The sequence below is a fragment of the Pseudaquabacterium pictum genome (genome assembly GCF_005403045.1).
Classification (GTDB): Bacteria; Pseudomonadota; Gammaproteobacteria; order Burkholderiales; family Burkholderiaceae_C; genus Pseudaquabacterium; species Pseudaquabacterium pictum.
In genome coordinates this window covers 56244-168037 of record NZ_BJCL01000010.1, presented here as the reverse complement: position 1 = coordinate 168037, position 111794 = coordinate 56244, and the positions used below count along the sequence as shown (strand labels likewise).

At 71.4% G+C, this 111794-nt stretch carries 105 protein-coding genes, 1 tRNA gene and 1 pseudogene (2 of these 107 cut by a window edge); 57 read left to right on the top strand and 50 right to left on the bottom strand.

Features of this window, described 5'->3' with window-relative positions; translation table 11 throughout:
• A protein-coding gene (locus FFT10_RS18805; RefSeq protein ID WP_137734395.1) for an anti-sigma factor family protein crosses the window boundary here: on the bottom strand, positions 1-227 show its 5' end (the start). Its footprint begins 673 nt before the window's first position; only the first 227 of its 900 coding nucleotides appear in the window; it begins with the start codon at positions 225-227; its stop codon lies off the left edge, out of view.
• Positions 228-229: 2 nt separating this feature from the next.
• A complete protein-coding gene (locus FFT10_RS18800; RefSeq protein WP_228027180.1) occupies positions 230-763 on the bottom strand; it encodes a sigma-70 family RNA polymerase sigma factor in 534 nt (177 codons plus the stop codon).
• Between the two features lie 151 nt (positions 764-914).
• Between FFT10_RS18800 and FFT10_RS18795 the strand changes: the two genes are divergently transcribed.
• The 10 genes from FFT10_RS18795 (at position 915) to FFT10_RS18750 (ending at position 11466) form a co-directional block, all read left to right on the top strand.
• Positions 915-1850: a LysR family transcriptional regulator gene (locus FFT10_RS18795; RefSeq protein WP_137734394.1), complete on the top strand. Its 936-nt coding sequence runs from the start codon at positions 915-917 to the stop codon at positions 1848-1850.
• A gap of 139 nt (positions 1851-1989) precedes the next feature.
• On the top strand, positions 1990-3162 hold the full coding sequence (locus FFT10_RS18790; RefSeq protein ID WP_137734393.1) for an ABC transporter substrate-binding protein: 1173 nt from the start codon (positions 1990-1992) through the stop codon (positions 3160-3162).
• 13 nt (positions 3163-3175) lie between these two features.
• Entirely contained in the window at positions 3176-4195 is a 1020-nt protein-coding gene (locus FFT10_RS18785) for an ABC transporter ATP-binding protein (protein WP_137734392.1), read from the top strand.
• On the top strand, positions 4192-5142 hold the full coding sequence (locus FFT10_RS18780) for an ABC transporter permease (RefSeq protein ID WP_137734391.1): 951 nt from the start codon (positions 4192-4194) through the stop codon (positions 5140-5142). The genes FFT10_RS18785 and FFT10_RS18780 overlap by 4 nt, the downstream gene beginning before the upstream one ends.
• A gap of 110 nt (positions 5143-5252) precedes the next feature.
• On the top strand, positions 5253-6053 hold the full coding sequence (locus FFT10_RS18775; protein ID WP_137734390.1) for an ABC transporter permease: 801 nt from the start codon (positions 5253-5255) through the stop codon (positions 6051-6053).
• Positions 6054-6099: 46 nt separating this feature from the next.
• The gene (locus tag FFT10_RS18770; protein ID WP_228027183.1) at positions 6100-7512 is read left to right on the top strand and encodes a gamma-aminobutyraldehyde dehydrogenase; all 1413 of its coding nucleotides are present in this window, start codon (positions 6100-6102) and stop codon (positions 7510-7512) included.
• A 160-nt stretch (positions 7513-7672) separates the two neighbouring features.
• Positions 7673-8215: a CBS domain-containing protein gene (locus tag FFT10_RS18765; protein ID WP_162520841.1), complete on the top strand. Its 543-nt coding sequence runs from the start codon at positions 7673-7675 to the stop codon at positions 8213-8215.
• Between the two features lie 64 nt (positions 8216-8279).
• The gene (locus FFT10_RS18760) at positions 8280-9599 is read left to right on the top strand and encodes a class II fumarate hydratase (RefSeq protein ID WP_306446578.1); all 1320 of its coding nucleotides are present in this window, start codon (positions 8280-8282) and stop codon (positions 9597-9599) included.
• 139 nt (positions 9600-9738) lie between these two features.
• Positions 9739-10884, top strand: a complete 1146-nt coding sequence (locus tag FFT10_RS18755; RefSeq protein ID WP_228027179.1) for an alpha/beta fold hydrolase — start codon at positions 9739-9741, stop codon at positions 10882-10884.
• Positions 10885-10902: 18 nt separating this feature from the next.
• On the top strand, positions 10903-11466 hold the full coding sequence (locus FFT10_RS18750) for a hypothetical protein (RefSeq protein WP_228027178.1): 564 nt from the start codon (positions 10903-10905) through the stop codon (positions 11464-11466).
• Here FFT10_RS18750 and FFT10_RS18745 read toward each other — a convergent pair.
• Both FFT10_RS18745 and FFT10_RS18740 read right to left on the bottom strand, forming a co-directional pair.
• Entirely contained in the window at positions 11423-12343 is a 921-nt protein-coding gene (locus tag FFT10_RS18745) for a LysR family transcriptional regulator (protein ID WP_137734387.1), read from the bottom strand. The two genes, FFT10_RS18750 and FFT10_RS18745, sit on opposite strands and share 44 nt — an antisense overlap.
• A 46-nt stretch (positions 12344-12389) precedes the next feature.
• Complete coding sequence (locus FFT10_RS18740; protein WP_137734386.1) at positions 12390-13625, bottom strand: MFS transporter; 1236 nt, start codon at positions 13623-13625, stop codon at positions 12390-12392.
• 75 nt (positions 13626-13700) lie between these two features.
• On the opposite strand from FFT10_RS18740, the gene FFT10_RS18735 reads away from it, so the two are divergent.
• Together FFT10_RS18735 and trxC are read left to right on the top strand one after the other, a co-directional pair.
• Positions 13701-14285 (top strand): PaaI family thioesterase, encoded by a 585-nt coding sequence (locus FFT10_RS18735; protein ID WP_137734385.1) that lies wholly within the window; start codon positions 13701-13703, stop codon positions 14283-14285.
• Between the two features lie 39 nt (positions 14286-14324).
• Entirely contained in the window at positions 14325-14747 is a 423-nt protein-coding gene (gene trxC, locus FFT10_RS18730) for a thioredoxin TrxC (RefSeq protein WP_137734384.1), read from the top strand.
• A gap of 27 nt (positions 14748-14774) precedes the next feature.
• Here the strand turns inward: trxC and FFT10_RS18725 are convergent, their stop codons facing one another.
• The gene (locus FFT10_RS18725) at positions 14775-15665 is read right to left on the bottom strand and encodes an MBL fold metallo-hydrolase (RefSeq protein WP_137734383.1); all 891 of its coding nucleotides are present in this window, start codon (positions 15663-15665) and stop codon (positions 14775-14777) included.
• Between the two features lie 109 nt (positions 15666-15774).
• On the opposite strand from FFT10_RS18725, the gene FFT10_RS18720 reads away from it, so the two are divergent.
• A complete protein-coding gene (locus FFT10_RS18720; RefSeq protein ID WP_137734382.1) occupies positions 15775-16686 on the top strand; it encodes a LysR family transcriptional regulator in 912 nt (303 codons plus the stop codon).
• Here the strand turns inward: FFT10_RS18720 and FFT10_RS18715 are convergent.
• Entirely contained in the window at positions 16683-17174 is a 492-nt protein-coding gene (locus FFT10_RS18715) for a MarR family winged helix-turn-helix transcriptional regulator (RefSeq protein WP_137734381.1), read from the bottom strand. The two genes, FFT10_RS18720 and FFT10_RS18715, sit on opposite strands and share 4 nt — an antisense overlap.
• A 29-nt stretch (positions 17175-17203) precedes the next feature.
• The gene (locus tag FFT10_RS18710; RefSeq protein ID WP_137734380.1) at positions 17204-18391 is read right to left on the bottom strand and encodes an Acg family FMN-binding oxidoreductase; all 1188 of its coding nucleotides are present in this window, start codon (positions 18389-18391) and stop codon (positions 17204-17206) included.
• A gap of 186 nt (positions 18392-18577) precedes the next feature.
• Here FFT10_RS18710 and FFT10_RS18705 point away from each other — a divergent pair, with 186 nt between their 5' ends.
• Together FFT10_RS18705 and FFT10_RS18700 are read left to right on the top strand one after the other, a co-directional pair.
• The gene (locus FFT10_RS18705) at positions 18578-19726 is read left to right on the top strand and encodes an FIST signal transduction protein (RefSeq protein ID WP_137734379.1); all 1149 of its coding nucleotides are present in this window, start codon (positions 18578-18580) and stop codon (positions 19724-19726) included.
• 14 nt (positions 19727-19740) lie between these two features.
• Positions 19741-21642: a putative bifunctional diguanylate cyclase/phosphodiesterase gene (locus FFT10_RS18700; RefSeq protein WP_137734378.1), complete on the top strand. Its 1902-nt coding sequence runs from the start codon at positions 19741-19743 to the stop codon at positions 21640-21642.
• Positions 21643-21727: 85 nt separating this feature from the next.
• Here FFT10_RS18700 and FFT10_RS18695 read toward each other — a convergent pair whose 3' ends face one another.
• Entirely contained in the window at positions 21728-23101 is a 1374-nt protein-coding gene (locus tag FFT10_RS18695) for a CHASE3 domain-containing protein (RefSeq protein ID WP_137734377.1), read from the bottom strand.
• A 48-nt stretch (positions 23102-23149) separates the two neighbouring features.
• Here FFT10_RS18695 and FFT10_RS18690 point away from each other — a divergent pair, with 48 nt between their 5' ends.
• Positions 23150-23782: a response regulator gene (locus FFT10_RS18690; protein ID WP_137734376.1), complete on the top strand. Its 633-nt coding sequence runs from the start codon at positions 23150-23152 to the stop codon at positions 23780-23782.
• A 19-nt stretch (positions 23783-23801) separates the two neighbouring features.
• Here the strand turns inward: FFT10_RS18690 and FFT10_RS18685 are convergent, their stop codons facing one another.
• A complete protein-coding gene (locus FFT10_RS18685; RefSeq protein ID WP_137734375.1) occupies positions 23802-24224 on the bottom strand; it encodes a response regulator in 423 nt (140 codons plus the stop codon).
• Positions 24225-24481: 257 nt separating this feature from the next.
• Between FFT10_RS18685 and FFT10_RS18680 the strand changes: the two genes are divergently transcribed.
• From FFT10_RS18680 to FFT10_RS18650, 7 genes are all read left to right on the top strand, one after another.
• Positions 24482-26323 carry a flavin-containing monooxygenase gene (locus FFT10_RS18680; protein WP_137734374.1) on the top strand — a complete coding sequence of 614 codons (1842 nt, stop codon included), beginning with the start codon at positions 24482-24484 and terminating at the stop codon, positions 26321-26323.
• Positions 26324-26329: 6 nt separating this feature from the next.
• Entirely contained in the window at positions 26330-27292 is a 963-nt protein-coding gene (locus FFT10_RS18675) for an alpha/beta fold hydrolase (RefSeq protein ID WP_137734373.1), read from the top strand.
• On the top strand, positions 27292-29130 hold the full coding sequence (locus tag FFT10_RS18670) for an AMP-binding protein (RefSeq protein ID WP_137734372.1): 1839 nt from the start codon (positions 27292-27294) through the stop codon (positions 29128-29130). Before FFT10_RS18675 ends, FFT10_RS18670 begins: the two co-directional genes overlap by 1 nt.
• 22 nt (positions 29131-29152) lie before the next feature.
• Positions 29153-29986: an enoyl-CoA hydratase gene (locus tag FFT10_RS18665; protein WP_137734371.1), complete on the top strand. Its 834-nt coding sequence runs from the start codon at positions 29153-29155 to the stop codon at positions 29984-29986.
• Positions 29986-31086, top strand: a complete 1101-nt coding sequence (locus tag FFT10_RS18660) for an acyl-CoA dehydrogenase family protein (RefSeq protein ID WP_137734370.1) — start codon at positions 29986-29988, stop codon at positions 31084-31086. Before FFT10_RS18665 ends, FFT10_RS18660 begins: the two co-directional genes overlap by 1 nt.
• An 82-nt stretch (positions 31087-31168) precedes the next feature.
• Entirely contained in the window at positions 31169-32329 is a 1161-nt protein-coding gene (locus tag FFT10_RS18655) for an acetyl-CoA C-acyltransferase (RefSeq protein WP_137734369.1), read from the top strand.
• Between the two features lie 2 nt (positions 32330-32331).
• Positions 32332-33102 (top strand): SDR family NAD(P)-dependent oxidoreductase, encoded by a 771-nt coding sequence (locus tag FFT10_RS18650; RefSeq protein WP_228027176.1) that lies wholly within the window; start codon positions 32332-32334, stop codon positions 33100-33102.
• 46 nt (positions 33103-33148) lie between these two features.
• Here FFT10_RS18650 and FFT10_RS18645 read toward each other — a convergent pair.
• A tRNA-Arg gene (locus tag FFT10_RS18645) sits at positions 33149-33223 on the bottom strand.
• Between the two features lie 165 nt (positions 33224-33388).
• On the opposite strand from FFT10_RS18645, the gene FFT10_RS18640 reads away from it, so the two are divergent.
• Positions 33389-33955, top strand: coding sequence for a c-type cytochrome (locus FFT10_RS18640; RefSeq protein ID WP_137734367.1), 567 nt, complete (start codon positions 33389-33391; stop codon positions 33953-33955).
• A 71-nt stretch (positions 33956-34026) separates the two neighbouring features.
• Here the strand turns inward: FFT10_RS18640 and FFT10_RS18635 are convergent, their stop codons facing one another.
• The 4 genes from FFT10_RS18635 to purU are packed head-to-tail and all read right to left on the bottom strand — an operon-like array spanning position 34027 to position 36922.
• Positions 34027-34563, bottom strand: coding sequence for a DUF2946 family protein (locus FFT10_RS18635; RefSeq protein ID WP_137734366.1), 537 nt, complete (start codon positions 34561-34563; stop codon positions 34027-34029).
• A gap of 17 nt (positions 34564-34580) precedes the next feature.
• Positions 34581-35558, bottom strand: a complete 978-nt coding sequence (locus tag FFT10_RS18630; RefSeq protein ID WP_137734365.1) for a YheT family hydrolase — start codon at positions 35556-35558, stop codon at positions 34581-34583.
• Between the two features lie 18 nt (positions 35559-35576).
• The gene (locus FFT10_RS18625) at positions 35577-36029 is read right to left on the bottom strand and encodes a YybH family protein (protein WP_137734364.1); all 453 of its coding nucleotides are present in this window, start codon (positions 36027-36029) and stop codon (positions 35577-35579) included.
• A gap of 8 nt (positions 36030-36037) precedes the next feature.
• Positions 36038-36922, bottom strand: coding sequence for a formyltetrahydrofolate deformylase (gene purU / locus FFT10_RS18620; protein ID WP_137734363.1), 885 nt, complete (start codon positions 36920-36922; stop codon positions 36038-36040).
• Between the two features lie 75 nt (positions 36923-36997).
• Here purU and FFT10_RS18615 point away from each other — a divergent pair, with 75 nt between their 5' ends.
• Positions 36998-37639, top strand: coding sequence for a sigma-70 family RNA polymerase sigma factor (locus tag FFT10_RS18615; RefSeq protein ID WP_137734362.1), 642 nt, complete (start codon positions 36998-37000; stop codon positions 37637-37639).
• A 1-nt stretch (position 37640) separates the two neighbouring features.
• Positions 37641-38354 (top strand): anti-sigma factor, encoded by a 714-nt coding sequence (locus FFT10_RS18610; RefSeq protein ID WP_137734361.1) that lies wholly within the window; start codon positions 37641-37643, stop codon positions 38352-38354.
• Here FFT10_RS18610 and FFT10_RS18605 read toward each other — a convergent pair.
• Genes FFT10_RS18605 through FFT10_RS18595 form a run of 3 tightly spaced genes read right to left on the bottom strand, consistent with a single transcriptional unit; the run spans position 38333 to position 41383 of the window.
• Positions 38333-40225, bottom strand: coding sequence for a sensor histidine kinase (locus FFT10_RS18605; RefSeq protein WP_137734360.1), 1893 nt, complete (start codon positions 40223-40225; stop codon positions 38333-38335). The two genes, FFT10_RS18610 and FFT10_RS18605, sit on opposite strands and share 22 nt — an antisense overlap.
• 26 nt (positions 40226-40251) lie before the next feature.
• Positions 40252-40455 carry a zinc-finger domain-containing protein gene (locus FFT10_RS18600; protein WP_137734359.1) on the bottom strand — a complete coding sequence of 68 codons (204 nt, stop codon included), beginning with the start codon at positions 40453-40455 and terminating at the stop codon, positions 40252-40254.
• 4 nt (positions 40456-40459) lie between these two features.
• Entirely contained in the window at positions 40460-41383 is a 924-nt protein-coding gene (locus FFT10_RS18595; protein ID WP_137734358.1) for a branched-chain amino acid transaminase, read from the bottom strand.
• 221 nt (positions 41384-41604) lie between these two features.
• Here FFT10_RS18595 and FFT10_RS18590 point away from each other — a divergent pair, with 221 nt between their 5' ends.
• Positions 41605-42237, top strand: coding sequence for a PEP-CTERM sorting domain-containing protein (locus tag FFT10_RS18590; protein ID WP_137734357.1), 633 nt, complete (start codon positions 41605-41607; stop codon positions 42235-42237).
• A gap of 19 nt (positions 42238-42256) precedes the next feature.
• Here FFT10_RS18590 and FFT10_RS18585 read toward each other — a convergent pair whose 3' ends face one another.
• A complete protein-coding gene (locus FFT10_RS18585) occupies positions 42257-42640 on the bottom strand; it encodes a hypothetical protein (RefSeq protein ID WP_137734356.1) in 384 nt (127 codons plus the stop codon).
• A 33-nt stretch (positions 42641-42673) separates the two neighbouring features.
• Positions 42674-44038 carry a DNA repair protein RadA gene (gene radA, locus FFT10_RS18580; RefSeq protein ID WP_137734355.1) on the bottom strand — a complete coding sequence of 455 codons (1365 nt, stop codon included), beginning with the start codon at positions 44036-44038 and terminating at the stop codon, positions 42674-42676.
• Positions 44039-44107: 69 nt separating this feature from the next.
• On the opposite strand from radA, the gene FFT10_RS18575 reads away from it, so the two are divergent.
• A complete protein-coding gene (locus FFT10_RS18575) occupies positions 44108-44764 on the top strand; it encodes a PEP-CTERM sorting domain-containing protein (protein ID WP_228027175.1) in 657 nt (218 codons plus the stop codon).
• On the opposite strand, the gene alr is transcribed toward FFT10_RS18575, so the two are convergent.
• Entirely contained in the window at positions 44765-45859 is a 1095-nt protein-coding gene (gene alr, locus FFT10_RS18570) for an alanine racemase (protein WP_137734354.1), read from the bottom strand. It abuts the gene before it with no gap.
• Between the two features lie 235 nt (positions 45860-46094).
• On the opposite strand from alr, the gene lplT reads away from it, so the two are divergent.
• On the top strand, positions 46095-47372 hold the full coding sequence (gene lplT / locus FFT10_RS18565) for a lysophospholipid transporter LplT (RefSeq protein WP_137734353.1): 1278 nt from the start codon (positions 46095-46097) through the stop codon (positions 47370-47372).
• Complete coding sequence (locus FFT10_RS18560; protein ID WP_228027174.1) at positions 47369-48277, top strand: DMT family transporter; 909 nt, start codon at positions 47369-47371, stop codon at positions 48275-48277. The genes lplT and FFT10_RS18560 overlap by 4 nt, the downstream gene beginning before the upstream one ends.
• A gap of 7 nt (positions 48278-48284) precedes the next feature.
• Here the strand turns inward: FFT10_RS18560 and FFT10_RS18555 are convergent, their stop codons facing one another.
• Positions 48285-49235, bottom strand: coding sequence for a response regulator (locus FFT10_RS18555; RefSeq protein ID WP_137734352.1), 951 nt, complete (start codon positions 49233-49235; stop codon positions 48285-48287).
• A 135-nt stretch (positions 49236-49370) separates the two neighbouring features.
• Between FFT10_RS18555 and FFT10_RS18550 the strand changes: the two genes are divergently transcribed.
• From FFT10_RS18550 to FFT10_RS18535, 4 genes are all read left to right on the top strand, one after another.
• A complete protein-coding gene (locus FFT10_RS18550) occupies positions 49371-49862 on the top strand; it encodes a glutathione peroxidase (protein WP_137734351.1) in 492 nt (163 codons plus the stop codon).
• Between the two features lie 40 nt (positions 49863-49902).
• Positions 49903-51099, top strand: a complete 1197-nt coding sequence (locus tag FFT10_RS18545; protein WP_137734350.1) for an amino acid aminotransferase — start codon at positions 49903-49905, stop codon at positions 51097-51099.
• Between the two features lie 132 nt (positions 51100-51231).
• The gene (locus tag FFT10_RS18540) at positions 51232-51642 is read left to right on the top strand and encodes a hypothetical protein (RefSeq protein ID WP_137734349.1); all 411 of its coding nucleotides are present in this window, start codon (positions 51232-51234) and stop codon (positions 51640-51642) included.
• Positions 51643-51653: 11 nt separating this feature from the next.
• Positions 51654-51917 (top strand): DUF2789 domain-containing protein, encoded by a 264-nt coding sequence (locus FFT10_RS18535; protein ID WP_137734348.1) that lies wholly within the window; start codon positions 51654-51656, stop codon positions 51915-51917.
• 24 nt (positions 51918-51941) lie between these two features.
• Here the strand turns inward: FFT10_RS18535 and FFT10_RS18530 are convergent, their stop codons facing one another.
• Positions 51942-53396, bottom strand: a complete 1455-nt coding sequence (locus FFT10_RS18530; protein ID WP_137734347.1) for an aldehyde dehydrogenase family protein — start codon at positions 53394-53396, stop codon at positions 51942-51944.
• A 64-nt stretch (positions 53397-53460) separates the two neighbouring features.
• Here FFT10_RS18530 and FFT10_RS18525 point away from each other — a divergent pair, with 64 nt between their 5' ends.
• From FFT10_RS18525 to FFT10_RS18505, 5 genes are read left to right on the top strand one after another with little or no spacing between them, the layout of a single operon-like run.
• Positions 53461-55149, top strand: coding sequence for an FAD-dependent monooxygenase (locus FFT10_RS18525; protein ID WP_137734346.1), 1689 nt, complete (start codon positions 53461-53463; stop codon positions 55147-55149).
• Between the two features lie 15 nt (positions 55150-55164).
• Entirely contained in the window at positions 55165-55359 is a 195-nt protein-coding gene (locus FFT10_RS18520) for a DUF2783 domain-containing protein (RefSeq protein ID WP_137734345.1), read from the top strand.
• The gene (locus FFT10_RS18515; RefSeq protein ID WP_137734344.1) at positions 55359-56063 is read left to right on the top strand and encodes an SDR family NAD(P)-dependent oxidoreductase; all 705 of its coding nucleotides are present in this window, start codon (positions 55359-55361) and stop codon (positions 56061-56063) included. Before FFT10_RS18520 ends, FFT10_RS18515 begins: the two co-directional genes overlap by 1 nt.
• Positions 56064-56076: 13 nt before the next feature.
• Complete coding sequence (locus tag FFT10_RS18510; RefSeq protein ID WP_137734343.1) at positions 56077-56565, top strand: 2,4'-dihydroxyacetophenone dioxygenase family protein; 489 nt, start codon at positions 56077-56079, stop codon at positions 56563-56565.
• Positions 56566-56580: 15 nt separating this feature from the next.
• Positions 56581-57036, top strand: a complete 456-nt coding sequence (locus tag FFT10_RS18505) for a GNAT family N-acetyltransferase (protein ID WP_137734342.1) — start codon at positions 56581-56583, stop codon at positions 57034-57036.
• 70 nt (positions 57037-57106) lie between these two features.
• Here FFT10_RS18505 and FFT10_RS18500 read toward each other — a convergent pair whose 3' ends face one another.
• Positions 57107-58444, bottom strand: coding sequence for a sensor histidine kinase (locus FFT10_RS18500; RefSeq protein ID WP_137734341.1), 1338 nt, complete (start codon positions 58442-58444; stop codon positions 57107-57109).
• A complete protein-coding gene (locus FFT10_RS18495) occupies positions 58441-59094 on the bottom strand; it encodes a response regulator (RefSeq protein WP_137734340.1) in 654 nt (217 codons plus the stop codon). The genes FFT10_RS18500 and FFT10_RS18495 overlap by 4 nt, the downstream gene beginning before the upstream one ends.
• Positions 59095-59314: 220 nt before the next feature.
• On the opposite strand from FFT10_RS18495, the gene FFT10_RS18490 reads away from it, so the two are divergent.
• The gene (locus tag FFT10_RS18490) at positions 59315-60976 is read left to right on the top strand and encodes a DUF5666 domain-containing protein (RefSeq protein WP_137734339.1); all 1662 of its coding nucleotides are present in this window, start codon (positions 59315-59317) and stop codon (positions 60974-60976) included.
• A 67-nt stretch (positions 60977-61043) separates the two neighbouring features.
• On the opposite strand, the gene FFT10_RS18485 is transcribed toward FFT10_RS18490, so the two are convergent.
• From FFT10_RS18485 to FFT10_RS18445, 9 genes are all read right to left on the bottom strand, one after another.
• Complete coding sequence (locus FFT10_RS18485) at positions 61044-61394, bottom strand: hypothetical protein (RefSeq protein ID WP_137734338.1); 351 nt, start codon at positions 61392-61394, stop codon at positions 61044-61046.
• A gap of 25 nt (positions 61395-61419) precedes the next feature.
• Positions 61420-62736 (bottom strand): TolC family protein, encoded by a 1317-nt coding sequence (locus tag FFT10_RS18480; RefSeq protein WP_137734337.1) that lies wholly within the window; start codon positions 62734-62736, stop codon positions 61420-61422.
• Positions 62733-63050 (bottom strand): DUF3240 family protein, encoded by a 318-nt coding sequence (locus FFT10_RS18475; protein WP_137734336.1) that lies wholly within the window; start codon positions 63048-63050, stop codon positions 62733-62735. The genes FFT10_RS18480 and FFT10_RS18475 overlap by 4 nt, the downstream gene beginning before the upstream one ends.
• Before the next feature lie 10 nt (positions 63051-63060).
• A complete protein-coding gene (locus tag FFT10_RS18470) occupies positions 63061-66117 on the bottom strand; it encodes an efflux RND transporter permease subunit (RefSeq protein ID WP_137734335.1) in 3057 nt (1018 codons plus the stop codon).
• Entirely contained in the window at positions 66117-67313 is a 1197-nt protein-coding gene (locus FFT10_RS18465; protein ID WP_137734334.1) for an efflux RND transporter periplasmic adaptor subunit, read from the bottom strand. The genes FFT10_RS18470 and FFT10_RS18465 overlap by 1 nt, the downstream gene beginning before the upstream one ends.
• Before the next feature lie 136 nt (positions 67314-67449).
• On the bottom strand, positions 67450-68394 hold the full coding sequence (locus FFT10_RS18460; protein WP_137734333.1) for an ABC transporter permease: 945 nt from the start codon (positions 68392-68394) through the stop codon (positions 67450-67452).
• On the bottom strand, positions 68387-69454 hold the full coding sequence (locus FFT10_RS18455) for an ABC transporter permease (RefSeq protein WP_137734332.1): 1068 nt from the start codon (positions 69452-69454) through the stop codon (positions 68387-68389). The genes FFT10_RS18460 and FFT10_RS18455 overlap by 8 nt, the downstream gene beginning before the upstream one ends.
• On the bottom strand, positions 69444-71033 hold the full coding sequence (locus FFT10_RS18450) for an ABC transporter ATP-binding protein (protein WP_174246131.1): 1590 nt from the start codon (positions 71031-71033) through the stop codon (positions 69444-69446). The genes FFT10_RS18455 and FFT10_RS18450 overlap by 11 nt, the downstream gene beginning before the upstream one ends.
• Positions 71033-72022 carry a BMP family protein gene (locus tag FFT10_RS18445; RefSeq protein ID WP_137734331.1) on the bottom strand — a complete coding sequence of 330 codons (990 nt, stop codon included), beginning with the start codon at positions 72020-72022 and terminating at the stop codon, positions 71033-71035. Before FFT10_RS18445 ends, FFT10_RS18450 begins: the two co-directional genes overlap by 1 nt.
• Positions 72023-72216: 194 nt before the next feature.
• Here FFT10_RS18445 and bchE point away from each other — a divergent pair, with 194 nt between their 5' ends.
• The 3 genes from bchE to purB all read left to right on the top strand — a co-directional run bounded on the left by bchE (position 72217) and on the right by purB (position 75951).
• Positions 72217-73890: a magnesium-protoporphyrin IX monomethyl ester anaerobic oxidative cyclase gene (gene bchE, locus FFT10_RS18440; protein WP_137734330.1), complete on the top strand. Its 1674-nt coding sequence runs from the start codon at positions 72217-72219 to the stop codon at positions 73888-73890.
• Positions 73887-74480, top strand: a complete 594-nt coding sequence (bchJ, locus tag FFT10_RS18435) for a bacteriochlorophyll 4-vinyl reductase (protein ID WP_137734329.1) — start codon at positions 73887-73889, stop codon at positions 74478-74480. The genes bchE and bchJ overlap by 4 nt, the downstream gene beginning before the upstream one ends.
• Before the next feature lie 97 nt (positions 74481-74577).
• Positions 74578-75951 (top strand): adenylosuccinate lyase, encoded by a 1374-nt coding sequence (gene purB / locus FFT10_RS18430; RefSeq protein ID WP_137734328.1) that lies wholly within the window; start codon positions 74578-74580, stop codon positions 75949-75951.
• A 16-nt stretch (positions 75952-75967) separates the two neighbouring features.
• Here purB and FFT10_RS18425 read toward each other — a convergent pair whose 3' ends face one another.
• From FFT10_RS18425 to FFT10_RS18415, 3 genes are read right to left on the bottom strand one after another with little or no spacing between them, the layout of a single operon-like run.
• Positions 75968-76645, bottom strand: a complete 678-nt coding sequence (locus tag FFT10_RS18425; RefSeq protein WP_228027173.1) for a PRC-barrel domain-containing protein — start codon at positions 76643-76645, stop codon at positions 75968-75970.
• A gap of 54 nt (positions 76646-76699) precedes the next feature.
• The gene (locus FFT10_RS18420) at positions 76700-77122 is read right to left on the bottom strand and encodes a hypothetical protein (protein ID WP_137734327.1); all 423 of its coding nucleotides are present in this window, start codon (positions 77120-77122) and stop codon (positions 76700-76702) included.
• Between the two features lie 3 nt (positions 77123-77125).
• Positions 77126-77686, bottom strand: coding sequence for a hypothetical protein (locus FFT10_RS18415; protein ID WP_137734326.1), 561 nt, complete (start codon positions 77684-77686; stop codon positions 77126-77128).
• 157 nt (positions 77687-77843) lie between these two features.
• On the opposite strand from FFT10_RS18415, the gene pyrF reads away from it, so the two are divergent.
• Both pyrF and FFT10_RS18405 read left to right on the top strand, forming a co-directional pair.
• Positions 77844-78698, top strand: coding sequence for an orotidine-5'-phosphate decarboxylase (gene pyrF, locus FFT10_RS18410; RefSeq protein WP_137734325.1), 855 nt, complete (start codon positions 77844-77846; stop codon positions 78696-78698).
• A 29-nt stretch (positions 78699-78727) separates the two neighbouring features.
• On the top strand, positions 78728-82009 hold the full coding sequence (locus FFT10_RS18405) for a PAS domain-containing hybrid sensor histidine kinase/response regulator (RefSeq protein ID WP_137734324.1): 3282 nt from the start codon (positions 78728-78730) through the stop codon (positions 82007-82009).
• Here the strand turns inward: FFT10_RS18405 and FFT10_RS18400 are convergent.
• The gene (locus FFT10_RS18400) at positions 81996-83690 is read right to left on the bottom strand and encodes a M14 family metallopeptidase (protein ID WP_137734323.1); all 1695 of its coding nucleotides are present in this window, start codon (positions 83688-83690) and stop codon (positions 81996-81998) included. The genes FFT10_RS18405 and FFT10_RS18400 overlap by 14 nt on opposite strands.
• 83 nt (positions 83691-83773) lie before the next feature.
• Here FFT10_RS18400 and FFT10_RS18395 point away from each other — a divergent pair, with 83 nt between their 5' ends.
• The gene (locus FFT10_RS18395) at positions 83774-85219 is read left to right on the top strand and encodes a right-handed parallel beta-helix repeat-containing protein (RefSeq protein WP_137734322.1); all 1446 of its coding nucleotides are present in this window, start codon (positions 83774-83776) and stop codon (positions 85217-85219) included.
• 22 nt (positions 85220-85241) lie between these two features.
• Here the strand turns inward: FFT10_RS18395 and FFT10_RS18390 are convergent, their stop codons facing one another.
• Both FFT10_RS18390 and FFT10_RS18385 read right to left on the bottom strand, forming a co-directional pair.
• Positions 85242-85994, bottom strand: a complete 753-nt coding sequence (locus FFT10_RS18390; protein ID WP_137734321.1) for a class II glutamine amidotransferase — start codon at positions 85992-85994, stop codon at positions 85242-85244.
• Positions 85995-86011: 17 nt separating this feature from the next.
• Entirely contained in the window at positions 86012-87259 is a 1248-nt protein-coding gene (locus FFT10_RS18385) for an NAD(P)/FAD-dependent oxidoreductase (protein ID WP_137734320.1), read from the bottom strand.
• Between the two features lie 168 nt (positions 87260-87427).
• Between FFT10_RS18385 and FFT10_RS18380 the strand changes: the two genes are divergently transcribed.
• Positions 87428-87808, top strand: a complete 381-nt coding sequence (locus FFT10_RS18380) for a hypothetical protein (RefSeq protein ID WP_137734319.1) — start codon at positions 87428-87430, stop codon at positions 87806-87808.
• Between the two features lie 30 nt (positions 87809-87838).
• On the opposite strand, the gene FFT10_RS18375 is transcribed toward FFT10_RS18380, so the two are convergent.
• From FFT10_RS18375 to FFT10_RS18360, 4 genes are all read right to left on the bottom strand, one after another.
• The gene (locus FFT10_RS18375) at positions 87839-89266 is read right to left on the bottom strand and encodes a sensor histidine kinase (protein WP_137734318.1); all 1428 of its coding nucleotides are present in this window, start codon (positions 89264-89266) and stop codon (positions 87839-87841) included.
• Complete coding sequence (locus FFT10_RS18370; protein WP_137734317.1) at positions 89259-92165, bottom strand: chemotaxis protein CheB; 2907 nt, start codon at positions 92163-92165, stop codon at positions 89259-89261. Before FFT10_RS18370 ends, FFT10_RS18375 begins: the two co-directional genes overlap by 8 nt.
• Positions 92166-92317: 152 nt before the next feature.
• Complete coding sequence (locus FFT10_RS18365) at positions 92318-94522, bottom strand: malate synthase G (protein WP_137734316.1); 2205 nt, start codon at positions 94520-94522, stop codon at positions 92318-92320.
• 20 nt (positions 94523-94542) lie between these two features.
• On the bottom strand, positions 94543-95238 hold the full coding sequence (locus FFT10_RS18360; protein WP_137734315.1) for a haloacid dehalogenase type II: 696 nt from the start codon (positions 95236-95238) through the stop codon (positions 94543-94545).
• A gap of 142 nt (positions 95239-95380) precedes the next feature.
• Between FFT10_RS18360 and FFT10_RS18355 the strand changes: the two genes are divergently transcribed.
• Positions 95381-96295 carry a LysR family transcriptional regulator gene (locus tag FFT10_RS18355; RefSeq protein WP_137734314.1) on the top strand — a complete coding sequence of 305 codons (915 nt, stop codon included), beginning with the start codon at positions 95381-95383 and terminating at the stop codon, positions 96293-96295.
• A 48-nt stretch (positions 96296-96343) separates the two neighbouring features.
• Here the strand turns inward: FFT10_RS18355 and FFT10_RS18350 are convergent, their stop codons facing one another.
• On the bottom strand, positions 96344-96724 hold the full coding sequence (locus FFT10_RS18350; protein WP_137734313.1) for a hypothetical protein: 381 nt from the start codon (positions 96722-96724) through the stop codon (positions 96344-96346).
• 119 nt (positions 96725-96843) lie between these two features.
• Positions 96844-98223: a protein kinase domain-containing protein gene (locus FFT10_RS18345; protein ID WP_137734312.1), complete on the bottom strand. Its 1380-nt coding sequence runs from the start codon at positions 98221-98223 to the stop codon at positions 96844-96846.
• A 93-nt stretch (positions 98224-98316) separates the two neighbouring features.
• On the opposite strand from FFT10_RS18345, the gene argS reads away from it, so the two are divergent.
• The 8 genes and pseudogenes from argS to FFT10_RS18305 all read left to right on the top strand — a co-directional run bounded on the left by argS (position 98317) and on the right by FFT10_RS18305 (position 106620).
• Positions 98317-100038, top strand: coding sequence for an arginine--tRNA ligase (argS, locus tag FFT10_RS18340; protein WP_137734311.1), 1722 nt, complete (start codon positions 98317-98319; stop codon positions 100036-100038).
• On the top strand, positions 100035-100751 hold the full coding sequence (locus FFT10_RS18335) for an SPOR domain-containing protein (protein ID WP_137734310.1): 717 nt from the start codon (positions 100035-100037) through the stop codon (positions 100749-100751). Before argS ends, FFT10_RS18335 begins: the two co-directional genes overlap by 4 nt.
• Positions 100752-100823: 72 nt before the next feature.
• A complete protein-coding gene (locus FFT10_RS18330) occupies positions 100824-101453 on the top strand; it encodes a thiol:disulfide interchange protein DsbA/DsbL (RefSeq protein WP_137734309.1) in 630 nt (209 codons plus the stop codon).
• Positions 101454-101544: 91 nt separating this feature from the next.
• Entirely contained in the window at positions 101545-102165 is a 621-nt protein-coding gene (gene lptA, locus FFT10_RS18325; protein WP_137734308.1) for a lipopolysaccharide transport periplasmic protein LptA, read from the top strand.
• Positions 102162-102950 carry an LPS export ABC transporter ATP-binding protein gene (gene lptB / locus FFT10_RS18320; RefSeq protein ID WP_174246130.1) on the top strand — a complete coding sequence of 263 codons (789 nt, stop codon included), beginning with the start codon at positions 102162-102164 and terminating at the stop codon, positions 102948-102950. Before lptA ends, lptB begins: the two co-directional genes overlap by 4 nt.
• 1 nt (position 102951) lies before the next feature.
• Positions 102952-104508: pseudogene (locus tag FFT10_RS18315) on the top strand (RNA polymerase factor sigma-54).
• Entirely contained in the window at positions 104505-105767 is a 1263-nt protein-coding gene (locus FFT10_RS18310; RefSeq protein ID WP_137734307.1) for a THUMP domain-containing class I SAM-dependent RNA methyltransferase, read from the top strand. Before FFT10_RS18315 ends, FFT10_RS18310 begins: the two are co-directional and overlap by 4 nt.
• Positions 105768-105780: 13 nt before the next feature.
• Positions 105781-106620 carry an alpha/beta hydrolase gene (locus FFT10_RS18305; RefSeq protein ID WP_137734306.1) on the top strand — a complete coding sequence of 280 codons (840 nt, stop codon included), beginning with the start codon at positions 105781-105783 and terminating at the stop codon, positions 106618-106620.
• Positions 106621-106626: 6 nt separating this feature from the next.
• On the opposite strand, the gene FFT10_RS18300 is transcribed toward FFT10_RS18305, so the two are convergent.
• The 5 genes from FFT10_RS18300 to FFT10_RS18280 form a co-directional block, all read right to left on the bottom strand.
• Positions 106627-107073: a YidB family protein gene (locus tag FFT10_RS18300; RefSeq protein WP_137734305.1), complete on the bottom strand. Its 447-nt coding sequence runs from the start codon at positions 107071-107073 to the stop codon at positions 106627-106629.
• Between the two features lie 47 nt (positions 107074-107120).
• A complete protein-coding gene (locus FFT10_RS18295; protein WP_137734304.1) occupies positions 107121-108293 on the bottom strand; it encodes an MFS transporter in 1173 nt (390 codons plus the stop codon).
• Positions 108290-109048, bottom strand: coding sequence for a 16S rRNA (uracil(1498)-N(3))-methyltransferase (locus FFT10_RS18290; RefSeq protein WP_137734303.1), 759 nt, complete (start codon positions 109046-109048; stop codon positions 108290-108292). The genes FFT10_RS18295 and FFT10_RS18290 overlap by 4 nt, the downstream gene beginning before the upstream one ends.
• 62 nt (positions 109049-109110) lie before the next feature.
• Positions 109111-109653, bottom strand: coding sequence for a hypothetical protein (locus FFT10_RS18285; RefSeq protein WP_137734302.1), 543 nt, complete (start codon positions 109651-109653; stop codon positions 109111-109113).
• Positions 109650-111335: a long-chain-fatty-acid--CoA ligase gene (locus FFT10_RS18280; protein ID WP_137734301.1), complete on the bottom strand. Its 1686-nt coding sequence runs from the start codon at positions 111333-111335 to the stop codon at positions 109650-109652. Before FFT10_RS18280 ends, FFT10_RS18285 begins: the two co-directional genes overlap by 4 nt.
• A gap of 204 nt (positions 111336-111539) precedes the next feature.
• Here FFT10_RS18280 and FFT10_RS18275 point away from each other — a divergent pair, with 204 nt between their 5' ends.
• Positions 111540-111794: the 5' end (the start) of an ATP-binding protein gene (locus tag FFT10_RS18275; RefSeq protein ID WP_137734300.1), read on the top strand. It continues 2631 nt past the right edge of the window; 255 of the gene's 2886 nt are visible here — the first part of the coding sequence; its start codon is at positions 111540-111542; its stop codon lies beyond the right edge, outside the window.

Here is a 111794-nt window from a genome sequence, read left to right as displayed (position 1 = left end):
TGCACGGTCTGCCGCAGCGCCGCGGGCACCGGCTCGTCGAGCACCGGATCGAAGCGGGCGCGCAGGGCATCGCGGTCGGCGGACCACAGGCGCAGCTGGGCGGCGTCTTCAGGGTGCTCACGCAGCCAGGCGTCGACCTGGGCGCGCTGCGCGGCGTCCAGCTCGCCATCCAGCCAGGCCGACAGCCGGGCCTCGTCCGGACGGTCTTGGGGAGGGTTCGGGGTCATGGTCAGATCACTCGGCGCAGGGTGCGCACCGCGTCGGGTCGGGCCTGGCCGTCGAGCAGGGCGCGCAAGGCCACGCGGCCGCGGGAGACGCGGGACATCACCGTGCCGATGGGAATGCCCAGCGCCTCGGCGCATTCGGCATAGCTGAACTGCTCGATGCTGACCAGCAGCAGCGGCTCGCGCTGTTCCAGCGGCAGCCGGGCCAGGGCGCTCAGCAGGTCGATGCGCAGGCCGACGTCGGCGCCGGGGTCGGCGCGCTGGATGTCCTGCTGGGCATCGGCCTGCGCCGGGTCGATGAAGCTGAGCCGGCTGTCGCGCCGGCGCTGGTCGAGGAAGGCGTTGTGGGCGATCGACAGCAGCCACACCAGCATGTCGCGGCGCTGGTCGAACTGGTGCCAGTGCGACAGCGCCCGCTCCAGTGCCGTCTGCACCAGGTCGTCGGCGCTGCCGGCGTCGAAGATCAGCGACCGCGCATAACGCCGCAGCCGGGGCACGGCGGCAAGCAGTTGCTGGCGGAACAGATCGGGCGCGTGCACAAGGTTCCTACGGGCGGGCCGCGTCGATTATTCCCCCGACCCCCAAGGCTTTCACCAAGGTTGCAGCCGGCGTCAGTTCGGCATCACCATAATTGCAAAATTGCAATCACACACGGCGGCGCGCGCCTGCGCCAGCCCGCAGGAGACAGGCATGTCGGAACTGGACTGGAGCGACCTGCGCTACGCGCTGGCGGTGGGCAACACCGGCGGCCTGGCCGCGGCCGCGCGGCAGCTGGGCGTGAACCACACCACCGTGCTGCGCCGGCTGGATGCGCTGGAGGCGCGCCTGGGTGCCCGGCTGTTCGAGCGTGCCCGCCACGGCTACCAGCCCACCGAGGCCGGCGCCCTGGTGCTGGACCAGGCCCGCCGCATGGCCGACCAGGCCGAGGAGATCGAGCGCCGGGTGGCCGGCCGCGACCGCGAGCTCACCGGCCTGCTGCGGGTGACCACCGCCTTCGTGGTGATGGAGCACCTGCTGCCGCAGCCGCTGGCCGACTTCGCCCGCGCCTTTCCCGGCATCGAGGTGGAGGTGGTGGAGAACGCCTTCCTGGTCGACCTGAGCCGCCGCCATGCCGATGAATCGGCCGGCTGGTCGCGCCGCGAGGCCGACGTGGCGCTGCGCCTGAGCCGCCAGGTGGCCGACCACCTGGTGGGCCGGCCGCTGGGCGACACCCACTGCCGCGTCTATGCCCGCCGCGGCGCGCCCGGCCTGCCGCAGACCGTGCTGCCGATGGCCACGCTGCTGCGCGACGCGCCCTGGGTGGCCTTCGAGCGCGACAGCCAGGCCCGCGTCTACGACCAGTGGATGCGCAAGCACCTGACCACCGCCAACGTGCGGCTGCGGGTGGACATCTTCAATGCGGTGGCGGCGGTGCTGCGCACCGGGCTGGCGGTGGGCATCCTGCCGACCTTCATGGCCGGCCGCCACCCGGAGCTGGTGGCGGTGTCCGAGCCCATCCCGGAGCTCAGCGTGCCGGTGTGGATGCTGACCCACCCCGACCTGCGCCAGACCGCCCGGGTGCGCGCCTTCATGCAGCACGTGGGCGACGCGGTGGCGGCCCGCCTGGCCGAGCCCGATCCGGGTTGAGGTGGGGCGGCCCCATCTCTTTTGGAGATGGGGCGCGGGCGACCGATTGAATTTCTCCGGCGGGGGGCCAAGCACTATCGTGCGCCGCACACCCTGCGTGCCATGCCGCGCAGCCCTGAGGCCCCGCCTGGAGACCACCATGCCGCACCGTCTGTCCACCCTGGCCGCCACCGCGGCTGCCATCGCCGCCGTGATCACCCTGCCCGCGCAGGCCCAGAAGGGCGCCCTGCAGAAGCTGGGCAAGGGGGAGGGCCAGGTCGACATCGTCGCCTGGGCCGGCTACATCGAGCGTGGCGCCACCGACAAGAACTTCGACTGGGTGACCGACTTCGAAAAGAAGACCGGCTGCAAGGTCAACGTGAAGACCGCCGGCACCAGCGACGAGATGGTGGCGCTGATGAACGAGGGCGGCTTCGACCTGGTGACCGCCTCGGGCGATGCCAGCACCCGGCTGATCCGCGGCAAGAAGGTGCAGCCGATCAACGTCGGCCTGATCCCCAGCTACAAAACCATCGACCCGCGGCTGCAGAAGGCGCCCTGGCACTTCGAGAACAACACCCACTACGGCGTGCCCTACCAGTGGGGCTGGAACGTGCTGATGTACAACACCAAGGTCTTCGGCGACAAGCCGCCGACCAGCTGGAGCGTGGTGTTCGAGGAGACCACCCTGCCCGACGGCAAGCCCAACAAGGGCCGCATCCAGGCCTTCGACGGGCCGATCTACATCGCCGATGCGGCGCTGTACCTGATGAAGAAGAACCCCGGCCTGGGCATCAAGGACCCGTACGAGCTGAACGAGGCCCAGTACAAGGCCGCACTCGATCTGCTGCGCGGCCAGCGCAAGCTGGTGGGCAAGTACTGGCACGACGCCTTCGTGCAGATCGACGACTTCACCAACGAGGGCGTGGTGGCCAGCGGCAGCTGGCAGTTCCAGGCCAACATCCTGGGCTCGAAGAAGCAGCCGGTGGCCACGGTGGTGCCGGTCGAAGGCGCCACTGGCTGGGCCGACAGCACGATGATGCACGCCGACGCCAAGCACCCCAACTGCGCCTACATGTGGCTGGAGCATTCGCTGAACCCCAAGCTGCAGGGCGACCTGTCGGCCTGGTTCGGCTCGGTGCCGGCCGTGCCGGCGGCCTGCAAGGGCAACAAGCTGCTGGGCGACGAGGGCTGCGCGCGCCAGGGCTACAACAGCTTCGACAAGATCAGCTTCTGGCGCACGCCCACCAGCCAGTGCAAGACGCAGAACAACGCCTGCGTGCCGTACCACAAGTGGGTGTCGGACTACATCGCCGTGCTCGGCGGCCGCTGACCCTGCCCTCCCGATGACTGCAGCTGTCGAGCTGGAAGACGTGCAGTGCGTCTTCGGCAGCGGGGCCGCGGCGGTGCGCGCGGTGGAAGGCGTGAACCTGCGCATCGAGGCCGGCGAGTTCTTCACCCTGCTCGGGCCCTCGGGCTCGGGCAAGACCACCTGCCTGCGCATGATCGGCGGCTTCACCCTGCCCACCGCCGGCCGGGTGCGCATCGGCGGCGAGGACATGAGCCTGCAGCCGCCCTATGCGCGGCCGGTGAACACCGTGTTCCAGGACTACGCGCTGTTCCCGCACATGAGCGTGCGCGACAACGTGGCCTACCCGCTGATGGTACGCCAGGTGCCCAGGACCGAGCGCGCCCGGCGTGCCGATGAACTGCTGGCCCAGGTGGCGCTGCCCGGCGTGGGCGACCGCCGGCCGGCGCAGCTGTCGGGCGGCCAGCGCCAGCGGGTGGCGCTGGCGCGGGCGCTGATCAGCCAGCCGCGGGTGCTGCTGCTCGACGAGCCGCTGGGCGCACTCGACCTGAAGCTGCGCGAGCAGATGCAGACCGAGCTGAAGGCCCTGCAGCGCCGGCTGGGCATCACCTTCCTGTTCATCACCCATGACCAGCATGAGGCGCTGTCGATGAGCGACCGCATCGGCGTGTTCAACCAGGGCCGGCTGGAGCAGGTGGGCACGCCGCAGCAGGTGTACAACGCGCCGGCCACCCGCTTCGTGGCGCAGTTCGTCGGCGCGGCCAACCTGCTCGACGGCGCGGCGGCGCAGCGCCTGACCGGCCATGCCAGCGCGCTGCTGCGGCCCGAGCGCATCCGCCTGGGTTCGCGCGAGGGTGCACGGGCCAGCGGCCAGGTGCAGGAGGTGCAGTACTTCGGCGCCTTCACCCGGCTGAAGGTGCAGACCGCCGACGCCCTGCTGCAGGCCGACCTGCCCGAACTGGGCGGCCCCGGCGCGGCAGCCATGGCGCAGGGTGACCAGGTGCACCTGCACTGGGATGCGCAGGCCGTGCACGCGCTGGCAGGCGCCGCAGCATGAGCAGCATGGCCAGCGCCGCCGGCACGGCCGCCTCCGGCGGCTGGCAGCGCCGGCTGTCCGACCTGCTCTACACCCGCCGTGGCCTGCTGCTGCTGGCCCTGTTGGGGCCGCCGCTGCTGTGGTTTGGCGTGATCTACCTCGGATCGCTGTTCGCGCTGCTGGCCAATGCCTTCTTCGGGCTGGACGACTTCACCGGCCAGGTGGTGCGCGAGTTCACACTGGGCAACTTCGTCGCGCTCGCCGAGCCGGCCAACCGCGATGTGATGCTGCGCTCCATCACCATGGCGCTGGCCGTCACGCTGGCCTGCATGGTGCTGGGCTTTCCGCTGGCCTACTACATGGCCCGCCATGCCCGCGGCACGCAGAAGGCGGCCCTGTACATCGCGGTGATGCTGCCGCTGTGGAGCAGCTACCTGGTGCGGCTGTATGCCTGGAAGCTGCTGCTGGCCAAGGAGGGCGCCATCAGCTGGCTGGCACAGCAGACCCACACGGTGTGGCTGCTCGATGCACTGCTGTCGCTGCCGGCCATCGGCGGGCCGTCGCTCAGCTTCTCGGCCATCGGCACCTTCCTGGTGTTCGTCTACATGTGGCTGCCGTTCATGGTGCTGCCCATCGTGGCGGCAGTGGAACGCATCCCCGCCAGCTGCCTGGAGGCCAGCGCCGACCTGGGCGCGCCGCCGCGCACCACCTTCTGGCGGGTGATCGCGCCGCTGGCCCTGCCGGGCGTGGCGGCGGGCTCGATCTTCACCTTCTCGCTGACGCTGGGCGACTACATCATTCCGCAGGTCATCGGCGACAGCACCAACTACATCGGCCAGGTGGTCTACAAGCAGCAGGGCGTGGCGGGCAACCTGCCGTTCGCCGCGGCGTTCTCGCTGGTGCCCATCGTGGTGATCGGCGCCTGGCTGTGGCTGGCCAGGCGGCTGGGGGCCTTCGATGCGCATTGAAGCCATCACCCCCCGATGCGCCAGCGGCGCCTCCCCCCAAGGGGGGCGCCGCCAGCGGCCCGGCGAAGCCGGCTCCGCGGCGTCCGCTTGGTCCAGCCGGGGCGGTGGCAATGCGCACTGAGTCGCAAGCCTCCTGGGGCCTGAAGGCCGCGGCCTGGGGCGTGGTGGCCTTCCTGCATGTGCCGCTGGCGCTGATCGTGCTGTACGCCTTCAGCGCCGAGGACAAGACCTATGTCTTCCCGCCGCCGGCGCTGACCACGCAGTGGTTCGGCGTGGCCTGGGGGCGCGACGATGTCTGGCAGGCGATCTCGCTGAGCTTCCAGGTGGCGGCCTGGTCCACCGCCATCGCGCTGGTGCTGGGCACGCTGGCAGCCGCGGCGCTGGCGCGCAGCCGCTTCTTCGGGCGTGATGCGATCTCGCTGCTGCTGATCCTGCCGATCGCGCTGCCGGGCGTGGTCACCGGCATCGCGCTGCGCTCGGCCTACGGCACGCTGGAGATCCCGTTCTCGTTCTGGACCATCGTGGTCGGCCATGCCACCTTCTGCGTGGTGGTGGTGTTCAACAACGCGGTGGCGCGGCTGCGGCGGCTCAACCCCAACCTGATCGAGGCCAGCATGGACCTGGGCGCCGACGGCTTCCAGACGCTGCGCCACATCATCCTGCCGCAGCTGGGCTCGGCCCTGCTGGCCGGTGCGCTGCTGGCCTTTGCGCTGAGCTTCGACGAGGTCATCGTCACCACCTTCACCGCCGGCCAGCAGACCACGCTGCCGATCTGGATGCTGCAGGAGCTGATCCGCCCACGCCAGCGGCCGGTGACCAACGTGGTGGCGGTGGTGATCATCGCCCTGACCTTCGTGCCCATCCTGCTCGCCTACCGCCTGACCCGAGCGGACGAACCCACCCAACGCTGACCCCCAGGAGACCGCCATGGCCGACATGCCCACGCTCTACACCGACCTGCTGATCGACGGCGCCTTCGTGGCCGGCGAGGGCGACCCCGAGCGGGTGCTGAACCCGGCCACCGGCGAGCTGCTGGTGTCGCTGCCCGAGGCCTCGGTCGACCAGGTGCACAAGGCGGTGTCGGCCGCCCACCGCGCCTTCGACAGCTGGAGCGAGACCACGCCGATGGAGCGGTCGCGCCTGCTGCTGAAGCTGGCGGATGCGGTGGAGGCCCGCGCCGAGGAATTCGCCCGCCTGGAGAGCCTGAACTGCGGCAAGCCCTATGCCCGCGCGCTGGGCGACGAGATCCCCGCCGTGGCCGACTGCTTCCGCTACTTTGCCGGTGCGGCGCGCTGCGTGGGCGGCACCGTGGCCAATGAATACCTGGCCGGCCACACCAGCATGATCCGGCGCGATCCGATCGGTGTCGTCGGCTCGATCGCGCCCTGGAACTACCCGCTGATGATGGCGGCCTGGAAGATCGCCCCGGCGCTGGCCGCCGGCAACTGCGTGGTCATCAAGCCCAGCGAGCAGACGCCGCTGACCGCCCTGCTGCTGGCCCGCGTGGCCGCCGAGATCCTGCCCAAGGGCGTGCTCAACGTCATCGCCGGCCGTGGCGCCAGCGTGGGCCAGCCGCTGGTGGAACACCCCAAGGTGGCGATGGTCAGCCTGACGGGCGACGTGAGCACCGGCCGCAAGGTGCTGCAGGCGGCCACCGGCACGCTCAAGCGCACCCACCTGGAGCTGGGCGGCAAGGCGCCGGTGATCGTGTTCGACGATGCCGACATCGAATCGGTGGTGGAGGGCCTGCGCACCTTCGGCTACTACAACGCCGGCCAGGACTGCACCGCCGCCTGCCGGGTGTATGCCGGCGGCAAGGTCTACGAGCGCCTGGTGGCCGACCTGTCGGCAGCCGTGAAGACCATCAAGGTGGGCGCCCCCGACGAGGCCGATGCCGAGATCGGCCCGCTGATCAGCGACCGCCAGCGCAACCGCGTGGCCAGCTTCGTCGAGCGGGCGCAGATGACCGGCCACATGGAGATCACCGCCGGCGGCAAGGCACGCGCGGGCGGTGGCTTCTTCTACGAGCCCACGGTGGTGGCCGGCGCGCGGCAGGAGGACGAGATCGTCAAGCGCGAGGTCTTCGGCCCGGTGGTCAGCGTCACCCGCTTCACCGATGCCGAGCAGGCCGTGGCCTGGGCCAACGACAGCGACTACGGCCTGGCCTCATCGGTGTGGACGCGCGATGTCGGCCGCGCGATGCGGGTGGCCAAGAAGCTGCAGTACGGCTGCACCTGGATCAACACCCACTTCATGCTCGTCAACGAGATGCCGCACGGCGGCCTGAAGTCCTCCGGCTACGGCAAGGACCTGGGCATGTATGCGCTGGAGGACTACACCGTGGCGCGGCATGTGATGGTGAAGATGTAGGCACGCCAGGAAGGCGCGGCGGGCGCGGACCACTGCGGTCCGTGCGCTGGGGGACAGACGCAGCGGCGCGTGGCGCCGAGGATGGCTTGGCTTCGCCACCGGGTGCCCTGCGCGGGCGGCCCGGATGGCGCAGTCGCCATCCACTGCCCCAGGAGCCGCCATGCCCCAGAACGCCTGCAGCGCCGGCGGCGAACGCGCCGGCGAAGCACCGCCCGAGACGCTTCCGGTGGCGGCCGCCGAGGCACGCGCCGCGGCGCCGGCGCTGGTGTCGGAGGTCGCGGCAGTCGCCCGCTCGCGCTTGCGGACCGTGGCGCCTGCGGCACTGCTGGCCGAGGTGGCGGCCCTGCTGTCGGACGCGCAGACCGGCGTCGTGGTGGTGTGTGATGCCGCCGGTGCGGCGCTGGGCGTCATCACCGAGACCATCCTGGTGCGGCACCTGGGCTTGCGCCAGGCCCATTTTTTCGCGACCCCTGCCAGCGCAGTGATGGCGTCCACGTTCACGGCCTGTGCGCCGGGGGACCCGTTGTCCGACGTGCTGGCGATGATGCACACGCGGGGGCTGGTCCATGTGCTGCTGCTGGGGGCCGACCGGCAGGCGCTGGGTGTGCTGACCGCCCGCGACGGGCTGCGGGTCTTGCTGGCAGCCGGCAACCAGGAAGAGGCCCTGCTGCGCAACTACGTGATGGGCATCGGCTACCAATGACGCCGCGGCCACCGCGCACCGAGACCGACAGCTTCGGGCCGATCGAGGTGCCCGGCGACGCACTGTGGGGGCGCAGACTGCCCGCAGCCTGCACTTCTTCGCCATCGGCGCGCAGCGCATGCCGCTGGAGATCGTGCATGCGCTGGCGCAGGAGCGCGCCGCGGCCGAGGTCAATGGCGGGCTGGGCCTGCTCGATCCGGCGCGGGCAGCGGCCATCGCCGCCGCTGCGGCCGGCATCGCCGACGGTGCGTTCGATGGGCAGTTTCCCCTGTCGGTGTGGCAGACGGGCTCCGGCACGCAGAGCCACATGAACGTCAACGAGGTCATCGCGCATCTGGCGTCCGATGCCCTGCACGGCGGCCAGGGCATGGTGCGGCCGGTGCATCCGAACGACGAGGTGAACCTGGGGCAGTCGACGAACGACGTGTTCCCGACGGCCATGCATATGGCGGCCGTGGCGCGCGCCCGGCCGCTGCTGGCATCGCTGGCCGGCCTGCGTGCCGCGCTGCGCACCCAGGCCGCCGCCGGCCACGGCATCGTCAAGGTCGGCCGCACCCACCTGCAGGACGCCACGCCGATCACCTTCGGCCAGGAATTTGGCGGCTACGACGCCCAGATGGCGCTGGCCGAGGCAGCCATCCGCCGGGCGCTGCCGGACGTGCATGCGCTGGCAATCGGCGGCACGGCGGTGGGCACCGGCCTGAACACGCACCCGGCCTTCGGTGCGCAGGTCGCGGCCGTGCTGGCCCGGCGGCTGGACGCGCCCTTCGTCGTGGCGGACAACCTGTTCGCCGCCATGGCCGGGCACGAGGCCCTGGTGGGCCTGCATGGTGCACTGCGCACCCTGGCCGTGGCGCTGAACAAGATCGCCTGCGACATCCGGCTGATGGGCAGCGGGCCACGGGCCGGCCTGGGCGAACTGCTGCTGCCGGCCAATGAACCAGGCAGCTCGATGATGCCGGGCAAGGTCAACCCGACGCAGGCCGAGGCGCTGACCATGGTCTGCGCCCAGGTGATGGGCCACGATGTGGCCATCGGCATCGCGGCCAGCCAGGGGCAGTTCGAGCTCAATGCCTACAAGCCGCTGATCGCCCTGAACCTGCTGGACAGCCTGCGCCTGCTGGCCGATGCCATGGCGGGCTTCCAGGTGCATTGCATCGACGGCATCGTGGTGGATGCCGGCCGCGTCCAGGCCCTGGTCGGGAACGCGCTGGTGGGCGTGACCGCGCTGGTGCCGCACATCGGCTACGACCGCGCCAGCCACCTGGCCCGCCATGCGCAGGCCCAGGGCATGCCGCTGCGGCAGGCAGCACTCGAGCTGGGCGGCATCAGCGCGGCCGACTACGACGCCTGGGTGGACCTGCGCCGCATGGCGATGCCGTGATGCGGCGCAGGCGCCCCGATGTCCTACACCGTCTCGGCCTGCAGACGGACGGCGCGAACGCCGGGGCGGGCGTACAACGGGGCTTGCCCCGCCGCAGCGCAGCCGCCTGCAGCAGGGCCCACTGTCCGAGGAGCCCCCGATGACCGACACCACCCTGCGTCCGCCGCAAGCCGCACCTGCCGATCCAGACCTGGCGGCCCAGGCACAGCCCGGCCACGGCATCCCTTCGCAGGACCCCGATCCGGCAGCACAGGTGCCGCTGCCGCCGGACGAGGCCGAACGCGAATCGCACTCGGTGATGGCCGGTGGCGGCATGGTGGGCGGTGCGGCGATCGGCGTGGGCCTGGGCCTGGCCGTGGCCGGGCCGGTGGGGGCCGTGGTGGGCGCCTCCCTGGGGGCCATGGCCGGCGCCCTGGGCGGGGCCGCCGCGGGCAGCATGGGCAGCCCGCCGACATCGGCCGCTGCAGCGGCAGCGCCGACAGACGCCGTGCACCTGCACATCGAGGACAGCGGCGGCAGCGGCCGGCCGGTGGTGCTGGTCCACGGCTGGCCGCTGTCGGCCGCAGCCTGGGCCGCGCAGGTGCCGGCGCTGCAGGCCGCCGGCTACCGCGTGGTGGCCTATGACCGCCGCGGCTTCGGCCGCTCGGACAAGCCGGCCTCGGGTTACGACTACGACACGCTGGCCGACGATCTGCAGCGGGTGATGGACCAGTGCGGTCTGCAGGATGCGACCCTGGTGGGCTTCTCGATGGGCGGCGGCGAAGTGGCGCGCTATGTCACCCGTCATGGCGAATCGCGGCTGCGCAGCGTGGTGTTCGCCGCCGCGGTGACGCCGTGCCTGATGCAGTCTGCCGACAACCCCGACGGCCCGCTCACCCCCGCGCAGGCACAGCAGAAGTCCGCCGCCTTCGAGCGCGACCGGAGCGCCTACTTCGACCAGTTCGCCACGGCCTTCTTCTCGGCCGACGGGGTGCTGCAGGTCAGCGCGGCGCAGCGGCAGGAGGCCATCGCGCTGTGCGCGCAGGCGGCACCGCATGCGGCGCTGGCCTGCATGGCCGCCTTCGCCAACACCGACTTCCGGGACGACCTGCGGGCACTGACCGTGCCGGTGCTGGTGCTCCACGGTGGCTCGGACGCCGTCGTGCCGTTCGAAGGCTCGGGCCAGCGCACCCACCGCGCGGTGGCGCACAGCCGGTTGGTCTGCGTGCCGGGCGCGCCGCACGGGCTGAACGTGTCCCACGCGCCGGCCTTCAACGATGCCCTGCTGACCTTCCTGCAGGCTTGAACGCACCCAAGGACATCCATGGAATCAGAAGAACAGACCAGCTTCGGCGTCTTCAAGCCGGTCGGCCACACCGTCATCTCGTTTCCGGGCGCAGACCAGGCCGCCGCGGCGCGGGCGGCCCTGGATGGCCTGGGGATCCCGGCCGCAGCGATCCGCAGCTACACCGACCAGGAGATGCTGGTGCAGTCGGACCGCGACATCCAGACGGCCAGCCCGCTGGCGTCCATGGGCCAGGAGCTGAACCTGGTGCGGGCCCACAAGGCGCTGGCGGAACTGGGGTACCACTGGCTGGTGGTGCACACGCCCGATGACGCCCTGGCGCAGCAGGTGGCAGCGTGCGTGCAGCCGCTGGGGGCCGAACGCGCGCAGCTCTATGGGCACTTCATCATCGAGGAGCTGATCACCCACCCCGATGCACCGCCCCAGGTGGCCGAATCGCCCGACCGCCGGCTCGATGCCGCCACGCCATCGGGGCTGGAGCAGGAGCGTGCCGCGCTGCGGCCGGCGCCGGCCACGCCGCCGGATCCGTCGCCGGCGCTCACACCCGCCGCAGCCGCGACTGTTCGCGCGCCAGCGCGATGAACTCCGCCGCCGCCGGCTTCAGGCCCGAGCCGCGGCGCCACACCAGGCCCACGTCGGTGGTCGGCAAGGCGTCGCGCAGCGGCCGCACCTCCACATGCTCGGCGTCCAGCGTCCAGGGGCGGTAGAGGAAATCGGGCAGCACCGCGATGCCGGCGCCGGCGCCCACCAGCGAGCGCACCGCCTCCAGCGAGCTGGTGCGCAGGATCACCCGCGGCTTGAGCTGGTGGCGTGCCCACACCGGCGTCAGCAGCTCGCCGATGCGGTCAGCCTCCAGCACGATCTGGTCGCAGGCGGCGCAGTCGGCCAGGCTCAGCTGATCCTGCGCGCACAGCGCATGGTTGCTGGGCAGCCACACCCGGTTGGGGCTGCGGGTCAGCGTCTCGCTCAGCATGGCCTGCGGCTCGCTCAGCGCATTGCTGACCATGATGGCCACGTCCAGCTCGCCGTTGATCAGCAGGTGCTCCAGGAAGCCGGGGCTGTCCTCGGTGACGAACACCTGCACCGCCGGGCAGTTGCGGCGGAAGCGGCTGAACAGCTCGCTGAGGTAGTAGCCGGCCACCAGGCTGGTCACGCCCACCGCCAGCACGCCCGACAGCTCCGGCGCCGCGGTCTCGGCATGCAGGCGCATCGCGTCGGCCACCGAGGCGATCACCTTGCGTGCGCTGGCCAGGAAGCGGTGGCCCTGGGGCGTGAGCGCCATGCCGCGCGGGCTGCGCGCGAACAGGCTGCTGCCCACCTCGGCTTCCAGTTCCAGCAGGCTCTTGGTCAGCGCGCTCTGGGCGATGTTGAGCTCGCGCGAGGCGGCCGTCACCGAGCCGCTCTCGGCCACGGCGACGAAGTAGCGGAACTGGCGCAGGGTGACGTGGCGGTAGTTCATCGGCAGACCGGGTCTGCCCGCTTTGTAACCGACGCGCGCCCGGCGCTCAGGCCGGCTGCGGCCGCGCCACCGGCGCCTCGCGGATCGGCAGGTGCAACAGCGCGGCGGCCACGGCCAGGCCGATGTCGATCATCCAGACGATGTCGAAGCTGCCGGTGGCCTGGAACACCTGGCCGCCCAGCCAGGCGCCCAGGAAACCGCCCACCTGGTGGGTGAGCATCACCACGCCGAACAGCGTGGCCAGGTGGCTGACGCCGAAGAACTTGGCCACCAGGCCGGCGGTGGGCGGCACGGTGGACAGGAAGGTCAGCCCCATGAAGGCGGCAAAGGCCAGCACCACCGGACCGGTCTTCGGCGCCAGCAGGAAGACCAGCACCGCCACGGCACGCGCCGCGTAGACCAGACTCAGCAGCGACTTCATGCGCCAGCGCCCCACCGCCCAGCCCATGGCGATGCTGCCGATGATGTTGAACAGGCCCAGCATCGCCAGCGCCCAGGCGCCGTACTGCAGCGGCAGCCCGCACGAGGCCACGATGCCAGGCAGGTGCGTGGCCAGGAACGCCACGTGGAAGCCGCAGACGAAGAAGCCCGCCGCCAGCAGGCGGAACGAGCGGTCGGCCACAGCCTGGCGCACGGCTTCGCCGGTGCGCAGCGGCGGCGCCGCGCCGGCCGCGGGCGCGGCCGGCCGGCCGCGCAGCACCCAGGCCGCCGGCAGCGCCAGCAGCACCAGCAGGCCGAGTACCTGCATCGCGCCCACCCAGCCCAGGCCCAGGGTCAGCGCACCGGCCACCGGCGCCATCACGAACTGGCCGAACGAGCCGCCGGCGTTGACGATGCCGGTGGCCAGGCCGCGTCGCTCGGGCGGGATCAGCCGGGTGGTGGCGGCCATCAGCACCGCCGGGCCGGCCATGCCGGCACCGCCGGCCGACAGCACGCCAATGGCCAGCACCAGACCCAGGGTGGTGGTCATCAGCGGCGTCAGCACCGTGCCGATGGCCACCAGCAGCGCACCGGCCACCAGCACCCGGCCGGCGCCCACCCGGTCGGCCATGGCACCGGCGAAGGGCTGGGTCAGGCCCCACCACAATTGACCGAAGGCAAACGCCAGGCTGATGCTGCCCAGGCCCAGGCCGGTGGCGGTGTTCAGCGGCCCCAGGAACAGGCCCATGCTCTGGCGGGTGCCCATGGTCAGCGCAAAGGTGCCGGCAGCGGCCAGCAGCACCAGCCAGACAGGCCACAACGGCAGGGCAGGCGGGGTGGACGGTGGCGTGGGGGTGGACATGCGGCGGCTCCTCGTTGTCTTTCATTGTAGATACAATGATTGCACCTGCAACCGACTGTCTTTCACTGTTCCGCCATGGCCACTTCCCTGCATGCTGCCACCCCCGATCCGGCCGACGCGGCCGCCACCCTGGCCCGCTGGCTGGACGACGAAGCCGCGGTGCACCAGCGCCTGGCCGGCGGCCCCGGGCCCGGCGTCGCCCGTCCCGACCAGGTGGCCGGCCTCACCGGCCTGCAGCTGATGCAGGGCATGCTGGACGGCAGCCTGCCGTATGCCCAGATCGCCAGGACCCTGGACTTCACCATCGTCGAGGTGGGCGCCGGCCGCGCCGTGTTCCAGGGCCAGCCCGGCGCCCAGCACCTGAACCCGTTGGGCACGGTGCATGGCGGCTGGTTCGCCACCCTGCTGGATTCGGCCCTGGGCTGCGCGGTGCACACCATGCTGCCGGCCGGCCGCGCCTACACCACGGCCGAGCTCGGCATCAACCTGGTCAAGGCCATCACGCCCAAGGTGGCGCGGGTGCGGGCCATCGGCCAGGTGGTGCACTGCGGCCGCCAGCTGGCCACGGCCGAGGCCCGGCTGGTGGGCGCCGACGGCACGCTCTACGCCCACGCCACCACCACCTGCCTGGTGTTCGACCTGCCGCCCTCCAGGGCCTGACAGGCTTGAAGTCGCCCGACCCGGACCCAGGTGACGGGCATGGACACCCACCACACCGTCTGCGCCCACTGCGGCGCCACCAACCGCCTGCCGGCCGAGCGCCTGGGCGACCAGCCCGACTGCGGCCGCTGCCACCAGCCGCTGCTGACCGGCGCGCCGATCGAGCTGGACGACCGCAGCTTCGACGCCTTCGTGCAGAAGAGCACCCTGCCGGTGCTGGTGGACTTCTGGGCGCCCTGGTGCGGCCCCTGCCGGCAGATGGCGCCGCAGTTCGATGCCGCGGCGCGGCAGCTGCGTGGCCAGGCCCTGCTGGTCAAGGTCAACAGCGACGACAGCCCCGAGACCAGCGCGAAGTTCGGCATCCGCAGCATTCCCACGCTGGTGCGGCTGCAGGGCGGGGTGGAGCAGCGCCGCCAGTCGGGCGCGCTGCCGGCGGCACAGATCGTCGCCCTGGCGCGCTGAGCGCCGGCGGCCGTCAGCCGCCGGACATCACCACGTCATCTCGCCCTTGTTGACCTTGGCGCCGATCTCCAGCGCGATGCCCAGGCCGGCCCCGGGGTAGGCGCGCTGCATCGCCTCGATCAGCGCTGCGCCGTTCGCCGCCTTCGGCAGTTCCTGCTCGAAGCGCGCCAGGTAGGCCTGGCTCCAGGCCAGCGCGGCCGCGTCCTGCTTCTGGCCGGGCAGGCTGTGGCCCGGAATCACCACCGCCGGCTGCAGCGCCGCCATCGCGGCCAGTTTCCTGGCCCAGTCGGCGCGCTCCTGCACGCGTTGGGTGTCGGCCGTCCACAGGTGCAGACCGGCAAACACGTTCACGCCGCCGGCGATCGTCCTGATCGACGGGATCCACACATGGCTGCGGTGCGGCAGGCTGTCGTCCAGGCCGCGGATCTCCAGCGTCTGGCCTTCGAGCGTGATGGTGTTGCCGGCCAGCACCTCGGGCAGCGGCACGGTCTTCGGGGCATTGGCGCCCATGCGCGGGCCCCAGACCTGCAGCTTGGTGGGCAGCGTGGCTTCGATCTTCCGGCGCGTCGGCGCGGTGGTCACCAGCCGGGCATCGGGGAAGGCCTGCTTCAGCACCTCGGTGCCGAAGTAGAAGTCCGGGTCGGCCTGGCTGATGTAGATGGTCGTCAGCACCTTCTTGCTGTCCAGCACCATCGCGGCGATGCGCAGGGCATCGGCGCGGGTGAAGCCGGTGTCCAGCAGCACGGCATCGGTCTGGCCGGCCACCAGCACGGCATTGACATGGAAGCTGCCGGCATCGGCGTTGTAGACCTGCACGGTCAGGGGCGGCGGCGTCTGCGCGACGGCGTCCGTGGCGACGATGCCCAGGCCCAGCAGGGCGGGCAGCAGGGCCAGGGTCAGGTGTTTGGCGGTCTTCATCCGGGTCTCCATCGGGGGGTGGTGGGTCGATGGCGAGACTGTATTGATGCGACTTCCAGACATAAACTCCTGATCGATCAACAGATTGTCAATTGATTCGACGCAAACCATGGACCAGCTGAGCGCCATCCGCACCTTCGTGGAGATCGCCGACCAGGGCAGCCTGACACGGGCGGCGGAGACGCTGGACCTGTCACGCGCGATGGTCAGCCGCCATCTGGAAGGTCTGGAGCGCTGGCTGGGCGCGCGGCTGCTGCACCGCACCACCCGCCGCGTCAGCCTGAGTGCCGCCGGCGAGGAGGCGCTGCCGCGGCTGCGCCAGATGCTGGCGCTGGCCGCCGATCTGCAGGCCGCGGCAGGCGTGCGCCGCAGCGAGGCCACCGGCAAGCTGCGGGTGACCACCAGCCTGTCGTTTGCGCTGTCGGTGCTGACGCAGGCGGTGGTGGACTTCCAGTCGCAGCACCCGCGCATCGAGATCGACCTGCTGACGGTGGACCGCGCGGTCGACCTGGTCAGCGAGCGCATCGATCTGGCGGTGCGCATCACCAACCGGCTCGACGACGGCATGGTGGCGCGCCGGCTGGCGACCTGCCGGTCGGTGCTGTGCGCCGCGCCGGCCTACCTGGCGGCCCGGGGCACGCCGGCCAAACCGGGCGACCTGGCGGCCCACAACTGCATCACCCATGCCTTCGGCACCCGGTCTGTCTACCGGCTGGGCCCGTCCGACCGCCTGGTCAGCCAGCCGGTGCGCGGCACGCTGTCGGGCAACGAGACCGTGGTGCTCAAGCAGGCCGCCATGGCCGGCGCCGGCATCGCGATGCTGCCGACCTACTTCGTCGGCGACGAGCTGCGCCGCGGCACGCTGGTGCGGGTGCTGCCGGGGCATGCGCCCGAGGCGCTGGGCATCCACGCGGTGGTCCTGACGCGGCAGCACCAGCCGCTGCCGCTGCGGCTGCTGGTCGACTTCCTGGCCGACCGGTTTGGCGGCGACACCGCGCCCTGGGACCAGCCGATCCCCTAGCGGTGCTGGTCGAACCACTGCCGCAGCTGGCGCAGCACGGCCAGTGCGTCGGTCAGTGCCGCCTCATCGACCACGCCCTGCATCGGCGCCAGGCCCTGGCCCAGCCGGGCCACGGCCGCCTGGCGGGCGGCCAGGCCCGCGGCCGTCAGGCTGACCAGCTTGCTGCGGCCGTCGGCCGGATCGGGCCGCACCTGCAGCAGGCCCTTGGCCTGCAGCCGGGCCACGGTGTTGGTCATCGCCGCCTTGGTGACCTGCATCGCCCCGGCCAGCTGCACCAGCGGGCGTTCACCGCCCAGGCGGGCGAAGTGGTTGAGCAGGGTGAACTGCGACAGGTTCAGCGCCGGCGCCAGCAGCCGCCCGGCCAGGTTGCCCGACAGCTGGCCGATGATGCCCACCTCGTTGAGCAGCTGGAAGCTCAGCGGATCGGGCAGCGTGCCGGTTGCGGCGGCGGTTGCCGGATCGGCGGGACGGATGGACGGGCGCGGCATGGGCTGGATTGTCCGGCCATGCCGCCCCCTCACACCGCAAACTGCCGCGCCAACCCCCGCCGCGGCGCCGGCAGCGCGGCCGCGGTGCCCGCCGGCAGGTGGCCCAGCCGGGCGAGCATCTGCACGGTGAAACGCGGCGCCGGTGCATCCAGCAGCGCATGCACCGCCTGGTAGGGCTTGGCGACCTCGGGGTACTCCTGCAGCGCCTGCTGGTTCGGATGCAGCACCAGCCCGGCGGCGGTGGCGGCCAGGTTCACCCGCACATGGGCGCGGCCGGCAGCCACCTGCTGCGGCCGGCTGTTGCCCTCGGTCACCAGCCAGAAGTAGGCCGGCGTGGACGCGGTGATGGCGTCGAAGTCCTTCAGCTGCGCGGTGACGGCCTGGGAATCGGCGGCCGGGAAGCGGCTGCGGTCGAACAGGCCCAGCCTGTCCAGCGCCACCAGCATCGGGCTGGTGATGCTGATGCCGTCGCGGTGCTGGTCGATCTCGGCCGCGCCCACCCGCAGCAGGCGGACCGATTCCATCATCGCCGGCTCGGTGGTCAGCTCGGTGCGCCAGGCCTCGCGGGCGATGGACTGGATCGCCGCCAGGCGGCCACCATCGGCCGCGGTGGCGCTGCCGAAGCGCACTGGCTGGGTGGCGGCGGCCGCACGCAGCCGGGCCAGGGCCTCGGCCGACGGCGGCCGCGCCGGGTCGTAGGCGCGGCGGTCGGTGCGGCGCCGCAGCACCTGGGCGAACAGCGGATCGGGCGCCACCGCCGCATCGGCCACCAGGCGCACGGTGGCAAACGGCAGGCGGTGCACCGCGGGCAGGTCCGGCCCGGGCGCGCCCTGCGGGAACAGCGCCACCTCGGCGCGGTGGCCACGCGCGGCGGCGGCCATCACCAGCAGCTCCAGGAAGGCGCCGGCGCCCAGCAGGATCTGCCGGCCGAACGGATCGGTGGCCGGCAACAGGCGCTGCGGGTCCAGCCGCAGGCCGATCTGGCCAGGCGTGGCCAGATCAGCCTGCCAGGGCTGCTGGTTGTGCGGATTGGGCGCCAGCAGCGCATGGGCCAGCAGCCAGCGGCGCAGGTCGCCCTGCGGCGCAGCCGGCGGCTGCCAGGCGGCCACCGCGCCGGGCGGCACCTCGAAGCTGCTGCACCCGGCCAGGCCGGCGCCGGCCACCGCGCCCCAGACCAGGCCGCCGCCGCTCAGGCGGATGAATTGGCGTCGTTGCATCGTCGGTCTCCAATCGGTGGATGAATTGATTCAACGTTTAACAGTTTAACGTCTAACCAAATCCACTGTCCAGATGCCGGGTCGGTGCCAGGGGCATGGCCAGGGGCCACACTCAAGGGTGGGCCGGGTGTGCCGATACCCAGCCGTGGGCCCGGCCATCCCGGCATGCCCGCCCCAGGAGACACCATGCAGACCGCCACCACCACCCACCTGGCCGGGCAGGGCTGGACCCAGCCCCTGCCCACCGCGCTGGACAGCGCGCAGACCCTGGTGCTGGCTTTCGGCAGCAGCCAGCTGGCCGCCGACGCGCCGGCACTGCGCGCGCTGGTGGAGGCCTTTCCGAAGGCGGTGGTGCTGGGCTGCAGCACGGCGGGCGAGATCGCCGGACCCGAGGTCAACGACGACAGCCTGAGCGTCGCGGTGACCCGCTTCGACCACACCCGCCTGGCGCTGGCGGTGGCCGAGGTGACGCAGGCGGCGCAGTCGGGCACGGCCGGCGCCCAGCTGGCGCAGCAGCTGCGCGCCGGCGGCGAAGACTTGTGCGCGGTGTTCATGCTCAGCGATGGCCTGTCGGTCAACGGCACGCCGCTGGTGCAGGCGCTGGCCCAGGGCCTGGACGCCGGCGTGGCCATCTCCGGCGGCCTGGCGGGCGACGGCAGCGCCTTCCAGCGCACCTGGGTGCTGGCTGGCGGCCGGGCGCGGCCGGGCTGCGTGGCGGCCGTGGGCCTGTACGGCACGCGGCTGCAGGTGGGCAGCGGCTGCCAGGGCGGCTGGATGGACTTCGGCCCCGAGCGCAGCATCACCCGCAGCGAGGGCAATGTGCTGTACGAGCTGGACGGCAAGCCGGCGCTGGACCTCTACAAGTCCTACCTCGGCGAACTGGCCCAGGGCCTGCCCGGCTCGGCGCTGCGCTTCCCGCTGTCGATCCGCCGGCCGGGCAGCGACGCACCGCCGCTGGTGCGCACCATCCTGGCCATCGACGAGGCGGCGCGCTCGCTGACCTTTGCCGGCGACATGCCGCAAGGCCATGCCGCACGGCTGATGCGCACCACCAACGACAGCCTGATCGACAGCGCCGCCCAGGCCTCGGCCGCCGCGCTGGCGGGCGCCTCGGGCAGCGGCGATGCGCTGGTCGTCTCGGTCAGCTGCGTGGGCCGCCGCCTGGTGCTGGGCGAGCGCACCGAGGAAGAGGTGGAATCGGTGCTGGAAGCCGCCCCGCCGGGCACCGGCCATGTCGGCTTCTACTCCTACGGCGAGATCTCGCCGGGCCCGGCCGGCGGCGCCAGCGACCTGCACAACCAGACCATGACGGTCACCGTCTTCAGCGAGCGCTGATCCGCACCCCTGCCATGCCAGACGCCCTGCACCCGCTGCTGCTGCGCCAGCTGCGCCGCCTGGGGGTGGACCCGGCCGGTCCGCCGCCGGCCCCCGAGGCCTGGGCGCAGCTGCTGCAGCGGGTGGGCCGCGCCTATGCCGACGCCGACGCCGACCGCTACCAGCTGGAGCGCTCGCAGGCCCTGGCCTCGCAGGAGATGGCCGAGCTGCACCAGCAACTGCAGGCCAGCCAGGCCCGGCTGGCCAACCTGGTGGCGCTGTCGTCCGACTGGGTGTGGGAAACCGACGCCGACGGCCGCTTCATCGACATCTCCGACGGCCTGGCCCGCGCCGGCGTGGACCCGGCCTCGCTGATCGGCCAGACCCGCCAGATCGACGTCCTGCCGCCGGTGGAAGGCCACGACCACGCGGCCTACCACGCCACGCTGGCGGCACACCAGCCGCTGCGCGATTTCGTCTACGGCACCCGGCGGTCCGACGGCCGGGCGATCTACGTGCGCATCAGCGGCGACCCGCAGTTCGCGCAGGGCCGCTTCACCGGCTACCGCGGCGTGGCCAGCGACGTGACCGAGGCCACCGTGGCCGGCCAGCAGGTGCTGCAGCTGGCCCGCTTCGACAGCCTGACCGGCCTGGCCAACCGCAACATGTTCCAGGACGAGCTGGACCGCGCGCTGCAGCGCAACGCGGCCAGCCAGACCGGCTTCGCGCTGCTGTTCATCGACCTGGACCGCTTCAAGTTCGTCAACGACACCCTGGGCCACGATGCCGGCGATGCGCTGCTGAAGGTGATGGCCGGGCGGCTGTCGGCGCTGCTGCGCGGTGCCGACCGGCTGGCCCGCCTGGGCGGCGACGAGTTCGTGGTGCTGCTCGACCATGTGACCGATCCGGCCGCGCTGTCCAAGGTGGCCAGCCGGCTGCTGACCGAGCTGGCCGAGCCGCTGCAGCTGGGCGGGCGCATGGTGCAGATCAGCGGCAGCGTGGGCATCAGCCTGTTCCCGTCCGACGGGCAGGATGCCGCCACGCTGCTGAAGAATGCCGACACCGCGATGTACCTGGCCAAGTCGCGCGGCAAGAACAACTTCCAGTTCTTCACGCCCGACCTGGCGCAGCATGCGGCCCGCTTCTTCGCGATGGAAAGCGACCTGCGCCAGGCCATCGACGCCGACCAGCTGGTGCTGCACTACCAGCCGGTGTTCCGCGCCAGCGATGGCCAGCTCTGCAGCATGGAAGCCCTGGTGCGCTGGCAGCGGCCGGGCCACGGCCTGGTGGGGCCGGGCGAGTTCATCCCGCTGGCCGAGGAAAGCGGCCTGATCGTGCCCATCGGCCGCTGGGTGATGCAGGCCGCCTGCCGCCAGCTGCAGGCCTGGCGCCAGGCCGGCTACAACCCGCCGCGCTGCGCGGTCAACCTGTCGACACGGCAGTTCGCCGCCGGCCGCCTGGTCGACGATGTGCGCGAAGCCCTGGCCATGCACGGGCTGGAGGCCGGCGCGCTGACGGTGGAGATCACCGAAGGCCAGCTGATGGCCGACCCCGAGCGGGCGCAGCAGACGCTGCAGAGCCTGCAGGCCCTGGGCGTGCAGGTGGCGATCGACGACTTCGGCACCGGCTACTCGTCGCTGTCGTACCTGAAGCGCTTCACCGCCAACACGCTGAAGATCGACCGCTCGTTCGTGCGCGGCCTGCCGCACAACCACCAGGACATGGCCATCACCCAGGCGGTGGTGACGCTGGCCCACAGCCTGCGCATGGCGGTGGTGGCCGAGGGCGTTGAGACGCCGGCGCAGAGGCAGGCGGTGCAGCGCCTGGGCTGCGACATGGTGCAGGGCTTCCTGCTGGCACGGCCGCTGGAAGCGGCGCAGATGGCCGGGCAGCTGCCGCGCTGGCTGCCGGCCCCGGCGACACTGGCCGCGGGCTGAGCCCGGACACAAAGCCTCCTGAGGCGGGTTTGTGCCGGGCGAAGCGGCCGAGCTCTGCGAGGCCGTGGGCGAGCCCGGGCGCGTTTCAGCCCGGCGCCAGCGGCAGCAGCGCCTGCACCCGCGTGCCGGCACCCGGCGCGGTGTCGATGTGCAGCTGGCCGCCCTCGGCCTGCACCCGGTAGCGCATGCCCACCAGCCCGTGGCTGCCCAGGGCCAGGCGGGCCGGGTCGAAACCCACGCCGTCGTCGCCCACGGTGATGGCGGCCTGGCCGTCCTGCGCTGCCACGGTCACCGTGACGGTCCGGGCCTGCGCATGCTTGGCGATGTTGCTCAGCGATTCCTGCACCAGCCGGAAGGCGGTGAGATCGGCCGACGGCGACAGCGCCACCGGCGCCAGCGTGGTGACCAGGCGCACCTGCAGCCGTTCGGCGAACTCGCTGCACAGGATCTCCAGCGCCGGCAGCAGGCCCAGGTTGTCCAGGCTGGACGGGCGCAGGTCCTCGATGATGCGGCGCTTCAGCGCGATGCCGCTGTTGAGCGTCTGCACCAGGTGCTCCACCCGCGGCAGCAGGGCTGGCGCCTCCTGCTGCAGGCCAGGCCGCAGGCGGGCCACGTCCAGCTTGGCGGCGGTCAGCAGCGCGCCCAGCTCGTCGTGCAGGTCGCGCGCCAGGCGGGCGCGCTCGTCCTCGCGGGCGGTCTCCAGGTGGCGGGCCAGGCTGGTCAGCTCGGCAGTGCGGTGCTGCACCTCGACCTCCAGCCGGTCGCGCTCGGCGCGGATGGCCTGCTGCTGGGCCTGGCGCTGCAGCTCGGCCTGCAGGCGCTGGCGCAGCACCAGGGCCACCAGCAGCAGGCTGCACAGCGTGACCACGGCAATGCCCACCCGGTTGCCCGACAGCGAGGTGAAGACCAGCTGCAGCCCGGCCTCGACGCGGGCGTTCTCGCGCGCCAGCATGCGGTCGGACACGGTGCGGATGCTGACCATCTCGTCGCGGCCGATGCCGGTGAGCATCAGCTCCTGCGCGGCCTCGCGCCGGCCCAGCTCGAACATGCCCAGCACCTCGTTCATCTCGCTGAGCTTGGTGCGGGTGTGGCCCGCCAGGGTGCGCAGGTCGGCGGTGTTGGCGGCGGCATCGGCATCGTCGCTGCGGCGCTGCTGCAGATCGGCCAGCCGGGCCAGGCCACGCTCGACATCGGCGCGGGCATCCTGGTAGGGCGCCAGGTACTCGGGTCGGGCGGTCAGCAGGTAGCCGCGCTGGCTGGATTCGGCATCGGCCACGCGCCGCACCACCCGCGCCAGCTCCAGCCGCGACTGGCCCATCAGCACCAGTTCACCGAGCTGGCGGGTGGCGCGCTGGTAGCCCAGCTCGCTGATGCCCACCAGCAGCACGGCCAGCAGCACGGCCAGCACCAGGGCGCCGCCGCGCCGGCGGCCGTTGCGGGTGGTGGTCGGCAGGTCCATCCCCTACACTGCCCCGAACCTGCCAACGCACGCAACCAAAGGCTGCCCTTGATCCGCGTCGTGATCGTCGATGACCATGCCGTGGTGCGCGCCGGTCTGCGCCAGTTCTTCAGCGACCAGGTCGACCTGCGGGTGACCGGCGAGGCCGCCAACGGCCGCGAGGCGCTGGACCTGGTGCGCGCCGGCGACCTGGACGTGGTGGTGATGGACATCTCCATGCCCGACCAGAGCGGTGTCGATGCCCTGGCCGCCATCAAGGCGCGCCGGCCCGAGCTGCCGGTGCTGATCCTGAGCGGCTACCCCGAGGCCCACTACGCCACCACGCTGCTGCGCCAGGGCGCCAGCGGCTACCTCAACAAGGAATGCGACCCCGACGAGATCGTGCAGGCCATCCGCACGGTGGCGCGGGGCCGCAAGTACATCACCCCGGCGGTGGCCGAGCTGCTGGCCGACACCCTGGGCGCCAGCGCCGACAAGCTGCCGCACGAGCTGCTGTCCGAGCGCGAGTTCCAGGTCTTCCTGCGGTTGGCCAAGGGCGAGACCATCGGCCACATGGCCGACAGCATGTCGCTGTCGGTCAAGACAGTGAGCACCTACCGCACCCGGGTGATGGAGAAGATGAAGCTCGCCTCCAACAGCGACCTGACCTACTACGCGCTGAAGAACGGCCTGATCCAGTAGCGCGGCAGCCGCGGCGCGCTCAGTGCGGGGACGCATCGGGCGTGAGGGCGGCGCAGTAGGTCAGCAGCTCTTCCAGCTCGGCCGACTTGTCGAACACACGGTCGGCGCCCAGCTCGGCGCAGCGGCGGCGCATGTCGGGCGTGGCGTAGTTGGTCAGCACCACCAGGTGGGCGTCGGGCTGCATCGCATGGGCATGGCGCAGCACTTCCAGGCCGGTGCCGGCCTTCAGGAAGATGTCGATGATCATCAGGTCGCAGTGCGCGCCAGGCGCCTGCATCCACAGCAGCGCGCCGGCGGCGTCCTCGGCCGTGCCCACCACCTGCATCGGCAGCATCTCCTCCAGCGTGGCGATCAGGTTCTGCCGGATGATGGGGCTGTCCTCCACGATGAAGCAGGACAGGGGCGGCGGCAGGGCCGGACGGGGCTGGAGCGGGACGCGCATGGGGTCTCAGGGGGCGCACGGGCAGCGCGGAGGCGGGGGCTGGAGACGGGGCAGTTCCACCGATTATGGGCACCACCGGGCCGCGCCGGAAGGCGGTGCGTGGCTGCAGTTGCTGTGGGCGCTGTCCTACAGGGCCGGGCGGCGCCGCCGCACCGAACTGACCGCTGCGCGACAGAACCGGCGCCGGCTTCGCGCCTAGAGTGCAGCAGCCACCTGCGCTGCCAGGTGCTGTTCTTCGATTGCCAGGAGCCCCCCGCATGGCCGCCAGCACCGCCGACACCGCCGCCGACACCATCGCCGACATCCCCAGCGTCGACACCGAAGCCCTGCGACGCAAGTACGAGGAAGAGCGCCTCAAGCGCCTGCGCGCCGACGGCAATGCGCAGTACGTGGCCATCTCCGGCCGCCATGCCCGTTACCTGGACGACCCGTACGTGGAGCCCGGATTCACCCGCGACCCGGTGCAGCGCGACATGGACGTGCTGGTGGTCGGCGGCGGCTTCGGCGGCCTGCTGGCCGCCGCCCGGCTGCGCGCCGCCGGCTATGGCGACCTGTGCATCATCGAGAAGGCCGGCGACTTCGGTGGCACCTGGTACTGGAACCGCTACCCGGGCGCGGCCTGCGACACCGAGAGCTACATCTACATGCCGCTGCTCGAAGAGACCGGCTACATGCCCTCGGCCAAGTACGCCAAGGCGCCCGAGCTGCTGGAGCATTCCCGCCGCATCGGCCGGCACTTCGACCTGTACCCGGCGGCGCTGTTCCAGACGGTGATCACCGGCATGGCCTGGGACGATGCCGCCGGCCGCTGGCGGGTGAGCACCAACCGCGGCGATGCCCTGGCTGCGCGCTTCGTGGTGCTGGCCGGCGGGCCGCTGAACCTGCCCAAGCTGCCGGGCATCCCGGGGCTGGACACCTTCGCCGGCCACAGCTTCCACACCAGCCGCTGGGACTACGCCTACACCGGCGGCAGCTCGCTGGGCGGCCTCACCGGCCTGGCCGACAAGCGGGTGGGCATCATCGGCACCGGCGCCACCGCGGTGCAGTGCGTGCCGCACCTGGGCGAAGGCGCGAAGGAACTGTTCGTGTTCCAGCGCACGCCGTCGTCGGTGGATGTGCGCAACGACCGGCCGACCGACCCGGCCTGGGTGCAGAGCCTGCAGCCCGGCTGGCAGCGCGAGCGCATGCACAACTTCACCACAGTGATCTCCGGCGGCCGATTCGAGGTCGACCTGGTCAACGACGGCTGGACCGACCTGATCAACAACATCGCGCTGGCCGCCCACCGCCGGGCCCAGGCCGGCGGCGACGTGGCCGACCCCGACGCCCTGGTGCAGCGCGCCGACGACCTGAAGATGCAGAAGGTGCGGGCGCGGGTGGATGCGGTGGTCAAGGACCGCACCACCGCCGAGGCACTGAAGCCCTGGTACAACCAGTTCTGCAAGCGGCCCTGCTTCCACGACCAGTACCTGCCCACCTTCAACCGGCCCAACGTGCACCTGGTCGACACCCAGGGCCTGGGCGTGGAACGCATCACCCCGCGCGGCGTGGTGGTGGCCGGCAAGGAGTACGCCCTCGACTGCCTGATCTTCGGCACCGGCTTCGAGGTGGGCACCGATTTCACCCGCCGCCTGGGCTTCGAGATCACCGGCCGCAACGGCCTGACGCTGACGGAGAAGTGGAAGGACGGCGCCAGCACCTTCCACGGTTTGTTCACCCGCGGGTTCCCGAACCTGATGGTGATGACCACGCAGCAGTCAGGCCAGAGCGCCAACTTCCAGCACATGCTGGACGAGCAGAGCCGCCACATCGGCCACATCCTCAGCGAGGTGAAGGCCCGCGGCGTGCGCACGCTGGAAGCCAGCGCCGAGGCCGAGGCCCAATGGGTCGACACCATCGTGAAGCTGGCGCGCACGCGGCATGACTTCCTGGCCGCGTGCACGCCGGGCTACTACAACAACGAAGGCAATCCCGACAGCCGAACAGAGCGCAACAACCAGTTCTGGCGCGGGCCGATGGTGTTCATCCGCATGCTCGATGAATGGCGCAAGGCCGGCACCATGCCGGGGCTGGAGCTGACACCGCTGGATCGCGCCTGAGCGGCCATGCGGTTCATCAGCATCCCGACCAACGGCATCGCCCTGCGCGCTGCGGTGCAGGGCAGCGGGCCGCTGGTGCTGCTGGTGCATGGCTTCCCGGAAGGCTGGTCCAGCTGGCGCCACCAGCTGGGGCCGATCGCCGAGGCCGGCTTCACCGCCTGCGCGGTGGATGTGCGCGGCTACGGCGGATCGGACAAGCCGCCTGCCGTGGCCGACTACAGCCTGGAGGCGATCACCGCCGACATCGCCGGCGCCGCCGCCCACCTGCAGCCGGGTGCGCCGGCCATCCTGGTCGGCCACGACTGGGGCGCGCCCATCGTCTGGAACACCGCGCTGGCCCATCCGCAGCAGGTGCGGGCGGTGGCCGGACTGTCGGTGCCCTGGACCGGCATCGCCAAGGTGCCGTTCCTCGAACCCATCCGCGCCGCCTTCACCGCCAAGGGCCGGTTCTTCTACCAGGTCTACTTCCAGGACGAAGGTGTGGCCGAGGCCGAGCTGGAAGCCGATGTGCGCGCCAGCCTGCGCAAGTTCGTCTACGCCATCAGCGGCGACGCACCCGACGGCACCTGGCCGAAGAACAAGCCGCATGGCGCCAGGCTGCTGGACGGCCTGCCCGATCCGCAGCCCTTTCCGGCCTGGTGGACGCAGGCCGATGAAGACCACTTCGTCGCCGAGTTCACCGCCTCCGGCTTCCGCGGCCCGCTGAACCGCTACCGCAACCACGACCGGGATTTCGCCTGGCAGCAGCAGTTTGCCGGCCGGCAGATCACCCAACCCGCGCTGTTCATCGGCGGTGATCGCGACCTGGCGCTGCGCATGCTGCCCGGCGTGAAGCCCGAGGAGCTGATGGCGCCGCACCTGCCCGGCCTGCGCGGTGCCCACATGCTGCCCGGCATCGGGCACTGGACGCAGCAGGAAGCGCCCGCCGCCGTCAACGCCCTGCTGCTGCCCTGGCTGAAAGGACTGTGATGCGTGCACCGTTGCCCCCGTTCAAGCCTCTGCCGCTCAAGCCGCCGGCGGTCGACGTGCAGCGGCGCGCCGACGGCAGCATCCTGCTGCGCTCGCGCCATGCGCCCGGGTCCAGCCCGCGCAGCATCGCCCATCTGCTGCAGACGCGCGCCGTCCAGCACCCCGAGCGGCCATGGATGAAGCAGCGTGCCCCCGGCCACGGCCCCTGGCGCCAGGTGACCTACGGCCAGGCGCTGGCCGCGGCCGAGTCCATCGCCCAATGGCTGCTCGACCAGGGCCTGACCGCCGCCGACAGCGTGCTGGTGCTGTCGGCCAACAGCATCGAGCATGCGCTGCTGACCCTGGGCTGCTACACCGCCGGCGTGCCAATCGCGCCGATCAGCCCGGCCACCTCGCTGCTGTCGACCGACCATGCCCGGCTGCGCCACTGCGCGGCGGTGGTGCAGCCCAAGGTGGTCTTTGCGCAGGAGGGCGCGCCGTTTGCCCGCGCGCTGGCAGTGCTGCGCGCCGCCCACCCCGGCCTGGCGCTGGTGACGGTGGATGGCGCAGGTGATGGCGCCGTGCCGTTTGCCGACCTGCTGGCCACCCGGCCCACCGCCGCCGTGGTCGCCGCACGCGACACGCTGGGCCCGGCCACGGTGGCCAAGGTGCTGTTCACCAGCGGATCGACCGGCCTGCCCAAGGGCGTGCCGCAGACATTCGGCATGATGAGTGCCACCATCGCCGGCCAGGAAGGCCTGCGCGCCGAGCCGCCCGAGCCGGGCCTCATCCCGCAGAGCCTGGAGTGGATGCCCTGGAGCCACATCAGCGCCGGCAACATCGGCTTCAACAGCGTGCTGTGGAACGGCGCCACGGTGCACCTGTGCGAGGGCAAGCCGATCCCCGGCCAGTTCGAGACGACGATCCGCAACCTGCGCGAGGTCTCGCCCACTGCCTTCGGCTCGGCGCCCATCGCCTTCGGCATGCTGGCCGACGCGATGGAGCGCGATGTGGAACTGCGCCGCAGCTTCTTCAGGAACCTGCGCTCGATGGGCTACGGCGGCGCCACGCTGAGCAACGATGTCTACGACCGGCTGCAGGCCCTGGCGATCGCCGAGACCGGCCAGCGCATCGCGCTGACCACGATGTACGGTGCGACAGAGACCCAGGGCGTGACAGTGACGCACTGGGCCACCGAGCGGGTGGGCCTGGTCGGCCTGCCGGTGCCGGGCATGACGATCAAGCTGGTGCCCAACGGCAGCAAGTTCGAAGTGCGGGTGCAGGGCCCCACGGTGACCAGCGGCTACCTGCGTGACCCCGAACGCACCGCCGCCGCCTTCGACGACGAGGGCTTCTACAAGCTGGGCGATGCCGCCCGCTTCATCGACGACAGCGACCCCGCGCAAGGCCTGGTGTTCGACGGCCGGGTGACCGAGGACTTCAAGCTCGACAGCGGCACCTGGGTCAGCGTGGGCACGCTGCGGCCCGACATCGTGGCCGCCTGCAGCCCCTACCTGATGGATGCGGTGGTGACCGGCCAGGACAAGCCGTTTGCTGGCGCGCTGCTGTGGCCGTCGGCGGCGGGCCTGAAGCTGCTGGATGGCGACGGCCGGCCCGGCGATGCGCTGGCGAAGCTGCGCGCGGTGCTGGCCGACCGGCTGGCCGGCTTCAATGCCCAGGCTGGCGGCTCGTCGCGGCGCATCGGCCGCTTCCTGCTGCTGGCCGAGCCGCCGTCCATCGACGCCGGCGAGATCACCGACAAGGGCTATGTGAACCAGCGCGCCACGCTGGAGCGCCGCGCCACGCAGGTGGCCGCGCTGTATGCCGACCCGCCGGGCGACGGCGTGGTGGTGGTCTGATGGCTTTCAGGAGACGGACACGATGAGCGACTTCGAGACCCTGATCTACGAGCAGCCCGCGCCCGGCGTGGCCCGCATCGTGATGAACCGGCCCGCCGCGCGCAATGCGCAGAACCTGCAGATGGGCTACGACCTGAACGCGGCCTTCGACCGCGCGGTGGCCGATGACAGCATCAAGGTCATCGTGCTGGCCGCGGCTGATCCGCATTTCTCGTCCGGGCATGATCTGCGCGGCGACGGCGGCGTGGTGCTCGGCCAGCAACCCGTCGTGTCCAACTGGGGCGGCTTCGCCCAGCCCGGCGCACACGGCCGCTTCGCCCGCGAGCAAGAGATTTATCTGCAGAACACCCGCCGCTGGCGCAACCTGCCCAAGCCGACCATTGCCGCGGTGCAGGGCCGCTGCATCGCCGGCGGGCTGATGCTGGCCTGGGCCTGCGACATCATCATCGCCAGCGACGACGCGCTGTTCTGCGACCCGGTGGTGACGATGGGCGTGCTGGGCGTCGAGTGGTTCGTCCACCCCTGGGAGCTGGGCGCGCGCAAGGCCAAGGAATTCCTCTTCACCGCCGACAACTGGAGTGCGCAGGAGGCGCACCGCCTGGGCATGGTCAACCAGGTGGTACCGCGGGCCGAGCTGGAATCCAGCGTGCTGGCGATGGCCGGCCGCATCGCCGCCAAGCCGGCCTTCGCGCTGGCGATGGCCAAGCAGGCGGTCAACCAGACGCTGGACATCATGGGTCAGCAGAGTGCCATTGACGCCGCCTTCGGCCTGCACCACCTGTGCCACGCGCACAACAAGGAGGTGTTCGGCACGGTCGTCGATCCGGGTGGTGTACCGGCTGCGGTGAAGCGCTGATGCCCGACTTCCTCAGCGATGAACTGACCGCCCTGCACGACCGTGTGGCGGCGCTGGCCCAGGGTCCGCTGGCGGCGCTGCGCGACGATGCCGCCCTGGCGCCCACCGACCGCAACGCCCAGGTGCGCGCCCTCGCCAAGCAGGCCGGCCTGTTCGGCCTGACGCAAGATGCAGCGACGCCCGCGCTGACGCTGCTGGTCGCGCGCGAGACCCTGGCCCGCCACGGCGTGGGCCATCTGCACGGCCTGTTCGGCCCCGATGCCGGCTTGCTGGCCGGCGTGGCCGAGCCGCTGCGCACCACGCACCTGCTGCCGATGCTGGCTGGCGAGCGGCGCGGCGGCTTCGCCTTCACCGAGCCGTCGGACGCGCCGCGGCCCACCTGGGCGGCGGTCGACGGCGATCACCTCGTCGTCACTGGCCGCAAGAGCTATGTCACCGGCGGCGCCGAGGCCGACTTCCTCGTCGCCCTGGTGGAGGTCGACGGCCAGGGCCCGGCGATGGTGGTGATCGACACCACGCTGCCCGGCGTGGCCATCGACCGGCACTTCAGCTCGCTGGACGGCAGCACCCATGCCGCCTTCTGCTTCGATGCCGTGTGCGTGCCGCGCAGCCACGCGATGGGCGCTCCCGGCGCCGGCCGCAGCCAGGCGCTGGCCCGCATCAGCGCCGTGCGCCGGCTGGTGGCCGCCGATGCGCTGGGCACGGCGCTGTGGGCGGTGGACTTCGTCGGCGCCGACCTGCAACGCGATCGCCGCGGCGGCCCGCGCGCGCAGAGCGAGCGCCTGCGCCAGCGCTACGGCGCGATGCGCATCCAGGCCTACGCGGCGCGCGCGGCGGTCTACCGCGCCGCCCGGCTGCATGACAGCGGCCAGGATGCGGTCAACGAGAGCATCGCCGCCAAGGTGATCGCCACCGAGACGGCCGGCCAGCTGGTTGACCAGGCCATCCAGCTGGTGGGCGGCGAGGCGCTGGTCACCGGCCATCCGCTGGAAGCCGCACTGCGCCGGCTGCGTGCGCTGCGCCTGGCCGAGGGCGAGACCGATGTGCTGCAGGTGAACCTGGCGCGCGGCTTCCTGGACCTGGGCAAGGGCCGGCTGTAGTTGTAGCGCGTGTGACGCGCCTGGCCCCGGCGCTGTGGAAGACTGGCCTGCTCCATCCACCCTGATCCGAGAGGCACCCACCATGCGCCAGGCCGTCATCGTCTCCTATGCCCGCACCGGCCTGGCCAAGGCCGGCCGTGGCGGTTTCAACAACACGTCCAGCATGACGATGCTGGGTCATGCCATCCAGCATGCGGTGCAGCGCAGCGGCGTCGACCCGGCCGAGGTGGAAGACGTGGTGGCTGGCCAGGTGGCCGCCCACGGCAACGTGGCCCGCGCCGCCGCCATGCTGGCCGGCCTGCCGGTCACCACGGCGGGCGCCACCATCCACCGCGCCTGCTCGTCGGGCCTGAACGCCATCGCCGTGGCCGCGCAGCACATCGTGCACGACGGCGCCAGCGTGATGGTGGGCGGCGGGGTCGACAGCATCACCTTCCAGGGCGGTGGCGGCGGCGGCAAGGACGACAGGCTGACCGAGCTGCTGCCCGCGTTCTGGATGCCGATGATCGACACCGCCGACATCGTGGCCGAGCGCTACGGCCTGAGCCGCGAATACCAGGACGAGTATTCGCTGCGCTCGCAGCGGCTGATGGCCGCCGCGCAGGAGGCCGGCAAGTTCAAGGACGAGATCATCCCGGTCAAGACGGTGATGAAGGTGGTCGACAAGGCCACCGGCGCCGAGACGCTGCGCGAGGTGACGGTCGACCGCGACGAGTGCAACCGCCCCGACACCACGCTGGAAGGCCTGGCCAAGCTGCAGCCGGTCAAGGGCCCGGGCAAGTGGGTGACCGCCGGCAACGCCAGCCAGCTGAGCGACGGCGCCGCCGCCGTGGTGCTGATGGAAGCGAAGGACGCCGAGCGGCGCGGCCTGCAGCCGCTGGGCGCCTTCAAGGGCTGGGCGGTGGCCGGCTGCCAGCCGGATGAAATGGGCATCGGCCCGGTCTTCGCCATCCCCAAGCTGCTGGCGCGCCATGGCCTAAAGATCGGCGACATCGACCTGTGGGAACTGAACGAGGCCTTCGCCAGCCAGTGCCTTTACAGCCGCGACAAGCTGGGCATCGACCCCGAGAAGTACAACGTCAACGGCGGCTCCATCGCCATCGGCCACCCCTTCGGCATGACCGGCGCGCGCCTGGCCGGCCATGTGCTGATGGAAGGCAAGCGCCGCGGCGCCAAGCATGTGGTGGTGTCGATGTGCATCGGCGGCGGCATGGGCGGCGCCGGTTTGTTCGAGGTGTATTGACCGTGGCTGGCCGTCTGGCAGGCAAGGTCGCCGTCATCACCGGCGGCAGCGGTGGCATCGGCCTGGCCACCGGCCGGCTGTTTGCGGCCGAGGGCGCGACGGTGGTGCTGGTCGATCTGGACGCGGCGCAGTTGCGCGCCGCGGTGGACGGGATCGGCAGCGCGGCCGTCGGCAGCCAGGTGGCCGACGTCAGCGACGAGGCGCAGATGCGCGCCGCGCTGCACGACACCGTGGCCCGCCACGGCCGGCTGGACGTGCTGTTCTGCAACGCCGGCACCGAAGGCCGCGTGGCGCCGCTCAGCGAGATGCCGGTGGAGGATTTCGACCGGGTGATGGCCGTCAATGTGCGCGGCGTGTTCCTGGGCCTGAAGCACGCCCTGCCGATCCTGCAGCGCCAGGGCGGCGGCAGCATCCTGATCACCTCGTCGGTGGCCGGCTTCAAGGGCGGCGCCCACCTGGCGCCCTATGCCGCCAGCAAGCATGCGGTGGTGGGGCTGATGCGCTCGGCCGTGCTCGAGGCGGGCAGCAGCGGCGTGCGCATCAACACCATCCATCCGTCGCCGATCGAGACCCGCATGATGCGCGCCATCGAGCATGGCCGCGCGCCCGGCGCCGAGGCCGCCGCCAAGCAGATGATCACCACCCGCATCCCGTCCGGCCGCTACGGCACGCCCGAGGAAGTGGCCGCCACCGCGCTGTTCCTGGCCAGCGACGACAGCCGCTACTGCACCGGCGGGCGGTATTCGGTCGATGGTGGAATGACGGCCGGCTGAGTGCCTGGCGGGGCTTGCGTGCCGGCTGCCAGAACAGGCGCCAGGCTGGTGCGACCGGCAAGAATCGAACTTGCGACTAAGCCTTCGGAGGGCCCAATGATATCCACTTCACCACGGTCGCAGCGGGGATGACAGCCCGTCATTCTATGCCACAGCCTGGCATGGAGCGACGGGACCCCACCCTATAATCGACCGGTTTTGCCTGGGGTCACTTGCGGCTGATCAAGCCTGCCAGCCCGCCCCGGTGCTGCAGACCCACGAGAACCGCGCCCCATCCGAGGACCCCATGAGCGACGCCCAGCATCCCGAGCACGAAGCCAACCACGAAGGCCCGATCCGCACGCCCCAGCAACTGATCGGGGCCGTGGTGGCGTCGTTTGTCGTGCCCATCGTCGTGATCATCATGCTGGCCAACTTCGTCGATTTCGGCAGCAAGTCGGGCGCGGGCAGCGACAGCATGACGGCCGAGGCCGTCGCACGCCGGCTGCAGCCGGTGGGCTCGATCGTGCTGAAGGACGCCTCGGCGCCGGTGGTGCTGAAGACCGGCGAGCAGGTCTACACCGCGCAGTGCGCGGCCTGCCATGCGTCCGGAGCCGCCGGCGCGCCCAAGCTGGGCGATGCCGCTGCCTGGGGCGCACGCATCAAGACCGGCTACGACGCGCTGCTGACCTCGGCGCTCAAGGGCAAGGGCGCGATGGGCGCCCAGGGTGGTGGCGAAATCAGCGACCTGGAGATCGGCCGCGCCGTGGTCTATCTGGCCAACCAGGCCGGCGCCAAGTTCGCCGAGCCGGCCGTGCCGGCCGCAGCCGCTGCGTCTGCCGCGTCTGCACCCGAGGCCGCCGCTTCGAAGTGAGACCGGCCCCGCGCTGAGCTGGCAAGCCGCCTGCGGGCGGCTTTCTTCATTCCGGCCTTGGTTGCTGGAGGTCAGGGCCGCGGATCGCGCACGAAGCCGAAGCGCCGCGGCGCCTCGGCCGCGTCCAGCGGCTGCGGTGTCCACAGGCCCTGCTCGATGGCACGGGCAGCGTCCAGCATGTCCTGGCTGTGCACCAGGCCCAGACCCAGATCGGTGCTGAGGTAGAGCCGGCCTTCAGCGTCCAGCCAGCAGCCCTGCACCTGCGCCGCCAACCCGGTGTGGCTGGTGACCGAGGGCGTGCCATCGACATCGCCATCGGGCCACTGCACCCGCCACACCCAGGGCGTGGCCTCCAGCTGCACGTAGACGCGCTGCGGGCCGTTCTGGAAGTGCCAGCAGCCGTCGGCATCGGCCTGGTAGTTGCGGGCGATGAAGGCCTTGAGCTTGTCGTGGTCGATGCGGCTGCCCTTGACCTGCGGAAACGGGCCGGCGGCCTGGATGCGGTCGTCGCGCATGTACCAGTCGCCGCGCGCGTCCAGCGCCAGCCAGCCGTGGCAGTGCGGCACGTTGGGCCATTTCTTCAGGGCGGCTTCGACGATGGCGTCCATGGTGCGGGTCCGGTGGATCAGCGGTGCTGGGCCAGCCAGCCTGCCACGGCTTGCGGCAGCGTGTGCACATGGGCCGGGAATCGCCCCTGCGGAAAGCCGACATGGCCGCCGTGCGGCGGCTGCCACAACTGCACATGCCGCCCGACCTCGCCAGGCCGCGGCAGGCTGGCCGCGGGCACGAACGGGTCGTTCAGCGCATTGAGCACCAGCGCCGGGATGCGGATGCGCGCCAGGTGCGGCTTGGCCGAGGCACGGGCCCAGTAGTCGGCGGTGTCGCGGAAGCCGTGCAGCGGCGCGGTGAACAGGTTGTCGAACTGGTACAGGTCGCTGGCGGCCAGCAGGGCCTCGCGGTTGAACAGGCCCGGGTGCTGGGCCAGCTTGGCCAGCGCCTTGGGCTTCATGGTCTGCAGGAACATGCGGGTGTAGACCTGCCGGTTGAAGCCACGGCCGATGGCCTGGCCGCTGGCCGCCAGGTCCACTGGCGAGCACACCGCCGCCACCGCGCTGGCCACCGCGGCAGCGCTGTCGCCGGCCTCCTGCGCCCAGCGCAGCAGCGCATTGCCGCCCAGCGAGATGCCCACCGCCTGCACCGGCCCCGGACTCTGCAGCCGCAGGCGGCCGAGGATCCAGCCGATCTCCTCGAAGTCGCCCGAGTGGTAGGCCCGCGGCGCCAGGTTCAGCGGGCCCGAGCAGCCGCGGAAGTGCGGCACGGCCATCCGCCAGCCCGCCGCCGCCGCCCAGCGCGCGAAGGCCTGGGCATAGTGGCTGGCCGACGAGCCCTCCAGCCCGTGGAACAGCACCAGCAGCGGCGTGCCGGCCGGCGCGGGGGTGTCGAGGAAGTCGACCTCGATGAAGTCGGCGTCGGGCGTGGTCCAGCGCTCGCGGCGCCAGCGCGGCGCAGGCCCCGGCGCAGGCGCGTGGCGGGCCAGCTTGGCGGCCCAGATGGTCTGCGCATGGCCGCCAGGCAGCCACCAGGGGGCGCGGAAGGCCTGCATGCGCGCCGTCACCACGCCTCAGTGCAGCACCGACGGCGCTTCCACGATCTCCGGTGTCTCCTGCGCGGTGCCGGGGCTGGCATGGTGGGCCACCATGCGCCAGCCCTGGGCGGTCTTGATGTAGACGTTGGTGGCCACCACGAAGCCGGTGCGGGCGCCCTCGGACGTCTGCAGCTCGATGCGCTCGACCAGGTTGTGCACCGCGCTGTCGATCGAGTGCACCCGCCGCACCCGCTCGGGCTGGGCCTGGATGCGGCCGCTGCTGGCAAACACCGCCTCGAAGGCGACGCGGATGGCCTGCTGCCCCACCACCCGCGGTCCGCCGGGGTGCACGCAGAACACCTCGTCGTCGTCGGCCCACAGGGCCATCAGCTTGTCCAGGTCGGCCTCGCGCAGGGCCTCGTAGAACTGCGCCTCGACATCGTCGGGCGAGGCCATCAGGTGGGCGGCGCGGGGCGGCGTGATGGGCATGGCAGGCGTCAGCGGAAGACCACCGACTTGTGGCCGTTCATCAGCACCCGGTGCTGCACATGCCAGCGCACTGCGCGGGCCAGCACCACGCATTCCACATCGCGGCCCACGGCGGTGATCTGCTCGGCCGACATGGCGTGGTCCACCCGCTCCACGTCCTGCTCGATGATCGGGCCCTCGTCCAGGTCGGCCGTGACGTAGTGCGCAGTCGCGCCGATCAGCTTCACGCCGCGGGCATGGGCCTGGAAGTACGGCTTGGCGCCCTTGAAGCTGGGCAGGAAGCTGTGGTGGATGTTGATCGCCCGGCCCTTGAGCACGGCGCAGAACTCGGGGCTCAGGATCTGCATGTAGCGCGCCAGCACCACCAGGTCGATGCGCTCGCGGTCGATCAGGGCCTCCACCTGCTGCTCCTGCGCGCGCTTGGTGGTGGCATCCGCCCCGGGCGGCAGCGGCAGGTGGTGGAACGGGATGCCGTAGCTGTCGGCCAGCGCGGCGTAGGTGGCGTGGTTGGAGACGATGGCCGGGATGTCCACCGCCAGCTGCCCGCTTTTCCAGCGGAACAGCAGGTCGTTCAGGCAATGGCCGTGGTTGCTGACCATCAGCAGCAGGCGCGGGCGCTGCGCCACCGCATGGAAGCGTGCATCCATTCCGTGCTGCGTGCGTACATGGCTGAACAGGTTCTCCAGCATCGCCACGTCGGCCAGGTGCGGAGGTGCCGCAAAGTGCACACGCATGAAGAACAAACCCGTGGCATCCTCACCCTGCACGTCACCGAACTGCTGGGAGTCGATGATGTTGCAGCCAGCCTGGTACAGCAGGCCGGAGACGGCATGGACGATGCCGGTGGTGTCCCGGCAGGCCAAGGTGAGGATGAATTCATTCAGTCGCGACATGGTCGCGGATTGTAGGCAGCCCCCCTCGATGGCACGGAGACAACACAGGCACGCCCCACCGAAGGCCCAACCCCGATGAAGACACCCCAGACCGATTGGACCGCGCGCAGCCAGGAGCTGGCGCAGCAGCTGGCACGCAGTGCCCTCGGCGACCGCGCCGCCTTCCGCCGCGTCTACGCGCTCAGCAGTGGCCACCTGTATGCGGTCATCCTGCGCATCCAGCGTGACCGCGACCTCGCCGACGACCTGCTGCAGGAGGTCTACGTCAGCGCCTGGAAAGCCGCTGGCAGCTTCGATGCCCAGCGCGCCCAGCCGCTGACCTGGCTGACCCACATCGCCCGCAACAAGGCCATCGACAGCCTGCGCCGGGCACAGGCCCAGCCGCGCCTGGAATCGCTGCACGGCGACGATGACGACGACGACCGGCCCGATGGCGCCGAGCGGCTGGCCGACGACGCCCCCGGCCCGGCCGACCTGCTGGAGCGCGCCAGCGATGCCCGCCAGCTCGGCCACTGCATGGAGGGCCTGAGCGCCCAGCAGCGGCAGAGCGTGGCGCTGGCCTTCTTCGACGGCCTGTCCCATGCCGAGGTGGCCGACCAGCTGCGCCAGCCGCTGGGCACGGTCAAGAGCTGGGTGCGCCGCGCCCTGCTGACGCTCAAGACCTGCCTGGAGCGGTCCGCACAACGGGACGCCGGTGACGGCGCCGTGGGAATCTGACATGGATTACGCCAACAAGACCCTGGCCGATGCGCTGGCGGCCCAGTACGTGGCCGGCACGCTGCGCGGTGGTGCTCGGCGCCGTTTCGAGGCCCTGCTGCCCGGCCACCCGGCGCTGCGGGCGGCCGTGGCCGACTGGCAGGCCCGGTTGATGCCGCTGACCGCGGTGATCGAGGAGCAGACGCCGCCAGCCCACACCTGGGACCGCATCGCCCAGCGGCTGTGGCCCGAGGCGGCCGCACCGGCCGCGGCGCCGCCGCTGCCATGGTGGCGCGGCCTGGCCTTCTGGCGCGGGCTGTCGGGCTTTGCCACGGTGGCCGCGCTGGGGCTGGCAGTGCTGCTGACCCGGCCCGATGTCAGCGAGCCGCCGGTGATGGTGGTGCTGCAGACCACCGGCAAGGACCCGGCGGTGGCCGGCAGCGTGGTGGCCAGCTTCAGTGCCGACGGCCGCGCCGCCGTCGCCCGGCCGGTGCAGCCGGTGTCGGTGCAGACCGACCGCACGCTGGAGCTGTGGTGGGCACCGGCCGAAGGCAAGCCGAAGTCGCTGGGCCTGATCCGCGGCGACGGCGTCACCGTGCTGCGGCCCGGTGCCCTGCCAGGCGGCCTGAAGGGCAGCGGCATCGACCACATGGCCGTCAGCGTGGAGCCTGCCGGCGGCTCGCCGACGGGCCAGCCCACCGGGCCCGTGGTGTTCTACGGCAAGCTGGTGCCCTGAAGTCCCTGGGCCGCCGGCAACGGCAGCGTGACGCTGAAGCAGCTGCCCACGCCAGGGGTGCTCTGCACCGCGATGCGCCCGCCCATCAGCCGCACCAGGTGGTGGGTGACCGTCAGGCCGATGCCGGTGCCCTCCACCGGCCCCTGGGCCTGACCGAGGCGGTTGAAGGGCTCGAACAGCTGGGCGCACTCGTCGGCGGTCAAGCCGGGGCCGGTGTCGTGCACCTGCAGCTGCGCCTCGCCGTCGGCCGCCAGCAGGCGCACCAGCACCCGGCCGCCGGGCCGGTTGTACTTGACGGCATTGCTCAGGAGGTTGATCAGCACCTGGCGCAGGCGGGTGCGGTCGGCCCAGGCCAGCACGCCGCTGCCCTCGCAGGCCAGCGCCAGGTCGTGGCGGGCGGCGGCGGCCTCCACCATGGCCAGGGCGTCGTCGGCCAGCGGCCGCAGGTCCAGCGCCTGTGGCGCCAGCGGCAGGCGGCCAGCCTCGATGCTGGTGAGATCGAGCAGGTCGTCGATCATCGCCAGCAGGTGCTCGCCCGACTGGCGGATCAGCGCCAGCCAGCGCTGCTGGTCGGGCGCCAGCGGTGCCTGCGGGTCCAGGCCCATCAGCTGGGCGAAGCCCAGCACCGCGTTGAGCGGCGTGCGCAGCTCATGGCTCATGCGCGAGAGGAACTCGTTCTTGGCCAGGTTGGCCGCCTCGGCCACACGCTGGCGGTGGTCGGCGCGGGCCAGCGCATGCCACTCGGTCAGGTCCTCGAAGTAGCCGTGCCACAGCACGCGGCCATCGGGCTCGCGCTGCGGCGAGGCACTGCCGCGGATCCAGCGCAGCGCGCCATCGGTGCGGTGCACCTGGAACTCCTGCACCCAGGGCGTCAGGCTGACGCCGGAGGCATCGATGCTGGCCATCACCACGGCGCGCTGCGCGGCCTCCACCCGGCGCAGCAGCCGGGCGGCATCGGCCGCCAGCTCGGCCGGAGCCACGCCGAACAGCGCCAGGCTGCGCTCGCTGATGTAGGGAAAGCGGCCGAAGCCGTCGTCGTCGCGCTGGAACTGGAACAGCGCGCCGGGCACATGCGCGGCGATCTTGCCCAGCCGCTGGGTAGCCGCGCTGGCCGCCGCCTCGGCCTGGCGCTGGGTGGTGATGTCGGCCTGCACACCCACCATGCGCAGCGGCTGGCCGTCGGGTGTCCAGTCGACGATGCGGCCGCGCTCCTGCAGCCAGTGCCAGCTGCCATCGGCCGCGCGGGCGCGGTAGATGTGGGCGTAGTGCTCCGTCTCGCCACGGGCATGGCGCAGGTAGGCCTCGTGGTTGGCGGCGCGGTCGTCGGGGTGGATCAGGCCATCCCAGTCCTGCTGGGTGCGGCGCGCGGGGGCCTGCGGATAGCCGAGCTGCTGGAAGCCTTCGTCGATGTCGCCCAACCGGTCGCTGGGGATGTGCCACTCCCAGACGAAGGTGCCGGCACCACGCAGCGCCGCCCGCACCAGGGCACCGCCGCTGGCCGAGCCCGCCTGGTCCGGCGCCGGCTGGCTGGCCCGGCTGCGCAGGCGCAGCGCCGCCAGGGCGTCGGTGACCGGGGCCAGCGCCTGCGCCGCAGGCACGGCAGGCAGGTCGGCTGCCGGTGCCAGGCACAGGCGGCCCACGGCCGCGCCCAGGCGCTGCAGCGGCAGGTGCAGCGTGCTGCCATCGGCATGGGCCGGGGCGGTACACGGGTTGTCGTCGACCCAGGCGCGGCGCCCGCTGGCCAGGGCCAGATCGGCCAGCAGCTGGGCCACGGCATGGGCCGGGTCGTCCCGGTCGAGCTGCGTCAGCAGGGCCGACTGGGCCAGTGCCAGCAGCTGCGCCGGGTCAGGCAGTGCGGCGTCGGCCGGCATGGCCACGGGCCGTCGGGCGGCTGCCGTCAGTGTGCGTGCAGCTGCTCGCCGGCCTTGAGGCGGTAGACGGTGCCGCAGTAGGGGCACTTGCCCTCGCCGGTGGTGGCCACGTCGATGAACACCTTGGGGTGGGTGCTCCAGAGGGCCATCTTCGGGTTCGGGCAGGCCACCACACCGGGGCCCTGCACATCCTGGGCGGTCACTTCGACCACGGCGACGGGTTGGGTCATGGCGTCAGACCTTGGTGAGCCATTCGGCGTACTTGGGGTTGCGGCCGTTGACGATGTCGAAGAAGGCCGCCTGGATCTTCTCGGTGATCGGCCCGCGGCTGCCGCGGCCGAGTTCGATGCGGTCGAGCTCGCGGATCGGCGTGACTTCGGCGGCGGTGCCGGTGAAGAAGGCCTCGTCGCAGATGTAGACCTCGTCGCGGGTGATGCGCTTTTCCTTCAGCGTCAGACCCAGGTCGTTGCAGATGTTGAAGATGGTGTCGCGGGTGATGCCGTTGAGCGCACCGGCGGACAGGTCGGGCGTGTAGACCACGCCCTTCTTGATGATGAACAGGTTCTCGCCCGCGCCTTCGCTGACGAAGCCGGCCGAGTCCAGCAGCAGGGCCTCGTCGTAGCCCTCATCCGTGGCTTCCATGTTGGCCAGGATGCTGTTGGTGTAGTTGCTCACCGCCTTGGCCTGGGTCATCGTGATGTTGACGTGGTGGCGGGTGTAGCTGCTGGTCTTGACGCGGATGCCGCGGGCCAGGCCTTCCTCGCCCAGGTAGGCGCCCCAAGGCCAGGCCGCCACCATCAGGTGGATGGTGTTGCCCTTGGGGCTGACGCCCAGCTTCTGGTCACCGATCCACACCAGCGGGCGCAGGTAGCAGCTCTCGAGCTTGTTCTCGCGCACCACGTCGAGCTGGGCCTGCATCACCTGCTCGGGCGTGAACGGGATCTTCATGCGCAGGATCTTGGCGCTGTTGAACAGGCGCTCGGTGTGTTCCTGCAGGCGGAAGATGGCCGTGCCCTGGGCGGTGTTGTAGGCCCGCACGCCCTCGAAGGCGCCACAGCCGTAGTGCAGGGTGTGGCTGAGCACATGGATCTTGGCGTCGCGCCAGTCGACCATCTGCCCGTCCATCCAGATCTTGCCGTCGCGGTCGGACATGGACATCGGAATTCCTCATTGGATGCAGAGCGGCGATTCTATGCGGCGGTCCACCGCCGGCACCCCGTGTGACGGGCTTCACGCCCGGTGCAGGAAGCGATCGTTTTTGCCACTTTTGCACGCCCGGACCCCCCGCAGCTCCGGGGGTGGCGGGCCTCGCAAGCGGGCCGCGGTCGGTCACAGTCCGGTCCATCCCGGAGCGACCACTCCAGCCAAAGAACCCGACCATGCACACCACCGCCAAGACCTTCGCCCGCACCCTGGCCATCGCCACCCTGGCTGCCGCCAGCCTCACCGCCCACGCCGGCAAGCCGGCCAACCCGGGCAAGGGGCATGGCGTGGGCCATGGCGGCAGCAACGTCACGCTGGGCGCCTGCCAGCTGACCGACCTGTCGGTGGCCGCCACGGCCTGCGCCGGCTATGTCGGCGGCAACGACAGCGCGGGCGAGCTGGCCGCGCTGGTCGGCGGCACCAGCTGGCAGGGCCTGTCACTGGCCTCGCTGACGGCATACAAGGACAGCAACATCGGCAGCGGCTCCACGGTGGCCGTCTTCGATGCCGCGCGCACCACGCTCGACGAATCGCGCGGCACGCTGAGCTTCCTGCAACACATCGGCGGCCCGTTCATCATCACCCTGAAGGGAGGCAACGAAGTGGCGGCCTATCTGATGGGCCCGGGCGTCACCGCCGGCACGGTGATCAACTTCGACATTCCCGACGTCCAGAGCGCAGGCCTGTCGCACGCCACGGTGTGGGCCGCTGCCAGCGACATTGCCGCGCCAGTGCCCGAGCCCGAGACCTACGCCCTGATGCTGGTCGGCCTGGCCGCCGTGGGCTTCGTCGCCCGCCGCCGCGCCTGAGACCGGAGGCCGGCCACGCTCAGGCCGGCTCGGGCGGCCGCGCGAACGACCACCGCACGCAGCGGCCCTTGACCAGTTCCACCGTCACCGATGCGCCGGAAGCGTCGGTCCAGCGAAAGGTTTCCGGGTCGTCGGCCAGCTTCTCGCCCAGGCTGCGGGTGAGCAGGATGATGTCCATCAGCCGGTGGCCCTTCTTCAGGTGGGCCTGCAGCATCACCGCGCTGGCCACATGGCCCACCGGCGCGCCACCGGCCACGCGCATGGCCCGCAGCGCGCGGGTGAACTGCAGCAGCAGCCAGAAGACGATGACCGACAACGCCAGCAGCACCCCCTGCCAGCCCCACTGCACCCAGCCCAGCGCCACGCCGACCACCGCCAGCGCCCAACCCAGTCTTGCGTCCATGCCTGTCCTGCCTGTGTGTGATCCGGCGCGGGACTAGAGCCCGCGCACCACCTCGATCGCTTCCTCGATGCGCTCGACCGCATGCACCGTGAGGCCTTCGATCGGCTTCTTGGGTGCATTGGCGCGCGGCACCAGGGCGATGGAAAAACCCAGCTTGGCAGCTTCCTTCAGCCGCTCCTGCCCGCGCGGGGCCGGCCGCACCTCGCCGGCCAGGCCCACCTCGCCGAAGGCGAAGAAGCCGCTGGGCAGCGCCTTGCCGCGCAAGGATCCCTGGATGGCCAGCAGCACCGCCAGGTCGGCCGCCGGCTCGGAAATGCGCACGCCGCCGACCGCATTGACGAACACGTCCTGGTCGCCGCACTGCACGCCGGCGTGGCGGTGCAGCACCGCCAGCAGCATGGCGAGGCGGTCGCGCTCCAGGCCGACCGACAGCCGCCGCGGGCTGGGCCCGCCACTGTCGACCAGCGCCTGGATCTCCACCAGCAGCGGCCGCGTGCCCTCCAGCGTGACCAGCACGCAGCTGCCCGGCACCGGCGCGCCGTGGGTGGACAGGAAGATCGCGCTGGGGTTGCTGACACCCTTGAGCCCGCGCTCGGTCATCGCGAACACGCCGATCTCGTTGACCGCGCCGAAGCGGTTCTTGATCGCCCGCACCAGCCGGTAGCTGCTGTGGGTGTCGCCCTCGAAATACAGCACCGTGTCGACGATGTGCTCCAGCACCCGCGGGCCGGCCAGCGCGCCTTCCTTGGTGACATGGCCGACCAGCACGATGGCGCAGCCGCTGGCCTTGGCGGTGCGGGTGAGCTGCGCCGCGCATTCGCGCACCTGGGCCACGCTGCCGGGGGCGCTGGTGAGCTGGTCGCTGTAGACGGTCTGGATCGAGTCGATCACGCAGAAGGCCGGTGATTCAACCGCCAGCGCCGCCTGGATCTTCTCCAGCTGGATCTCGGCCAGCACCCGCAGCTGGGTGCCGGCCAGGCCGAGGCGGCGGGCCCGAAGTGCCACCTGGGCACCGCTTTCCTCACCGGTGACATACAGCACCTTGACCTGTGAACTCAGGGTTTCGGCCGCCTGCAGCAGCAGCGTGCTCTTGCCGATGCCGGGGTCGCCGCCGATCAGCACCACGCCGCCTTCGACGATGCCGCCGCCCAGCACCCGGTCCAGCTCGGGCTGGCCGGTGGGCGTGCGCTCGACGTCGGCCGCCTCGATCTCCGACAGCGTGGTCACCGCCTGGGTCTTGGCCAGGCTCTGGTAGCGGTGGCGGGCGGCACCGCTGGCCTCGGCGACGGTCTCCTCCAGGGTGTTCCATTCGCCGCAGCCGGGGCACTTGCCCAGCCACTTGGCGCTGCTGGCGCCGCAGGCGTTGCAGGTGTACTGGGTCTTGTCCTTGGTGGCCATGGCGCGTATTGTCGCCATCGCGCCAGGTCCAGCCCCGGCGAAGCACCACAAGGACGCGAGGAGACACCGATGCGCCGCACCCTCACAGCCACCGCACTGGCCTGCCTGGCCCTGGGTGCGGATGCCGGCCTGCCCACCCTCACGCTGACTGCGCAATCGCCCACCACCATCATGGCCGGCGGCACGGTCGACTTCCGGCTGGATTTCTTCCAGATCCAGGAGGGCTGGAGCTTCGACAACGGCGATGGCGAGCCATCACCGGACATCGGCTTCCAGCGCTGGCAATCAGCCTACCGCGAAGCCTGGAACGACCGGCTGACCGATCTGGACCTGCAACTGCTGGTGGGCGGCAGGCCGGTGCAGCAGCGCAACACCCAACCCGACGCCGCGCCACGCACCGACTACACCACCAGCTGGCAGGTGACCCTGCGCTTCGACCAGCCTGGCCTGCACACCGTGACGGCCGCCGCCCTGGTCACGCAGGCCAAGGATCTGTACCGCGCCGTCACGGTGGGCACGCGCGAATGCGTGGGCTTCGACAATTCGGTGCAGTGCACGCTGTGGGATTTCCGGGACGAGGTGCTGGACGATCTGGCCTGGACCGAGACGACACCGGCCGTCAGCGCCAGCCTGCAGGTGCAGGCCGTGCCCGAGCCGGCCACCACCGCACTGTGGCTGGCCGGCCTGGCCGGCCTGGCGCTGCGGGCCCGGCGCCGCGCAGGCTGATCAGGCCACCGCGACCGGCACCCGCCGTGCCAGCGCGCACATCAGCTCGTAGCCGATGGTGCCGGCGGCGGCGGCCGGCTCGTCGATCGGCAGCACGGCACCGCCCGGGCCGCGGCCCCACAGCGTGACCTCGCTGCCGATGCCGGCGGCCGGCACCGGCGTCAGGTCGACGGTGAGCATGTCCATCGACACCCGGCCCACGGTGCGGCAGCGCACGCCGTCCACCAGCACCGGCGTGCCGGTGGGGCACAGGCGCGGGTAACCGTCGGCATAGCCGCAGGCGACGACGCCGATGCGCATGGCCTGCGGCGCGGTGAAGCTGCTGCCATAGCCCACGGTGTCACCGGGCTGCAGATCCTGCAGGCCGATGATCTGGCTGCGCAGCGTCATCGCCGGCTGCAGCTGCCAGTGGTCGATGCCGTGCTGCGGAACGTCGGGCGCGCTGCCGTAGCAGAGGATGCCGGCGCGCACCCAGTCGCTGGCCACGCCGCCGGGGCCCATGTGGCGCAGCACCGCAGCGCTGTTGCTGATGCTGCGCTCGCCCGGCAAATCCTGCGTGGCGGCCTGGAAGGCAGCCACCTGGTGGGCGATGCCGCGCGGGCCGTCGGCATCGCTGAAGTGCGTCATCAGCGAGATCTCGTCGACCTGCGGCAGCGCATTCAGCCGCGCCCAGGCCTGGCGGAAGGCCGCCGGCGTGAAGCCCAGGCGGTTCATGCCGCTGTTCATCTTGAGGAACACCCGGTGCGGCGCATGGGTCTTGTGGCGGGCCAGCCAGTCGATCTGCTGCTCACAGTGCACCGCATGCCACAGGCTCAGGCGCGAGCACAGCTCCAGGTCGCGCGGCTCGAACACGCCTTCGAGCAGCAGGATCGGGCCGCGCCAGTCCAGCGCGCGCAGGCGTTCGGCCTCGGCCAGATCGAGCAGGGCGAAGCCGTCGGCGCCGCGCAGGCCGGCAAAAGCCCGCTCGATGCCGTGGCCGTAGGCGTCGGCCTTGACCACCGCCCACACCCTGGCATCCGGCGCATGGGCGCGGGCACGCGCCAGGTTGTGGGCCAGGGCATCGGGGTGGATCAGGGCTTCGATCGGGCGGGGCACGGTGGACTCAAGCGTGGTCGGCGGGAGCGCCGGAGGTGAATCGGCAATTCTGACAGCGCGGGCAGACGTCACGGGGAGCCTGGCAAGGTGCGTGCTATAACCGCGCCGCGTCCGGGCATCGCCACCCGGACGGCATGCATGGTGCCGTCAGCCTGGCCCCCTTGCGTACCGATCGGAGACAACGGTGGGGTGCCCCCCTCGCCGGTAGCACAGCCAGCAGCGGGCCGGAAAGCGGATGAAAAAAGGCTTCTACACCATCATGGCGGCGCAGTTCTTCAGCTCGCTGGCTGACAACGCGCTGCTGGTGGCTGCCATCGAACTGCTGAAGTCGTCGAACGCGCCGTCCTGGCAGGTGCCGGCGCTGGCGCCGATGTTCGCGCTGTTCTATGTGCTGTTGGCGCCCTTCGTCGGCGCCTTTGCCGACGCCGTGCCCAAGGGCCGCGTCATGTTCATCAGCAACAGCATCAAAGTGCTGGGCTGCCTGATGATGCTGTTCGGCAGCCACCCGCTGCTGGCCTATGCAGTGGTGGGGCTGGGGGCGGCGGCCTACTCGCCGGCCAAGTACGGCATCCTCACCGAGCTGCTGCCACCGTCGCAACTGGTCAAGGCCAATGGCTGGATCGAGGGCCTGACCATCGGCTCCATCATCCTGGGCATCCTGCTGGGCGGCCAGCTGATCGGCCCGCGCCTGTCGGGCCTGCTGCTGGGCTTCGACTTCCCCGGCATCGATTTCGGGGTCGACACACCGCCCGAAGCGGCCATTGCCGCCATGGTGCTGGTCTACATGCTGGCCGCCGTCATCAATCTCTACATCCCGCGCACCGAGGCGCCGCTGCGGCCGCTGGCGGCCAACCCGGCCGAACTGGTGCGCGACTTCGCCGACTGCAATTCACGCCTGTGGTCGGACAAGCTGGGCCAGATCTCGCTGGCCACCACCACCCTGCTGTGGGGCGTGTTCGGCAACCTGCGGGTGATCGTCTTCGCCTGGGCCGCCGCGGCGCTGGGCTACAGCACCATGCAGGCCTCCAACCTGGCCGGGGTGGTGATCCTGGGCTCGGTGATCGGCGCGGTGATCGCCTCGTCCACCCTGAAGCTCGACCGCGCGGTGGGCGTGCTGCCGCTGGGCATCGCGGTGGGCTTCCTGATGATCGGGCTGAACTTCCTCACCAACATCTGGACGGCGGTGCCCTTCCTGGTCGTCATGGGCGCGGTGTGCGGCTACCTGGTGGTGCCGATGAACGCGCTGCTGCAGCACCGCGGCCACAACCTGATGGGCGCGGGCCGGTCGATCGCAGTGCAGAACTTCAACGAACAGGCCTGCATCCTGGCGCTGGGTGCGCTGTACGTCGGCATGGTCAAGCTGGGGCTGTCGGCCTTCAGTGCCATCGCGGTGCTGGGCACCAGCGTGGCGGTGGTGATGTGGCTGATCCGCCGCTGGCACCAGCGCAACTGCATCGACCACAGCGACGAGGTCGAGCGCCTCCTCGCCATCGCCCGGACCGACAAGCATTGACCGGCGCCGCCGTCCAGGGCACCGCCCGCTGGCTGGCGGTGGGCGGCCTGGTGTTCAACGCCTTCACCTGGGGCGTCAGCTGGTGGCCGTTCCGCCAGCTGGGCGCCCAGGGGCTGCACCCGCTGTGGCTGACCGGCTGCATCTACAGCATCGCCGTGGTGGTGCTGCTGCTGGCGCGACCGGCGGCAGCCGGGCAGCTGCTGCGCACGCGCACGCTGTGGTGGCTGGTGCTGGCCGCCGGCGGCACCAACGCCTGCTTCAACTGGGCGGTGAGCATCGGCGACGTGGTGCGGGTGGTGCTGCTGTTCTACCTGATGCCGTTGTGGACGGTGCTGCTGTCGTGGGCGCTGCTGGGCGAGCGCATCAGCGCCCGCGGCGCGCTGCGGGTGGCGCTGGCACTGGCCGGCGCGCTGGTGGTGCTGTGGCCGGCTGGCGCGGCAGGCACGGCGCCGGTGGCCGGCACCGTGCCCGGGCTGCTGCCCGATGTGCTGGGGCTGCTGGGCGGCTTCTGCTTTGCGCTGAACAACGTGCTGCTGCGGCGCGAGGCGCACCAGCCCGAATCGGCCCGGGCGCTGGCGATGTTTGCCGGCGGTGCGGTGGTGTCCCTGGTGCTGGCCGCCTGGCTGACGGCCAGCGGCAGCGCGCAGCCGCCGCCACCGCTGGCCTGGGGCTGGGCGCTGGCGGCACTGGGCCTGGCGGCCTGGTTCCTGGCGTCGAACCTGACACTGCAGTACGGCGCGGCCCGGCTGCCGGCCAACACCACCTCGGTGGTGATGCTCAGCGAGGTGTTCTTCGCCAGCGCATCCGCCCTGGCGCTGGGCGCCGGCATGCTGGGCTGGCGCGAGGCGGTGGGTGCGCTGATGATCCTGGGCGGTGCGCTGCTGGCCACGGTGCAGCGCGACTGACGCGCTGCTACGGGCGCTGGCCGGGCTGCCGCGCACCGGCGCCGGTGGCGCCCGGCGGCCGGTACAGGCCCTGGCGGCCCAGCAGCTGGTCGAGCGCGGGCAGGTCCAGCGGCTTGCCGAGGTAGGCCTCGGCGCCGGCCAGCGTGCCACGCACCTGGTCGACCGGATCATGGAAGGCCGAGACCATCACCACCATCGGCGCCCGGCCGCCGGGATGGCGCAGCCGGTAGCGGATCTGGTGGCACAGCGTCAGACCGTCGGTGCGGCTGTGCGGGCCCAGGTCGACATCCAGGAACACCAGGCCGTAGACATGGTGGGTGAGCAGGTCGAGCGCACGCTCGCTGTGGCGGGCCAGGTCGGCCTCGACGCCATAGGCCAGCAGCTGGCGCTTGAGGAAGTGCAGCGCCACCTCGCTGTCGTCGACCAGCAGGGCGCGTGGCGTGACCAGCGGCCGGCGCAGCGCCTCCAGCTCGCGGCGGCGGGCCTCGCGCGGATCCAGCTGGGCCGGATGGCGGCGCGGCGGCGGGGCGTCGTCGTCGGCGCGGCGGGTGGGCAGGCCCGGCAGTTCCAGCGTGCCGATGGTGCGCAGCGCACCCTGGCCCAGGCTGCTGGGCAGCGGCAGCGGCAGCGGCTGCGAGGCCGGGTTGTCACGCTGGGCCATCAGCGCGTCCAGCTCGCGCAGCACCTGGGTCTGGTCGATCGGTCGCATCATCCAGGCGCCGGCCTCGGGCGGGGCCAGGGCACCGATGAACAGCGCGTCCTGCACGCGGCCCAGGGTCTGCAGCAGTTCCAGCACACCGGGCTCGTCGGCGTCGGCGATCACCAGGTCGGCCAGGTCGGCGTTGAGCACATGGGCATAGCGCGGCAGGCTGCGGCCACTGAGCTGGAAATACGACGCCAGCGCCTTGCGGTCGAAGGCGCTGAAACCGAGGATGGCGACCGGGATCGGGACGGGCATGGCCGGACGGAGGGAGCAGGTGCCGCAGTATGGCCCGGTCGCCAGCGGGGCGCCAGCACCGCTGGCGACCCGGCGGGCAAAACCCGGGGATACGATGAGGAGTTCGCCACTGCCTGCCACGCGCTGCACACCGCCATGCCCGCCACCACCCTTCCCGATCTCACGCTGCAGGACATCACCGGCCAAACCGTGCGCCTGGCCGACCATGCCGGGCAGGTGCTGCTGATCGTCAACACCGCCAGTGCCTGCGGCTTCACGCCGCAGTTCGCCGGGCTGGAGACGCTGTGGACCACCTACCGCGACCGCGGCCTGGTGGTGCTGGGTTTTCCCAGCAACGAGTTCGGCGGCCAGGACCCGGGCAGCAACGACCAGATCGCCAGCTTCTGCCAGCTGAACTACGGCGTCAGCTTCCCGATGATGGCCAAGACCCAGGTCAACGGCGGCGACGCCCACCCGCTGTTCGCCTGGCTGAAGGACGAGGCGCCCGGCCTGCTGGGCAGCAAGGGCATCAAGTGGAACTTCACCAAGTTCCTGGTCGGCCGCGACGGCCGGGTGATCAAGCGCTACGCGCCGCAGGATGCGCCGGCCAAGCTGGCCAGCGACATCGAACAAGCCCTGGCCAGCTGACGCGCCCGGGATAATCGGCGGCTTCATTCAGGAGCCCCCGATGTTCGAGCACATCCAGCCCTACGCGGGCGATCCGATCTTCGCCCTGGTCGACGCCTTCCATGCCGATGCCCGGCCGCAGAAGGTGAATCTGTCGATCGGCATCTACTTCGACGAACAGGGCCGCCTGCCGGTGCTGCCCAGCGTGCAGCAGGCCGAGGCCCGCATCCTGGCCGCCGGCGGCGCCAAGCCCTACCTGCCGATGGAGGGCGACGCCGCCTGCCGCGCCGAAGTGGCCAAGCTGCTGCTGGGCGGCGGCCACCCGGCCATCACCGAAGGCCGCGTGGCCACCATCCAGACGGTGGGCAGCTCGGGCGGGCTGAAGGTGGGCGCCGACTTCCTCAAGACCTGGCTGCCCGAGGCCGGCGTCTGGGTCAGCGATCCGACCTGGGACAACCACCGCTCGATGTTCGAGGGCAGCGGCTTCCGGGTGGAAACCTACCCGTACTACGACGCGGCCACCGGCGGCGTGCGCTTCGATGCGATGCTCGACACCCTGCGCGGCCTGCCGGCACGCAGCATCGTGCTGCTGCATGCCTGCTGCCACAACCCCACCGGCGTCGACCTGAGCCCGGCGCAGTGGGACGCGCTGATCCCGGTGCTGCGCGAGCGCCAGCTGCTGCCCTACCTGGACCTGGCCTACCAGGGCTTCGGCGACGGCATCGACGAGGATGCCTATGCGGTGCGGGCGCTGGCGGCGGCCGGCCTCACCTACTTCGTCGCCAACTCGTTCTCCAAGAGCATGAGCGTCTACGGCGAGCGCTGCGGCGCGCTGAGCGCGGTGTGCGCGACGAAGGCCGAAGCCGACCTGGTGCTGGGCCAGCTGCGCTTCACCGTGCGGCGCATCTATTCCAGCCCGGGCATCCATGCGGCCAAGATCGTCGCCCATGTGCTGGGCGATGCCGACCTGCGCGCGCTGTGGCAGGCCGAGCTGGCAGCCATGCGCGAGCGCATCGCCGCGATGCGGGTGGCGCTGCATGCACGCCTGACCACGCTGGCACCGGGGCGCGACTTCGGCTACTTCCTCAGCCAGCGCGGCATGTTCAGCTACACCGGCCTGAGCGCTGCCCAGGTCGACCAGCTGCGCGAGCAGCATGCGGTCTACCTGATCCGCTCGGGCCGCATCTGCGTGGCCGGGCTGAACACCGGCAACGTCGACCGCACGGCCGAGGCCATGGCCGCGGTGCTGCGCGGCTGAGAAGTTGTGTGAGAACCCAGCCGGGCTGCCGTCCTACAACCGGCAGCCGCCGCGGCTGACGCTGGCGGCGGCTGCCGGGCAGCACCATGGCGCCAGAGCACCGGCACACCCGCCGCGCACCTGGAGCCCACCATGCCACACCTCCGCCTGAACACCCTGCTGCCGGCGCTGCTGCTGGCACTGGCCACCAGCGCAGCCCTGGCGCTGCCGCGCGACAGCCAGGCCGATGCCACCTACCGGCAAGACCGCGCCGCCTGCCTGGCGGGGCGCAGCGCCCAGGACCGCCACACCTGCCTGAAGGAAGCCGGCGCCGCACGCGCCGAGACCCGCCGCCACAGCCTGGACAACGGCGAAGGCCCGGAGCAGCTGCGCGCCAACGCGCTGCGCCGCTGCCAGCGGGTGCTGGAGGCCGACCGCACGGCCTGCGAGCGCATGGCGCTGGGCGAGGGCACACGCAGCGGCTCGGTGGCCGAAGGCGGCGTGCTGACCCAGATCACCACGACAGTGCCCGCCGTGCCGCCGGCACCGGCCGCGTCACGCTGAGCAGCACGCCGATGGACACCACCCGCCACGACCTGCCCGAGCTGTTTGCCCAGCTGGGGCTGCAGAACACGCCGGAAGCGATCCGCACCTTCATCCAGCACCACCGCCCGTTGGACGGCAACATCCTGCTGCGCGACGCGCCGTTCTGGAGCCCGGCCCAGGCGGCGCTGATCCGCGAAAGCTTCGGCCAGGACAGCGACTGGGCGCTGGTGGTCGACGAGCTGAACACCCAGCTGCGCGCCCACCCCGACCCCGCCGACCTGCCGCAGGGCTGACCCGGCGGCAGAGGCCGGCCCGCCTCAGTCGTGCTTGATGGCCACGGTCTTCAACGACGAGAAGCCGTACAGCGCCTCGAAGCCCTTCTCGCGGCCGTGGCCCGAGTGCTTGACGCCGCCGAACGGCAGCTCGATGCCACCACCCGCGCCGTAGTTGTTGATGAACACCTGGCCGCAATGCAGCTTGCGCGCCATGCGCAGCTGGCGGCCGCCGTCGCGCGTCCACACGCCGGCCACCAGGCCGTAGTTGGTGCCGTTGGCGATGGCCAGCGCCTCGGCCTCGCCGTCGAACGGGATCATCACCTGCACCGGGCCGAAGATCTCCTCCTGCGCCAGCCGGTGATCGGCCGTGGCCGGCGCCAGCAGCGTGGGCGGCACGTAGCAGCCGCCGGCGGGCAGGTTGGCCGGCAGCGTGGCCTGGGCGGCCACCTGCAGGCCGGTGTCGCGGGCGATGGCCAGGAAACCCTGCACGATCTCGCGCTGGCGCGGCGAGATCACCGGGCCCACGTCCAGGTCGTCCATCGCCGGGCCCACGCGCAGCGCGGCGTAGCGCTCGGCCATGCGGCGCCGCACCTCGTCAAACACCGGTCGCTCCACCAGGATGCGGCTGGCCGCCGAGCAGGTCTGGCCGCAGTTCTGGATGCCGGCGTTGACCAGGAAGGGCAGGGCCGCGTCCAGGTCGGCATCGGCGAAGACGATCTGCGGGCTCTTGCCACCCAGCTCCAGCGTGACGGGGATGGTGTTCTGCGCCGCCGCCGTCTGGATCAGCTGGCCCACCGCCACCGAGCCGGTGAACGACAGGTGGGCCACGCCGCGGTGGCTGGACAGCGCGGCGCCGGCCTCCTCGCCCAGGCCGGGCACGATGGCCAGCGCGCCCGCCGGCAGCCCCGCTTCCAGCGCGATGTGGCCGAAGGCCAGCGCAGTGAGGCAGGCCTCCTCGGCGGGCTTGAGCACGCAGGCATTGCCCATGGCCAGCGCCGCGCCCACGCTGCGGCCGATGATCTGCATCGGGTAGTTCCAGGGCACGATGTGGCCGGTGACGCCGTGCGGCTCGCGCAGCGTCAGCGCGGTGTAGCCGTTGGCGAACGGGATGGTCTCGCCATGCACCTTGTCGGCCGCGCCGCCGTAGAACTCCAGGTAGCGGGCCATGGCCACCGCATCGGCGCGGCCCTGCTTGACCGGCTTGCCGACGTCCAGCGCCTCCAGGCGGGCCAGCTCGTCGGCGCGCTGCAGCGTCAGCGCGCTCATCTTCAGCAGGATGCGGCCGCGCTCGGCGGCAGTCAGCTGGCCCCAGGGGCCGGTGAGCGCGGCCTGGGCGGCGGCCACGGCGGCGTCCACGTCGGCGGCGTTGCCGCGGGCAATCTGCGCGAGCAGGCTGCCGTCGCTGGGGTTCAGCAGCGGCAGGGTCTCGCCACTGGCGCAGGCGCGCCAGTGGCCGTTGATCAGGACCTGGGTGGTGTCGAAGCCGACGGTGGACATGGGGTGCTCCTGGAGAGAAGCCCGATTATCGGCAGCGCACCGCTGCAGGCACACTGGCAGCGCCATGCACCAGCCCAGCACCACGCCACGCCCGTCGCTGTACCACCGCTACCAGGTGCACGCACCCTGGCTGCCGTCGGCCCACCCGCCGCAGCCGCGGCACCGGGTGGTGATTGCCGGTGCCGGCCCGGCCGGCCTGGTGACAGCGCTGGAGCTGGCCCGCCACGGCGTGCCCAGCGTGGTGCTGAATGCCGAGCTGCAGGTGTCGGCCGGCAGCCGGGCCATCGTCTTCACCCGGCGCACGCTGGAGATCCTGCAGCAGGTGGGCGTGGCCGGCCGGTTGATGGCGCAGGGCCTGCCCTGGCGCTGCGGCAACTCGTTCTACCGCGGCCAGCGGGTGTTCCGCATGGAGGCGCCGCATGACGACGACGACCGCTTCGGCCCGATGCTCAACATCCAGCAGCAGTTCCTGGAAGAGGCCCTGATCGACGCCTGCGCCGCCACCGGCCTGGTCGACCTGCGCTGGGGCAACCTGCTGACGCAGGTGGACCAGCAGCCCGACCATGCCTGTCTGACCATCGACACGCCGGAAGGCCCGTACACCCTGCAGGCGGATTGGCTGGTGGCCGCCGACGGCGGCCGCTCGGCCATCCGCAGCCAGCTGGGCTTGAAGATGGAGGGCGCGTCGTTCGAGAGCCTGTTCGTCATCGCCGACATCCGCATCGACCTGCCCTACCCCACCGAGCGGCTGGCCTTCTTCGACCCCGACTGGAACCGCGGCAACACCATCCTGATGCACCGCGAGCCGCATGGCATCTGGCGGGTGGACTACCAGCTGCCGCCGGGCGAGACGCCGGAACAGGCGCTGCAGCCTGACTCGATGCGCACCCGCATCGACGCCCAGCTGGCGATGATCGGCCACGCGGGCACGCCCTGGGAGATGGACTGGTGCTCGGTGTACGCGGCACGCACGCTGACGCTGCCCGACTACCGGGTGGGCCGCGTGCTGTTTGCCGGCGATGCGGCGCACCTGCTGCCGATCTTCGGCGTGCGCGGCGCCAACACCGCCTTCCAGGATGCGCAGGCCCTGGGCTGGCAGCTGGCCTGCGTGCTGCGCGGCACCGCCGGCCCGGCCCTGCTGGCAAGCTACAGCGCCGAGCGGGTGGGCGCGGCGCGCGAGATCATCCACGAGGCCGGCAAGAGCACCCGCTTCATGGCGCCGCCCAGCCGCGGCTTCCGGCTGCTGCGGGATGCGGTGCTGTCGCTGTCCTTGACGCAGGACTTCGTGCGGCCGCTGTACCACTGGCGCACCTCGCGCCCGCACGCCTACCTGCAGTCGGCGCTGAATTGCAGGGACGACGACGATTCTTGCTTCGATGGCGGCCCGGGCCACGGCGCACCGCCGCAGAACGTGCGGCTGGGCGACGACGACTTTCTGCTCGACCACATCGGCGCCGGCTTCCACCTGCTGGTGTTCACCACCGCCCCACTGCCGGCCGGCGTGCAGAAGGTCGTGCAGGCCGCCCGCCAGCAAGGCGTGCCGCTGCGGGTGCTGGCCATCGGCGCGGCCCAGCCGGTGGCCGGCGCCGATGCCCACCTGCCCGATGCCGCCGGCCGCGTGCGCCAGCGCTACGCCGTGCCTGCCGATGGCGCCGCCTACCTGCTGCGGCCTGACCAGCATGTGTGCGCCCGCTGGCTGCGGCTGGATGCCGACCGCCTGCAGGCGGCCCTGGCCACCGCCCTGCCCGCCTGACACGGAGACTCCAGCATGACCGCCTCACCGCCCGGCCTCGACATCACCGGCCTGGAAACCGTCTACGACGCCCTGGCCACCGCCATCGACCAGGCAGGCCCCGACAAGAGCGAGCTGCTGCTGGTGAAGCTGGCCCTGCTCAATGCCCAGGCGCTGGGCGATGCGGCGCGGTTCCAGCAGCAGCTGCAGACCGCGCTGCAGGATCTGTGATGGCACGCCAGGTCCTGATCACCGGCGGCACCAGCGGCATCGGCGCCGGCATTGCCGCGGCGTTTGCGGCGCTGGGCGACCAGGTCACCGTGACTGGCGCCACGGCAGCAGAAGTCGATGCGGCCGCTGGGCGCGCCAACACCACGCCCCGGTTGCTTGACGTGCGCGACGGCGCAGCGGTCCAGGCCCTGGTGGCCGCACTCGGCCCGCTGGACGTGGTGGTGAACTGCGCCGGCGTGATCCGCCGCGGCGCCGAGCACGACCCGCTGGCCTTTGCCGACACCGTGGACATCAACCTCACCGGCACGATGCGGGTGTGCGCCGCCGCCCGCCCGGCGCTGGCCGCGCAGCGAGGCTGCATCATCAACACCGCATCGATGCTCAGCTTCTTCGGCGGCGGCCTGGTGCCGGGCTACAGCGCCAGCAAGGGCGGCGTGGCCCAGCTGACCAAGAGCCTGGCCATCGCCTATGCGACCGAGGGCATCCGCGTGAACGCGGTGGCGCCGGGCTGGATCGCCACGCCGCTGACCCAGGCGCTGCAGGACGACGCGGCACGCAGCCAGCAGATCCTGGCACGCACGCCGCTGGGCCGCTGGGGCACGCCGGCCGACGTGGCCGGGCCGGTGCTGTTCCTGGCCAGCCCCGCGGCGCAGTTCGTCACCGGGGTGGTGCTGCCGGTGGACGGCGGCTACCTCATCAGTTGAAGGAGACCAACCCATGATCGTGCAACTGCCCGGCATCCAGCCCGAGATCGCTGTCCAGGCCATCCCCGACGACGAGCGGGTGTGGGTGCCGCAGGCGCCCGCCGTGTGGTTCCGCCCGCTGCTGCTGAACACGGTGACCGGCAGCTGGTGCAACCTGCTGCGGGTGCGCAAGGCGGGCGTGCTGTCGCGCCACATCCATCCGTCCTGGGTGACGGGCTATGTGCTCCGCGGCGCCTGGCGCTACCTGGAGCACGACTGGGTGGCCACCGAAGGCAGCTTCGTCTACGAGCCGCCGGGCGAGATCCACACCCTGGTGGTGGATGAACAGGTGGGCGCCACCGAGATGATCACCTTCTTCAACATTCACGGCGCGATGGTCTATGTGGATGAGGCCGGACAGACCACCGGCTACGAGGATGTGTTCACCAAGATCAAGATGTGCTGCCAGCACTACGAGGCCGTGGGTCTGGGCGCGGCCTACGTCGACCAGTTCATCCGCTGACCCACGGAGGCCCGCATGCCGGTGACGCTGGAATCGCCCGACCAACCCGCGGTGATCACGCTGATCGCCGAGCTGGATGCCTACCAGGACACGCTGTACCCGCCCGAGGCGCGCTATGCGCTGGACCTGACGGCGCTGAAGCAGCCGAACGTGGCCTTCGCCGTGGCACGCGATGCCGCAGGCCAGGCGGTGGGCTGCGCTGCGGTGGTGGTGGACGGCTCGCGGGGTGAACTCAAGCGCATGTACCTGCAGCCAGCCGCCCGTGGCCAGGGCCTGGCGCAGCAGATGATGCAGGTGCTGGAGACGGCCGCTGCGGGCATGGGCTGCCGTCAGCTGTGCCTGGAGACGGGGCCGTACCAGACCGAGGCGCTGGCCTTCTACGCCAGGGCAGGCTTCGTGCGCCGCGGGCCGTTCGGCAGCTACCCCGACCACCCGCTGAGCGTGTTCATGGAGAAACGCCTGGCGGCGTGACCCAGGCCGGGGGCCCGTCGTGGTGTTCGGGCGGCATCAACGCCGGTGGACAGGCGGCCGGCCGACGACATCAGGCAGCCGTGGCACCGCCCGGCAACCGCTGCGGACCCAACCGCAGGCAGACCGTGGTGCCCGCGCCTGCGCCGCTGGCCGGTGCCGGCAGGCTGACCCGGCCGCCATGCCCGCGGGCGACCAGATCGGCCAGCATCAGGCCCAGACCCAGTGGGCGGGCATAACGGCCAGACGTCAGCTCGTCGGACAGCGCAGCGCGCAGCGGCGGAATCATGCCGCGGCCGTCGTCACTGACCGAGATCAGAACGCCACCATCGTCGATGCTGGTGGCATCCACGATCACCGCCCTGGCACCCATGCGGGCGGCGTTGTCGAACAGATTGGCCAGGGCCGCCGCCAGCAGGTCGGGATCGACGACCACCTGCGGCAGGCCGCGGACATGCACCTGCAGCTCGGCCACCGGCAGCCGGTGCACCAGTGCCGCCAGGTCCACCCGCTGCCATTGGGGCTCGGCACCGCTGCGGAACAGCGCCAGCAGGGCCACCACCACCTGCTGCAGGCGCTGGGCCGCCTGGCGTACGCGCTGCAACCGCTGCGCCACATCGGGCGGGGCGGCACGCAGGGCCACCGCCAGCTGGGCGTCGATGCCCGCCAGCGGTGTTCGCAGGGCATGGGCGGCATGGGCCGAGAACGCACGCTCGCTGGCGACGCGGCGCGCCACCCGTGAACCCAGTTCGACGATGGCCTGGCGCAGGGGGACGAGTTCGGCGCGATCGACATGCAGCAGCTCGTGGCTGGGTTCCAGGGGATCATGGCGCGCCACGGCGTGCGACAGCTGCTCCAGCGGGCGCAACTCACGCACCAGCAGGCGCCGCGCCCAGACCGAGCCTGCAACACCCACCAGCAGCGCGGCCAGGCCGCTGAGGAAGGCGGCTTCCAGCTCCGCCTCATGCCGCTCCCAGCCGGGCTGGGCCACGTAGAGCATCGCGCCAGCCGGCGCCGGCAGGGCCATGCCATGCACACGCCAGGCCGTCCCGAGATCGGACAGGCCGATGGTGGGAGCAGCCAGCAACGGGGTGGACGGCGCGGCATGCGAGCGGAGCAGCAGCTCATTGCGGGGACCGACCACTTGCCAGACCAGGTTCTCCTGATGCCGCGGCGCCGCCAGCGACGCCCCGTGCGACTGCGTCAGCACCGCAGCGGCCACCGGCATCGACAGCATGCCGTACAGCAGCTCGCCCGACTCCTGCAGCGCATGGTCCAGCACCTCGTGGATCTCATGGCGGACGACCAGCCACACCGCCACGCCGGCAGCCAGCGTCCAGGCCAGCGCGGCCATCAGCCAGGCATGTGCCAGGCGCGCGCGGATCGACGGCGTGGCGGCAGCAGCCCTCATTTCGGCACCCGGTAGCCCATGCCGCGCACGGTCTCGATCACCTCACGCCCGAGCTTGCGCCGCAGGTTGCTGATGTGCACCTCCAGCGCATTGCTGGTGGTATCGCCGTCGAAGCCGTTGGCCAGCGCGTCGAGATCCTGCTTGGCGACGATGCGCCCGGCGCGCAGCACCAGCGCCTCCAGCAGCAGCCACTCGCGTGCCGTGAGATCGACCCGGGCACCGGCCAGCGTCACCGCGCGGGCGATGAGATCCACCGTCACGGCCCCCAGCTGCCGCAGCGCACCGGCGCCACCAATGTGCCGCCGTGCCAGCACACGGACGCGGGCGGCCAGTTCTTCCGGCGCAAAGGGCTTGATCAGGTAGTCGTCGGCGCCACCGTCGAGCCCGTCGATGCGGTCCACGAGCTGGTCACGCGCCGTGAGCATGATGGCCGGCGTGGTGGCGCCGCGGGCGCGCTGGGACGTCAGCCACTGCAGCCCGGACCCATCGGGCAGGTTCCAGTCGACCAGCCAGGTGTCGTACGGCTCGCCGATCAGCGACCGCAGCGGTTCCAGTGCGGTGAACCAGTCGACCTGGTGCCCCTCGCCACGCAGGTAGTCTGCCAGCCCCTCGCCCAGCAGGTGGTCGTCTTCGATCAGCAACAGTCGCATCAGGTCGGTCCAGGCCGTGGAAGTCGGCGCCGCCGGATTGGACACCGGCGCACTGAAGCGAAGCTGAAGCGCCTGCCTGCCGCCACCGGACAGTGTGACGCGCACGACGGGCCGGGACGGCTCGCCAGCTTGCTTCAGCGACGCTTCAGACACCCTTTCGACACTGCCGCAGCGAATGGGTGAACGTCACCCCGCACCACACCCCCACTGGAGATGCGCAATGAAGAAGACCCCGATCCGACGACCCCACCTGACCCTGCTGGCCATGTCCATGGGCCTGGCGCTCTTGCTGCCGGCCTGCGGCGGTGGCGGTGGCGGCACCAGCGATGCCCAGCCACCCGCGCAGGCGCCGACGGCCAGCGCCCAGGCGGCCATCTACTTCACCGACGACTTCTCGGCCACCTACGACGCAGTGTGGGTGAGTGTTGCGCGGGTCACGGTCGTCAGCCCGGCCGGCGAGACCGAGATCTTGCGCCATGACACGCCCCAGCTGATCAACCTGCCCACCCTGCGCCGCACCGGTGCCCTGGTGGCCACGGCCAGCGTGCCCCTGGATGCCACCGAGATCCGGGTGTATGTGAGTGGCCAGGCCCGCCTGCAGACCCTGGACGGCAGCATGCAGGACGTGACGCTGCAGGCGCCCGCCGGCTACCTGGGCTTCAAGCTGGAGGGCTGGGACAGCCGCAGCGGCGCCTTGGCGCTGGACTTCGATCTGCCCAACTTCCGCCTGGAAGGCAGCACGCTGGTGGCAGCGACCCGACTGGCCGGCAGCACCGACCTGGCCGGCTGGAACAGCCGCTACACCGAGGCCAAAGGCACGGTGACCGCCGTCTCCGCCACCAGCATCACGGTGCGGACGGATGCACTGGGCAGCCAGACCTTCACGCTCGACGCCCAGACCACCTTCCTGTCCGAGCGCACGGCAGGCTGGACCCCGGTGGTCGGCAGTGTGGTCGAGCTCTACGGCAGCGTGAGCGGCCAGGGCGCGCAGGCTCTGCAGTTCAGCGCGCGGCAGGTGAAGGACCGCAGCGACGGCATCAGCGCGGCCAGTGGCAAGGTGCATGGCGTGGTGACGGGTGTCGAGAACGGCATCGTCACGCTGACGGTGGACCGCAGCCGCCTGGCTGGCGCGACCGGCAGCATCCGCGTCGACGTGACGCAGGCCCGCTACGAGCGTGGCAGCGCGGCACTGCTGGCACCAGGCATGCGCCTCGAGGCCTACCTGGTGGCTGCCGCCGCAGGCAACGGCTTCACCGCCCATCTGCTGGAGATCGAAGGCGCATCCAAGACCCGACCGTCGGGCAGCGGCGCAGACCGCGACGATGACGCCGCGCGGAGCTACAGCGAGATCAAGGGTGTGGTCAGCAGCGTCAACGGCCAACAAGTGGTGCTGCGTGCGCTGCACGCGAAGAACCTGCCGGCCGTGCTGCAGGGCAGCACGCTGACACTCGACCTCAGCGGTGCCTACTTCGAGCGCGGGGGACTGTCCTGCCTGGCGGCCGGCACACCGATCGAAGTCAAGGGTGGCGTGGATGCGGCCGGTCAGATGCAGCCGGTCAAGGTCGAGCTGGAAGGCGCCTGCGCCAGTGCACAACCAGTGGCCGGCCTGCCCGCCACCGGCCAGCCCACGTCGCCGGTGCTGGTCGCCAGCTTCGTCGAAGCCAAGGGCCTGATCACCGCAGTGCGCCCGGGCGAGTTCGACCTGCAGGTCTACAAGCTCGAGTACGCAGGCAGCGCACCCGCCACGGTGACCGTCCGGCATGGTGCTGGCACCACGTTCAATCGCCTGTCGGCAGCCCAGCTCGGCGCTGGCCTGTTCGTGGAGACCAAGGGCAGCCTGCTGGGCACGGTGCTGGACGCCAGCAAGATCGAACTGGAGTGATGCTGCAGCGCACCTCCGGTCTCGGGGGTGCGCTGGTCGCGCTTCAGGCTTCTCTGAGGGGTGCGGCTCAGCCCGCCGTCCGCCGCGGGGCCAGCGCACGCAGGCAATCCTGCACCTGCACATACACCGGCGTGCCGACCGCGTGCTGGGCGGCCGCCGACACCGGCACCGCCACCCGCCGAGGCCGACCAGCGGGACGGTAGTCCACGACGACCCACTGGTGTGCAGAAGCGGCAAGGGGGCAATCGGGCCGCAGAACCGGTGGCAGGTCGGCATCGCTGACCGTGCGCACCACGGTGGCGGTGTACCAACCGTCGCGCATGGCGTAGCGCCCTTCAAAGACGGTGACGGGCAGCGCGCAGCCGGCAAGAACGGCGACAGCGCTCAGGCTGGCAAAGGCAGGGACAAGGCGTCTCATGGTGGCAGGTGTGCTGAACAGCAGGTCAAGGGAGAACAGGCGCGGGAAGCAGCCGATGCAGGGCCAGTTGCAGGCCCGCCTGCGCCTGCAGCAAGTCGATGTCGGCCATCGCGCCTGCCAGTGCGGCTTCGCCGGCCTGGCGCTGCTGCTGCAGCAGTTCCGCAAGCGTGGCTTCGCCGGCCACCTGGGCGCGCTGGGTCATCTGCGCACTCAGGGCGGCTGCACGGGCGGCGGCCTGCAGACGCTGCTGCACCGCGGCCGCCTGCTCGGGCGCGGCTGACAGGCGGGCCGCATCGGTGGCCAGTTGCTGCTGCAGGCCGCGCAACCGCGCCTCGGCGCCAGCCAGTGCCGCCTGTCCGCCCTGGACGCGGCTCTCGCGCAGCGGACCGCCGAAGGGCATCGACACCGTGAATCCCAGCACCCGTTCGGTACCACCGCGCTCCTGGGCAAAGCGCAAGCCCAGCGTGGGATCGGCTTGGCGGTCAGCCTCCAGACGGCGCAGCTGCAGGCGGGCAAGCACCAGCTCGGCCTGGGCGGCGCCCAGTGCCGGATGGCGGTCCAGCAGTTGTTCCGCGGTCTTGGCCTGGTCGGCTGAGCCCGGCTGGCGCACGTCAGCCTGGGCGGTGTCCGGTGCGGAGCCGGCAGCCGGCCAGGCGGCCGCCAGCTGCGGATACCGCCGCAGCAGCGCCAGGCGGCTGGTGCTTGCGCGCTGTTCGGCGCTGGCCTGGGCCGCACTGGTGCGGGCGAGTTCGCCTTCGGCCTGGCGCAACAGCAGCGGTGCCGCATCGCCGGCGGCCACCCGGCGCTGCAGTGCAGCCACCTGGGCGGTCGCCAACTGCACCTGGTGCTGCTGGTGCCAGGCGGTCTGCTGGTCGCGCAGGGCGTCGAACCACTGCGACAGCAGAGCCGCGGCAGCGTCCTGCCACGCCGACTGCAGGCGCAGGCTGGCCACGAGGTGCACCTGCGTGGCCAGGTCATCGTCCTGCGCCGCCTTGCTGCCCCAGCGCAGCGTGCGCTCGACAGCGATCTCGCGCTCGCTGAAGGAGGCGCCGCCGCGTTCACTGCGCTGCGCCAGACCGGCGCGCAGCACCCAATCGTTCGGGCCCAGGCGCAGCTGCGTGGCCATGGCATGGTCGGCGCGCTGGCTGGCGCTGGCGGCCTGGGCTTCGGGTGCCTGCAACAGCGCTTCACGCAGCAGGTGTTCGGGCGGCAAGCCGTGAAGCCCGGCGGGCTGGGTGATGGTGACCGTCTGAGCGGCCAGCCACAGCGGCAGACCGGCGAGCATCAGCGCCGCGGCGCGGGCGATGCGACGGGCTTGCGGCCCACGAGCGAGGGTTGTCATGCCAATCGTCCAAAACTGGTCAGCGGTGTGATCCACCAGGCCGCTTGCGGATGGGGAAAGGTCTGCTGCAGCGCCTGCAGCAGGTCGGGCGTGTGGACGTGCCGCATCAGCACCGTGACCAGGCAGCGTCGGGCGCGGCCGCGGATCTGTTCCATCACGCTGGGCAGCTGCACCAGCCGGCCGTGCCCTTCGGCATGCACCACGGAGAAGCCGTCGACCCACTGCGGGTGTGCGAGCAGCAGGTCCAATGCCTCCTCCTCCAGCGCCTGGGGCAGGGCCAGCGTGAGCACGCAGTCGTACAGGGAGTCATCCATGGTGGGGGGCTCAGTTCTTGATGCCGAAACGCCTGAACAGGCTGGGCAGCAGCAGCAGGGTGAGTGCGGTGGCGCTGACCAGGCCGCCGATCACGACGATGGCCAGCGGGCGCTGGATCTCCGAGCCCGGGCCGGTGGCCAGCAGCAGCGGCACCAGGCCGAAACCGGTGATGCTGGCGGTCATCAGAACCGGACGCAGCCGGCGGCGAGCGCCGTCAAAGACCAGGCTGGCCAGGGGCTGACCGCGGGCATGCAGCTGGTTGAAGTGGGTGATCATCACCAGGCCGTTCAGCACGGCGATGCCCATCAGCGCGATGAAGCCCACCGAGGCCGGCACCGACAGGTATTCACCGGTCACGGCCAGGGCCACCACGCCGCCCACCAGGGCGAGCGGGATGTTGGCCAGCACCAGCAGGGCCTGGCGCACAGATCCCAACGTGGCGAACAGCAGGCCGAAGATCAGGCCCAGGGCGATCGGCACCACCAGGGCCAGCCGGGCGGCGGCGCGCTGCTGGTTCTCGAACTGGCCGCCCCAGCCGATGCGGTAGCCGCTGGGCAGCGGCACCTGCCTGGCCACGGCGGCCTGGGCATCGGCGACGAAGCCCACCAGGTCGCGGCCACGCACATTGGCGCGCACCACCACCATGCGCGAGCCGTTCTCGCGCTCCACCTTCACCGGCCCGTCCTGGGTGGCCACCCGGGCCACCGACGACAGCGCCACCGACGCGCCGCCGGCCATCGGCAGGCGCAGCGCCTGGATGTCGGCCACGCCCAGGGTCTGCGGGCCACGCAGGATCAGCGGCAGGCGGCGCCCACCCTCGATCACCACGCCCGCGGACATGCCTTCGACCAGGGTGCGCAGGCTGTCCTGCACCTCGTCGGCGTTCAGGCCAAGCCGGCCGATGGCCTGGCGGTCCAGCGCCAGCTGCAGGTACTGCACACCCGCGTTCTTCACGGTCTGCACATCCTCGCTGCCGGGCAGGGCGGTCAGTGCGGCCACCGTGGCTTCGGCCAGCCGCGCCAGCTCGGCGTTGTCGGTGCCGTAGATCTTGACCGCCAGATCACCGCGCACGCCCGACAGCATCTCGGAGGTGCGCATCTCGATCGGCTGGGTGAAGCTGAAGTTCACGCCCGGAAAGTCAGCCACCGCCTTGCGCAGCGCGTCGATCAGCTCGGACTTGTCCGCGAAGCGCCAGCTGGCGCGCGGCTGGAGCACCAGGAAGCTGTCCGTCTCGTTCAGACCCATCGGGTCCAGGCCCAGCTCGTCGGAGCCGGTGCGCGCCACGATGCGCTCCACCTCGGGCACCTGGGCCAGGATCCGACGCTGCACCGCCAGGTCGGTGGCGGCCGAGCGATCGAGGTTGATCGACGGGAGCTTCTCCAGCTGCAGGATGATGTCGCCCTCGTCGAGCGACGGCATGAACGACTTGCCGATCAGTGGATAGGCCGCGCCCGCGGCCACCAGCAGCGCCAGTGCGCCGCCGAACACCCAGCGCTCATGCGCCAGCGCCCAGGCCAGCACGCGGCTGTAGAGGGCATCGAGATGGCGCACCAGCCAGGGCGCGCGGTGGCTGGCCTCGCCCAGCAGCAGCGAGGCCAGCACCGGAATCACCGTCAGCGACAGCAGCAGCGATGCTGCCAGTGCAAACACGATGGTCAGTGCCACCGGGCCGAACAGCTTGCCCTCCAACCCCTGGAGCGTGAGCAGGGGCAGGAACACGATGATGATGATGGCGATGCCGGCCGTGACCGGCACGGCCACCTCCTGCACGGCGCGGAAGATCACATGCAGCTTCGCGCGCGGCAGGCCGGGGACCTGCTCGCCGGCATGGGCCTCGATGTTCTCCACCACCACCACGGCCGCGTCCACCAGCATGCCGATGGCAATGGCCAGGCCGCCCAGCGACATCAGGTTGGCCGACAGGCCCCACTGGCGCATGAGGACAAAGGTGAGCAGGGCCGACAGCGGCAGGATGGTGGCCACCACCAGCGCCGCCCGCAGGTTGCCCAGGAAGACGAACAGCAGCACCAGCACCAGCAGGGTGGCCTCGCCCAGGGCGCTGGTCACCGTCTTCACCGCGCGCTCGACCAGGTTGCCGCGGTCGTAGAACGGGGTGATGGTGGTGCCCTTGGGCAGGCTGGGCGCCAGCGCGGCGAGCTTGTCGCGCACCTGCGCCACCACCTGCTGCGCGTTGGCACCACGCATGGCCAGCACCAGGCCTTCCACCGCCTCGCCGCGGCCGTCCTGGGTGACGGTGCCGTAGCGTGTCAGCGCGCCGATGCGCACCTCGGCCACATCGCCGATGCGCACGGCGGCGCCATCGGTCTGCGACACCACCACCGCACGCACATCGTCCAGCGAGGCCAGGTTGCCGCTGCTGCGCACCAGCAGGGATTCATCGGCGCTGTTCAGGCGGCCGGCGCCGTCGTTGCGGTTGTTGGCCAGCAGCGCGGCCTGCACCTGCGCCAGCGACACACCACGCGCGGCGAGCGCCGAGGTGTCGGGCACCACCTCGTAGCTGCGCACCAGGCCGCCCAGGGAGTTGACCTCGGCCACGCCGGGGATGCCGCGCAGCTGCGGGCGGATCACCCATTCCAGCAGGGTGCGCCTGGCCTCCAGCGAGAGCGGGCCGTCCACGGTGAACATGAACACCTCGCCCAGCGGCGTGGTCACCGGCGCAAGGCCGCCGCTCACGCTGGGCGGCAGGTCCTTCAACACGCCGGTCAGCCGTTCGCTGACCTGCTGGCGCGCCCAGTACAGATCGGTACCGTCCTCGAAGTCGAGCGTGATGTCGGCGATGGCGTACTTGGATTGCGAGCGCAAGACCGCCTGGTGCGGGATGCCGAGCAGCTCCTGCTCGATGGGCGCGGTGATGCGGGTCTCCACCTCCTCGGGCGTCATGCCCGGCGCCTTCAGGATCAGCTTGACCTGGGTGCTGGAGACATCGGGAAAGGCGTCGATGGGCAGGCCGCGCAGGGCCAGCCAGCCACCGGCCACCAGGCCCATGGTCAGCACCAGCACCAGCAGCCGCTGCGAGAGCGACAGCGCGATCAGCCGTGCCAGCATCAGCGCACCCCGCCGGTGGCCACGCGCGCTGCCGGGGCCGCACCGACCGCCGACGCAGCGGGTGCCGCCACTGGCACGATTTCACCCAGGCCCAACCAGGCGCCCTTCAGCGCAGCCACACCGGCCACCACCACGTGCACATCACCGGCCAGGCCACGCACGCTGGCCTGCTGGCCGGTGCGCGACAACACGGTCACCGGCTGGGGCCTGAAACCGCCGGACGCGGCAATGAAGACATGGTCCTGGCCCGACAGCTGCCACAACGCCGCGACAGGCAGCCATTGCACGCCGGTATCGGCCCCTGGCAGGGCAACGCTGGCACTGACGACCTGATTGGCCTGCACGCAGTCGGCAGCCCGGGCCAGCGCCACCTGCACGATCACCGCCTGATTGCTGCCCTGCATCGCAGGCGCCACACCGCGCACCGTGCCCGCCAGGCCGCAGCCCTGAACCTGCACCGCGGCACCTGGGCGCAACTGCGCCGCCTGGGCCGGCGTGGCCTGCAGCGCCAGGCCCAGTGCCACCGGGCGCGCGATGCGCATCAGTGGCGCACCGGCCTCGACCTGCTGGCCGGGCTGCACCAGCACCTCCGCCACGCGGCCGGCCGCAGCGGCGGGCACGCTGAGCGCCGGCTGCACGCTGGCCGTGGTCACCAGATGTTGAATCTGGCCGTCGGACAGGCCGGCCAGACGCAGGGCCTGGCGGCGTTCCAGCGCACCGAGACGGGCCTGCTGGGCGGCGTTGCGGGTCTCATGCAACCGGGCGGCGGCAATGATGCCGTCGTCCGCGAGACGCTGGTCACGGGCCAGGCGCTCGTCCGCTTGTTCGGCTTGCAGCCGCAGCTGCAGGAACTCGCGCTGGACGGACATCAGCGCCGGGCTGTGCAGGCGCAGCATGGCCTGGCCGGCGCGCACGGCATCGGCGTTGTTCACGAGCACCGACTGCACCACGCCAGCCATCGGTGCGCTGACCAGTTCCATCGCTTGTGGTGGGGCCACCACGCTGCCCTGCAGCAACAGACTGGCACCACCCGCCTGCGCTGATGTGGCACCGCCCTGACTGGCGGTGGGAGGCGCCGTCTGCACGCCAGCCTGGCGCTGCTGCGCAGGGGTGAGCACCAGCAGCGCAGGCGCTGCATGGGCCAGCGTGGCAGTGGCCAGCAGCAGGAGATGAAGCAGGGATGGCAGGACGGACATGGCGGGCTCGACAGAACAGAGCCCGCAATCTAGGGAGTCACCCTGAAGCTGTGCTGAGCGTGCCTGCGGTGAGCGGGTGGCAGGTGCCCTCGCCCCGGGCACACAGACGCATCACGCCGCCTGGGTGCGTGCCGACCTACCGCTCGCCCTTGCGGTAGGGCTTCATCAGCGCCTGCGGATAGGCCGCCCGCCGGGCCACCAGCACCAGCGCCACGATGGCCATCGCATACGGCAGCATCAGGTACAGCTGGTACGGCAAGGCCAGGCCCAGCGGGCCGCCATCGGCGCCGGTGGCCTGCTGCAGGCGCAGCTGCAGTGCGTCGAAGAAGGCGAACAGCAGCGCGCCCAGCAGCGCCTTGCCCGGCCGCCAGCTGGCAAACACCACCAGGGCCACGCACACCCAGCCGCGGCCGTTGACCATGTTGAAGTAAAAGGCGTTGAAGGCGCTCAGCGTCAGGAAGGCGCCCGCCACGCCCATCAGCGCCGACCCGACCACGATGGCGCCGGTGCGCAGCCGCCGCACATCCAGGCCCTGGCCTTCGGCCGCGGCCGGGTTCTCGCCCACCATGCGCACCGCCAGGCCCAGCGGCGTGCGGTAAAGCACCCAGGCCACCAGCGGCACGGCCACCAGCGCCAGCAAGGTGAGCGGCGTCTGCTGGTTCAGCACCGGGATCGGCAACCAGGCCATCGGCGCGAACGGGGTGATGGTGGGCGGGCTGTCCACCTTGGGAAAGCTGACCCGGTAGGCGAAGCTGGCCAGGCTGGTGGCCAGCAGGGTGATGCCCAGGCCGGCCACATGCTGCGACAGCGTGAGCGTCACCGTCAGGAAGGCATGCAGCAGACCAAAAGCTGCGCCCACCAGCGCCGCCACCAGCACCCCGCCCCACAGCCCCAGGCCGTTGTAGGCACCCAGCCAGCCGGCAAAGGCGCCGGCCACCAGGATGCCCTCGATGCCCAGGTTCAGCACCCCCGCCCGCTCGCACAGCAGCACGCCCAGCGTGCCCAGGATCAGCGGCGTGGCGATGCGCAGCACCGCCACCCAGAAGGGCGCGGCCAGCAGCAGGTCGACCAGCTCAGCCATGGCGCCAACGGAGCCTGTATTGCGTCAGCAGCGTGGCGATCAGCATCGAGATCAGGCTGACCGCGACGATGACATCGGCGATGTAGGTGGGCACGGCCACGGCGCGGCTCATGCTGTCGGCACCCACCAGGATGCCGGCCACGAAGATGGCCGCGGCCACCACGCCCAGCGGGTTCAGCGCCGCCAGCATCGCGATCACCACGCCGCTGCTGCCGTAGCCGGGCGACATGTCCAGCGTCACATAGCCGGCGCGGCCAGCCACCTCGATGGCGCCGGCCAGGCCGGCCAGCGCGCCCGACAGCAGCGCCACCTTCACCGCCACCCAGCCCACCGGCATGCCGGCGAAGGCCGCGGCGCGGGTGTTGGCGCCGACCGCACGGATCTGGAAGCCCAAGGTGGTGAAACCCAGCACCGCCCACAGCGCCAGCGCCAGCACCAGCGCCCACAGCAGGCCGGTGTGCACGCGGCTGCGCTCGACCAGCTTGCCGAGCTGCAGCGCATCCTGGATGGCCACGCTCTGCGGCCAGCCCATGGCCATGCTGTCCTTCATCGGCCCGTCGAGCAGGGCCGACACGCCCAGCAGCACGATGAAGTTCAGCAGCAGCGTGGTAACCACCTCGTCCACGCCCAATCGGCTCTTCATCAGCGCCGGGCCCAGCAGAAGCAGCGCGCCGGCCACGGCGGCAGCGGCCATCATCAGCGGGAACAGCAGCCACGCCGGCTGCTCGAAGCCGCTGCCGCCATGCAGACCGCCCACCGCCACCGCGGCCATGGCGCCGGCATAGAGCTGGCCCTCACCGCCGATGTTGTAGAGCCGGGCGCGGAAGGCCACGGCCGCGGCCAGGCCGGTCAGGATCAGCGGCGTGGCGCGGGTCAGCGTCTCGGTCCAGGCGAAGCGCGAGCCGAAGCCGCCTTCCAGCAGCAGCGCATAGGCCCGGCCCACCGGCGCGCCGGCCCAGGCCACCAGCAGCGAGGTGATGACCAGCGTGGCCAGCACGGCGCCAATCGGCGCGGCCAGCAGCATGGCACGCGAGGTCTGGGCGCGGCGTTCAAGCTGCATGGGCGCCTTCCTGCGATGCGCCGGCCATGGCCAGGCCGATGGCGGCCAGCGTCCAGTCGGCCGCGGGGCGGGCGTCGGTCAGCCGGCCGTGGTGCATCACCGCGATGCGGTCGGCCAGCGCGAAGATCTCGTCCAGGTCTTCGCTGATCAGCAGCAGCGCGGCGCCCGCAGCGCAGGCATCGAGCAACTGGCGGTGCACATAGGCCACGGCGCCGATGTCCAGGCCCCAGGTGGGCTGGTTGGCGACGATCAGCACCGGCGGGCCGGCATGCTGCGGATCGCCGGCCAGCGCGCGGCCGAGGATGAGCTTCTGCATGTTGCCGCCCGACAGGCCGCGGGTGATGGTGTCCAGCCCGCCGCCCTCGGTGCCGCGCACATCGAAGCGGGTGACCAGGCCCTGTGCATGCGCCCGCGCCGCGCCGCGCCGCACGATGCCGCCGCGGGCGAAGGCCGGGCTGCTGCTGCGCTCCAGCACCGCGTTCTCCCACAGCGGCAGGTCGCCGACCACGCCCACGGCATGGCGGTCTTCCGGGATGCGGGCGACACCGGCATTCACCCAGGCACGCGGCGTGGCCGGCAGCGCGCGGCCGGCCACCGTCACCGTGCCGGCATCGGGCGCCACCAGGCCGTGCAGCAGATCGGCCAGCGCATGCTGGCCGTTGCCGGCCACACCGGCGATGGCCACCACCTCGCCGGGCTGCAGCGCCAAGTGGATGTTGTCGAGCTGCGGCCAGGCGCCATGGCCACGCACCGTCACGCCCTGCAGCATGCACACCGGCGCGGCAGCGGTGGCCGGCGCGGCCTTGGCCTCGCGCACCACGCGCTGCACGTCACGCCCCACCATGGCCTGCGCCAGCTGGGCCTTGCTGGCACCAGCTGCCGGCATCTGCGCCACCAGCTTGCCGCCACGCAGCACGGCGATGCGGTGGCTGACCCGCAGCACCTCGTCGAGCTTATGGCTGATGAAGATGATGGCCAGGCCCTGCGCCACCAGCTGGCCCAGGGTGGCGAACAGCGATTCGCTTTCCTGCGGCGTGAGCACCGCGGTGGGTTCGTCCAGGATCAGGATGCGGGCGCCGGCCTTGCGGCCGAAGGGCACCAGGGCCTTGAGGATCTCGACCCGCTGCCGCTCGCCCACCGACAGGCTGGCGATGCGGGCATCGGGGTCGACCTGCAGGCCGAAGCGCCGGGCCGTGTCCGTCAACGCCGCCCGCGCGGCGGCACGGCGCGAGAACGGCTGCCACAGGCGCTCGGTGCCCAGCATCACGTTGTCGAGCACGCTGAGGTTGTCGGCCAGCGTGAAGTGCTGGTGCACCATGCCGATGCCCGCGGCCAGCGCCGCGGCCGGGTCGCCCGGCGGCAGCGGCTGGCCGTCGACCGTGATCTGGCCGGCATCGGCCAGGTAGTGGCCGAACAGGATGGACACCAGGGTGCTCTTGCCGGCGCCGTTCTCGCCCAGCAGGGCCAGCACCTCGCCGCGGTCCAGCGTCAGCGAGATGCCCTCGTTGGCCACCAGGGCGCCGAAGCGCTTGGTGATGCCGTCGATCTGCAGCAGCGGCGGCCCGGGCCGCAGGCCCATCACTTGGCCTTGGGCTGGCCGTCGTCGACCTTGACGCTGAACTTGCCGTCGAGGATGGCCTTCTCCTTGGCGCGCACCTTGGCCAGCAGGTCGGCCGGCACCTTCTTCTCGAAGGTGCCCAGCGGGCTCAGCGTGCTGCCCTTGGGCTTCATCATCGACAGGTGGCCGTAGTCCTCGGCCTTGAAGCTGCCGGCCTTCACCGCCTTGATGGCGGCGTCGATGGTCGGCTCCATGTGCCACAGCGCGCTGGCCACCACGGTGTCGGGGTAGTCCTTCTGGGTGTCGATCACGTTGCCGATGGCCAGCACCTTGCGCTCCTTGGCCGCGTCGCTGACGCCGAAGCGCTCGGCGTACATCACGTCGGCGCCCTTGTCGATCATCGCGAAGGCGGCCTCCTTGGCCTTGGGCGGGTCGAACCAGCTGTTGATGAAGCTGATGCTGAACTCCACCTTGGGGTTCACCTCCTTGGCGCCGGCCATGAAGGCATTCATCAGCCGGTTCACTTCCGGGATGGAGTAGCCGCCGACCAGGCCGATCTTGTTGCTCTTGGTCATGCCGCCGGCCAGCATGCCGGTGAGGTAGGCCGGCTCCTGGATGTAGTTGTCGAAGACGCTGAAGTTGGGCGCCTGCGGCTTGCCACTGCTGCCCAGCAGGAAGCTGACCTTGGGGTAGTCCTTGGCCACCTTGCGGGCGGCGGCCTCCACCGCGAAGGCCTCACCCACGATCAGGGTGTTGCCCTGCTCGGCGTACTGGCGCATCACCCGCTCGTAGTCGGCGTTGGTGACGTTCTCGCTGAACACGTACTCGATCTCGCCGCGGCCGACGGCCGCCTTCAGCGCCTTGTCGATGCGGCTGACCCACTGCTGCTCCACCGGCACGGTGTAGATGGCGGCAACCTTCAGCTTGGCCTGCGCGAAGGCAGGCGCGGCGGCGGCCAGCGCAGCAGCCAGGGCGGTGGTGGTGATCAACAGGCGGCGGGAGAAGGTCATCGGCGGCTCCGTGGGTGGATGGTGTGCGGGATCCCAACTGTAGGGCCAGGGCCGACGCAAGCGTTGTGCCAGGCGCGCCCCCATTCGCGACACCCCCCAATGTGTCAACCAAGGTTGACGCCATTTGACACACCGCAAGCCACGCCGGCCATCGCCGGCCGACGATGCCGGCACAACGCCACTGAGGAGCCGTGATGCGCGTGCTGCTGATCCATCCCAACTACCACTCGGGCGGTGCCGAGATCGCCGGCAACTGGCCGCCGGCCTGGGCGGCCTACCTCACCGGCTACCTGAAGCACGGCGGCTACACCGACGTGCACTTCGTCGACGCGATGACCCACCACATCGACGAAGCCGGCGTGCGCGCGAAGATCGCCGAGCTGCAGCCCGACATCGTCGGCTGCACCGCCATCACCCCGGCCATCTACCAGGCCGAGGCCACGCTGCAGTGGGCCAAGGAGATCAACCCCGACATCGTCACCGTGCTGGGCGGCATCCACGGCACCTTCATGTACCCGCAGGTGCTGGCCGAGGCACCTTGGATCGACGCGGTGGTGCGTGGCGAGGGGGAGGCCGTCTTCCTGAACTTCGTGCGCGCCGTCGATGACGGCAGTTGGGCGCGTGACCGCCACAGCGTGCGCGGCATCGCCTTCCTGGAAGACCAGGCCGCGGTGGACAAGAAGGTGCGGGCCACCGAGGCCGAGCCGCCGATCGCCGACCTGGACACCATCCGCCCCGACTGGGGCATCCTGCAGTGGGACAGCTACCTCTACATCCCGATGAACACCCGGGTGGCGATCCCCAACTTCGCCCGCGGCTGCCCGTTCACCTGCACCTTCTGCAGCCAGTGGAAGTTCTGGCGCGACTACCGCATCCGCGACCCGATCAAGGTGGTCGACGAGATCGAGGACCTGGTGAAGAACCACCAGGTCGGCTTCTTCATCCTGGCCGATGAAGAGCCCACCATCCACCGCAAGAAGTTCATCGCCTTCTGCGAAGAACTGATCAAGCGGGATCTCGGCGTGCTGTGGGGCATCAACACCCGCGTGACCGACATCCTGCGCGACGAGAAGCTGCTGCCGCTGTTCCGCCAGGCCGGCCTGATCCATGTGAGCCTGGGCACCGAAGCGGCGGCCCAGCTGAAGCTGGAACGCTTCAACAAGGAGACCACGATCGCCCAGAACAAAAGGGCGATCCAGCTGCTGCGCGAGGCCGGCATCGTGACCGAGGCGCAGTTCATCGTCGGCCTGGAGAACGAGACCGCCGAGACGCTGGAAGAGACCTACCGCATGGCGCGCGACTGGAACCCCGACATGGCCAACTGGGCGATGTACACGCCCTGGCCGTTCAGCGACCTGTTCCAGGAGCTGGGCGACAAGGTGGAGGTGTTCGACTTCGCCAAGTACAACTTCGTCACCCCGATCATGAAGCCCGACGCAATGGAGCGCGGCGAGCTGCTCGACCGGGTGATGAACAACTACCGCCGCTTCTTCATGAACAAGAGCTTCTTCCAGTACCCCTGGGAGAAGGACAAGCTGCGGCGCAAGTACCTGATGGGCTGCCTGAAGGCCTTCCTGAAGAGCGGCTTCCAGCGCACCTTCTACGACCTGGGCCGCGTCGGCTACTGGGGCCCGCAGACGAAGAAGAAGGTCGACTTCGCCTTCGACACCACCCGCCAGTACAGCCGGCCGTCGGCCGATGCGGTGGCCGCTGCGGATGCGGGTTGGGTGACGATGCACGGCCCGAAGATCGAGCACAAGCGGCGCCAGGGCGAATTGAACGCGGCCCTGGCCTGCGGCGGCGGCACCGAGCAGCTGGCCGAATCGGTGGCCGAATCGGTGGCGGACACCCGGCAGGCCACGGCATGACGGCGGCCACCGCCGGCCGCATCGGGCCGAACGCCATCACCCGGGTGGCCGAGGTGCTGCCCGCGCTGCTGGGCGAGGCCGGCACGCGCGCACTGTTCGATGCGGCCGGCCTGGGCGGCCACCTGCGCCAGCCACCGGAGGGCATGGTCGACGAGGCCGAGGTGGCGCAACTGCACCGGGTGCTGCGCCAGCAGCTGGGCCCGGCGGTGGCTGGCCAGGTGGCACGCAGCGCCGGGATGCGCACCGCCAACTACCTGCTGGCGCGGCGCATTCCGCGGCCGGTGCAGTGGCTGCTGAAGTGCCTGCCGGCCGTGCTGGCGGCCCGGCTGCTGCTGCAGGCCATCTCCCGCCACGCCTGGACCTTTGCCGGCAGCGGCCGCTTCCAGGCGCGGGCCGGCCGCCCCTGCGTGCTGACCATCCACGACAACCCGCTGTGCCGCGGCGTGGCCAGCAACCGGCCGGCCTGCGACTTCTACTGCGCCACCTTCGAGCGGCTGTTCCAGGTGCTGGTGCACCCGGCCGTGCAGGTGGTGGAGACGCACTGCGAGGCCCGCGGCGATCCGGTCTGCCGCTTCGAGCTGCGCTGGTAGGCCGGCCCGGGGCGGAGCGGCGGCCTAAAATCCGGGGTTTCCCGAGGTGGCGCGGCGCCGTGCCTGCCGCCCGCCGCAACCTGCCAGGCCCACCACCATGACGCACTCCACCCTGTCTGCCCTGTCTCCGCTGGATGGGCGTTATGCCGGCCGCATGGCCACGCTGCGCCCGCTGATGAGCGAGTTCGGCCTGATGCAGCGCCGGGTGCAGGTGGAGGTGGAGTGGTTCATCGCGCTGTCGGACGCCGGCTTCGCCGAGTTCAAGCCGCTGGCCGAGGCCAGCCGCGGCTACCTGCGCAGCCTGGTGCTGCGGTTTTCCGAGGCCGATGCCCAGGCCATCAAGGACATCGAGCGCATCACCAACCACGACGTCAAGGCCGTCGAATACTGGATGAAGCAGCGCTTCAAGGGCCATGCCGACCTGGAAGCCGCCGGCGAGTTCGTGCACTTCGCCTGCACCAGCGAGGACATCAACAACACAAGCCATGCGCTGATGCTCAAGGCCGCGCGTGAGCAGGTGCTGCTGCCGGCCGTCGACCGCATCATCAGCAAGCTGCATGGCATGGCGCAGGCCATGGCCGCGCTGCCGATGCTCAGCCGCACCCATGGCCAGACCGCCAGCCCCACCACCGTGGGCAAGGAGATCGCCAACGTGGTGGCGCGGCTGCAGACCGCCCGAGCGCGCATCGCCGGCGTGGCCCTGCTGGCCAAGATGAACGGCGCGGTGGGCAACTACAACGCCCACCTGGCGGCCTACCCGGCGCATGACTGGCCGGCGTTCTCGCGCATGGTGGTGGAGCAGCGGCTGGGCCTGGCCTTCAACCCGTACACCATCCAGATCGAGCCGCACGACTACATGGCCGAGCTGTTCGATGCCATGACCCGCTGCAACACCATCCTGATCGACTGGTGCCGCGATGTGTGGGGCTACATCAGCCTGGGCTACTTCAAGCAGCGCCTGAAGGACGGCGAGGTGGGCTCGTCGACGATGCCACACAAGGTCAACCCGATCGACTTCGAGAACGCCGAGGGCAACTTCGGCCTGGCCAATGCGCTGCTGACCCACCTGAGCCAGAAGCTGCCGGTCAGCCGCTGGCAGCGCGACCTGACCGACAGCACCGTGCTGCGCAACATGGGCGTGGCCTTCGGCTATGCGGTGCTGGGGCTGGACAGCCTCGCCAAGGGCCTGGACAAGCTGGAGACCAATGAGGCTGCGCTGGCCGCCGACCTGGACGCCGCCTGGGAGGTGATGGCCGAAGCGGTGCAGACCGTGATGCGCCGCCACGGCCTGCCCGAGCCGTACGAGCAGCTCAAGGCCTTCACCCGCGGCCAGCCGATGACGCAGGACCTGATGCTGGGCTTCGTCGACAAGCTGGCCTTGCCCGAGGACGAGAAGGCGCGGCTGCGGGCGATGTCGCCGGCCAGCTACACCGGCCTGGCGGCCCAGCTGGCGCGCGGTCTGCCGGGCTGAGCCCGGCAGCCGGGGCTCAGCCCGGCACGGCGCTTTCGGGCCCGCTGCGCAGGCGGGACACGGCATCGCTGAGCGCGGCCTGGAAGTCCTTCCAGCGGCCGACGCTGGCGTTCTGCAATTCGGCGAGCTTGCCCTCGGCCACCTGCACATTCCGCTGCAGCTGGTCGATCTCGGGCTGCAGCTTCAGGCGGGCCTCGGCACCGGTGGCCTCGGCAGCCTTCTGCAGCGCCACCAGGTTGCGGCGGGCGCGGCCGATGTCCTCGACCGCGGCGGCGATGAAGTGGTCGCGCACCGCCGTGTCGTTGGCGTAGTCGAAGCGCGGGATGGTGCGGACCACGTCCTGTGTGGCGCCCGGCATCTCCAGCCGGCCGCCATGGTCGCGCACCTGGGCCGCAGGCACGGCCACGTCATGCCGGCCGATGCCGACAAAACCGCCGGCGCCGATGATCAGGTACGACACCTTGCCGCCCGGGGCGATGATGATGTCCTGCACCTGGCCGATCTTCTGGCCGGCCTCGGTGTAGACCGTCTTGCCCAGCACGCTGCGCCTGGCGCTCCAGCCCATGGCGATCTCGTGGCGCTCGGTCAGCGTCACGCTGGCGGCGGTGGAGCCGGCCACCTGGGCGTGGGCCCACACGGGCAGCAGCAGGCCGGCCAGGGCCAGCAGGCGGACGGACATTCGGGGTGAGGGCATGGCGGTTCCAGCGGTGGGTGGCAGGGGTGTGGCCGGCCTGGTGCAGAACCAGGCTCAGCCGGTGATCACGTAGCGGTCGGTGCGGGCGGCGGCCAGCACCTGGGCGCTCTGGTCGGCCAGCAGGTCCAGCGGGCGCTGGTCGGCCAGCCAGGTGTTGCCGCGCACGAACCACGCGGCCAGTTGCCAGCCATCCAGCACCGCAGCCAGCTCGGCCAGGGTCTGGCGCGCGCCCTGTCCCCAGGCCGGCTGCAGCGGGTTGAACTGGAACATCGGCACCCAGAACGTGCCGTGCCAGTCGAAGCTGAAGGCCTGGCTGCCGACGATCAGTGCGGCCAGCGCCCTGCTGTCACCCTTGCCACGGCCGACCATCCAGTGGGCCAGATCGGTCCCGCGGGCGATGCCGCCGCTGCCGCGGTAGGCAGTGCACAGGGCGATGAAGCCGGCGTCACCGCGGCTGAATTCGGCGGCCGGCAGCATGGCTCAGCTCTTGCCGTAGCGGGCCTTGGCCGTGCTCTGGCAGCTGGACTTGGCATCGCCAGCCAGGGCGTCGCACTTCTCGTTGGCCAGCTTCAGGTCGGCCTCGCGCTGTGCCTCGGTCGCGTCCTGGCCGGCGGCGGCCACGGCCTTCACCAGCTTCAGCTCGGCGATGGCCTTGGTGTGGGTCGTCTTGGCCTGCTGCACGCACACGTCCTTGGCATTGCCGGCCTGGTCGTCGCACTTCTCCTTGGCCACGTCATAGGCCGTGTCGGCCTGCACGGTGAGCATCTTCTTCTCGTCGGCGGCCTTGCCGGTGTGGCCGAACTCCAGCGCGGCGCGGGCGTTCTTCTCCTTGGCCTTGGCCTCTTCCTGGCACACGTCCTTGGTGTTGCCGGTCATCGCCCGGCAGGCCAGTTTCTCGGTCTGGAAATCGGCGTCGATCTTGGCCTTGCCGGCGGCGTAGTCGGCCATGCCGATCGGGGCGGCATGGGCCGGGGCCCAGGCCAGCACGGCGGTGAGCGACAGGACGGCGGCAAGGGCGGAGGTGCGGAGGGGGAAGGTCATGGGAAGTCCGGTGAGCGTGGTCGGCACGGGGGCCTGGACTTCCAGTGTGGGCAAGCGACGGCGGCCGGACCAGCGGCGGGCACCGTGTCACGCTGTGGTGCTTGTCCTACGTGGCGGGGCGCGGGCGCGCCGGGGGCTTCGCGGGACAATAGGACGCATGACTGCCCCCCTGCGCCCTTTCACCGAGCAGCTGGCGGCCGCCCAGCGCCGGGCCGACTCCATGCTCTGCGTGGGCCTCGACCCCGAGCCCGAGCGCTTTCCCGGCGCCTGGCGGGGCGATGCCAGCCGCATCTTCGATTTCTGCGCTGCCATCGTCGATGCCACGCACGACCTGGTCTGCGCCTTCAAGCCGCAGATCGCCTACTTCGCCGCCCACCGCGCCGAGGACCAGCTCGAACGCCTGATGGCCCACATGCGCCGGGTGGCGCCGGCGGTGCCGGTGATCCTGGATGCCAAGCGCGGCGACATCGGCAGCACCGCCGCGCAGTACGCGCGTGAGGCCTTCGTGCGCTACGGCGCCGATGCGGTGACGCTGTCGCCGTTCATGGGCTTCGACTCGATCGAGCCCTACCTGGCCCACGAGGGCCGCGGCCTGATCCTGCTGTGCCGCACCAGCAATCCCGGCGGCAGCGACCTGCAGGCCCAGCGGCTGCAGGATGGCAGCCTGCTGTACGAGCACATCGCCCGCCTGGCCGCCGGTCCCTGGAACCGCAACGGCCAGCTCGGCCTGGTGGTGGGCGCCACCTTCCCGGCCGAGATCGCCCGGGTGCGTGAACTGGCGCCCACGCTGCCGCTGCTGATCCCCGGCGTGGGCGCGCAGGGCGGCGATGCAGAGGCCACGGTGCGCGCGGGCTGGCGCGGCAGCCGTGGCGCCCAGGGCCTGCAGAGCAGCGGGCCGGTGGTGGTGAACTCGTCGCGCGCAGTGCTGTATGCCGATGGTGGCGCCGGTTTCGCCGCGGCCGCACGGCAGGTGGCCGAGGCCACGCGCCAGGCCCTGCGCACCGCCGGCTGAGCCCGGGCCACCCGAACTCCGCACGCCACATGGCTGAACCACTGCGCCGATTGGCGGCTCCGGCCGTCGTTGCCGCTGCCCCGGCGGATCTCTACGAGGCACTGCAGCACTGCATGCAGCGCGCCTTCTTCACCATGGTGCTGGCCGTGTGCCTGATGGGCGCCGTGGCCATGCCGCTGCTGGCCACCCGCCTGCCGGTGCCGCTGCGGCTGGCCATGCTGGCGGGCTACGGCACGCTGGCCTGGTTGGCCTGGCGGGCCATGCGCCTGCCGGAGACGCAGAGTGGCCGGGCCCTGCTGCCGCTGGTGCTGGGTGGCATCGTCGTGGTGGCCGGCGTGGGGCTCAACAGCGGCTGGGGCCTGCAGACGCCCGGCCTGCTGTTCTTCGGCATGGCGGCCTGCATGCTGCATGCGCTGCACCCGGCACGGCGGTCACTGCTGGCCAGCGGCAGCGCGATGGCGGTGGTGCTGGGCCTGGGCGCGGCGGAGTGGGCCGGCTGGCTGCCGCAGCCGACACTGGACCTGGCACCCAGCCTGCCGCAGCGCCTGGTGCTGCATTGCGCCAGCATCACCGCCGGCGCGCTGGTGGGGCATGCGGTGGCCCAAGCGCTGCGCAGCCATGCCGATGCCGCCACGCACCGCGAGCAGCGCTTCCGCGGCCTGCTGGGCATGGCCACCTCGGCCTACTGGGAGACCGGCCCCGACCTGGCGCTGACGGCGGCCACCTGGCGCAACACGGCCGGCGCATTCGTGCCGATGCGCCACCCGCCCGGCGCCCGGCCCTGGCAGCTGACCAATGTGGGTCTGGACGCCGATGCAGCCGTGCAGCTGCAGCAGGCGATGCAGGCGCGCCAGCCGCTGCGCGACCTGGCCACCGCCTGGGACCGCAACGGCATCGTCTCGCACTTCATGCTCAATGCCGAGCCGCGGTTCAGCGCCACTGGTAAGTTCCTCGGCTACTGGGGCGTGTCGCGGGATGTGACGGCAGAGCACCAGGCACGCGCCGCGCAGGCGCGCTCCGAGGCCCGGTATCGCGAGCTGTTCGACATCTTGCCCACCGCGCTGACGCTGCACCGCGACGGCGTGGTGCTGGATGCCAACCGGGCGGCGGCACAGCTGTTCGGCTACGCCTCGGTGAGCGGCATGATCGGCCGGCACCTGCTGCAGGACCACATGGCCGAGGACGACCGAAACGCGGCGCAGGACCGGCTGCAGGCGGTCGCGGCGCTGCCGCCCGGCGCGGCATTGCCGCAGACGCTGCTGTCGGTGCACGACACCGCCGGCCGCCGCTTCACCGTCTCCAGCGTCGACGTGCGCACCGGCCATGGCGACGCGCCGGCGGTGCTGTCGATCACCAACGACGAGACCGCCCGGCTGGAGGCCGCCAGCGCGCTGGCGCGCACCCAGACCCTGCTGTCCTCCGTGGTGGCGATGAGCCCAGACCTGATCGCGCTGACCGACATGCCCGAGGGCCGCTATGTCATGGTCAACAGCAGCTTCACCAGGGTGCTGGGCTACGACAGCGGCGAGGTGGTGGGCCGCAACTCGCTGGAGCTGGGCCTGTGGCGCGACCCGGCCCAGCGCACGCGCATCACCGAGGCGCTGGACCAGCCCGGCGCGCGGCCGGACATGCTGGTGGAACTGGTGACCAAGGACCGCCGCACCGTGCCGCTGATGCTGGCTGCGACGCGACTGCAGGTCGAAGGCCGCCAATACACGCTGCTCAATGCCCGCGACATGACCGAGGCCAACCGCGTGCGGCTGGAGCGCGAGGCCATCCTCGGTAATGCCTCGGTGGGCATCGCCTTCACCCGGACACAGCGCTTCGAGATGGCCAATGCGCAGTTCGAGCAGATGTTCGGCTGGCCGCCGGGCGGCCTGGTCGGCCAGCCGGGCCGCAGCGTGTTCGGCTCCGACGACGACTATGCGGCACTGACAGCGGCGCTGGGCCCGGCGCTGTCGCGTGGCGAGGCGGTCGACACCGAGTGGCGCATGGCCCGGCGCGACGGCAGCCTCTTCCAGGCCCGCCTGCGCGCCAAGGCCATCGACCCCCTGCAGCCGACCACCGCCGGCACCATCTGGATCGCCGAGGACGTGACCGAGCAGCGCCAGGCCGCCGAGGCCCTGGCCCGCGCGCTGGACGCCGCCGAGGCGGCCAGCCGGGCCAAGAGCGACTTCCTGGCCAACACCAGCCACGAGATCCGCACGCCGCTCAACGGCCTGACCGGGCTGGCCCGGCTGGCCCGCCAGCCCGGCCTGCCGCCCGAGCGACTGCAGCAGTACCTGGCGCAGATCGACGACAGCGCCCAGCTGTTGTCGACCATCCTGTCGGACATCCTCGACCTGGCCAAGATCGAGGCCGGCAAGCTGCAGCTGGAGCAGGCAGCGTTCGACCTGCCGGTGCTGCTGCGCAGCCTGCAGCAGGCCTACGGCGCGCTGGCCGAACACCAGGGCCTGGACTTCCAGGCCGACATCGACCCGGCGCTGCCGCCGCTGGTGCTGGGTGATGCGCTGCGGCTGCGCCAGGTGCTGGCCAACTTCCTGCACAACGCCCTGAAGTTCACCCGCCAGGGCACGGTGCGGCTGGTGGCCCGGGCGCTGCCTGGCGAGCGGGTGCGCTTCGAGGTGCAGGACACCGGGCCCGGCCTGGATGCCGCCACCCAGGCGCGGCTGTTCCAGCCCTTCACCCAGGCCGATGCCTCGACCACCCGCCGCCACGGCGGCACCGGCCTGGGCCTGTCGATCTGCCGCGAGCTGGCCGCGCTGATGGGCGGCAGCGTGGGCGTGGTCAGCCAACCCGGCGCGGGCAGCTGCTTCCATGCCGAGCTGCCGCTGCCACCGGCTCCTGCGGCGGCCCGGCCCGATGCCGCCGCCGGGCCCGACGACCGGCTGCGCGGCGCCCGCGTGCTGCTGGTGGAGGACAACGCGGTGAACATGCTGGTGGGCGAGGCCCTGCTCGGCGACTGGGGCGTGCAGGTGACCCAGGCCACGGATGGCGCGCGGGCGCTGGCCGCGGTGGACCGCGCCGCCGCCGAGGGCTGGATGTTCGACGCGGTGCTGATGGATGTGCAGATGCCCGGCATGAGCGGCTACGAGGCCACCGCGCAGCTGCGCCGGCAGTACCCCGCTGCCGTGCTGCCGGTGATCGCGCTGACCGCCGGCGCGCTGGTCAGCGAACGGGCCCAGGCCCTGCAGCACGGCATGACCGACTTCCTGACCAAGCCGATCGACCCCGGCCGGCTGCAGGCGGCGCTGCTGCGCGCCCTGGCCGCGCGGCAGCCGCGGGCCGGGGTGCCGGTCAGTCCAGCGTGACCTCGGTGCGCACCGTGCCGGCGCGGTCGGCGGTGGCCGTCAAGGCCACCCGGGTGCCGTGCGGCGCGGTGACCACCCATTCAGCCACCGCCCGGTCACCGGTGATCTGCCGGCTGGGCAGGAAGGCCTGCAGCGAATTGGGCGCGGCATGGCCTTCCAGCTGCGCGCCCTCGATGCGGTAGCGGCCGGTCTGCAGGGCCAGGCCCGGCGGCGGGTGCAGCTCGAAGACCACGCCGCGCGCCACCTTGCGCTCCAGCGCGCGCTTGGTCACGTAGCTGGGCAGGTAGCCGGCATTGGCCACGGCGAAGCGGATGCGCCAGCTGTCGCCGCCCAGGTTGCGCACCTCGGCGCGCAGCACCTCCAGCTTGGGCAGGGCCAGGCCGATCTGCGTCAGCCAGGCCGGGAAGCGGGCCGCTTCGCGCTCGCGCAGGTGCGGCGGCGGGTTGCGCCAGTAGTTCAGCCGGTCCCAGCCGCCCAGCTCCACCATGCCCAGCTGCGGGTGGCGGAACGGGTACCAGGTGACATGGGCGTTGCCGCCGCACTGCTCGTCGCTCCACTTCAGCAGCTTCAGGTCGTCTTCGGGCGGGTGGTCGCGGTACCAGTGCACCCAGTCGTACTTGTCGATGCCGGCCTCCTTGTTGGGGGCCCAGATCTCCACCGTCCAGAACAGCGCGCCCAGGTGCTCGTAGACCCAGTCTTGCGTGCCGGTGATGATCTCCTTGGGGTGGTACTTGAAGTCGTGGAAGGTGCTGACCGCGGGGTAGCCGGTGAGCTTGGCGCCGATGTCCGACAGGCGCTTGATCATCCACAGGTCCTCGGGCGTCATGTGCTCGTCGGCCACCGTGCCCATGGGCCGCAGGATCACGCCGGAATGCGTGTGGAAGCTCACGGCCGCGCCGATGTTGGGATGCTTGACGATGAAGTCGACCATCGCCCGCACCTCGGGCTCGCTCGTGGGGTACGGGCCGGCGCCCACCTGCTCATGCTCCTGCCGCCAGAAGGCGGGGAAGTTGCGGTTGAGGTCCAGGCCTTCGCGGTCGCGGTTGACCTGGATCTGAAGGCCGTCGAAGTTGGTGATCGTGCCCTCGGGCATCACCCGCCAGTAGCTGCCGCCGAACTCGCCCGGCTCGCGGGGGATCATCAGCCGCGGTTCGTCGGGGTGGCTCTTCCAGGGGCCGTGGGGGTCGGGCACGCGCATCTGCAGCACGCGGCCGTCGCCGTCGATGTCCTCGACGTTCAGACCGTCCACCGGCTGCTCGTCGTACGGATAGGGCCGGGTGGAGGAGCGGATGAAGCGCGGCTTGTCGGCCAGCGCCAGCTCGGCGCCGTCGGGGTTGAGCCGCGGGCAGAGGTAGACGACGCGGGTGTCCAGCAGCTCGGTGATGGCGCCGTCGCTGCCATGGCCGGCGACCAGCTGGTGCAGCCAGTACAGGCAGGCGGTGCTGGCGGTCAGCTCACCGGCATGGATGTTGCCGTCCACCCAGATCGCCGGCTTGTCCTCGTCGTCGCCGGTGGCGGTGTTGGTCAGCACCACCAGCGGGATGTCGCGCCCCTCGTGGCTCTTGCCCAGGACCCGCACGTCGACCAGGTCGGGCCGGGCGCTGGCGTAGTCGCCGAGCAGGCGCTGCAGCTCGGCATGGCGGTAGAAGGTGTCGAAGCGGGGGCTGGGCAGGGATGGCATGTTCGCTGGGACGCATGCCGCAAGGGCGGCAGCGGGCAAGGGTAAGAGAATGCAGGCACCACGGTAACCACAGCACCGAACTCGTGACCAACGCCCACCTGCCCAAGCTCAGGCGTCCGGTCCGGCGGTGCAGAGGCCTGATCAGGTTGTGGGTGCTCGCCTTGGTGCTGTCATTGTCAGGCGCCGCGCTGCTGCTGCTGCACCAGGGATACCAGCACTCGGAAAAAACTCTGGATCAGATGCTGGGCGGCGTGGACCGGCGTCTGGCATGCCACCCGGTGCTGGCGTCGGTCGCGCAGCCGGTGATGAACTGGATCCGCGGTGCACTGGATGCGCCCGCGGCGCAGGCGCGCAGCTGCCTGCCGATGGCGGTCCCCGCCCCGCCGCCCAGGCGCACGCACGGCGAGACAGCGCCACCGGAACCCGCGGCCCCGGGTGCCCGCGTCTGGCGTGTGTCGCCCACGGGTCCGCTGCGGCGCATCGCCGACGCTGCCAAGGTTGCCGGTGACGGCGATGTGGTCGAGATCGAGGCCGGCGACTACCGCCAGGATGTGACCGTCTGGCCACAACGGCGCCTGACCATCCGCGGCGTGAACGGTGCGGCCCGTCTCCACGCCGATGGTCGTGTGGCCGAGGGCAAGGCGATCTGGGTGATCCGCAACGGCGTCTTCGACATCTCGAACATCGACTTCATCGGCGCGACGGCCGAGGACCAGAACGGTGCCGGCATCCGGTTCGAGGGCGGCCAGCTGCGGCTGCGCGGCTGCCTGTTCTGGGGCAACCAGATGGGGTTGCTGACCGGCGGCAGGGAGACCATGGCGGACGCGACGCTGACCATCGAGGCGAGCGAGTTCGCCTACAGCCGCGTGCCGGGGCGCTGGGGCCACAACCTGTATGTGGGCAGCATCGCTGCGCTGACGGTGCGGGGCAGCTACTTTCACCATGCCGGCGTCGGCCACCTCATCAAGAGCCGTGCGCGCCACAACACCATCGCCTACAACCGCCTGACGGATGAGCCGGGCGGCCGCGCCTCCTATGAGCTGGAGTTTCCCAACGGCGGCGAGGCCGTCGTCGTGGGCAACCTGATCCAGCAGCAGGCCGGCACCGAGAACGGCACCATGGTCTCGATGGGCGCCGAGGGCTACACCTGGCCCGGGAGTGCGCTGTACCTGGCCAGCAACACCATCGTCAACGACGATCCGGACGGCGGCGTCTTTCTGGCGGTCGCCGCCGGCGCAGACCGCGTCCTGTCGACGAACAATCTGTACGTCGGCCCCGGGACGCTGCGCAGCAAGGCCAGGCTGGAACGCCGGGGCGACAAGCAGGTGGATGCGACGGCGCTGACGCAACCCAGCCGGTTCGACTACAGCCTGCACCGCCCTGGCGACGACCTGGCCTACAGCCCCGTGGCGGATGCTGACCTGGCCGGGCGCCTGACGCCGCGGCAGGAGTACGTGCACCCCAGGGCCACCAGCCCGCTGGTCAATCCACCAAGTTGGGTCGGCGCGCTGCAGCGCACGGCCCGCTGAAGCCGGCGCTGGACACAGCCGCTCAGACGGCCTTCCCGTCGACGAACACCCGCAGCTCCCCCGTCCCCATCGCCACCCAGGGCTCGCCGGTGGTCAGCGGCTGGGTGGCCACCAGGGCCACGCGGTCGCCGGGGGTGGTCAGCGGGCCGAAGTCGACGCTCAGGTCCTCGTCGGCCAGATGCGCCGCGCCGAAGGGGTGGGCCCGGTGCAGCCAGTGCAGGTGGGTGCTGCAGTGGGCCCACAGCGCCTGGCCATTGCTCAGCAGGCAATTGAAGGTGCCGTGGCGCGCCGGGATGGGCAGCAGCTCGGCCAGGGTGCGGGTCAGCTCGTCGATGGGCGGCACGCTGGCATGGGCCTTGGCCAGCTCCTGCATCAGCCAGCAGAAGGCCAGCTCGCTGTCGGTGCCGCCCACCGGGCGGAAGCTGCCGTGCAGCCGCGGCTGGAAACCTTTCAGGTCGCCGTTGTGCGCCATCACCCAGTAGCGGCCCCACAGCTCGCGCATGAAGGGGTGGGTGTTCTGCAGCGCCACCTTGCCCTGGGTGGCCTTGCGGATGTGGGCGATGACATTGCCGCTGCGGATGGGGTAGCGCTTGACCAGCTCGGCCACCGGCGACTGCCGCGCGCTGTGGTGGTCGACGAACAGCCGCAGGCCCGGGTCTTCGAAGAAGGCGATGCCGAAGCCGTCCTTGTGCTCGTCGGCGCGGGTGGCCAGGCCGGCGAAGGAGAACATCACGTCGGTCGGCGTGTTGGCGTTCATCCCCAGCAGCTGGCACATGGCAGGACGGGCCGTGGTCAGCGGATCGGAAGGAACAGCCGTGTCAGGCCGCGCAGCGACACCAGGTTGCCGGGGTTGCCGGTTTCCTCCAGCACGCCGGCCATGCGCTGCAGGATGCGCGGGCTGCGGTTGGCGCGCCAGATCAGCAGGTCCGCCAGCCAGGGGTGGTCGTTGACCTTGTTGGCACGCTCGTAGAGGTCGAAGCGCGGCTTCAGCGCCGCCAGCGTGGCCTCGTAGCGGGCGCGGGTGGCGGCCTCCGGCTCGGCCGCGCCGGCCAGCAGGGCCTCGGCGGCCAGGATGCCGGTCTCCATGGCCTTGCCGATGCCCTCGCCGGTGAAGGCGTAGGTGCTGCCGGCTGCCTCGCCGGTGACCAGCAGGCCGGCGCGGCTGAAGCGCGCGCCTTCCAGCGAGCAGCGCAGCGGCGCGCCCTTCCAGTCGCCCTGCGACGTGCCATGGGCCAGCAACTCGCCGGCGGGCGCATGGATGCGGCCGAAGGCGGCCATCATCTCGCGCAGGTTCACGTCTTCCATCGTGGCGCGGCCGGCCACCTGGCGGCCATGGCTGTGGGCCAGGCCCACGCCGATGTTGAACATGCCGCCCGGGCAGGGAAAGATCCAGCCGTAGCCCTTGCGCAACTGCTTGTGCCAGACCACCTCCAGCGCCGTCACCCGGCCCACCAGACCGGGATGGTGCACATAGCCGCGCAGGGCCACGCCGCTGGGCGTGTGGCGGGTGCACAGGCCGGCGGCCATCAGCGCCCGCGGCACCGCGCCGGTGGCCAGCACCACCCAGCGGGCGCGCACCTCGTGCAAGCCGGCGGTGGTCGACTTCAACCGCGCGCCCACCACCGGGGCGGCGTCGCCCTCGCCGTCCAGCAGCGGCGCCTCGAAACGCCAGGGCGCGAAGAACCGCGCGCCGGCCCGCTCGGCGGCGCGCTTGAGGATGTCGTCGAGCTGCCTGCGTGGCAGCACGGCCAGCTGGCCGGGCACATCCACCCGGCCCCCCAGGCCGCCGATGCAGCCCACATGGCTGGCCGGCTGGGCCTGGGCCATCACCTCGGCCAGCACGCCCAGGCGTTGCAGCGCGTGGTGGGCATCGGGGATCAGGCCGTCGCCGCAGACCTTGTCGCGCGGGAAGTCATGCTGGTCGACCAGCACCACCTGCAAGCCCTGGCGCGCCAGCCACTGGGCGCAGGCGCTGCCGGCGGGGCCGGCGCCCACCACCAGCACATCGCAGGTGGACGGAGGCAGGGCGGGCAGGTTCATCAGGGCATGCGGTGCAGAGATCGTGCCGATTGTAGGCAGCGTGGTGCGGCTTGACCGGCATCAACGCCAGGCCAGGCCCCGGGTGCCACGATGGCAACAGACCGGCGCCACGCCGCCCGCCCCGCCCCGTCCCCCGTTGTTTCCCTTCTCCCACCGTCAGGCACCGACATGACCCTCTTCCACGCCGTCGTCCGCATCGACCACCACACCGCCCAGCTGCTGCAGTTCGACGCCACCCAGGTCGTCGCCCAATCGCTGAAGGCGCACAACCACCCGACCAAGCAGCACGGCAGTGCGGTGCGGGCGGAGCACGAGTTCTTCGGCGAGGTCTGCGATGCGCTGGCCGGCATCACCGAGGTGCTGGTGACCGGCTCCCACACCGCGCAGGCCGACTTCCGGCACTACGTCGACAAGCACCGCCCGGCGCTGGCCGCGCAGATCGCCGGCTACGAGACGGTGGACCACCCCAGCGACAACCAGCTGGTGGCACTGGCGCGGGCCTTCTTCCTGAAGCACGACCGCATGGCCGGCGTGCCCACGCCCACCTGATCGCCGCAGCGCGCACAACCCGCGGGCGGCTCAGGCCGGCGGCCGCGGCGGCGCGTCCCAGCGCGGCAGCACCAGCCGGAAGCGGCTGCCCTCGCCGGGCACCGATTCCACCTGCAGCGTGCCGCCCATGGCATGGGTGAGGGTGCGGGCGATGCTCAGGCCCAGGCCGTGGCCCACCACCGGCAGGCGGTCGGCGCCCAGACGGTTGAACGGTTCGAACAGGTGGGCCAGCTGCTGGCTGGTCATGCCGATGCCGCTGTCGCTGACCGCCAGCCAGACATGGTGGGCATCGTGGCCATGCAGCAGGCGCACCCAGCCGCCGTGGCGGTTGTACTTGATGGCGTTGCTCAGCAGGTTGGTCAGCACCTCGCGCACGCGGCGCGGGTCGGCCAGGGCCATCAGCTCCGGCTGGCCGGTGGCCGGGCCGTCCAGCGTGCACTGCAGGCCCAGATCGTCGACCATCGGCTGCTGCAGCGCCAGCACCTGGCGGGCCTGGTCCATCAGCGACACCGCCTGGGTGTCCAGCAGCATGTGGCCGGCCTCGGCGCGGTTGATCTGCAGCACCTCGTCGACCAGTGCCAGCAGGTGCTGGCCGGCTTCCTGGATCAGCGCCACCTGGCGGCGGCTGTCGTCGGGCAGCTCACCATGGCGCAACAGCAGCACCTGCGAGAAGCCGATCACCGCGTTCAGCGGCGTGCGCAGCTCATGGCTGACGCGCGACAGCAGCTGGGTCTTGGCTTGGCTGGCCGACTGGGCCAGGTCGCGCTGGTGCTCGGCCAGGGCGGCGGATTCACGCGCACGCTGGGCCTCCACCCAGGCCGTGCGGTCGTTCAGCACGCACAGGTACAGCGGGCTGACACCCCCGGTCTCGCGCGCGGGCACCTGGGTGATGCGCAGGTCGGCCCAGCGGGCGCGGCCCTTCATCGTGCGCAGCGCCATGTCGTCCAGCACGCCGGTGTGCTCGGGCGTCACCGTGGGCAGCAGCGCGGCCAGGCGCAGCTCGCCCTCGGCATGGGCGGTCAGCCGGCGCAGCGGCACCGGCAGGATGCGCAAGGCCTCGCGCAGGTCCAGCTCGTCCAGCGCCATGGCGTTGGCATCGATGATCATGCCCATGCGGTCGACCAGCAGCGCCGCCACGGGCAGGGTGCGGAACAGGTTGGCGAACCAGTCCAGCGTCTGCTCGGTGCGCAGCTGGCTCTCGCGCAGCTGCTGGCTCTGGGTCTCCAGCTCGGTCTGGTAGAGGCGGAACACCTGGCCCAGCGTCAGCGGCGCGCCGTTGTCGCTGCGCAGCATCTCGGCCGCCGCCTCCAGGTCGCCGGCCTGCACTGCATCCAGCGCCTGGGTCAGCAGCAGGTTCTGGCGCGCGGTCTGGTCGGCGGCAGCGGGTGTGGGTGCGGCGTCCTGGGGCGGGGGTGGCGCCCCGCCCGGCCTGGCCACGAGCGGGCGGTGTTCAGCCACCGGCCACCTCGTCAGGCTGGGTCATCTGGGCATGCCAGGGCGTGATGTCGAAGTGGCTGACCACCGCGCCCTGCTCGCTGCCGCGCAGGGCCGCCGCGTTCATCACGAACCAGCGCTGCGCGGTCGGGCTGTGGCAGGGGTAGGTGACGCGGTAGTGGTCGCTGCGGCCGGCCAGCACCTGCTGCAGGCCGCGCAGCACGTCCAGCGCGTCGGGCGTGGTGGCGCGGGCCAGCACGGCCAGGTAGTTGGCACCCACGCCCACCGGGCCGTCGGGCTGGGGGCCGCCGCTGCCGAAGCCGTTGTCGTCGGCGAAGGCATGCCAGGCATGGTTGACCTGGCGCACCGTGCCGTGCACGTCCAGCACGGCCACATGCTCGGGCAGGGAGTCGATCACCGCCTGCAGCCGCCGCGCGTCGCGCAGGCGGGAGACGTCGATCAGCGTCAGCACCGCCCGCCGTGGCACGCCGGACCGCTCGCCATAGCCCAGCACCCGCACCAGGTAGCCGCTGCTCCCGCCGCCATGCAGCTCGCGCTCCACCGGCGGGCCACCGGCCAGCACGGCACGCAGGTCGGCCTGCATCTCGGGGTAGTCCAGCGGGTTGTTGAAGTTGCCGATCGCCCGGCCGATGTCGCTGGGCCGCAGGCGGAACAGCGCCGCCGCCTCGGGCGTGAAGCGCACCAGCTGCTGCTGCGCGTCGATGAACAGCGTCGCGATGCCGGTGGCCTGGGACATGCCGTCCAGGTCGGCATTGAGTGCACTGACCGCATCGAGCTTGGCGTTGTACTCGGCGTTGACGGTGTACAGCTCCTCGTTGACCGACTGCAGCTCCTCGTTGGTGCTCTGCAGTTCCTCGTTGGAGGACATCAACTCCTCGTTGGTGGCCTGCAGCTCCTCGTTGGCGGCCTCCAGCTCCTCGATGCTGGTCTGCAGGCTGGTGCGCACCTCGGCCAGCTCGCGCTCCAGCTCGGCCATGCGGTCGACCTCGCGCTCGGTCAGCGGCGCATCGCCCACGGTGGCGCCGACGGCGGTCTCCTCGATGCTGAGCAGCACGCAGGGCTCGCGCTCGTCGTCGGTGGCCAGCGGGCGGGCCACCACCCGCAGCGGCTGCGACACGCCATCCATGTCGAGGTGCAGCACCGGCGAGATGTGCTGGCTGCGGCTGCGCAGCGCCACATGCAGCGCATGGCTGGCCACCGCGCCCAGCCGTGGCGGCAGCAGGCGGATGACATCGAGCTGCGGCTCGCCCTCGGGCATGCGCAGGAAACGCTGCGTCGGGCCCCAGGCATGCAGCAGCTGGCGCTGGGCGGTGACCAGCAGCGTCAGCGGCGCATAGGCCTGCACCAGCTGGCGCACCGCGGTGTCGACCAGGCGCGGGCCTTCGGCCGGGGCATGGCTGCGCACCGGGCTGCGCCCGCGCAGCGACACGCTGGAGCGGCCGAAGCCGTCGCGCACCGCCAGCGCGGTGAGCACCGGCCGCACCAGCCGGTAGACCTTGTGCGCCGTGTCCAGCGCCTGGAAATCGGCCTGCAGCGCGCCCAGCGATTCACTGCCGCCCAGGAACAGCAGGCCCTGCTGGTTCAGCGCGTACTGCAGGCGGCGCATCACCCGCTCCTGCGCATCGGCCTGGAAGTAGATCAGCGTGTTGCGGCAGACCACCGCGTCCATGCGGGTGAAGGGTGCGTCCTCCAGCAGGTTGTGGCGGGCAAACAGCACCATCTGCCGCAGCTCGGGCTTGACCACCAGGCGCTCGTCCTGCAGGTTGAACCACTGCGCCTGGCGCTCGGGCGTCAGGTGGTCGGCCGAGCCCACCGGGTAGCTGCCGGTGCTGCCGACGGCCAGCACGCCGGGGTCGACGTCGGTGGCGTAGACCTTGATGCCGGGCCAGCGCTGGGCCGCGGCGCAGGCCTCCAGCGCGGCGATGGCCAGCGAGTAGGCCTCCTCGCCGGTGGCGCAGCCGGCGCTCCACAGCCGCAGGGTCTGGCCCTGGGGCAGGTCGCGCACCAGGGCTTGCAGCGGCGCGCGCAGTGCGTTGAAGGCCGCCTCGTCGCGGAAGAAGCTGGTCACCGGGATCAGCAGCTCGCGGCGCAGGGCCTCGCACTCGTCGGGCATCACCTCCACCCGGTCGGCATAGTCGGTGACCGAGGCGCAGCCCTGCACCGCCATGCGGCGCTCGATGCGCCGCATCATCGTCGGCAGCTTGTAGTGGCTGAAGTCGACGCCGGCATGCTGCATCAGGCAGTCGAACAGCCGCTGCAGCGCCGGCTTGATCTGTGGGGTGGCCACCAGCTCGCCGCTGGTCAGGCGGCCGGCGTGGCCCTGGGTGAGGCCCAGCACCTGGGTGGCCAGTTCCTCGGGCGGCAGCACCGCATCGACGCCGGTGGCGGTGATCACGCTGCGCGGCATGCTGTCGAAGCGGGCCGTCTCGGGCGTCTGCGCCATCACATAGCCGCCGGCCGCGCGCAGCGCCACCGCGCCGGTGGCGCCGTCCGAGCCCGAGCCCGACAGCACCAGGCCGATGCAGCGCTCGGCCCCGGCGCCGGCCAGTGAGCGGAAGAACAGGTCGATGGGCAGCGAGACGCCGCGCAGCGGCCGCGGCGTGAAGACCAGGTGCTCCTGCTCGATGGTCATCAGCACGCCGGCGGGCATCAGGTAGATGTGGTCCACCTCCAGCGATTCGCCGGCCACCGCCTCGCGCACCGGCAGCGGCGTGTGGCGCGCCAGCAACTCCGACATCATCGACCGGTGGTCGGGCGACAGGTGCTGGATGACGACGAAGGCCGCCTGGGTGGGCGGCGCGAGTGCGCCGAAGAAGCGCTGCAGCGCCTCCAGCCCGCCGGCCGATGCGCCGAGCGCCACCAGCCAGGGCTTCTCGGGCGCAGGGGGAACGGGCAACGTCAAGCGCCCCGTCCTGATGCCGCGCTGGGCGGTCCTGTCCGTTCCATGGAGATCCCCCCGGTTGTCAGCCCTCTGCGGAGCCGGGAGCGAGTCTAGCCTGCGCCGATCGAACTAGGGGGGGTCCCCATGCGCGCCGATGGACGCAGGCCCAGCCGTCAGGCGCCAGCCTTGACCTTCAGCCGCCAGGCGTGCAGCAGCGGCTCGGTGTAGCCGCTGGGCTGGGCCATGCCCTTGAAGACCAGGTCGCTGGCGGCCTGGAAGGCGGCGCTGCCCTTCAAGTTGCCGGCCATGTTGCGGTAGGCGGCATCGCCGGCGTTCTGCTTGTCCACCACCTTGGCCATGCGCTTGAGCGTGGCGCGCACCTGGGCCTTGTCGACGACGCCGTGGTGCAGCCAGTTGGCCATGTGCTGGCTGCTGATGCGCAGCGTGGCGCGGTCTTCCATCAGGCCCACGTTGTGGATGTCGGGCACCTTGCTGCAGCCCACGCCCTGGTCGACCCAGCGCACCACGTAGCCCAGGATGCCCTGGGCGTTGTTGTCCAGCTCCTGCTGCTTCTCGGCGTCGGTCCACTTCGGCTTCTTGGCCACCGGCACGGTCAGCAGGCCTTCGAGCAGACTGGCGCGCTCCGCATCGGCATCCACCTTCTCCAGGTCCTTCTGCACCGCGAACACATCCACCTGGTGGTAGTGCAGCGCATGCAGCGTGGCGGCCGTGGGGCTGGGCACCCAGGCGGTGTTGGCGCCGGCCCGGGGGTGGGCGATCTTCTGCTGCAGCATGGCGGCCATCAGGTCGGGCATGGCCCACATGCCCTTGCCGATCTGCGCCTTGCCGCGCAGGCCGCACTGCAGGCCCACCAGCACGTTGTTGCGCTCGTAGGCCTGGATCCACGGGGTGGTCTTCATGTCGCCCTTGCGCAGCATCGGGCCGGCCAGCATGGCGGTGTGCATCTCGTCGCCGGTGCGGTCGAGGAAGCCGGTGTTGATGAAGGCCACGCGGTCGGCGGCGGCGGCGATGCAGGCCTTGAGGTTGACGCTGGTGCGGCGCTCCTCGTCCATGATGCCCAGCTTGACCGTGGCCTGCGGCAGGCCCAGCAGCTTCTCCACGCGGCCGAACAGCTCGCTGGCGAAGGCCACTTCGGCCGGCCCGTGCATCTTGGGCTTGACGATGTAGACCGAGCCCTTGCGCGAGTTGACGATGCCGTTGGCACCATGCTTCTGGAGGTCATGCAGCGCGATGGTGGTGGTGATCACCGCGTCCATGATCCCTTCCGGAATCTCCTGGCCGTCCCCCCACAGGATGGCCGGGTTGTTCATCAGGTGGCCGACGTTGCGCACGAACATCAGGCTGCGGCCGTGCAGCGTGACGGTGCCGCCGCCCGGCGCGGTGTAGACGCGGTCGGGGTTCAGGCCGCGGGTGAAGGTGGTGCCGCCCTTGGCCACCTGCTCGGTCAGCGTGCCCTGCAGGATGCCCAGCCAGTTGCCGTAGGCCAGCACCTTGTCGTCGGCATCCACCACGGCCACCGAGTCTTCCAGGTCGAGGATGGTCGACAGCGCCGATTCCAGCACCAGGTCGGACACGCCGGCAGCGTCGCTGGCGCCGATGGGGGTCTTGCGGTCGATGCGGATGTCCAGGTGCAGGCCGTTGTGCTGCAGCAGCACGCTGGACGGCGCCGCGGCGTCACCCTGCCAACCGACCAGCTGCTTGGACTTCTTCAGGCCGGTGGTCTTGCCGTTCTTCAGCGTCACGGCCAGGGCGCCGTCGACGATGGCGTAGCCGGTGGCATCCAGGTGCGAGGCCTTGGCCAGCGGCGCGGTGCGGTCGAGCACATGGCGGGCATAGGCGATGACCTGGGCGCCGCGCACCGGGTTGTAGCCGGGCTTGCCGTCCACCGTGCGGGTGGCGCCGTCGGTCTCGGGCAGGGCGTCGGTGCCGTACAGCGCGTCGTACAGGCTGCCCCAGCGGGCGTTGGCGGCATTCAGCGCGTAGCGGGCGTTGGTGATCGGCACCACCAGCTGCGGGCCGGCCTGCAGGGCCAGTTCGGCGTCGACGTTCTTGGTCTTCACCTTCACGTCGGCCGGCACCGGCACCAGGTAGCCGATCTTGGCCAGGTGGGCCTGGTAGCGGGCCATGTTCCTGATCGGGCCGGGGTGCTTGGTGTGCCAGGCATCCATCGCCGTCTGCAGACGGTCACGCTCGGCCAGCAGGGCGGCGTTCTTCGGCGCCAGGTCGTGCACGAGGGCATCGAAGCCGGCCCAGAAGGCAGCCGGATCGACGCCGGTGCCGGGCAGCACGCGGCTGTTGATGAAGTCGGCCAGATTGCTGGCCACGTGCAGGCGGTGGATGGTGGTGCGTGCGGTCATGGTGGATGCCAGGGTGGAAGTCAGGAAGCGGGAAAGAAATCGAGCACCGCGCGCAGGTTGCCGGCGGTGCGGGTGGGGGTGGTGTCCAGCTGCTCCAGCGGCGCGCCGGCGCGGTTCACCCACAGCGTGAAGAAGCCGAACCAGGTGGCGCCGATGGCGTCCCAGCCATTGCTGGAGACGAACAGGATCTTCTTGGCGGGCAGGCCCAGGGCCTGCGGGCCCAGCTGGTAGACGGCGGCATCGGTCTTGAAGCGCTGCACGCTGTGGGCGCTGAGCACCGGGTTCAGCCAGTCCTGCAGGCCGGCGCTCTTCACCGCCACGGCCAGCATGTCGGGGTCGCCGTTGCTCAGGATGCCGGCGCGCACGCCGCGCGCCGCCAGGGCCTGCAGCACCTCGCGGTTCTCGGGGAAGGCCGAGAGGTGCCGGTATTCGTTCATCAGCCGGTCTTCGGCGGCGCGGTCCAGCGGCAGGCCCAGCTTCTGCGCGGCAAAGCGCAGGCCGGCGCGGGTCAGGTCCCAGAACGGGCGGTAGCGGCCGCTCATCGAGCACAGCCGGGTGTAGTCGATCTGCTTGTCGCGCCACAGCAGAGCCAGGGCGTCGCCGCGGCCGGGCCACAGCTGCTCGGCCGCCAGGCCGACGCTGTAGACGTCGAACAGCGTGCCGTAGGCGTCGAACAGCACCGCTTCAGGCGTGGGCAGGGGCACGGAGTCCGGCATGGCCCGGACTGTATTACGAACCAGAACCACCATTAAGCGCGGCCCGGGTCAAGGATTCATGACCAGGCGGTGACGAATCGACGGGCCGCATCTCCCTTGGTCGCCGGTTGATTCATGACTGAATCATCGCTAATCTGCGGCCATGGACCGCCTGAAGCAGATCGAATCGTTCGTATCCGTGGCCGCCAAGGGCAGCCTGACGGCCGCGGCGCAGGCCGAGGGTGTGGCGCCGGCGGTGGTGGGCCGGCGCATCGACGCGCTGGAGGAGCGCCTGGGCGTGAAGCTGCTGCTGCGCACCACCCGGCGCATCAGCCTCACCCACGAGGGCAGCGCCTTCCTGGAAGACTGCCAGCGCATCCTGGCCGACATGGCCAATGCCGAAGCCAGCGTGTCGGCCGGCGGCGTGAAGGCCAGCGGTGCGTTGCGCATCACCGCGCCGGCGGGCTTTGGCCGGCGGCATGTGGCGCCGCTGATGCCGGGCTTCCTGGCGCGGCACCCGGATGTGCACCTGTCGCTGAACCTCAGCGACCGGGTGGTCGACATCGTCAACGAGGGCTTCGACTGCGCGGTGCGGGTGGGCGACATGCCCGACAGCAGCCTGATCAGCATCCGCCTGGCCGACAACCGCCGGCTGTGCGTGGCCGCGCCGGCCTACCTGCAGCGCGCCGGCACGCCGCAGCATCCGAACGAGCTGGCCCGGCATGAATGCCTGACGCTGTCATCGGATGCCAGCCAGACCCGCGGCTGGGCCTTCCAGGTCGACGGCGCCGTCACCCACCTGCGGCCCAGCGGCCGCATCGACTGCAGCGACGGCCAGGTGCTGCATGCCTGGTGCCGCCAGGGCCTGGGGCTGGCCTGGCGCAGCACCTGGGAGGTGGAGGGCGACATCGCCGCCGGCGTGCTGGTGCCGGTGCTGGAGCCGTTTGCCGCCCCGCCCAACGGCATCTATGCGGTGCTGCCGCAGCGCAAGCACCTGCCGCTGCGGGTGCGGCTGTGGATCGACTACCTGAAACACCACTACGGCGACGCCAGCTACTGGCGACAGGCCGCGGCCTGAAACGACGACGCCGCCCGCAGGCGGCGTCGAGGCCGTGGCCAGAGGGGGTCAGCCCTTGGCGTCAGCGACGCACTTCTTGGTGAAGCTGGTCTTGGCGGCGCCGGCCAGCTTCTTCTCCGCGGCCTGCTTGTCGCAGGCGGCAGCGGCATCGGGCTTGCCAGCAGCGGCCGGGCCGCCGTCGGCCACGCACTTCTTGGTGAAGCTGGCCTTGGCGGCACCGGCCAGCTTCTTCTCGGCGGCAGCGGCGTCGCAGGCTGCGGCCGCGGGCGAGGCGGCAGCGCTGTCGGCATTGCACTTCTTCAGGAAGCTGGTCTTGGCGGCGCCGGCCAGCTTCTTGTCTTCGGCCTGCTTGTCGCAGCTGTCGGCGGCCTGGGCCAGGCCGGCGCACAGGAACAGGGCTGCCAGCGTGGCGGTGATCTTCTTGAACATGGGTACTCCTCGTCCTCGGATGGTGGATGGCGCGGTGGCCGAGGGTCATTGGAGCAGAGCCCCCGGGCACCGGCAATCCGGCAACGCGGCAAGGCTGGCGGCGGTGCACCGCCGGAGCGTCAAAGAATGCGCCGCGGATGCGCCAGCTGCTCATGCGCGGCATGCAGCCGGCGCACCAGCACGCGGATGAAGGCGGCGTCGAACAGGTGGCGGGTGGCCGGGCTCAGCACTTCCACCGCGTCGGGCGTGAAGGTGATGGTGGTGGCCGGCTCGGCCACGATGACGTCGGCGCTGTGCACCCGCAGGTCGGGGCTGGGCGCCAGGTAGACCATCTCGCCCACCGAGGTGCCGGCACCCAGCTGGGCCACGCGCTGGCCGTCGCGGTACACGTCGATGCGGCCCTGGGCGATGATGTGGAAGGTGTTGCCCTCGTCGCCCTTGCGGTAGAGCGCCGCGCCGTAGCGGTGGCGCAGCCACTGCGCCCGGTGCACCACCTCCCACAGCTCCACCTCGCCGAAGCCGCTGAAGAACTCCAGCGTGCGCAGCAGGTTGAAGCGCTCCGAATCCAGCACATCCTGCAGTCGGCCCACCGGCACCTCCCCGTTGGCCACCAGCAGCGACCATTCCCGCGCGAAGCTGTCCCAGTCGGCCGGCCGCTGGGCCGGCTGCTTGGCCAGCGCCTGGCGCAGCAGCGCATCCATGCGCGGCGGCACGCCCTCGCGCAGGCCGGCCAGCGGCACCGGCTCGGCATGGTAGATCTGGTGCATCAGCGCCACCTGGTTGGGCGCGTCGAAGGGTGGGCGGCCGCTGACCAGGTGGTAGAGCACCGCCGCCAGCGAGTACATGTCGGCCCGGGTGTCCAGCGTGCTGCCGTCCAGCTGCTCGGGCGACATGTAGGCCAGCGAGCCGACGCGGAAAACCTGGGTGCGGTCGCTGGTCTGGTCGAACACGCTGCCGAAATCGGTGATCTTGATGTCGGTGATCTGGTCGTCCTTGACCACCGCCAGGATGTTGGCCGGCTTCACATCGCGGTGGATCAGTCCATGGCGGGCCACGTAGGCCAGCGCCATCGCGCACTTGAAGCCGATCTCGACGATCTGGTCCAGCGCCAGCAGGCTGTCGGGCCGGCAGTAGCGGCGCAGCGTGACGCCGGCCACATACTCCATCACCAGGTAGGGCTGGGCGGGGTCGTCCACCGCGTCGTAGATCTGCACCACGTTCGGGTGCTGCAGCTTGCCCACCAGCGCCGCCTCGGCGGCGAAGAAGTGGCTGCGGTAGTGGTTCTCCACGCTCTCGCCGACCGTGGGCAGGCGCACCCGCTTGATGGCCACGTTGCGGTGGTTGAAGCCGTCGACCGCCAGGAACACCTCGCTGGTGGCGCCGTCGCCCAGCCGCGAGACGATGTTGTACTTGCCGATGCGGTGCGGCAGGCCGGGGTCGTCCGCCTCCTCCAGCAGGTCGGGGGCAGCGGAGGCGGCGAAGGGCAGGCGGAATGACATGGGTGGCGGCAGGTCCACCCTGGTTGTCGGCCGTTGGCACCCCCAACTGAAGCCGGGCGGCCAACCACACCCCCCAACTTAGAATGCCGGCCCATGATCCAAGCCAAACAGGCCCTGCTCGCCGCCCTTGCCGACGCCGTGGCCCAGGTGGCGCCCGGCACGCCCTACAGCCCGGCCTTCGAATTGCCCAAGCAGGCCGCGCATGGTGATTTCGCCATCACCGCGGCCATGGCCCTGGCCAAGGCGCAGAAGCGCAACCCGCGCGAGCTGGCCGCCGCGCTGATTGCTGCGCTGCAGGCGCAGCCAGCGGTGGCGCAGTGGGTGGACGCGCTGGAGATCGCCGGCCCCGGCTTCATCAACCTGCGCCTGAAGCCCGCTGCCAAGCAGGCGGTGGTGGCCGAGGTGCTGGCCGCCGGCAACCAGTTCGGTGTGCGCCCGGCCCATGGCCGCAAGCTGATGTGCGAGTTCGTCTCGGCCAACCCCACCGGCCCGCTGCATGTGGGCCATGCCCGCCAGGGCGCGCTGGGCGACGCGGTGTGCCGGCTGTATGAAAGCCAGGGCTGGAGCGTCACCCGCGAGTTCTACTACAACGACGCCGGCGTGCAGATCGCCACCCTGGCCGCCAGCACCCAGGCACGCATCCGCGGCCTGCAACCCGGGGACGCCGCCTGGCCCGAGAACGCCTACAACGGCGACTACATCGCCGACATCGCCGCCGACTTCCTGGCGAAGAAGACGGTGCATGCCGACGACCGCCAGTTCACCGCCAGCGGCGATCCGGACGACCTGGACGGCATCCGCCAGTTCGCCGTGGCCTACCTGCGCCATGAGCAGGACCTGGACCTGCAGGCCTTCGGCGTGCAGTTCCAGAACTACTTCCTCGAATCCAGCCTGTATGCCAGCGGCAAGGTCGAGCAGACGGTGCAGAAGCTGGCCGCCGCCGGCAAGACCTACGAGCAGGACGGCGCGCTGTGGCTGAAGTCGACCGACTACGGCGACGACAAGGACCGCGTGATGCGCAAGTCCGATGGCAGCTACACCTACTTTGTGCCCGACGTGGCCTACCACATCGACAAGTGGGCGCGCGGCTTCGACAAGGTCATCAACTTCCAGGGCAGCGACCACCACGGCACCATCGCCCGGGTGCGCGCCGGGCTGCAGGCCGCGGGCGTGGGCATCCCGCAGGGCTGGCCCGACTACGTGCTCAACAAGATGGTCATGGTCATGAAGGGTGGCCAGGAAGTGAAGATCAGCAAGCGCGCCGGCAGCTATGTCACGCTGCGCGACCTGATCGAGATGACCAGCCGCGACGCGGTGCGCTTCTTCCTGATCAGCCGCAAGGCCGACACCGAGTTCGTCTTCGACGTCGACCTGGCGCTGAAGGCCAACGACGAGAACCCGGTGTTCTACGTGCAGTACGCCCATGCGCGCATCTGCTCGGTGCTGGCGCAGTACTCCGCGCGCACCGGCCGCACCGTGGACACCACCTCGGCCGCCGGCGTCGACCTGGCGCTGCTGACCGCGCCGACCGAAGACGCGCTGATGCGCAAGCTGGCCGCCTACCCCGACATGCTGGCCAGCGCCGCCGCCGACTTCGCGCCGCACGATGTGGCCTTCTACCTGCGTGACCTGGCCGCGGCCTTCCACAGCTGGTATGCGGCCGAGCGCTTCCTGATCGACGACCCGGCGCTGGCCGCCGCCCGCATGGCGCTGCTGGCCGCCACCCGCCAGGTGCTGCGCAATGCGCTGGGCATGATGGGCGTGAGCGCCCCCGACGCCATGGCCCGCGAGGCCGACGCCGAGGCCGGCGCATGAAGCCCCTGGTGCGCGGCGGCTTCATCACCGGCCTGGTGGTCGGCCTGGTGGTGGGCCTGGGCGTGGCGCTGGCGGTGGCGCTGTATGTCACCAAGACGCCGGTGCCCTTCATCGACAAGCTGCCGCAGCGCACTGCCGAGCAGGACGCCGCCGAGGCCGAGAAGAACAAGCACTGGGACCCGAACGCACCGCTGGCCGGCAAGAACCCGGCCCGCCCTGCGGTGCCGGCCGCCAGCGGCGTGGTGCAGGCCGCCAGCGCGCCAGGCCAGCCGGCCGCCGCCGCGGCGGCCAATCCGATGGGCACGCCGGCCCCGGCGGTGGCACAGCCGGCGCCCGCCGCATCCGCCGCCGTGGCCCGGGCCGCCGCCAGCGCCCCCGCGCCGGCGGCCAGCCGCGCCGCCCGCGACCCCGCCGCCATCCTGGCTGGCCAGCCCGACGGCGCCGCCAAGGCCGCCACCAAGGGCGCCAGCGCGGTCAGCACGGTGTTCTTCGTGCAGGCCGGCGCCTATGCCCGCACCGAGGATGCCGAGGCCCAGCGTGCCAAGCTGGCCCTGCTGGGGCTGGATGCCCGCATCACCGAGCGCGAACAATCGGGCCGCACCGTCTACCGGGTGCGGGTGGGCCCGTTCGACAGCCGCGAGCCGGCCGAGGACACCCAGGGCCGCCTGGCCGGTGCCGGCATCGAGGCCAACCTGGTGCGGGTGGAACGCTGATTGAACTCCAGGTGCACCGGCGCACTCCACCCCACGTTGAGTCCACAGACGATCTTCCGAAAGAGGCTTTGCATGAACCGACGTGATTGGGTGCTGGCGTCCGCCGCCAGCCTGGCCGGCCTGCCGCTGGCGGCCCAGGCCCAGGGGGCCCTGCAGGAGGGGCGCGACTACAAGCGCGTGGAAACGCCGGTGCCGGTGGCCGAGGGCAAGCTGGAGGTGGTCGAGTTCTTCGGCTACTGGTGCCCGCACTGCAATGCCTTCGAGCCGGCGCTGGACGCCTGGGCCAAGAAGCTGCCGCAGCAGGTCACCTTCCGCCGCATTCCGGTGGCCTTCTCGCCGGGGCAGGAGCCGCTGCAGCGCCTGTACTACGCCATCGAGGCCATGGGCCAGGTCGATGCGCTGCACAAGAAGGTGTTCGCCGCCCTGCACGCCGAGCGCAAGCGTCTGAACACCGAGGGCGACATCCTCGACTGGGCCAAGACCCAGGGCGTGGACACCGCCAAGCTGGCCGACACGATGAAGAGCTTCGCCGTCGCCACCAAGCTGCGCCAGTCCAAGCAGCTGGCCGACGGCTACCGCATCGAGGGCGTGCCCACGCTGGGCATCCAGGGCCGCTTCATGACCTCGCCGTCGATCGCCGGCAGCCCCGAACGGGCGCTGGCCGTGGCAGATGCCCTGATCGCGCAGTCGCGCAAGAGCTGACGCACCAGCCTTGCGGCAGAATTGCCGCAGATTGCAGGGCCAGTTGGCCAGAACTTGGGTCTAGAATGATCTGCAAGTTTTGTGCCGACTGATGTTTACCCTCAATCCCCCCCTCTGCCTCGTCGCGCTGCTGATCACCACCGGCGGCGCTGCCGCATGGGCGGAGCGCGCCGACCGCGGTCGGCCGATGACGCTGGAGTCCGACCAGCCCTGCACCGTCAGCCTGCTCAAGCAGACCAGCGTGTGCAGCGGCAACGTGGTCATCAGCCAGGGCACGCTGCAGATCCGCGCCGACAAGCTGGAACTGCGCGAGACGCCCGAGGGCTACCAGATGGCCCTGGCCACCGGCAGCGCCGCCAAGCCGGCCACCTACCGCCAGAAGCGCGACGGCAGCGACGAGACGGTGGAAGGCCAGGCCCAGCGCATCGACTACGACAGCCGCGCCGGCACGCTGCGCTTCGAGGGCGCGGCGGTGGTGCGGCGGCTGCGCGGCAGCACCGTGGCCGACGAGATCCAGGGCCAGCAGATCGTCTGGGACAGCACGGCCGAATCCTTCAACGTGCGCGGCGGCGCCGCCACCGCCAGCAACCCCGGCGGCCGGGTGCGTGCGGTGATCACCCCGCGCGTGCCGCCTGACGACGCGGCGGCCGCGCCCGCACCAGCCGCCAGCGGGGCGCTGAAGGCCTCGCCCAGCCTGGGGGACCGGCGTTGAACGCTGCGGTGCTGGACACCCCGCTGGAAGGCACGGCGGCCGCGACCAGCCGGCTGGACGTGACCGGCCTGCAGAAGCGCTACGGCTCGCGCCAGGTCATCAAGGATGTGCACCTGGCCGTGGCCGCCGGCGAGGTGGTCGGCCTGCTGGGCCCCAACGGCGCCGGCAAGACCACCTGCTTCTACATGGTGGTGGGCCTGGTGCGGGCCGATGCCGGCACCATCCGCATCGACGGCGTCGAGGTGCAGCACAAGCCCATCCACCAGCGCGCCCGCATGGGCCTGAGCTACCTGCCGCAGGAGGCCTCGATCTTCCGCAAGCTGACGGTGGAGGAGAACATCCGCGCCGTGCTGGAGCTGCAGGTCGACGCCGCCGGCAAGCCGCTGAAGGGCGCTGTGATCGACGCCAAGCTGAATGCCCTGCTGCACGACCTGAGCATCGAGAAGCTGCGCAATTCGCCCGCGCCGGCGCTGTCGGGCGGCGAGCGACGGCGGGTGGAGATCGCCCGCGCGCTGGCCACGCAGCCACGTTTCATTCTGCTCGACGAGCCGTTTGCCGGCGTCGACCCGATCGCGGTGATCGAGATCCAGCGCATCATCGGATTCCTCAAGAGCCGCGGCATCGGCGTGCTGATCACCGACCACAACGTGCGCGAGATGCTGGGCATCTGCGACCGCGCCTACATCATCAGCGAAGGCCGGGTGCTGGCCGAAGGCACGCCCGCTGCCATTGTCGAGAACGCCGACGTGCGCCGGGTGTACCTGGGCGAACACTTCCGGATGTGACATGAAGCCGTCCCTGCAGGTTCGACTTTCACAGCACCTGGCGCTGACGCCCCAGCTGTAGCAATCCATCCGCCTGCTGCAGCTGTCCACGCTGGAGCTGCACCAGGAAATCGAGCAGATGCTCGAGACCAACCCGTTCCTCGACACCGAGGAAGACCATGCGCCGATGGAGTTCGGCCTGGAGCGGGTGAGCGCGGCCGCCGATGCCGGCGCCGAGCGCGAGAAGAGCAAGCTCAGCGAGCGCGAGGACGGCGGCGATGGCCAGGCCGGTGCCGACGAGCCCGCCGGCATGGACACCGCCGAGTTCGGCGGCACCGAGCGCGACGACTGGGAGAACGGCACCGAGCGCGATGACTTCGACGGCATCCGCGAGCTGCCGTCCAACAGCACCGCCAGCGCCTCCGGCGACAGCGACGACTACGAGCCGGTCGACAGCTCCGACACCGGCCCCAGCCTGCAGGACCACCTGCGCCGCCAGCTGCTGGGCATGCGCCTGTCGCCCGAGGACGCGGCCGCGGTGATGGTGCTGATCGAATCCCTCAACGAGGACGGCTACCTGGCCGACCCGCTGGAGGAGATCGCCGAACGCCTGGCCCTGGGCATGGGCATCGACGGCGACGACGGTGCCGACGACCGCGACGAACTGATGGACCGGCTGCGCTGCGCGCTGAAGTGGCTGCAGAGCCTGGAGCCCACCGGCGTGGGCGCCGCCAACCTGGGCGACTGCCTGTGCCTGCAGCTCAAGGAGCTGCCCAGAAGCAAGGCCCGCGAGGTGGCGATGACCGTCTGCCGCCAGCACCTGGAACTGCTGGCCCGGCGCGACATGAAGAAGCTGGTGGCCGCCACCGGCGCGGATGAAGACACGCTGCGCGAGGCGCAGGCGCTGATCGTCGCCTGCGAGCCCAAGCCCGGCCGGCCCTTCACCAAGGCCGAGGCCAACATCGTCGTGCCCGATGTCATCGTCATCAAGGCCGGCCGCGGCTGGAAGGCCACGCTCAACCCCGACGTGATGCCCAAGCTGCGCATCAACGACCTGTATGCCCAGGCCATCCGCGGCCAGCGCAACGGCTCGGCCAGCGGCCTGAGCGCCCGGCTGCAGGAGGCGCGCTGGTTCATGAAGAACATCCTGCAGCGCTTCGACACCATCCTGCGCGTCAGCCAGGCCATCGTCGAGCGGCAGAAGGGCTTCTTCACCCATGGCGAGATCGCGATGAAACCGCTGGTGCTGCGCGAGATCGCCGACGAGCTGGGCCTGCACGAAAGCACCATCTCGCGGGTGACCACGGCCAAGTACATGAACACGCCGTTCGGCACTTTCGAGCTGAAGTACTTCTTCGGCTCCAGCCTGAACACCGATGCCGGCGGCAACGCCAGCAGCACCGCGGTGCGGGCGCTGATCAAGCAGTTGGTGGGCAGTGAAGACCCGGCCAAGCCGCTGTCGGACAGCCAGCTGTCGGACATGCTGGGCGAGCAGGGCATCACCGTGGCGCGGCGCACCGTGGCCAAGTACCGCGAGGCGCTGAAGATCGCCCCGGCCAACCTGCGCAAGGCGCTGTGAGCTCCGTCGCCCTGTTCCTGCCCTGCGCGGCGTGCACCGAGGAATTGCTGGCCGACGAGGTGCTGCGCATCCTGGGCCCGCAGGCCAGCGGCGAGATGCTGCGCGGCGGCGTCACCGTCGATGGCGACGCCACCACCGCGATGCGGCTGAACCTGGAAAGCCGCCTGGCCCAGCGGGTGCTGTGGCCGCTGGCGCATGGGCCGTACGAGACCGAGCACGACCTGTACGCCCTGGCCCGCACCGTGCCCTGGACCGACTGGATCACGCCGGCGCAGACCTTCCGCATCGACACCACGGCCCAGCGCTCGCCGCTGCAGAGCCTGAACTTCGCCACGCTGCGGGTCAAGGACGCGGTGTGCGACGTGGTGCGTGATGCCGTGGGCGAGCGCCCCAGCATCGACACCCGCCGGCCGGATCTTCCGCTGTCGCTGCACCTCACGCCCACCCATGCCACGCTGTATGCCGACACCTCGGGCGAGGCGCTGTTCAAGCGCGGCTGGCGCGATGCGCAGGGCCTGAAGGGCGAGGCGCCGCTGAAGGAGACGCTGGCCGCCGCGATGCTGGCTGCCGCCGGCTGGCAGGGCCGGGCCGAGGACGGTCCGCTGCTCGACCCCTGTTGCGGCGCCGGCACCATCGCCATCGAGGCGGCGCAGATCGCCTGCGGCATCGCGCCCGGGCTGCAGCGCCGCTTCGCCTTCGAGCGCATGCTGCCCTTCCGGCCCTTGCAGCATGCCTGGGTGCAGATGAAGGACGCCGCCCGCGCCCGCCAGCATGCGCCGGCGGTGGACGTGTTCGCCGGCGATGTGTCGTTCCGCATGACCGACTTCGCCGAGCACAACGCCAAGCGCGCGGGTGTCGACCACGCCATCCAGTTCAAGACCGCCGACGCCCTGCAGCGCATGCCGCCCGCCGACACCGGCGTGCTGATGCTGAACCCGCCCTACGGCGAGCGCATCGCGCCCAAGGGCGCGCGTGGCGAGCAGCGCGGCCCGCGCCAGGCGCGCGAGGACTTCGCCCCCGCGGCCGATGGCGGCGACACCGGCGCCTTCTTCAGCCAGCTGGCGGCGCACTGGAAGCGCCATTACCCCGGCTGGACAGCCTGGCTGCTGAGCCCCGACATGAAGCTGCCGCAGGCGCTGCGGCTGAAGGAAGCGCGGCGCGTGCCGCTGTGGAACGGGCCGATCGAATGCCGGCTGTTCCGCTTCGACCTGGTGGCCGGCTCGGCGCGCGTGCAGCCCGCCGGCGACCAACCCGCCTGAAGGACCGGCAGCGGTGCTGCGCCTGCTGCTGGGCCTGGTCGGCATGGCGGCCCTGCTGCTGGCCTTGGCCGCCGCCGCGCTGTGGTGGGGCCAGGAGCGGCTGATCTTCCAGCCGGTGCCGCTGCCGGCCGACCACCGCTTCGACCTGCCGTCCGATGTGCACGAGACCACCATCGAGGTGCCCGGCGCCCGTCTGCATGCGCTGCACCTGCGCCTGCCCCGGCCCGACGGCCTGGTGTTCTACCTGCACGGCAACGCCGGCAACCTGGACAGCTGGTTCGTGGACCCGGACTTCTGGCGGGCGCTGAATGTCGACCTGTTCATGGTCGACTACCGCGGCTTTGGCAAGAGCAGCGGCCGCATCACCAGCCAGGCCCAGCTGCTGGCCGATGTGCAGGCCGCCTGGCAGGCGGTGGCGCCGGCCTATGCCGGCCGGCCGGTGGTGCTGGCCGGGCGCTCACTGGGCACCGGGCTGGCGGCACAGCTGGCAGCCGGCCTGCCGGCCGCCGAACGCCCGGCACAGCTGCTGCTGGTCTCGCCCTACCGCAGCCTGCAGGCGCTGGCCGATGCGCATTACCCGCTGGTGCCGCGTGCCCTGCTGCGCTACCCGCTGCGCACTGACCAGGCGCTGCAGGCGGTGGCCACGGCGCCCGGCCCGCGGCCATCGGTCGTGCTGCTGCACGGTGCGCAGGATGCGCTGATCCCGGCCGACCACAGCATGGCGCTGGCCGCGCTGGCGCCCGGTGCGCAGGTGGGCATCATCCCAGGCGCCGGCCATGCCGACCTGCAGGCGGTTCCGGTCTACCTGGACGCCGTGCGCCAGGCCGTGCGCAGCGCCGTGGCGCCGCGCTGAGCGCGCTCAGCGCCGCAGCAGGCCGCCCAGCACGTTGCCCAGCAGGCCGCCCAGGTCGGCACCGCCGCCGGTGGGCAGCTGGCCACCGGGCGTGAGCTGGTCCACCACCTGCGGCAGGAACTGCGCCAGCTGGCTGCTCAGGTCACCGGCCGGCAGGCCCGCCTGCTGCGCCAGCGCGTCGATGCGGTCGGCGCCCAGGGCCGATTGCAGCTGGTCGGCCGACACCGGCAGGTTCGGCCCGGTGGACACCCAGCTCTGCGCGGCGTCACCCAGGCCACCCTGCTGCAGCTGCTGCAGCAGCGCGCCGAGGCCGCCTGCCGCACCGCCGGCACCGCCCTGGCCCTGCAGCAGGCTGCCGATCACCTGCATCAGCATGTCGCCACCAGCGCCGCCCTGGCCACCGCCCTGCAGCGCGCCCATCGCACTGCCCAACACCGAATCCAGCAAGCCCATGCCCGCGCTCCTGACGTCCACCACGATGCGGGGATTGTGCGCCGGGGTCAGGCCCGTGCCGGTTGCCGGCGCAGCCGCGCCAGCCACAGCAGCGCCGCGGCCAGCAGGGCCAGCGGCAGGATGCTGCCCAGGTTCATCGCCGTCCAGCCGCCGGTGGTGACCAGCGCGCCCGAGCTGAACGAGGTGACCGTCATCGTGGTGTAGACGCAGAAGTCCAGCGCGCCCTGGGCGCGGGTCTTCTCCTCGGGCGCATAGGTCTCGGTGACCAGGGTGCTGCCGCCGATGAACAGGAAGTTCCAGCCCAGGCCCAGCGCCATCAGCGCGCCCAGGAAGTGCATCACGTCGTTGCCGTGCAGGGCGAAGGCCACGCAGGCGATGTTGAGCGCCAGGCCGGTGGCCATCACCGGCTGCACGCCGAAGCGCTTGATCAGCTTGCCGGTGAAGAAGCTGGGCACGAACATCGCCAGCACATGCCATTCCAGCACCAGCGCGGCGGCGCTGAACGGATGGTGGCACTGGGCCATCGCGATCGGCGTGGCGGCCATCAGCAGGTTCATGATGCCGTAGCCGATGGCGCAGGCCGCCGCGGCGATGATGAACACCGGCTGGCGCACGATCTGTGCCGTCGGCCGGCCCTGCAGGTGGGTGGTGCCCTGGCCGGGCAGCGTGGGGAACGCAATGCAGGACATCACCGCCAGGCTGAGCGCGGCCACGCCCACCAGCGCCAGGTAGGCACCGGCGAACGGCTGGCTGAGCAGGTCGCGGCTCCAGCTGGCCAGGTTGGGGCCCACCACCCCGCCCAGGATGCCGCCGGCCAGCACCCAGCTGATGGCGCGCTCCTTGAAGTCGGGCTGGACCAGCTCCACCGACGCGAAGCGGTACAGCGAGCCATTGGCGCTGTAGTAGCCGGCCACCAGGGTGGCGGCGGTCAGCAGCCAGAAGTTGCGCGTCATCGCCGCCCAGGCGCACACGCCGGCGCTGGCCATGGCCACCAGCAAGCCCAGCTGGAAGGTACGCTGCCGGCCCCAGCGGCGCTGGTGCTTCGCCACCAGGCCGGTGGCCAGTGCGCCGCCGGCCACGTAGGCGGTGATCGGCACCGTGGCCATCCAGCCCACCGGCGCCAGCGCCAGGCCCACCAGGCCGTTGATGGCGATGAACACCACGTTGTTGACCATCAGCAGGCCCTGGCACAGGGTGAGCAGGGCGAGGCGCAGGTTCATGGGGGACTTTCGAGGGCGGCGATGACCGCCAGCGCCGCCAGCGGCGCGGTGTCGGCGCGCAGCACGCGCGCGCCCAGCGTGGTGGGCAGGTGGCCGGCCGCGGCGGCGGCGGCCAGCTCGGCGGGCGACAGGCCGCCCTCCGGCCCGCTGAGCAGGCTGACCGGCCCGCCGCCGTGGGCGGCCAGCCGCTGGCGCAGCGGCTGGGTGTCGTCGGCCAAGCTCAGCACCAGGCGCAGGCCTTCTGCGGGCAAGGACGCGGGCAGGGACAGCGGCTGGCCAGCCAGCCAGGCACGCAGCGGCTGCGGCGGCAGCACCTGCGGCACGCGGTTGCGGCCGCTCTGCTCGCAGGCGGCCACGGCGATGGCCTGCCAGTGGGCGCTGCGGCGCTCGGCCCGCTCGCCGGCCAGGCGCAGCACCGAGCGCTCGCAGACCAGCGGCACGATGGTGGCCACGCCCAGCTCGGTGGCCTTTTCCACCAGCGCGTCCATGCGCTCGTTGGCGGGCATGCCCAGGGCCAGGGTGACGGGGGTGTGCAGTTCCCGCTCCAGCGGCTGGTGGGCCAGCAGGCGGGCGGTCACGTCCTTGCGGCCCATGGCCAGCACCTCGGCCTGCCACTGGCCGCCCTGGCCGTCGAACAGCGTGATGGCATCGCCCGGCTGCAGCCGCAGCACCTGCACATGGCGGCTGGCGGCGCCAGGCAGGGTCAGCTCGGTGCCGGCCACCAGGGGAACGTCGACATGGATGCGGGGAGGCATGGGCGGGCAGTGTGCACCAGGCGTGGCGGCCGCCGGTGACGGCAGCGCCCAGGCATGCACCGTCACTCCGGCGCGATCAGCACCTGCGCCAGGGCGATCGCGGCACGGTCGCCGTCGCGCTCACGCACCTGCTCGACGAACTTCTGCGCCAGCGCCCGCACGTCCTCGGCATTGACGCAGTACTCGGCCTCCACCACCAGCATGTAGCCGCGCACCCGGCCCAGCTGCGGCCGCGCCTCGGCGACGATGCGCCGCATCAGCACCTCCTGGCTCTTGGTCTGCAGCGCTTGCGCCAGGCTCATGCGCGGCAGCACGCCCTGCGGTGCAGCCGGCGGGGAGGGCGGCACCGGCGTCTGCACCGGCGGCTGCACCACGGCCTGCGGTGCCCCCTGCACGGCCACCAGGCCGGCCTGGATCAGCGCCAGCAGGTCGTCCTCGGTGGCGCCCTGCACCAGCACCAGCCAGTCCTCGGCGCTGCGGCTGGCGTCGATGGTCAGCAGCAGGTTGCGGCCTGCACGCGACAGCGGCTGCGCGCGCCGCTGGATCTCGGCGCGGCCGGCCTCGGTTCTGGCGTAGCGTGCCGCCAGCGCCTGGCCGTCGATCACCGTCTGGCCTCTCGCAACTCACGCCGCAGGATCTTGCCCACCGTGGTCTTGGGCAGGTCGTTGCGGAACTCCACCACCTTGGGCCGCTTGTAACCGGTGAGGTTGGCCTCGCAGTAGGCCCGCACGGCCGCCTCGGTCAGCGCCGGGTCCTTCTTGACGATGACCACCTTCACCGCCTCGCCGGCCTTCTCGTCGGGAATGCCCACGGCGGCGCACTCCAGCACGCCGGGCAACTGGCTCAGCACGTCCTCGATCTCGTTGGGGTACACGTTGAAGCCCGAGACCAGGATCATGTCCTTCTTGCGGTCGACGATGCGGAAGTGGCCGCGCTCGTCCATCAGGCCCACATCGCCAGTGCGGAAGAAACCGTCGGCGGTCATCACCTTGGCGGTCTCGTCGGGCCGCTGCCAGTAGCCGGCCATCACCTGCGGGCCGCGGATGGCGATCTCGCCGGCCTGGCCGGGCGCCACTTCGTTCCCGTCGTCGTCGAGCAGCACCAGCTCGGTGCTGGGCATGGGCAGGCCGATGGTGCCGCTGTAGGCGGTGCTGTCCACCGGATTGCAGGTGGCCGAGGGGCTGGTCTCGCTCAAGCCATAGCCTTCGCAGATCGGGCAGCCGGTCTTCTCCAGCCACAGCCGCGCCGTGCCCTGGGTGACGGCCATGCCGCCGCCCACGCTGATCTTCAGGTGGCTCCAGTCGACCTTGTCGAAATCGGGATGGTTGGCGATGGCGGTGAACAAGGTGTTGACGGCCGGAAAGCTGTGGAAGGGCTGGGCCGCCAGGTCCTTCAGCAACGCCGGGATGTCGCGCGGGTTGGCGATCAGGATGTTGCAGCCGCCCATGCGCAGGCCCAGCATCATGTTCGTGTTGAAGCCGAAGATGTGGTACAGCGGCAGGGCACAGACGGTGACGATCTGCTGGCCGGCGGGGATCTTCTTCAGTGCCGGCTGGTACCAGGCCTCGGCCTGCAGGATGTTGGCCACCAGGTTGCGGTGCAGCAGCACCGCGCCCTTGCTCACGCCGGTGGTGCCACCGGTGTACTGCAGCACGGCGATGTCGTCGGGGCCCACCGCCGCCGGCGCCAGCGTGAGGCGGCGGCCGCGCGCCACGGCATCGGTGAAGCGGGTGGTGGCCACGCCGGCCGGCAGGCTGAACGGCGGCACCAGCTTCTTGACCCGGCGCACCACGTGGTTGACCAGCGCGCCCTTGACCAGGCCCAGCATGTCGCCCATGGCGGCCAGCACCACAGTCTTGGTGGGCACCTGGTCGATCACCTGGGCCAGCGTGGCGGCAAAGTTCTCCAGGATGATGATGGCCTTGGCGCCGGAATCCTTGAGCTGGTGCTCCAGCTCGCGCGGGGTGTAGAGCGGGTTCACGTTCACCACCACCAGGCCGGCGCGCAGCACCGCGGCCACCGCCACCGGGTACTGCGGCACGTTGGGCATCATCAGCGCGACACGGTCGCCACGCTGCAGGCCGCTGCCCTGCAGCCACGCGGCCAGCGCGCGCGAGGCATCGTCGATGGCGCCGAATGTGAACGACGCACCCATGAACTTGTAGGCCGTGCGGTCGCGGTGGGTGCGGAAGCTCTCGTCCACCAGCGCCACCAGCGACGGGTAGAGGTCGGTCTTCACCTCGGCCGGCACACCGGCGGGGTACTGCTTCAGCCAGATCTTCTGCATCAAGCGGCTCCAGGAATGGAGCGCGATTCTCCCCGAGCCACCCACGGCGACTCATCAGGGCATTCGATAGCCGCGGGCCAACCCGCATCCGGGTGGACGCGTTTTTCACGCGCTAGGTTTCCAAGCCTCGCGCGCCCCCTGCTCCGGGGAGTTCCACCCACCCCGGCGCCGGGTGCGGCTTCCTACAATCCGACAGCACCGGCCATGAACCCCGCCTCCCCCCATCCGGCCCAGGCCGCCGCTGCCGGCGTGCAGCTGCCGCGCTGGCGCCTGCGGCTGCTGGGCGATGTGGCGCTGCGCCCGGCCCAGGGGCGGCCGCAACGCCTGCCCGGGCGCGCGGCCACGGCCCTGCTGGCCCGCCTGGCGCTGGCACCGGCACGGGCCCATCCGCGCGAGGAGCTGGTGGAGCTGCTGTGGCCCGGTGTGGCGCTGGACGTGGGCCGCAACCGCCTGCGCCAG

What these genes read in the sequence shown, in the direction of transcription:
- FFT10_RS18755 (WP_228027179.1), top strand. Translation starts at nt 9,739, where the DNA reads ATGACCGACACCACCCTGCGTCCGCCGCAAGCCGCACCTGCCGATCCA.
- FFT10_RS18790 (WP_137734393.1), top strand. Translation starts at nt 1,990, where the DNA reads ATGCCGCACCGTCTGTCCACCCTGGCCGCCACCGCGGCTGCCATCGCC.
- FFT10_RS18455 (WP_137734332.1), bottom strand. Translation starts at nt 69,454, where the DNA reads ATGCAGCTTGAACGCCGCGCCCAGACCTCGCGTGCCATGCTGCTGGCC.
- radA (WP_137734355.1), bottom strand. Translation starts at nt 44,038, where the DNA reads ATGGCCACCAAGGACAAGACCCAGTACACCTGCAACGCCTGCGGCGCC.
- FFT10_RS18355 (WP_137734314.1), top strand. Translation starts at nt 95,381, where the DNA reads ATGGACCGCCTGAAGCAGATCGAATCGTTCGTATCCGTGGCCGCCAAG.
- FFT10_RS18300 (WP_137734305.1), bottom strand. Translation starts at nt 107,073, where the DNA reads ATGGGCTTGCTGGATTCGGTGTTGGGCAGTGCGATGGGCGCGCTGCAG.
- FFT10_RS18330 (WP_137734309.1), top strand. Translation starts at nt 100,824, where the DNA reads ATGAACCGACGTGATTGGGTGCTGGCGTCCGCCGCCAGCCTGGCCGGC.
- FFT10_RS18295 (WP_137734304.1), bottom strand. Translation starts at nt 108,293, where the DNA reads ATGAACCTGCGCCTCGCCCTGCTCACCCTGTGCCAGGGCCTGCTGATG.
- FFT10_RS18740 (WP_137734386.1), bottom strand. Translation starts at nt 13,625, where the DNA reads ATGTCCACCCCCACGCCACCGTCCACCCCGCCTGCCCTGCCGTTGTGG.
- FFT10_RS18280 (WP_137734301.1), bottom strand. Translation starts at nt 111,335, where the DNA reads ATGCAGAAGATCTGGCTGAAGCAGTACCCCGCCGGTGTGCCGGCCGAG.
- FFT10_RS18600 (WP_137734359.1), bottom strand. Translation starts at nt 40,455, where the DNA reads ATGACCCAACCCGTCGCCGTGGTCGAAGTGACCGCCCAGGATGTGCAG.
- FFT10_RS18750 (WP_228027178.1), top strand. Translation starts at nt 10,903, where the DNA reads ATGGAATCAGAAGAACAGACCAGCTTCGGCGTCTTCAAGCCGGTCGGC.
- purU (WP_137734363.1), bottom strand. Translation starts at nt 36,922, where the DNA reads ATGTCGCGACTGAATGAATTCATCCTCACCTTGGCCTGCCGGGACACC.
- FFT10_RS18520 (WP_137734345.1), top strand. Translation starts at nt 55,165, where the DNA reads ATGACCGCCTCACCGCCCGGCCTCGACATCACCGGCCTGGAAACCGTC.
- FFT10_RS18505 (WP_137734342.1), top strand. Translation starts at nt 56,581, where the DNA reads ATGCCGGTGACGCTGGAATCGCCCGACCAACCCGCGGTGATCACGCTG.
- FFT10_RS18400 (WP_137734323.1), bottom strand. Translation starts at nt 83,690, where the DNA reads ATGCCATCCCTGCCCAGCCCCCGCTTCGACACCTTCTACCGCCATGCC.
- FFT10_RS18385 (WP_137734320.1), bottom strand. Translation starts at nt 87,259, where the DNA reads ATGAACCTGCCCGCCCTGCCTCCGTCCACCTGCGATGTGCTGGTGGTG.
- FFT10_RS18460 (WP_137734333.1), bottom strand. Translation starts at nt 68,394, where the DNA reads ATGGCTGAGCTGGTCGACCTGCTGCTGGCCGCGCCCTTCTGGGTGGCG.
- FFT10_RS18525 (WP_137734346.1), top strand. Translation starts at nt 53,461, where the DNA reads ATGCACCAGCCCAGCACCACGCCACGCCCGTCGCTGTACCACCGCTAC.
- FFT10_RS18590 (WP_137734357.1), top strand. Translation starts at nt 41,605, where the DNA reads ATGCACACCACCGCCAAGACCTTCGCCCGCACCCTGGCCATCGCCACC.
- bchJ (WP_137734329.1), top strand. Translation starts at nt 73,887, where the DNA reads ATGACGGCGGCCACCGCCGGCCGCATCGGGCCGAACGCCATCACCCGG.
- FFT10_RS18550 (WP_137734351.1), top strand. Translation starts at nt 49,371, where the DNA reads ATGCCCGCCACCACCCTTCCCGATCTCACGCTGCAGGACATCACCGGC.
- FFT10_RS18685 (WP_137734375.1), bottom strand. Translation starts at nt 24,224, where the DNA reads ATGCGCGTCCCGCTCCAGCCCCGTCCGGCCCTGCCGCCGCCCCTGTCC.
- FFT10_RS18780 (WP_137734391.1), top strand. Translation starts at nt 4,192, where the DNA reads ATGAGCAGCATGGCCAGCGCCGCCGGCACGGCCGCCTCCGGCGGCTGG.
- FFT10_RS18675 (WP_137734373.1), top strand. Translation starts at nt 26,330, where the DNA reads ATGCGGTTCATCAGCATCCCGACCAACGGCATCGCCCTGCGCGCTGCG.
- FFT10_RS18350 (WP_137734313.1), bottom strand. Translation starts at nt 96,724, where the DNA reads ATGTTCAAGAAGATCACCGCCACGCTGGCAGCCCTGTTCCTGTGCGCC.
- FFT10_RS18775 (WP_137734390.1), top strand. Translation starts at nt 5,253, where the DNA reads ATGCGCACTGAGTCGCAAGCCTCCTGGGGCCTGAAGGCCGCGGCCTGG.
- FFT10_RS18530 (WP_137734347.1), bottom strand. Translation starts at nt 53,396, where the DNA reads ATGTCCACCGTCGGCTTCGACACCACCCAGGTCCTGATCAACGGCCAC.
- FFT10_RS18335 (WP_137734310.1), top strand. Translation starts at nt 100,035, where the DNA reads ATGAAGCCCCTGGTGCGCGGCGGCTTCATCACCGGCCTGGTGGTCGGC.
- FFT10_RS18475 (WP_137734336.1), bottom strand. Translation starts at nt 63,050, where the DNA reads ATGGATGACTCCCTGTACGACTGCGTGCTCACGCTGGCCCTGCCCCAG.
- FFT10_RS18670 (WP_137734372.1), top strand. Translation starts at nt 27,292, where the DNA reads ATGCGTGCACCGTTGCCCCCGTTCAAGCCTCTGCCGCTCAAGCCGCCG.
- FFT10_RS18660 (WP_137734370.1), top strand. Translation starts at nt 29,986, where the DNA reads ATGCCCGACTTCCTCAGCGATGAACTGACCGCCCTGCACGACCGTGTG.
- FFT10_RS18445 (WP_137734331.1), bottom strand. Translation starts at nt 72,022, where the DNA reads ATGACCTTCTCCCGCCGCCTGTTGATCACCACCACCGCCCTGGCTGCT.
- FFT10_RS18480 (WP_137734337.1), bottom strand. Translation starts at nt 62,736, where the DNA reads ATGACAACCCTCGCTCGTGGGCCGCAAGCCCGTCGCATCGCCCGCGCC.
- FFT10_RS18715 (WP_137734381.1), bottom strand. Translation starts at nt 17,174, where the DNA reads ATGCCGCGCCCGTCCATCCGTCCCGCCGATCCGGCAACCGCCGCCGCA.
- FFT10_RS18745 (WP_137734387.1), bottom strand. Translation starts at nt 12,343, where the DNA reads ATGAACTACCGCCACGTCACCCTGCGCCAGTTCCGCTACTTCGTCGCC.
- FFT10_RS18795 (WP_137734394.1), top strand. Translation starts at nt 915, where the DNA reads ATGTCGGAACTGGACTGGAGCGACCTGCGCTACGCGCTGGCGGTGGGC.
- FFT10_RS18630 (WP_137734365.1), bottom strand. Translation starts at nt 35,558, where the DNA reads ATGCAGGCCTTCCGCGCCCCCTGGTGGCTGCCTGGCGGCCATGCGCAG.
- FFT10_RS18735 (WP_137734385.1), top strand. Translation starts at nt 13,701, where the DNA reads ATGGCCACTTCCCTGCATGCTGCCACCCCCGATCCGGCCGACGCGGCC.
- FFT10_RS18450 (WP_174246131.1), bottom strand. Translation starts at nt 71,033, where the DNA reads ATGGGCCTGCGGCCCGGGCCGCCGCTGCTGCAGATCGACGGCATCACC.
- FFT10_RS18785 (WP_137734392.1), top strand. Translation starts at nt 3,176, where the DNA reads ATGACTGCAGCTGTCGAGCTGGAAGACGTGCAGTGCGTCTTCGGCAGC.
- FFT10_RS18540 (WP_137734349.1), top strand. Translation starts at nt 51,232, where the DNA reads ATGCCACACCTCCGCCTGAACACCCTGCTGCCGGCGCTGCTGCTGGCA.
- FFT10_RS18420 (WP_137734327.1), bottom strand. Translation starts at nt 77,122, where the DNA reads ATGCTGCCGGCCGCCGAATTCAGCCGCGGTGACGCCGGCTTCATCGCC.
- FFT10_RS18625 (WP_137734364.1), bottom strand. Translation starts at nt 36,029, where the DNA reads ATGCCCATCACGCCGCCCCGCGCCGCCCACCTGATGGCCTCGCCCGAC.
- FFT10_RS18515 (WP_137734344.1), top strand. Translation starts at nt 55,359, where the DNA reads ATGGCACGCCAGGTCCTGATCACCGGCGGCACCAGCGGCATCGGCGCC.
- FFT10_RS18635 (WP_137734366.1), bottom strand. Translation starts at nt 34,563, where the DNA reads ATGGACGCCATCGTCGAAGCCGCCCTGAAGAAATGGCCCAACGTGCCG.
- FFT10_RS18290 (WP_137734303.1), bottom strand. Translation starts at nt 109,048, where the DNA reads ATGCCTCCCCGCATCCATGTCGACGTTCCCCTGGTGGCCGGCACCGAG.
- FFT10_RS18490 (WP_137734339.1), top strand. Translation starts at nt 59,315, where the DNA reads ATGAAGAAGACCCCGATCCGACGACCCCACCTGACCCTGCTGGCCATG.
- FFT10_RS18695 (WP_137734377.1), bottom strand. Translation starts at nt 23,101, where the DNA reads ATGGACCTGCCGACCACCACCCGCAACGGCCGCCGGCGCGGCGGCGCC.
- FFT10_RS18640 (WP_137734367.1), top strand. Translation starts at nt 33,389, where the DNA reads ATGAGCGACGCCCAGCATCCCGAGCACGAAGCCAACCACGAAGGCCCG.
- FFT10_RS18360 (WP_137734315.1), bottom strand. Translation starts at nt 95,238, where the DNA reads ATGCCGGACTCCGTGCCCCTGCCCACGCCTGAAGCGGTGCTGTTCGAC.
- lptA (WP_137734308.1), top strand. Translation starts at nt 101,545, where the DNA reads ATGTTTACCCTCAATCCCCCCCTCTGCCTCGTCGCGCTGCTGATCACC.
- FFT10_RS18495 (WP_137734340.1), bottom strand. Translation starts at nt 59,094, where the DNA reads ATGCGACTGTTGCTGATCGAAGACGACCACCTGCTGGGCGAGGGGCTG.
- FFT10_RS18555 (WP_137734352.1), bottom strand. Translation starts at nt 49,235, where the DNA reads ATGCCCGTCCCGATCCCGGTCGCCATCCTCGGTTTCAGCGCCTTCGAC.
- FFT10_RS18535 (WP_137734348.1), top strand. Translation starts at nt 51,654, where the DNA reads ATGGACACCACCCGCCACGACCTGCCCGAGCTGTTTGCCCAGCTGGGG.
- FFT10_RS18470 (WP_137734335.1), bottom strand. Translation starts at nt 66,117, where the DNA reads ATGCTGGCACGGCTGATCGCGCTGTCGCTCTCGCAGCGGCTGCTGGTG.
- FFT10_RS18465 (WP_137734334.1), bottom strand. Translation starts at nt 67,313, where the DNA reads ATGTCCGTCCTGCCATCCCTGCTTCATCTCCTGCTGCTGGCCACTGCC.
- FFT10_RS18485 (WP_137734338.1), bottom strand. Translation starts at nt 61,394, where the DNA reads ATGAGACGCCTTGTCCCTGCCTTTGCCAGCCTGAGCGCTGTCGCCGTT.
- FFT10_RS18425 (WP_228027173.1), bottom strand. Translation starts at nt 76,645, where the DNA reads ATGCCCTCACCCCGAATGTCCGTCCGCCTGCTGGCCCTGGCCGGCCTG.
- FFT10_RS18575 (WP_228027175.1), top strand. Translation starts at nt 44,108, where the DNA reads ATGCGCCGCACCCTCACAGCCACCGCACTGGCCTGCCTGGCCCTGGGT.
- FFT10_RS18710 (WP_137734380.1), bottom strand. Translation starts at nt 18,391, where the DNA reads ATGCAACGACGCCAATTCATCCGCCTGAGCGGCGGCGGCCTGGTCTGG.
- FFT10_RS18390 (WP_137734321.1), bottom strand. Translation starts at nt 85,994, where the DNA reads ATGTGCCAGCTGCTGGGGATGAACGCCAACACGCCGACCGACGTGATG.
- FFT10_RS18510 (WP_137734343.1), top strand. Translation starts at nt 56,077, where the DNA reads ATGATCGTGCAACTGCCCGGCATCCAGCCCGAGATCGCTGTCCAGGCC.
- FFT10_RS18545 (WP_137734350.1), top strand. Translation starts at nt 49,903, where the DNA reads ATGTTCGAGCACATCCAGCCCTACGCGGGCGATCCGATCTTCGCCCTG.
- FFT10_RS18365 (WP_137734316.1), bottom strand. Translation starts at nt 94,522, where the DNA reads ATGACCGCACGCACCACCATCCACCGCCTGCACGTGGCCAGCAATCTG.
- trxC (WP_137734384.1), top strand. Translation starts at nt 14,325, where the DNA reads ATGGACACCCACCACACCGTCTGCGCCCACTGCGGCGCCACCAACCGC.
- FFT10_RS18415 (WP_137734326.1), bottom strand. Translation starts at nt 77,686, where the DNA reads ATGACCTTCCCCCTCCGCACCTCCGCCCTTGCCGCCGTCCTGTCGCTC.
- pyrF (WP_137734325.1), top strand. Translation starts at nt 77,844, where the DNA reads ATGACTGCCCCCCTGCGCCCTTTCACCGAGCAGCTGGCGGCCGCCCAG.
- FFT10_RS18765 (WP_162520841.1), top strand. Translation starts at nt 7,673, where the DNA reads ATGCCCCAGAACGCCTGCAGCGCCGGCGGCGAACGCGCCGGCGAAGCA.
- FFT10_RS18615 (WP_137734362.1), top strand. Translation starts at nt 36,998, where the DNA reads ATGAAGACACCCCAGACCGATTGGACCGCGCGCAGCCAGGAGCTGGCG.
- FFT10_RS18380 (WP_137734319.1), top strand. Translation starts at nt 87,428, where the DNA reads ATGACCCTCTTCCACGCCGTCGTCCGCATCGACCACCACACCGCCCAG.
- FFT10_RS18655 (WP_137734369.1), top strand. Translation starts at nt 31,169, where the DNA reads ATGCGCCAGGCCGTCATCGTCTCCTATGCCCGCACCGGCCTGGCCAAG.
- FFT10_RS18595 (WP_137734358.1), bottom strand. Translation starts at nt 41,383, where the DNA reads ATGTCCATGTCCGACCGCGACGGCAAGATCTGGATGGACGGGCAGATG.
- FFT10_RS18705 (WP_137734379.1), top strand. Translation starts at nt 18,578, where the DNA reads ATGCAGACCGCCACCACCACCCACCTGGCCGGGCAGGGCTGGACCCAG.
- FFT10_RS18405 (WP_137734324.1), top strand. Translation starts at nt 78,728, where the DNA reads ATGGCTGAACCACTGCGCCGATTGGCGGCTCCGGCCGTCGTTGCCGCT.
- FFT10_RS18665 (WP_137734371.1), top strand. Translation starts at nt 29,153, where the DNA reads ATGAGCGACTTCGAGACCCTGATCTACGAGCAGCCCGCGCCCGGCGTG.
- FFT10_RS18585 (WP_137734356.1), bottom strand. Translation starts at nt 42,640, where the DNA reads ATGGACGCAAGACTGGGTTGGGCGCTGGCGGTGGTCGGCGTGGCGCTG.
- FFT10_RS18605 (WP_137734360.1), bottom strand. Translation starts at nt 40,225, where the DNA reads ATGCCGGCCGACGCCGCACTGCCTGACCCGGCGCAGCTGCTGGCACTG.
- FFT10_RS18725 (WP_137734383.1), bottom strand. Translation starts at nt 15,665, where the DNA reads ATGAAGACCGCCAAACACCTGACCCTGGCCCTGCTGCCCGCCCTGCTG.
- FFT10_RS18720 (WP_137734382.1), top strand. Translation starts at nt 15,775, where the DNA reads ATGGACCAGCTGAGCGCCATCCGCACCTTCGTGGAGATCGCCGACCAG.
- purB (WP_137734328.1), top strand. Translation starts at nt 74,578, where the DNA reads ATGACGCACTCCACCCTGTCTGCCCTGTCTCCGCTGGATGGGCGTTAT.
- FFT10_RS18610 (WP_137734361.1), top strand. Translation starts at nt 37,641, where the DNA reads ATGGATTACGCCAACAAGACCCTGGCCGATGCGCTGGCGGCCCAGTAC.
- FFT10_RS18500 (WP_137734341.1), bottom strand. Translation starts at nt 58,444, where the DNA reads ATGAGGGCTGCTGCCGCCACGCCGTCGATCCGCGCGCGCCTGGCACAT.
- FFT10_RS18345 (WP_137734312.1), bottom strand. Translation starts at nt 98,223, where the DNA reads ATGTCATTCCGCCTGCCCTTCGCCGCCTCCGCTGCCCCCGACCTGCTG.
- bchE (WP_137734330.1), top strand. Translation starts at nt 72,217, where the DNA reads ATGCGCGTGCTGCTGATCCATCCCAACTACCACTCGGGCGGTGCCGAG.
- FFT10_RS18680 (WP_137734374.1), top strand. Translation starts at nt 24,482, where the DNA reads ATGGCCGCCAGCACCGCCGACACCGCCGCCGACACCATCGCCGACATC.
- FFT10_RS18700 (WP_137734378.1), top strand. Translation starts at nt 19,741, where the DNA reads ATGCCAGACGCCCTGCACCCGCTGCTGCTGCGCCAGCTGCGCCGCCTG.
- argS (WP_137734311.1), top strand. Translation starts at nt 98,317, where the DNA reads ATGATCCAAGCCAAACAGGCCCTGCTCGCCGCCCTTGCCGACGCCGTG.
- lplT (WP_137734353.1), top strand. Translation starts at nt 46,095, where the DNA reads ATGAAAAAAGGCTTCTACACCATCATGGCGGCGCAGTTCTTCAGCTCG.